This window comes from Inhella gelatinilytica, assembly GCF_016093295.1.
Taxonomy (GTDB): domain Bacteria; phylum Pseudomonadota; class Gammaproteobacteria; order Burkholderiales; family Burkholderiaceae_C; genus Inhella; species Inhella gelatinilytica.
Map to the genome: position 1 here is coordinate 224,874 of NZ_JAEDAL010000003.1, position 107,763 is coordinate 332,636.

Annotated in this window: 121 protein-coding genes, 6 tRNA genes and 1 riboswitch (2 of these 128 running past the window's edge); of the genes, 45 read left to right on the plus strand and 82 right to left on the minus strand. The window is 64.7% G+C overall.

The genetic code is table 11. The features are described 5' to 3' along the window. The 15 genes from tolR to I7X43_RS09005 all read right to left on the minus strand — a co-directional run. Nucleotides 1–148, minus strand: the 5' portion of a protein-coding gene (tolR, locus tag I7X43_RS08935) for a protein TolR (RefSeq protein WP_198100590.1). The gene continues 281 nt to the left of window position 1, outside the view; the window shows 148 of its 429 coding nt (coding positions 1–148); its start codon is at nt 146–148; its stop codon lies beyond the left edge, outside the window. Nucleotides 149–151: 3 nt separating this feature from the next. Continuing rightward, complete coding sequence (gene tolQ, locus I7X43_RS08940; protein ID WP_198100591.1) at nt 152–841, minus strand: protein TolQ; 690 nt, start codon at nt 839–841, stop codon at nt 152–154. Further along, the gene (gene ybgC, locus I7X43_RS08945; RefSeq protein ID WP_198100592.1) at nt 838–1,239 is read right to left on the minus strand and encodes a tol-pal system-associated acyl-CoA thioesterase; all 402 of its coding nucleotides are present in this window, start codon (nt 1,237–1,239) and stop codon (nt 838–840) included. Before ybgC ends, tolQ begins: the two co-directional genes overlap by 4 nt. Before the next feature lie 15 nt (nt 1,240–1,254). Continuing rightward, complete coding sequence (nusB, locus tag I7X43_RS08950) at nt 1,255–1,731, minus strand: transcription antitermination factor NusB (RefSeq protein WP_198100716.1); 477 nt, start codon at nt 1,729–1,731, stop codon at nt 1,255–1,257. Next, a complete protein-coding gene (gene ribH / locus I7X43_RS08955; RefSeq protein ID WP_198100593.1) occupies nt 1,722–2,198 on the minus strand; it encodes a 6,7-dimethyl-8-ribityllumazine synthase in 477 nt (158 codons plus the stop codon). Before ribH ends, nusB begins: the two co-directional genes overlap by 10 nt. After that, the gene (ribBA, locus tag I7X43_RS08960; protein WP_198100594.1) at nt 2,185–3,285 is read right to left on the minus strand and encodes a bifunctional 3,4-dihydroxy-2-butanone-4-phosphate synthase/GTP cyclohydrolase II; all 1,101 of its coding nucleotides are present in this window, start codon (nt 3,283–3,285) and stop codon (nt 2,185–2,187) included. The genes ribH and ribBA overlap by 14 nt, the downstream gene beginning before the upstream one ends. 50 nt (nt 3,286–3,335) lie before the next feature. After that, complete coding sequence (gene ribD, locus I7X43_RS08965) at nt 3,336–4,472, minus strand: bifunctional diaminohydroxyphosphoribosylaminopyrimidine deaminase/5-amino-6-(5-phosphoribosylamino)uracil reductase RibD (protein WP_246480286.1); 1,137 nt, start codon at nt 4,470–4,472, stop codon at nt 3,336–3,338. A 58-nt stretch (nt 4,473–4,530) separates the two neighbouring features. Beyond that, nucleotides 4,531–4,959, minus strand: coding sequence for a type IV pilus modification PilV family protein (locus tag I7X43_RS08970; protein WP_198100595.1), 429 nt, complete (start codon nt 4,957–4,959; stop codon nt 4,531–4,533). Beyond that, on the minus strand, nt 4,956–6,179 hold the full coding sequence (locus tag I7X43_RS08975) for a hypothetical protein (RefSeq protein WP_198100596.1): 1,224 nt from the start codon (nt 6,177–6,179) through the stop codon (nt 4,956–4,958). The genes I7X43_RS08970 and I7X43_RS08975 overlap by 4 nt, the downstream gene beginning before the upstream one ends. Further along, nucleotides 6,176–6,742, minus strand: a complete 567-nt coding sequence (locus I7X43_RS08980) for a hypothetical protein (protein ID WP_198100597.1) — start codon at nt 6,740–6,742, stop codon at nt 6,176–6,178. The genes I7X43_RS08975 and I7X43_RS08980 overlap by 4 nt, the downstream gene beginning before the upstream one ends. 95 nt (nt 6,743–6,837) lie before the next feature. Then, on the minus strand, nt 6,838–7,287 hold the full coding sequence (locus I7X43_RS08985) for a type IV pilin protein (RefSeq protein ID WP_198100718.1): 450 nt from the start codon (nt 7,285–7,287) through the stop codon (nt 6,838–6,840). A gap of 20 nt (nt 7,288–7,307) precedes the next feature. Continuing rightward, nucleotides 7,308–7,847 carry a GspH/FimT family pseudopilin gene (locus I7X43_RS08990; RefSeq protein WP_198100719.1) on the minus strand — a complete coding sequence of 180 codons (540 nt, stop codon included), beginning with the start codon at nt 7,845–7,847 and terminating at the stop codon, nt 7,308–7,310. Between the two features lie 127 nt (nt 7,848–7,974). Further along, nucleotides 7,975–8,418, minus strand: coding sequence for a transcriptional regulator NrdR (nrdR, locus tag I7X43_RS08995; protein WP_198100598.1), 444 nt, complete (start codon nt 8,416–8,418; stop codon nt 7,975–7,977). Nucleotides 8,419–8,433: 15 nt separating this feature from the next. Beyond that, complete coding sequence (glyA, locus tag I7X43_RS09000) at nt 8,434–9,687, minus strand: serine hydroxymethyltransferase (protein ID WP_198100599.1); 1,254 nt, start codon at nt 9,685–9,687, stop codon at nt 8,434–8,436. A gap of 48 nt (nt 9,688–9,735) precedes the next feature. Then, a riboswitch (ZMP/ZTP riboswitch) is annotated at nt 9,736–9,843 on the minus strand. 26 nt (nt 9,844–9,869) lie between these two features. Then, nucleotides 9,870–10,697 (minus strand): lytic transglycosylase domain-containing protein, encoded by an 828-nt coding sequence (locus I7X43_RS09005; protein WP_198100600.1) that lies wholly within the window; start codon nt 10,695–10,697, stop codon nt 9,870–9,872. A 130-nt stretch (nt 10,698–10,827) separates the two neighbouring features. Between I7X43_RS09005 and I7X43_RS09010 the strand changes: the two genes are divergently transcribed. From I7X43_RS09010 to I7X43_RS09040, 7 genes are all read left to right on the plus strand, one after another. Then, nucleotides 10,828–12,402, plus strand: a complete 1,575-nt coding sequence (locus tag I7X43_RS09010; protein ID WP_198100601.1) for a UbiD family decarboxylase — start codon at nt 10,828–10,830, stop codon at nt 12,400–12,402. Nucleotides 12,403–12,631: 229 nt separating this feature from the next. After that, the gene (msrA, locus tag I7X43_RS09015) at nt 12,632–13,162 is read left to right on the plus strand and encodes a peptide-methionine (S)-S-oxide reductase MsrA (protein ID WP_246480287.1); all 531 of its coding nucleotides are present in this window, start codon (nt 12,632–12,634) and stop codon (nt 13,160–13,162) included. Next, the gene (locus I7X43_RS09020) at nt 13,155–13,829 is read left to right on the plus strand and encodes an ABC transporter ATP-binding protein (RefSeq protein WP_246480315.1); all 675 of its coding nucleotides are present in this window, start codon (nt 13,155–13,157) and stop codon (nt 13,827–13,829) included. The genes msrA and I7X43_RS09020 overlap by 8 nt, the downstream gene beginning before the upstream one ends. Continuing rightward, entirely contained in the window at nt 13,826–15,052 is a 1,227-nt protein-coding gene (locus I7X43_RS09025) for an ABC transporter permease (RefSeq protein WP_198100604.1), read from the plus strand. The genes I7X43_RS09020 and I7X43_RS09025 overlap by 4 nt, the downstream gene beginning before the upstream one ends. A 20-nt stretch (nt 15,053–15,072) precedes the next feature. Then, a complete protein-coding gene (locus tag I7X43_RS09030) occupies nt 15,073–15,570 on the plus strand; it encodes a DUF3299 domain-containing protein (RefSeq protein ID WP_198100605.1) in 498 nt (165 codons plus the stop codon). Next, nucleotides 15,567–15,896: a hypothetical protein gene (locus I7X43_RS09035; protein WP_198100606.1), complete on the plus strand. Its 330-nt coding sequence runs from the start codon at nt 15,567–15,569 to the stop codon at nt 15,894–15,896. The genes I7X43_RS09030 and I7X43_RS09035 overlap by 4 nt, the downstream gene beginning before the upstream one ends. Nucleotides 15,897–16,079: 183 nt before the next feature. Further along, on the plus strand, nt 16,080–17,993 hold the full coding sequence (locus I7X43_RS09040; protein WP_198100607.1) for a TonB-dependent receptor: 1,914 nt from the start codon (nt 16,080–16,082) through the stop codon (nt 17,991–17,993). On the opposite strand, the gene pdxH is transcribed toward I7X43_RS09040, so the two are convergent. Next, entirely contained in the window at nt 17,994–18,632 is a 639-nt protein-coding gene (gene pdxH, locus I7X43_RS09045) for a pyridoxamine 5'-phosphate oxidase (RefSeq protein ID WP_198100608.1), read from the minus strand. 95 nt (nt 18,633–18,727) lie between these two features. Between pdxH and I7X43_RS09050 the strand changes: the two genes are divergently transcribed. The 4 genes from I7X43_RS09050 to I7X43_RS09065 all read left to right on the plus strand — a co-directional run bounded on the left by I7X43_RS09050 (nt 18,728) and on the right by I7X43_RS09065 (nt 23,230). Next, entirely contained in the window at nt 18,728–19,354 is a 627-nt protein-coding gene (locus I7X43_RS09050; RefSeq protein ID WP_198100609.1) for a nucleotidyltransferase family protein, read from the plus strand. 62 nt (nt 19,355–19,416) lie between these two features. Beyond that, the gene (gene edd, locus I7X43_RS09055) at nt 19,417–21,222 is read left to right on the plus strand and encodes a phosphogluconate dehydratase (protein WP_198100610.1); all 1,806 of its coding nucleotides are present in this window, start codon (nt 19,417–19,419) and stop codon (nt 21,220–21,222) included. A gap of 81 nt (nt 21,223–21,303) precedes the next feature. Next, nucleotides 21,304–21,930, plus strand: a complete 627-nt coding sequence (gene eda / locus I7X43_RS09060; RefSeq protein ID WP_198100611.1) for a bifunctional 4-hydroxy-2-oxoglutarate aldolase/2-dehydro-3-deoxy-phosphogluconate aldolase — start codon at nt 21,304–21,306, stop codon at nt 21,928–21,930. A 19-nt stretch (nt 21,931–21,949) separates the two neighbouring features. Beyond that, nucleotides 21,950–23,230 carry an NAD(P)/FAD-dependent oxidoreductase gene (locus tag I7X43_RS09065; RefSeq protein ID WP_198100612.1) on the plus strand — a complete coding sequence of 427 codons (1,281 nt, stop codon included), beginning with the start codon at nt 21,950–21,952 and terminating at the stop codon, nt 23,228–23,230. On the opposite strand, the gene I7X43_RS09070 is transcribed toward I7X43_RS09065, so the two are convergent. After that, nucleotides 23,220–23,783, minus strand: a complete 564-nt coding sequence (locus I7X43_RS09070; protein ID WP_198100613.1) for a PaaI family thioesterase — start codon at nt 23,781–23,783, stop codon at nt 23,220–23,222. The two genes, I7X43_RS09065 and I7X43_RS09070, sit on opposite strands and share 11 nt — an antisense overlap. Nucleotide 23,784: 1 nt before the next feature. Beyond that, a complete protein-coding gene (gene xth, locus I7X43_RS09075) occupies nt 23,785–24,552 on the minus strand; it encodes an exodeoxyribonuclease III (protein ID WP_198100614.1) in 768 nt (255 codons plus the stop codon). 82 nt (nt 24,553–24,634) lie between these two features. Here xth and I7X43_RS09080 point away from each other — a divergent pair, with 82 nt between their 5' ends. Next, nucleotides 24,635–25,849 carry a 6-phosphofructokinase gene (locus I7X43_RS09080; RefSeq protein ID WP_198100615.1) on the plus strand — a complete coding sequence of 405 codons (1,215 nt, stop codon included), beginning with the start codon at nt 24,635–24,637 and terminating at the stop codon, nt 25,847–25,849. Between the two features lie 13 nt (nt 25,850–25,862). On the opposite strand, the gene I7X43_RS09085 is transcribed toward I7X43_RS09080, so the two are convergent. The 14 genes from I7X43_RS09085 to mutL all read right to left on the minus strand — a co-directional run bounded on the left by I7X43_RS09085 (nt 25,863) and on the right by mutL (nt 39,020). Next, nucleotides 25,863–26,450: a DUF4337 domain-containing protein gene (locus I7X43_RS09085; RefSeq protein ID WP_198100616.1), complete on the minus strand. Its 588-nt coding sequence runs from the start codon at nt 26,448–26,450 to the stop codon at nt 25,863–25,865. Between the two features lie 107 nt (nt 26,451–26,557). Beyond that, entirely contained in the window at nt 26,558–27,118 is a 561-nt protein-coding gene (locus I7X43_RS09090) for a superoxide dismutase family protein (RefSeq protein WP_198100617.1), read from the minus strand. Nucleotides 27,119–27,200: 82 nt separating this feature from the next. Further along, nucleotides 27,201–27,692 carry a dihydrofolate reductase gene (locus I7X43_RS09095; RefSeq protein WP_198100618.1) on the minus strand — a complete coding sequence of 164 codons (492 nt, stop codon included), beginning with the start codon at nt 27,690–27,692 and terminating at the stop codon, nt 27,201–27,203. Next, nucleotides 27,689–28,495 (minus strand): thymidylate synthase, encoded by an 807-nt coding sequence (locus tag I7X43_RS09100; protein WP_310737546.1) that lies wholly within the window; start codon nt 28,493–28,495, stop codon nt 27,689–27,691. The genes I7X43_RS09095 and I7X43_RS09100 overlap by 4 nt, the downstream gene beginning before the upstream one ends. Before the next feature lie 5 nt (nt 28,496–28,500). Then, nucleotides 28,501–28,812: a CcdB family protein gene (locus tag I7X43_RS09105; RefSeq protein WP_198100619.1), complete on the minus strand. Its 312-nt coding sequence runs from the start codon at nt 28,810–28,812 to the stop codon at nt 28,501–28,503. Further along, complete coding sequence (locus I7X43_RS09110; protein WP_198100620.1) at nt 28,799–29,071, minus strand: type II toxin-antitoxin system CcdA family antitoxin; 273 nt, start codon at nt 29,069–29,071, stop codon at nt 28,799–28,801. The genes I7X43_RS09105 and I7X43_RS09110 overlap by 14 nt, the downstream gene beginning before the upstream one ends. Nucleotides 29,072–29,100: 29 nt before the next feature. Continuing rightward, nucleotides 29,101–30,891, minus strand: a complete 1,791-nt coding sequence (locus I7X43_RS09115) for an ABC transporter transmembrane domain-containing protein (protein ID WP_198100621.1) — start codon at nt 30,889–30,891, stop codon at nt 29,101–29,103. Nucleotides 30,892–30,925: 34 nt separating this feature from the next. After that, nucleotides 30,926–32,608 carry a serine hydrolase gene (locus I7X43_RS09120; protein WP_198100622.1) on the minus strand — a complete coding sequence of 561 codons (1,683 nt, stop codon included), beginning with the start codon at nt 32,606–32,608 and terminating at the stop codon, nt 30,926–30,928. Continuing rightward, nucleotides 32,605–32,811, minus strand: coding sequence for a type II toxin-antitoxin system antitoxin (locus I7X43_RS09125; RefSeq protein ID WP_198100623.1), 207 nt, complete (start codon nt 32,809–32,811; stop codon nt 32,605–32,607). Before I7X43_RS09125 ends, I7X43_RS09120 begins: the two co-directional genes overlap by 4 nt. Nucleotides 32,812–32,813: 2 nt before the next feature. After that, nucleotides 32,814–33,338, minus strand: coding sequence for a hypothetical protein (locus I7X43_RS09130; RefSeq protein ID WP_198100624.1), 525 nt, complete (start codon nt 33,336–33,338; stop codon nt 32,814–32,816). A gap of 12 nt (nt 33,339–33,350) precedes the next feature. Further along, complete coding sequence (locus I7X43_RS09135) at nt 33,351–34,220, minus strand: SPFH domain-containing protein (RefSeq protein WP_198100625.1); 870 nt, start codon at nt 34,218–34,220, stop codon at nt 33,351–33,353. Between the two features lie 82 nt (nt 34,221–34,302). After that, entirely contained in the window at nt 34,303–35,277 is a 975-nt protein-coding gene (gene miaA / locus I7X43_RS09140) for a tRNA (adenosine(37)-N6)-dimethylallyltransferase MiaA (protein WP_198100626.1), read from the minus strand. Continuing rightward, nucleotides 35,244–37,064 carry a pseudouridine synthase gene (locus I7X43_RS09145; protein WP_198100627.1) on the minus strand — a complete coding sequence of 607 codons (1,821 nt, stop codon included), beginning with the start codon at nt 37,062–37,064 and terminating at the stop codon, nt 35,244–35,246. Before I7X43_RS09145 ends, miaA begins: the two co-directional genes overlap by 34 nt. A gap of 33 nt (nt 37,065–37,097) precedes the next feature. After that, nucleotides 37,098–39,020: a DNA mismatch repair endonuclease MutL gene (gene mutL / locus I7X43_RS09150; protein WP_198100628.1), complete on the minus strand. Its 1,923-nt coding sequence runs from the start codon at nt 39,018–39,020 to the stop codon at nt 37,098–37,100. A gap of 34 nt (nt 39,021–39,054) precedes the next feature. Between mutL and I7X43_RS09155 the strand changes: the two genes are divergently transcribed. Both I7X43_RS09155 and I7X43_RS09160 read left to right on the plus strand, forming a co-directional pair. After that, nucleotides 39,055–39,705 carry a DedA family protein gene (locus I7X43_RS09155; protein WP_198100629.1) on the plus strand — a complete coding sequence of 217 codons (651 nt, stop codon included), beginning with the start codon at nt 39,055–39,057 and terminating at the stop codon, nt 39,703–39,705. A gap of 10 nt (nt 39,706–39,715) precedes the next feature. Beyond that, nucleotides 39,716–40,828, plus strand: coding sequence for a DUF3667 domain-containing protein (locus tag I7X43_RS09160; protein ID WP_198100630.1), 1,113 nt, complete (start codon nt 39,716–39,718; stop codon nt 40,826–40,828). 12 nt (nt 40,829–40,840) lie between these two features. On the opposite strand, the gene I7X43_RS09165 is transcribed toward I7X43_RS09160, so the two are convergent. Continuing rightward, entirely contained in the window at nt 40,841–42,181 is a 1,341-nt protein-coding gene (locus I7X43_RS09165) for an N-acetylmuramoyl-L-alanine amidase (protein ID WP_375140391.1), read from the minus strand. Continuing rightward, on the minus strand, nt 42,178–42,648 hold the full coding sequence (gene tsaE / locus I7X43_RS09170) for a tRNA (adenosine(37)-N6)-threonylcarbamoyltransferase complex ATPase subunit type 1 TsaE (RefSeq protein WP_198100631.1): 471 nt from the start codon (nt 42,646–42,648) through the stop codon (nt 42,178–42,180). The genes I7X43_RS09165 and tsaE overlap by 4 nt, the downstream gene beginning before the upstream one ends. Before the next feature lie 64 nt (nt 42,649–42,712). Between tsaE and queG the strand changes: the two genes are divergently transcribed. Continuing rightward, nucleotides 42,713–43,759, plus strand: a complete 1,047-nt coding sequence (queG, locus tag I7X43_RS09175) for a tRNA epoxyqueuosine(34) reductase QueG (protein ID WP_310737549.1) — start codon at nt 42,713–42,715, stop codon at nt 43,757–43,759. Next, nucleotides 43,756–44,652, plus strand: a complete 897-nt coding sequence (gene xerD, locus I7X43_RS09180; RefSeq protein ID WP_198100633.1) for a site-specific tyrosine recombinase XerD — start codon at nt 43,756–43,758, stop codon at nt 44,650–44,652. The genes queG and xerD overlap by 4 nt, the downstream gene beginning before the upstream one ends. Here the strand turns inward: xerD and I7X43_RS09185 are convergent, their stop codons facing one another. Continuing rightward, nucleotides 44,653–45,753, minus strand: coding sequence for an ABC transporter substrate-binding protein (locus I7X43_RS09185; RefSeq protein ID WP_198100634.1), 1,101 nt, complete (start codon nt 45,751–45,753; stop codon nt 44,653–44,655). Between the two features lie 131 nt (nt 45,754–45,884). On the opposite strand from I7X43_RS09185, the gene I7X43_RS09190 reads away from it, so the two are divergent. Together I7X43_RS09190 and aceA are read left to right on the plus strand one after the other, a co-directional pair. Next, complete coding sequence (locus tag I7X43_RS09190) at nt 45,885–46,487, plus strand: MarC family protein (RefSeq protein WP_198100635.1); 603 nt, start codon at nt 45,885–45,887, stop codon at nt 46,485–46,487. A 237-nt stretch (nt 46,488–46,724) separates the two neighbouring features. Further along, complete coding sequence (aceA, locus tag I7X43_RS09195) at nt 46,725–48,023, plus strand: isocitrate lyase (RefSeq protein ID WP_198100636.1); 1,299 nt, start codon at nt 46,725–46,727, stop codon at nt 48,021–48,023. A 67-nt stretch (nt 48,024–48,090) separates the two neighbouring features. On the opposite strand, the gene I7X43_RS09200 is transcribed toward aceA, so the two are convergent. Next, complete coding sequence (locus I7X43_RS09200) at nt 48,091–49,197, minus strand: C2HC5-type zinc finger protein (RefSeq protein WP_198100637.1); 1,107 nt, start codon at nt 49,195–49,197, stop codon at nt 48,091–48,093. A 125-nt stretch (nt 49,198–49,322) separates the two neighbouring features. Between I7X43_RS09200 and I7X43_RS09205 the strand changes: the two genes are divergently transcribed. The 11 genes from I7X43_RS09205 (at nt 49,323) to I7X43_RS09250 (ending at nt 57,602) form a co-directional block, all read left to right on the plus strand. Beyond that, entirely contained in the window at nt 49,323–50,186 is an 864-nt protein-coding gene (locus I7X43_RS09205; RefSeq protein ID WP_198100638.1) for a substrate-binding periplasmic protein, read from the plus strand. A gap of 72 nt (nt 50,187–50,258) precedes the next feature. Next, on the plus strand, nt 50,259–51,938 hold the full coding sequence (locus I7X43_RS09210) for an MFS transporter (RefSeq protein WP_198100639.1): 1,680 nt from the start codon (nt 50,259–50,261) through the stop codon (nt 51,936–51,938). A 45-nt stretch (nt 51,939–51,983) separates the two neighbouring features. Then, nucleotides 51,984–52,895 (plus strand): hypothetical protein, encoded by a 912-nt coding sequence (locus I7X43_RS09215; protein WP_198100640.1) that lies wholly within the window; start codon nt 51,984–51,986, stop codon nt 52,893–52,895. A 58-nt stretch (nt 52,896–52,953) separates the two neighbouring features. Further along, on the plus strand, nt 52,954–53,865 hold the full coding sequence (locus tag I7X43_RS09220; protein WP_198100722.1) for an alpha/beta hydrolase: 912 nt from the start codon (nt 52,954–52,956) through the stop codon (nt 53,863–53,865). Between the two features lie 22 nt (nt 53,866–53,887). After that, nucleotides 53,888–54,766: a YbgC/FadM family acyl-CoA thioesterase gene (locus I7X43_RS09225; RefSeq protein WP_198100641.1), complete on the plus strand. Its 879-nt coding sequence runs from the start codon at nt 53,888–53,890 to the stop codon at nt 54,764–54,766. A 165-nt stretch (nt 54,767–54,931) separates the two neighbouring features. Next, nucleotides 54,932–55,282 (plus strand): hypothetical protein, encoded by a 351-nt coding sequence (locus tag I7X43_RS16405; protein ID WP_246480290.1) that lies wholly within the window; start codon nt 54,932–54,934, stop codon nt 55,280–55,282. Continuing rightward, nucleotides 55,246–56,091: an MbnB/TglH/ChrH family RiPP precursor modification enzyme gene (locus I7X43_RS09230; protein ID WP_246480291.1), complete on the plus strand. Its 846-nt coding sequence runs from the start codon at nt 55,246–55,248 to the stop codon at nt 56,089–56,091. Before I7X43_RS16405 ends, I7X43_RS09230 begins: the two co-directional genes overlap by 37 nt. Beyond that, nucleotides 56,067–56,336, plus strand: coding sequence for an HvfC/BufC family peptide modification chaperone (locus I7X43_RS09235; protein ID WP_198100643.1), 270 nt, complete (start codon nt 56,067–56,069; stop codon nt 56,334–56,336). Before I7X43_RS09230 ends, I7X43_RS09235 begins: the two co-directional genes overlap by 25 nt. After that, entirely contained in the window at nt 56,296–56,787 is a 492-nt protein-coding gene (locus I7X43_RS09240) for a DoxX family protein (protein WP_198100644.1), read from the plus strand. The genes I7X43_RS09235 and I7X43_RS09240 overlap by 41 nt, the downstream gene beginning before the upstream one ends. 9 nt (nt 56,788–56,796) lie before the next feature. Beyond that, the gene (locus I7X43_RS09245; protein ID WP_198100645.1) at nt 56,797–57,375 is read left to right on the plus strand and encodes a sigma-70 family RNA polymerase sigma factor; all 579 of its coding nucleotides are present in this window, start codon (nt 56,797–56,799) and stop codon (nt 57,373–57,375) included. Continuing rightward, nucleotides 57,372–57,602 carry a hypothetical protein gene (locus I7X43_RS09250; protein ID WP_198100646.1) on the plus strand — a complete coding sequence of 77 codons (231 nt, stop codon included), beginning with the start codon at nt 57,372–57,374 and terminating at the stop codon, nt 57,600–57,602. Before I7X43_RS09245 ends, I7X43_RS09250 begins: the two co-directional genes overlap by 4 nt. Here the strand turns inward: I7X43_RS09250 and I7X43_RS09255 are convergent. After that, nucleotides 57,589–57,891 carry a DUF4936 family protein gene (locus tag I7X43_RS09255; protein ID WP_198100647.1) on the minus strand — a complete coding sequence of 101 codons (303 nt, stop codon included), beginning with the start codon at nt 57,889–57,891 and terminating at the stop codon, nt 57,589–57,591. The genes I7X43_RS09250 and I7X43_RS09255 overlap by 14 nt on opposite strands. Beyond that, nucleotides 57,888–58,763, minus strand: a complete 876-nt coding sequence (gene ygfZ, locus I7X43_RS09260; RefSeq protein WP_198100648.1) for a CAF17-like 4Fe-4S cluster assembly/insertion protein YgfZ — start codon at nt 58,761–58,763, stop codon at nt 57,888–57,890. Before ygfZ ends, I7X43_RS09255 begins: the two co-directional genes overlap by 4 nt. Nucleotides 58,764–58,809: 46 nt before the next feature. Here ygfZ and mltG point away from each other — a divergent pair, with 46 nt between their 5' ends. From mltG to I7X43_RS09300, 8 genes are all read left to right on the plus strand, one after another. Beyond that, a complete protein-coding gene (gene mltG, locus I7X43_RS09265) occupies nt 58,810–59,805 on the plus strand; it encodes an endolytic transglycosylase MltG (protein ID WP_198100649.1) in 996 nt (331 codons plus the stop codon). Between the two features lie 5 nt (nt 59,806–59,810). After that, complete coding sequence (gene tmk, locus I7X43_RS09270) at nt 59,811–60,425, plus strand: dTMP kinase (protein ID WP_198100650.1); 615 nt, start codon at nt 59,811–59,813, stop codon at nt 60,423–60,425. Next, nucleotides 60,425–61,426 (plus strand): DNA polymerase III subunit delta', encoded by a 1,002-nt coding sequence (holB, locus tag I7X43_RS09275; RefSeq protein WP_198100651.1) that lies wholly within the window; start codon nt 60,425–60,427, stop codon nt 61,424–61,426. Before tmk ends, holB begins: the two co-directional genes overlap by 1 nt. Before the next feature lie 35 nt (nt 61,427–61,461). After that, entirely contained in the window at nt 61,462–61,830 is a 369-nt protein-coding gene (locus I7X43_RS09280; protein WP_198100723.1) for a PilZ domain-containing protein, read from the plus strand. A gap of 25 nt (nt 61,831–61,855) precedes the next feature. Then, nucleotides 61,856–62,650 carry a TatD family hydrolase gene (locus I7X43_RS09285; protein ID WP_198100652.1) on the plus strand — a complete coding sequence of 265 codons (795 nt, stop codon included), beginning with the start codon at nt 61,856–61,858 and terminating at the stop codon, nt 62,648–62,650. Further along, nucleotides 62,644–63,312 (plus strand): ankyrin repeat domain-containing protein, encoded by a 669-nt coding sequence (locus tag I7X43_RS09290; RefSeq protein ID WP_198100653.1) that lies wholly within the window; start codon nt 62,644–62,646, stop codon nt 63,310–63,312. Before I7X43_RS09285 ends, I7X43_RS09290 begins: the two co-directional genes overlap by 7 nt. A 79-nt stretch (nt 63,313–63,391) precedes the next feature. Further along, nucleotides 63,392–63,619 carry a hypothetical protein gene (locus I7X43_RS09295; protein WP_198100654.1) on the plus strand — a complete coding sequence of 76 codons (228 nt, stop codon included), beginning with the start codon at nt 63,392–63,394 and terminating at the stop codon, nt 63,617–63,619. 137 nt (nt 63,620–63,756) lie between these two features. Beyond that, a complete protein-coding gene (locus tag I7X43_RS09300) occupies nt 63,757–64,473 on the plus strand; it encodes a 2OG-Fe(II) oxygenase (RefSeq protein ID WP_310737547.1) in 717 nt (238 codons plus the stop codon). On the opposite strand, the gene I7X43_RS09305 is transcribed toward I7X43_RS09300, so the two are convergent. From I7X43_RS09305 to I7X43_RS09315, 3 genes are all read right to left on the minus strand, one after another. Then, nucleotides 64,458–64,664 (minus strand): DUF3079 domain-containing protein, encoded by a 207-nt coding sequence (locus I7X43_RS09305; protein ID WP_198100655.1) that lies wholly within the window; start codon nt 64,662–64,664, stop codon nt 64,458–64,460. The genes I7X43_RS09300 and I7X43_RS09305 overlap by 16 nt on opposite strands. A 73-nt stretch (nt 64,665–64,737) precedes the next feature. Continuing rightward, entirely contained in the window at nt 64,738–65,349 is a 612-nt protein-coding gene (locus I7X43_RS09310) for a putative pterin-binding protein (protein WP_198100656.1), read from the minus strand. 6 nt (nt 65,350–65,355) lie between these two features. After that, nucleotides 65,356–65,781 carry a DUF1801 domain-containing protein gene (locus tag I7X43_RS09315; protein WP_198100657.1) on the minus strand — a complete coding sequence of 142 codons (426 nt, stop codon included), beginning with the start codon at nt 65,779–65,781 and terminating at the stop codon, nt 65,356–65,358. A gap of 113 nt (nt 65,782–65,894) precedes the next feature. On the opposite strand from I7X43_RS09315, the gene I7X43_RS09320 reads away from it, so the two are divergent. Further along, complete coding sequence (locus I7X43_RS09320; RefSeq protein WP_198100658.1) at nt 65,895–67,076, plus strand: lipid-transfer protein; 1,182 nt, start codon at nt 65,895–65,897, stop codon at nt 67,074–67,076. Nucleotides 67,077–67,124: 48 nt separating this feature from the next. After that, nucleotides 67,125–68,291: an acyl-CoA dehydrogenase family protein gene (locus I7X43_RS09325; RefSeq protein ID WP_246480292.1), complete on the plus strand. Its 1,167-nt coding sequence runs from the start codon at nt 67,125–67,127 to the stop codon at nt 68,289–68,291. Nucleotides 68,292–68,297: 6 nt separating this feature from the next. On the opposite strand, the gene I7X43_RS09330 is transcribed toward I7X43_RS09325, so the two are convergent. Then, nucleotides 68,298–68,561 carry a hypothetical protein gene (locus I7X43_RS09330; protein WP_198100659.1) on the minus strand — a complete coding sequence of 88 codons (264 nt, stop codon included), beginning with the start codon at nt 68,559–68,561 and terminating at the stop codon, nt 68,298–68,300. Nucleotides 68,562–68,631: 70 nt separating this feature from the next. Between I7X43_RS09330 and I7X43_RS09335 the strand changes: the two genes are divergently transcribed. From I7X43_RS09335 to I7X43_RS09350, 4 genes are read left to right on the plus strand one after another with little or no spacing between them, the layout of a single operon-like run. After that, complete coding sequence (locus tag I7X43_RS09335; protein WP_198100660.1) at nt 68,632–69,525, plus strand: DUF3034 family protein; 894 nt, start codon at nt 68,632–68,634, stop codon at nt 69,523–69,525. Between the two features lie 6 nt (nt 69,526–69,531). Next, complete coding sequence (locus tag I7X43_RS09340; protein ID WP_198100661.1) at nt 69,532–69,966, plus strand: group I truncated hemoglobin; 435 nt, start codon at nt 69,532–69,534, stop codon at nt 69,964–69,966. A 20-nt stretch (nt 69,967–69,986) separates the two neighbouring features. Then, nucleotides 69,987–70,715 (plus strand): sigma-70 family RNA polymerase sigma factor, encoded by a 729-nt coding sequence (locus I7X43_RS09345; RefSeq protein ID WP_198100662.1) that lies wholly within the window; start codon nt 69,987–69,989, stop codon nt 70,713–70,715. Further along, the gene (locus I7X43_RS09350; protein WP_198100663.1) at nt 70,712–71,557 is read left to right on the plus strand and encodes a cupin domain-containing protein; all 846 of its coding nucleotides are present in this window, start codon (nt 70,712–70,714) and stop codon (nt 71,555–71,557) included. The genes I7X43_RS09345 and I7X43_RS09350 overlap by 4 nt, the downstream gene beginning before the upstream one ends. 20 nt (nt 71,558–71,577) lie before the next feature. Here the strand turns inward: I7X43_RS09350 and I7X43_RS09355 are convergent, their stop codons facing one another. The 10 genes from I7X43_RS09355 to I7X43_RS09400 form a co-directional block, all read right to left on the minus strand. Continuing rightward, nucleotides 71,578–72,252 carry a cupredoxin domain-containing protein gene (locus I7X43_RS09355; protein ID WP_198100664.1) on the minus strand — a complete coding sequence of 225 codons (675 nt, stop codon included), beginning with the start codon at nt 72,250–72,252 and terminating at the stop codon, nt 71,578–71,580. Nucleotides 72,253–72,370: 118 nt separating this feature from the next. Beyond that, nucleotides 72,371–72,853, minus strand: coding sequence for a hypothetical protein (locus I7X43_RS09360; protein WP_198100665.1), 483 nt, complete (start codon nt 72,851–72,853; stop codon nt 72,371–72,373). Further along, nucleotides 72,850–73,353 carry a GNAT family N-acetyltransferase gene (locus I7X43_RS09365; RefSeq protein WP_198100666.1) on the minus strand — a complete coding sequence of 168 codons (504 nt, stop codon included), beginning with the start codon at nt 73,351–73,353 and terminating at the stop codon, nt 72,850–72,852. Before I7X43_RS09365 ends, I7X43_RS09360 begins: the two co-directional genes overlap by 4 nt. Nucleotides 73,354–73,400: 47 nt before the next feature. Then, on the minus strand, nt 73,401–73,754 hold the full coding sequence (locus I7X43_RS09370; RefSeq protein WP_198100667.1) for a hypothetical protein: 354 nt from the start codon (nt 73,752–73,754) through the stop codon (nt 73,401–73,403). Next, nucleotides 73,741–74,130, minus strand: coding sequence for a GFA family protein (locus tag I7X43_RS09375; RefSeq protein ID WP_198100668.1), 390 nt, complete (start codon nt 74,128–74,130; stop codon nt 73,741–73,743). Before I7X43_RS09375 ends, I7X43_RS09370 begins: the two co-directional genes overlap by 14 nt. A 40-nt stretch (nt 74,131–74,170) precedes the next feature. Continuing rightward, on the minus strand, nt 74,171–74,671 hold the full coding sequence (locus I7X43_RS09380) for a GNAT family N-acetyltransferase (RefSeq protein WP_246480293.1): 501 nt from the start codon (nt 74,669–74,671) through the stop codon (nt 74,171–74,173). Nucleotides 74,672–75,213: 542 nt separating this feature from the next. Beyond that, nucleotides 75,214–75,630 carry a DUF1801 domain-containing protein gene (locus I7X43_RS09385; protein ID WP_198100669.1) on the minus strand — a complete coding sequence of 139 codons (417 nt, stop codon included), beginning with the start codon at nt 75,628–75,630 and terminating at the stop codon, nt 75,214–75,216. A gap of 108 nt (nt 75,631–75,738) precedes the next feature. After that, a complete protein-coding gene (locus tag I7X43_RS09390; protein ID WP_198100670.1) occupies nt 75,739–76,161 on the minus strand; it encodes a hypothetical protein in 423 nt (140 codons plus the stop codon). A 109-nt stretch (nt 76,162–76,270) separates the two neighbouring features. After that, the gene (locus tag I7X43_RS09395; RefSeq protein WP_198100671.1) at nt 76,271–76,690 is read right to left on the minus strand and encodes an STY0301 family protein; all 420 of its coding nucleotides are present in this window, start codon (nt 76,688–76,690) and stop codon (nt 76,271–76,273) included. A 70-nt stretch (nt 76,691–76,760) separates the two neighbouring features. Continuing rightward, nucleotides 76,761–77,096: a hypothetical protein gene (locus I7X43_RS09400; RefSeq protein WP_198100672.1), complete on the minus strand. Its 336-nt coding sequence runs from the start codon at nt 77,094–77,096 to the stop codon at nt 76,761–76,763. Nucleotides 77,097–77,310: 214 nt separating this feature from the next. Between I7X43_RS09400 and I7X43_RS09405 the strand changes: the two genes are divergently transcribed. Beyond that, on the plus strand, nt 77,311–78,399 hold the full coding sequence (locus tag I7X43_RS09405) for an integron integrase (protein WP_198100673.1): 1,089 nt from the start codon (nt 77,311–77,313) through the stop codon (nt 78,397–78,399). Here the strand turns inward: I7X43_RS09405 and I7X43_RS09410 are convergent. The 28 genes from I7X43_RS09410 to I7X43_RS09545 all read right to left on the minus strand — a co-directional run bounded on the left by I7X43_RS09410 (nt 78,374) and on the right by I7X43_RS09545 (nt 104,978). After that, complete coding sequence (locus tag I7X43_RS09410) at nt 78,374–79,744, minus strand: tryptophanase (protein WP_198100674.1); 1,371 nt, start codon at nt 79,742–79,744, stop codon at nt 78,374–78,376. The genes I7X43_RS09405 and I7X43_RS09410 overlap by 26 nt on opposite strands. 146 nt (nt 79,745–79,890) lie before the next feature. Then, nucleotides 79,891–82,704, minus strand: a complete 2,814-nt coding sequence (locus tag I7X43_RS09415; protein ID WP_198100675.1) for an ATP-binding protein — start codon at nt 82,702–82,704, stop codon at nt 79,891–79,893. 1 nt (nt 82,705) lies between these two features. Beyond that, entirely contained in the window at nt 82,706–83,446 is a 741-nt protein-coding gene (locus I7X43_RS09420) for a hypothetical protein (protein WP_198100676.1), read from the minus strand. Beyond that, entirely contained in the window at nt 83,430–84,767 is a 1,338-nt protein-coding gene (locus tag I7X43_RS09425; RefSeq protein ID WP_198100677.1) for a hypothetical protein, read from the minus strand. Before I7X43_RS09425 ends, I7X43_RS09420 begins: the two co-directional genes overlap by 17 nt. Before the next feature lie 49 nt (nt 84,768–84,816). Next, nucleotides 84,817–84,893: transfer RNA gene (locus I7X43_RS09430), tRNA-Asp, on the minus strand. 62 nt (nt 84,894–84,955) lie between these two features. Continuing rightward, nucleotides 84,956–85,031: transfer RNA gene (locus I7X43_RS09435), tRNA-Glu, on the minus strand. A gap of 35 nt (nt 85,032–85,066) precedes the next feature. Further along, nucleotides 85,067–85,142 (minus strand) — tRNA-Ala (locus I7X43_RS09440). Between the two features lie 145 nt (nt 85,143–85,287). Further along, nucleotides 85,288–85,364, minus strand: a tRNA-Asp gene (locus I7X43_RS09445). 67 nt (nt 85,365–85,431) lie between these two features. After that, nucleotides 85,432–85,507 (minus strand) — tRNA-Glu (locus I7X43_RS09450). Nucleotides 85,508–85,538: 31 nt separating this feature from the next. Then, a tRNA-Ala gene (locus tag I7X43_RS09455) sits at nt 85,539–85,614 on the minus strand. Nucleotides 85,615–85,660: 46 nt separating this feature from the next. Beyond that, the gene (gene gltX, locus I7X43_RS09460; protein ID WP_198100678.1) at nt 85,661–87,055 is read right to left on the minus strand and encodes a glutamate--tRNA ligase; all 1,395 of its coding nucleotides are present in this window, start codon (nt 87,053–87,055) and stop codon (nt 85,661–85,663) included. A 14-nt stretch (nt 87,056–87,069) separates the two neighbouring features. Further along, nucleotides 87,070–88,290: an O-succinylhomoserine sulfhydrylase gene (locus tag I7X43_RS09465; RefSeq protein ID WP_198100679.1), complete on the minus strand. Its 1,221-nt coding sequence runs from the start codon at nt 88,288–88,290 to the stop codon at nt 87,070–87,072. Next, nucleotides 88,287–89,795: an amidophosphoribosyltransferase gene (gene purF, locus I7X43_RS09470; protein WP_198100680.1), complete on the minus strand. Its 1,509-nt coding sequence runs from the start codon at nt 89,793–89,795 to the stop codon at nt 88,287–88,289. The genes I7X43_RS09465 and purF overlap by 4 nt, the downstream gene beginning before the upstream one ends. 27 nt (nt 89,796–89,822) lie before the next feature. Continuing rightward, complete coding sequence (locus I7X43_RS09475; RefSeq protein WP_198100681.1) at nt 89,823–90,329, minus strand: CvpA family protein; 507 nt, start codon at nt 90,327–90,329, stop codon at nt 89,823–89,825. Nucleotides 90,330–90,337: 8 nt separating this feature from the next. Next, on the minus strand, nt 90,338–91,045 hold the full coding sequence (locus I7X43_RS09480; RefSeq protein ID WP_198100682.1) for an SPOR domain-containing protein: 708 nt from the start codon (nt 91,043–91,045) through the stop codon (nt 90,338–90,340). A gap of 35 nt (nt 91,046–91,080) precedes the next feature. Beyond that, nucleotides 91,081–92,355 carry a bifunctional tetrahydrofolate synthase/dihydrofolate synthase gene (gene folC, locus I7X43_RS09485; protein WP_198100683.1) on the minus strand — a complete coding sequence of 425 codons (1,275 nt, stop codon included), beginning with the start codon at nt 92,353–92,355 and terminating at the stop codon, nt 91,081–91,083. Between the two features lie 57 nt (nt 92,356–92,412). After that, the gene (accD, locus tag I7X43_RS09490) at nt 92,413–93,285 is read right to left on the minus strand and encodes an acetyl-CoA carboxylase, carboxyltransferase subunit beta (protein ID WP_198100684.1); all 873 of its coding nucleotides are present in this window, start codon (nt 93,283–93,285) and stop codon (nt 92,413–92,415) included. Then, nucleotides 93,282–94,094, minus strand: a complete 813-nt coding sequence (gene trpA / locus I7X43_RS09495) for a tryptophan synthase subunit alpha (protein WP_198100685.1) — start codon at nt 94,092–94,094, stop codon at nt 93,282–93,284. The genes accD and trpA overlap by 4 nt, the downstream gene beginning before the upstream one ends. Then, nucleotides 94,091–95,386 (minus strand): tryptophan synthase subunit beta, encoded by a 1,296-nt coding sequence (gene trpB, locus I7X43_RS09500; protein WP_198100686.1) that lies wholly within the window; start codon nt 95,384–95,386, stop codon nt 94,091–94,093. Before trpB ends, trpA begins: the two co-directional genes overlap by 4 nt. Before the next feature lie 10 nt (nt 95,387–95,396). Then, nucleotides 95,397–96,032 carry a phosphoribosylanthranilate isomerase gene (locus I7X43_RS09505; protein WP_198100687.1) on the minus strand — a complete coding sequence of 212 codons (636 nt, stop codon included), beginning with the start codon at nt 96,030–96,032 and terminating at the stop codon, nt 95,397–95,399. A 5-nt stretch (nt 96,033–96,037) separates the two neighbouring features. Beyond that, a complete protein-coding gene (gene truA, locus I7X43_RS09510) occupies nt 96,038–96,820 on the minus strand; it encodes a tRNA pseudouridine(38-40) synthase TruA (RefSeq protein WP_198100688.1) in 783 nt (260 codons plus the stop codon). Nucleotides 96,821–96,881: 61 nt separating this feature from the next. Next, the gene (locus I7X43_RS09515) at nt 96,882–99,257 is read right to left on the minus strand and encodes a FimV/HubP family polar landmark protein (protein ID WP_246480294.1); all 2,376 of its coding nucleotides are present in this window, start codon (nt 99,255–99,257) and stop codon (nt 96,882–96,884) included. A 186-nt stretch (nt 99,258–99,443) separates the two neighbouring features. Further along, complete coding sequence (gene asd, locus I7X43_RS09520) at nt 99,444–100,571, minus strand: aspartate-semialdehyde dehydrogenase (RefSeq protein WP_198100689.1); 1,128 nt, start codon at nt 100,569–100,571, stop codon at nt 99,444–99,446. Nucleotides 100,572–100,651: 80 nt separating this feature from the next. Continuing rightward, a complete protein-coding gene (gene leuB, locus I7X43_RS09525; RefSeq protein ID WP_198100690.1) occupies nt 100,652–101,752 on the minus strand; it encodes a 3-isopropylmalate dehydrogenase in 1,101 nt (366 codons plus the stop codon). Further along, entirely contained in the window at nt 101,749–102,399 is a 651-nt protein-coding gene (gene leuD / locus I7X43_RS09530; RefSeq protein ID WP_198100691.1) for a 3-isopropylmalate dehydratase small subunit, read from the minus strand. The genes leuB and leuD overlap by 4 nt, the downstream gene beginning before the upstream one ends. Nucleotides 102,400–102,430: 31 nt before the next feature. Next, nucleotides 102,431–102,556 (minus strand): entericidin A/B family lipoprotein, encoded by a 126-nt coding sequence (locus I7X43_RS09535; RefSeq protein WP_198100692.1) that lies wholly within the window; start codon nt 102,554–102,556, stop codon nt 102,431–102,433. 63 nt (nt 102,557–102,619) lie between these two features. Next, nucleotides 102,620–104,029: a 3-isopropylmalate dehydratase large subunit gene (leuC, locus tag I7X43_RS09540; protein WP_198100693.1), complete on the minus strand. Its 1,410-nt coding sequence runs from the start codon at nt 104,027–104,029 to the stop codon at nt 102,620–102,622. A gap of 10 nt (nt 104,030–104,039) precedes the next feature. After that, nucleotides 104,040–104,978: a LysR family transcriptional regulator gene (locus I7X43_RS09545; RefSeq protein WP_198100694.1), complete on the minus strand. Its 939-nt coding sequence runs from the start codon at nt 104,976–104,978 to the stop codon at nt 104,040–104,042. A gap of 173 nt (nt 104,979–105,151) precedes the next feature. Here I7X43_RS09545 and I7X43_RS09550 point away from each other — a divergent pair, with 173 nt between their 5' ends. Further along, nucleotides 105,152–105,964: a substrate-binding periplasmic protein gene (locus I7X43_RS09550; protein WP_198100695.1), complete on the plus strand. Its 813-nt coding sequence runs from the start codon at nt 105,152–105,154 to the stop codon at nt 105,962–105,964. A 28-nt stretch (nt 105,965–105,992) separates the two neighbouring features. On the opposite strand, the gene I7X43_RS09555 is transcribed toward I7X43_RS09550, so the two are convergent. Beyond that, a complete protein-coding gene (locus tag I7X43_RS09555; protein WP_198100696.1) occupies nt 105,993–106,454 on the minus strand; it encodes a VOC family protein in 462 nt (153 codons plus the stop codon). Between the two features lie 2 nt (nt 106,455–106,456). Beyond that, on the minus strand, nt 106,457–107,763 hold the 3' portion of the coding sequence (gene accC / locus I7X43_RS09560) for an acetyl-CoA carboxylase biotin carboxylase subunit (protein ID WP_198100697.1). 751 nt of this gene lie beyond the right edge of the window; the window shows 1,307 of its 2,058 coding nt (coding positions 752–2,058); the start codon falls outside the window, past its right edge — the gene reads right to left on this strand; it ends in the stop codon at nt 106,457–106,459.

Genomic DNA, 107,763 nt, shown 5'->3' on the forward strand with positions numbered 1-107,763 from the left:
TGGGCACGTCCACCAGCCCGGTCGTGATGAGCGGGGCACTGACCATGAAGATGATCAACAGGACCAACATCACGTCGATGAACGGAACCATGTTGATCTCGTTGATGGTGCGGCGGCGTCCGCCTCCCCGTTGGGCCATCGCAGGCATGGCTTACCCCTGCTGCGGCGCCGGGGCGCTGACATTGCGTTGCAGGATGTTGGAGAACTCTTCGATGAAGGTTTCCAAGGTGATGGCGCTGCGGTCAATCTGGCGCGCAAACCGGTTGTAGGCGATCACAGCCGGGATGGCCGAAAAGAGACCAATTGCGGTTGCGACCAGGGCCTCTGCAATGCCAGGGGCCACCGTGGCCAGCGTCACCTGCTGCAAATTCGACAGCCCCACGAAGGCGTGCATGATGCCCCAGACGGTGCCGAACAGGCCCACGTAGGGCGAAACCGAGCCCACCGAGGCCAGGAACGACAGGTGTGACTCCAGTGCATCCATTTCGCGCTGATAGCTGGCCCGCATGGCGCGGCGGGCGGCGTCGAGCATGGCGCCTGGGTCGGTCATGCGGCGTTCCCGCAGCTTCAGGAACTCGCGCATGCCCGAGGCAAAGATGCGTTCGAGCGGCGCACCCTGCGGCTTGTTGTGCACGGCGGTGTACAGGTCGTTGAGATTGCGCCCACTCCAAAAGTCCTGCTCGAAGGCTTCGTTGGCCCGCTTCACTTTGGCCAGGCCAAAGAGCTTGCTGAAGATGACGCTCCAGCTGGCCACCGATACCAACAACAAAGCGGCCATCACCAGTTGAACAACCAAGCTGGCCTGGGCCACCAGCGCGAAGATCGAGAGGTCTTGATTCATGGAGTCGAAGGGGCCAATAGCGTGGATATCGCGGGCGGGAGCCGCATGGGGCGCAGGGTTTGGGCATTGACACAGGCTGCGTGCACATCGGCCTGCAATAGGACCTCATCACCGCGGCGAATGTCTTGTGCGAAACACAAGCGCACGCGATCCAGCGTGGCGAGCCGAGCGGAGATGGTAATCAGGTCATCCAAGCGGGCCGGCTTGAGGTACCGCGCGTGCACTTCGGTCACCACAAATTGGCAGCCGGGGTCCTGGCGCAGGGATTCTTGGTGGACGCCCAGGCTGCGTAGCCACTCGCTCCGCGCGCGTTCCAGGAACCGCAAGTAGTTGGCGTAGTACACGACGCCGCCGGCGTCGGTGTCCTCCCAAAACACCCGTTGGGTCAGCGTGAACACGTCAGATCGGGCTTCTCAACCGCGAGGGCGAGGGGCTTGACGAGCCGCTTGCACTTCGGCCTGCCGCACCTGCGCGGCCACGCGGTCCAGCACTCCGTTGACGTACTTGTGGCCATCGGTGCCGCCAAAGCCCTTGGCCAATTCCACGGCCTCGTTGATGACGACCTTGTAGGGCACGTCCAAGCAGTGGTGCAACTCGTACGCGCCAATCATCAGCGCGGCGTGCTCGATGGGGGAGAGGTCTTTGGTCGGGCGATCCACGTGGGCCGCCAAGGCGCCATCAAGCGCTGCCGCCTCCCGAATGCAGCCGTGCAGCAGCAAGTCCAGATGAGCTTGATCGCACTTGTGATAGGCCGCTTGGTCTCGCAAATGGGCATCGATCGCGCCGGCATCGTCGCCTGTGAGCAGCCACTGATAGAGGCCTTGCAGCGCCACCTGGCGCGATTGGCGTCGGGCTTGTCGGGTCTTGGTGGGCGCAGCGGTCACAGGGATTCTCCGTTTTGATGAGGAGCCAGCCGCTCCACCAGGCGCGCCATCTCCACGGCGACTTGAGCGGCTTCACGCCCTTTTTCAACGCGAGCCCAAGCCTGCGCTTCGTTTTCGACCGTCAGGATGACATTGGCGATGGGTAGGTGATGGTCCAAGCCCACCCGCGTTACCCCAGCGCCACTTTCGTTGGCCACCAGTTCAAAGTGATAGGTTTCCCCGCGAATGACACAGCCCAACACCACCAGCGCATCCACCTGGCCTTGACGCGCCAAGGCCTGCAATGCCAAGGGCGCTTCCAATGCCCCTGGAACTTCTTCTCGGGCCACCACACGGGCCCCCAGGCGCGTCAGTTCGGTTTCGCACGCTTGTTGCAAGGCCGAGGTCAACGCGTCATTGAAGCGGCAGCGCACCAAGCCGATCCGAAGTCCATCCCCCCGGACTTCCTGAGTTCCGCGATCAGCGTGCTGCATGCGAGCCCTCTTTGGCGACGAAGCCGGTGACTTCCAACCCGAAGCCTGCCATGCTGGGCATGCGCCGCGGGCTGCCGAGCAGCCTCATGCGGTGCACCCCAAGGTGGCGCAAGATTTGGGCGCCGACACCATAAATTCGGACATCCCCCACGCTGCCAGCCGGCGCCTGTGTTGCGGCACCAAACTGGGCACTCAGGTCTCCCGAGCCCACATTGAGCAAAACGGCGACGCCGGCTGGGCTTTGGGCCAGCTCTGCCAAAGCCGCGTCCAAGGGCCACGAGTGGCGGGCGCTGTCGACTTCCAGCACGTCCAGAACCGACAGGGGCTCGTGAACACGGACCGGTACCTCCTCGGCGACCGTCCAGCTCCCTTTGTGCAAGCTCAGGTGTTCGCCGCCGCTGCGGTCGCGGTACAGCGTCGCGGTGAAGGAGCCGTGGCGGGTGGTGAGCGGGCGCTGGTGCACCACGTCAATCAAGGTCTCATGACGGCTGCGGTATTCGATCAGGCTGGCGATGGTGCCGATCTTGAGCCCATGTTCTGCGCAGAACTGCTCCAAGTCCGGTAGGCGGGCCATGGTGCCGTCGTCGTTCATGATTTCGCAGATCACCGCTGCGGGGCTCAAGCCCGCCATGCGGGCCAAATCACAACCCGCTTCGGTGTGCCCGGCGCGCATCAAAACGCCGCCGTCTTGGGCCTGCAGCGGGAAGATGTGACCGGGTTGCACCAAGTCCTGGGGCTGGGCGTCGGCAGCCACGGCGGCTTGGACCGTGCGGGCGCGATCTGCTGCGGAGATGCCCGTGGTGACGCCCGTTGCTGCTTCAATGGACACGGTGAAGGCCGTGCCGTGCTGCGTGCCGTTGCGGCGGGTCATGGGCGGCAGCTGCAGTCGCTCGCAACGCTCCTTGGTCAGCGTCAGGCAGATCAAGCCACGGCCGAACTTGGCCATGAAGTTGATGGCTTCGGGCGTGACACAGTCTGCCGCGAGAACCAAGTCACCTTCGTTTTCACGGTCTTCGTCGTCAATGAGAACGACCATACGGCCGGCGGCCAGTTCGGCGACCAGTTCGGGGATGGAGGACATGGGCATAGGGGCGCGATTCTAGTCGGGCGCCCCCGGGGAGACCCTGAGTGGCGTGCCTAGCGCCGAGGCCTCAGTCGCAGGCGCAAGTCGTCACCCACCGGATGCACGTCCATCCAGTGCCAGCGGCCGGCGTCGTCAAGGGGGCTGGGCCGAAGGGTTTCAAGGCAAGGCAGGCCGGCTCCCAGGATGCGAGGGGCTACATACAAGAGCACCTCATCGATGGCATTCGCTTCAAAAAAGCTGCCATTGAGCCGGGCACCGGCTTCAACATGGACTTCGTTCATGCCGAGCGCGCCCAGTTGCGCCAAAACTGGCATGACGGGCAAGCGGCCTTGGGCATCGAGTGCCATCGATTCAAGCTGGGCGCCGGCGTCGCGGAGCGACTGTGCGCGCTGGGCATCGGCCTCTAGGCCATGGAATACGCGCAGCGCACCGGGGGCGTGGAGCAGGTTCGCATCGGGCGACAAGTCCAAGCGAGCGTCCAACAAGACGCGCAACGGCTGCTTGGCAATGGGGAGACGGACGTTGAGCCTTGGGTTGTCTGCCCGTGCCGTGCCGATGCCCGTGAGCAAGGCACTGGCGCGGCGCCGCCAGCGCTGCGTGTCTTCGCGTGCGGCAGGCCCGGTGATCCATTGACTGTGACCATCCGGGTGGGCGGTCCGGCCATCGAGGCTGGCGGCCCACTTCAACCGCACAAAGGGACGCCCCGTTCGCATGCGGGTCAGAAAACCAATGTTGAGCTCCGCGGCTTCGGCGGCACACGGCCCGACCTCGACGTCGATTCCCGCCGCACGAAGCCGCGCGAGGCCCTGACCGGCCACCAGGGGGTTGGGATCTTCGAGTGCCACGACGACCCGCTGCAGGCCCGCTCGGACGAGTGCATCGCAGCAAGGCGGCGTTCGCCCGTGATGGGCGCAGGGCTCCAGCGTGACATAGGCGGTGGCAGCTCGTACGTCTTCCCCCCGGGCTTCGGCGTCCTGCAGCGCCATCACCTCCGCATGCGGCCCCCCTGCGGCCTGCGTGTGGCCTTGCCCCAGCAGACGGCCGGCTGAATCAACGATCACGCAGCCGACGCGGGGATTCGGATCGGAGAGACCAATGGCGTGGTGCGCCAACTGAAGCGCCGCCTGCATGGCGGCTTCCGGTTGAGCCACGGGGAAGAAACTGGCGAGGGGTGCGGTGGTCAAGCCCATTCGATCAGTCTAGGGCTACAGGGCGTGTGCGGACCGGGCTCACGCGGTTGGAGCGCCGTCAGGGCGACGCGGGAGGTGCTCCCGGGCCCGCAGGCGACAGGCGCTCGCGCGCGCTGAGTCGGGCGTCGGGAAGCGGCGCCACCTGTGCCAGGTGCAAGTGGTGGGTCACGCCCGTTGCGTCTTGCCAGAGCACCTGACCCCGCACCAAACGGCCCGCCACACCGCCCTCGTCGGTCTCCAGCGTGACCGTCAACTCGAGCCCTTGCGGCATATCGGGGGCAGGCATGTGGCTCGGGTCCAGCGCATGGGCCAAGGCCTGCTGCAAGTGGTGGGTTGCCTGCGCCACCTGCCTTGATTGGGTCGCGCCGCGTTGAACCTGGGCCTGCACCGCGGACAGCCCGAGAAGTCCGACGGAACTGATCAGGAGTGCCATCAAGGCTTCGAGCAGGGTCACCCCCCGACAGGAATGGGTGGGGCGGGGGCTCATGTTGACTCCCGTCCGCCCGGGAAGCGGACCCAACGCCCCACGTGTCGCGCGAGCGAGGTCAGATGCTGCGGTGTGGCAACGACTTGGGTGGGGCCGGCAAACACCCAGTCCCCAGCCGACAACAAGCCGCCATGAAGTTCGCCCCCGCCCACCCACTGGCCGCCCGCTGCCGCTACCAATAGCCCGTGATGGACCAGGGGCGCCCCCACGGTCACGGCGCCGGAGGCCACAACCAAGATCGGGCGATCGGGGCGCCCCAGCGTGACGGGTCGGCCGATGGTCAACGGCCCATCGACCCAGATCAAGCGTTCACCCTGGGCCACACGCTGCACCAAGGCATCGGCGCAGTCGTCCGCGCAGCGCAGCGGCTGGAGTTGCAACAGGCTCGGGAACTCAGCCGGGGACACGCCCAGCCAGGGCATGAGGAAATCCTGGGCGTCTTGCGGGGCGGTGCTGCTGTCAAGCTGTACCAAGGTGTCGGCGGGAATGCCGGGCGGCGCGATCAGGTTCTGAGCGGCAGATTCCCATGGGGCACCCACGCGAATCCAGGGGCCAATGGCGGTTGCGCTTTCGATCCGGACGCCGGCATGGGTGGAGAGTCGTCCTTGGATGGACAGGGCAACGCCCGGCGTGTTGGCCAGCGCGCTGACCCAACGCACTTGTTCGCTGATCCGGGCTGACGCCACCAGACCCACGTCCGCTGCGGGCACTGAGGCCGCGCAAACGGTGTCGACTCGCGTGCAGGCTTGGGCCCGGAGTCTCAGGCCCTGCGAACTGGGGCTCAAGCGCAACTGAACCGTCGCAGCGTGGTCCGCCCCGGGGTCGGTGGCTTCGCCTGATTCCGGTTGTCCGGGGCAGGCGCACTGCCAAGACCCCTGCGTGCCCAGGCGGCAATGCAAGGCAACCGCCTCGGCGTCTGTCAATTTGAGCGACCATGCGCCGTTGGCAGTGGGGTCCAGCCACAGTTCCCGAGCGCTCAACCCGGACGGCGAGCAGCCGGGCCATCCTGACTCGCGATTGAGGAGTTGGTGAAGGGTCCGAAGGCCGTTTTCTGCGGCCGTCTGGGCACGTACCCATTCGAGGTCGAGTTGCACCATGCGTTGGGCCAGCACTTCGTGGCGCTGGGCGTACACCGACATCAGGGCGGCGCCCAACAGCAGGGCCAGAACCGAGACGAGCGTGGCCAGGCCGCGCTGGGAACGTGCGGTCTGTGGTGTCATGGGCAAACCGGGGTCAACAGAATCGGGGGGAGGGCGAGGGCCAAGGTGCGCGACTCCATCACGTGGGGGTCGCCGCGAACGTGGGCCTCCATCTGAAGGCGAACGTGGCGTTCCACCAGTGTCGGCGTGGCTGCGCAGGCCCCTGTTTCGTGCACCGGGTGACTGGGGTGATGCTCAATTTGGAGATCGAAACGGCGCACGTGAAGCAGAGACCGATCCGTCAGCGGTTGGAACCCGCCATCGTTAACCCGCATCTCGAGCTGCCCCTCTCGCAGTCGAACGGCGCGGAGTTGAACCGTCCCTTCTGTGCTGTCCGGTAAGCGGTGGCGTAGGTTGAGGGTTGGAGGCTCGGGGGAGATATACACGGTCCCCTCCGGTCCGTAGGCTTCGGCTTCCGCCAGACCGATGCCCGCGCGTTGCACTTCGCGTTCCAGAATGCGCAGCGTCGCGCGCACCTCGTCCTGCAAGCGCAATTGCAGGTGGGTGTTCCGGTGCGTTTGGGCTTGCCCCAGGGTCAGGCTGCTGGCGCCCCCCAGGACAAAGAGCCCCACAAAAGTACCCATCAGCAGCTCCAGCACGCTGACGCCGCATTGACGGACTCGGCTCAGCCGCCCCGCGCGCATACCGTACCCTGATCGAGGGGAGTGACGAACGGCTTTCATTGGGGCCAGCACTCGCGCTGGGTGTCAAAGCCACTGGCCGCCTGCGCACCATGGACCAGGTGGCCCCGCGTGCTGACAAGATGAAACGAGGCGCAGGTCCCGTCGTGGGACTGTGGGCTGCTGCTGAGGGCTTGGATTGTCAAGCGGTAGCCCTGCGCGTCACCCGACTGAAGCCGCGCTTCGTAATGCCCCCGGGGTGACACCGCGCGGACACCGTACGGCTGCAGCAAGCCCAGGGCATCGGCATACCGACGATGCTGTAGGTAGTGCGCAGATTGCGCCGCTTCAATTTGTTGGGCCAGTTGGTGCGCGTCGGCACGCCGGCCTTTCTGGGCCGCCGCGGTCCAGGAGGGCAGGGCCATCCCGGCCACCGTTGAGCCCAAGGCCATAGCGACTGTGAGTTCAATCAGACTCACCCCCCGACCCTTGTGCGTTCTGCGTTGCATGGTTCCTCTCCTGGACTGAATCAAGCGGCACACGCTGGTGCGTTGTAGAGCGACCGGTGGGTGACGCAGGTGCGAACCCGCCCTGTCAAGGCCACCACTTGGTCCCCACGTTCGCCGTCCGGTGCAGCAATCGAAAAGGTCGCAGTGGGGGTGACCGTGGCGTAGCGGGGCTCGAAGCGAAGGGCGCTGGCGGTCGCGCTCAAGCGCAAGCGAGACGTTGCGGGCACGTCGTGGGTTTTCAGGACCTGAGCTTCATCAAGGCACTGTGCGGCCCCACCGACTTGGCAGCTGCAGGCCTGCTGGGGCCCGGCAAACAGGATGTAGCAGCTGCCGGCGGTCGAGTGGTTGACCCGCAGCTGGATGGGTTGATGGCCACTGAGCGCGAGTTGGCGCGCCCACTGCAGATCGGACTGCACGGATTCCAGGTGTACCCGGTGGCGCACCCGCAGCAACCATCGGTCCAGCGCCGGTGCGGCGATGGCCATCACGAGGCCCAGGATGGCCAAGGCCACCAGGGCTTCGACCAGGGTGAAACCTGCCTGGCGGTGTGATCGATCCATGGTGCGCTCCCCTCCTGTTGTGGAATGGGCGCACTCTAAGAATGGAAAAGGGGGACGTCAGGCCCCCCAAAACGGGGCCCCCTTTTGAGGGGGCCGTGGGATCCGCGGGGCCCGAACGGGGCGGTGCCTAGATTTCTCCAATCAATTGCCGGAACTCATCGATGTCCTCGAAGTTCCGATACACCGAGGCAAAGCGCACATAGGCCACCTTGTCGATGCGCTTGAGTTCGCGCATCACCAACTCCCCCACGCGGGTGGAGCTGATCTCGCGTTCACCCAGGGTGAGCAATTGGGTTTGAATGCGCTCGATGGCACTTTCCACTTGCTCGGAACTCACCGGCCGCTTGCGCAGCGCCAGCATCATCGAAGCCCGGAGCTTGGTCGGGTCAAAGTCGGCCCGGGTGCCATCTTTCTTGACCACCAGGGGCAGGGCAATTTCTGCCCGCTCGTAGGTGGTGAAGCGCTTGTCGCAACCGTGACAGCGCCGCCGCCGGCGCACCACATCCCCCTCGTCGGACTCGCGCGTCTCGACGACCTGGGTTTCGGTGTGGGCGCAAAACGGGCAGCGCATCAGGAGCAGCGGGACTTAGGCGTAGACCGGGAAGGACTTGGCCAGTTGAGCGACCTCGGCCTTGACCCGCTCCAGCACCGCTGCGTCTTGCGGCGCAGCCAACACGTCGGCAATCAGATTGCCCACCTGGCGCACCTGCTCTTCGCGGAAGCCCCGCGTGGTCATGGCCGGCGTGCCAAGGCGAATGCCGCTGGTGACCATGGGCTTTTGCGGATCGTTCGGAATCGCGTTCTTGTTGCAGGTCATGTGGGCCGCGCCGAGCAGGGCCTCGGCTTCCTTGCCCGTCAGGTTCATCGGGCGCAGGTCGACCAGCATGACGTGGCTTTCCGTACGGCCCGAGACGATGCGCAGGCCGCGGGCGGTCAGCGTTTCGGCCAACACCTGGGCGTTCTTCACGACTTGTTCTTGGTAGGCCTTGAAGTCCGGCGAGGCCGCCTCCTTGAAGGCCACAGCCTTGCCCGCGATCACGTGCATCAGCGGGCCGCCTTGGAGACCGGGGAAGACGGCGCTGTTGATTTTCTTGGCGATGGCCTCGTCATTCATCAAGATGACGCCCCCGCGCGGCCCGCGCAAGCTCTTGTGCGTGGTCGACGTGACCACGTCGGCATGCGGCACGGGGTTGGGGTAGACGCCTGCGGCGATCAGGCCGGCGTAGTGCGCCATGTCCACCATCAGGTAGGCGCCCACCGCCTTGGCGACCTTGGCAAAGCGTTCGAAGTCGATGCGCAGGCTGTAAGCCGAGGCGCCGGCGATGATGAGCTTGGGCTTGTGCTCGTGGGCCAGACGCTCCATGGCGTCGTAATCAATGGCCTCTTCGGCATTCAGGCCATAGCTCACGACCTTGAACCATTTGCCGCTCATGTTGAGCGACATGCCGTGCGTCAGGTGGCCGCCCTCGGCCAGGCTCATGCCCAGGATGGTGTCGCCCGGGTTCAGCAGAGCCAGAAACACCGCCTGGTTGGCCTGCGAGCCGCTGTTCGGTTGCACGTTGGCGAAATTGGCGCCATAGAGCTGCTTGAGGCGATCGATGGCCAGCTGCTCGGCCACATCGACATACTCGCAGCCGCCGTAGTAGCGTTTGCCGGGGTACCCCTCGGCGTACTTGTTGGTGAGTTGGCTGCCTTGGGCTTGCATCACCGCGCGCGAGGTGTAGTTCTCACTGGCGATGAGTTCGATGTGGTCTTCCTGGCGCTGGGTTTCGTTGGCGATGGCGGCCCAAAGTTCGGCATCCGCTTGCGGCAGGTCGAGGCGGGAGAGGGTGATGCTCATGACGGTGTCAGGTCAAGGGTGTGGGCCCGCGCACACGGGAGCCGTGTTGCGGGTGGCCCAGGCGAACGGCACGAAGCGGGCTCAGCCCGGCCGCGCTTCCCGGTGGAAACCCACCTCTGGGGCACAGCCCCTTGATCGCCAGTAACGCAGCGCGGGCAGTGTAGCGGCGCCAGGCTTCGTGCTCAGGATTGCGCGACTTGCTGCGGCGTGTGGGATGCCGGTGCCGCGGGGCGGTTGGCATTCCAGGGGCCGCTGCGGGGGCCCAACAGCGCCTTCAGTTGCTCTTGCTCGGCAAGTACCCGGGCGGCGTAGCCGTTGTCCTCGTCCGGATTGACGGCGCCAACGTAGCAGCGTAGGCCCTCGTTGACTCCACCGGCGCGCTGGATGCACTCCTTGAGCACCTGCACGCCCACCTTGAGGTTGGACACTGGATCCAGTGCGGCGCGCTGCCCACCAAACGCTTCAAATTTGTCGTCATGCACGCGGGTCATGACCTGCATCAAGCCCTGAGCCCCCACCGGGCTTTGGGCGAACGGATTGAATGAGGACTCCACCGCCATCACGGCCAGCACCAGGGTGGGGTCGATGCGGGCTCGCTCTCCCGCTTGCCAGGCTTCGAGCACCAAGCGTGCCATGGGTTCCAGCGCCACTTTGTAGCGTCGTGACAAGTGGGACGCCAGCGTCGCCTGGCTTCGATTCAATTCCGTCAGGTCGGCCGCGGTGACCCGCTGCGCTGCTTCCGGTTCGGGGACCGGAACAACCTCCGCATGCCCCTCCAGCACTCGCGCATCGTGGCGGGCGCTCAACCAAGCCAGGGCCCGCAACTCCAGCCCCGTGCGTAACTCTGGATGGGTGCCAAACAGCAGTGCAATGGAAACAGCACCCAGCCCCAGCAGCGCCAGGGTGTTGTGGCTGACCACCATCAGGCCATGGCCCACATCCTGGACAAAAAGATGCGTGCTGTGGACGAAGCGAGTCAACGCGTGGTGGAGCCAGGTGGTTCGGGTCATGCGCAGAGGAGTGGTCAATGAGACACTGGATGCCCGATGGGCAGCCTGGTCACTCCAGAGTCGAAAGACGTGCATTGTCGGGGTAGCCAAATAACTGGTCAAACATATAGACGCGGCGTTCTATTCAAAAATGAACTATTCGGATTTGCGGGGATTCCTGGAACTTCTGGAAAAACAGGGCGACTTGCGGCGAGTTGATGCGCCGGTATCCCCGGACTTGGGCATGACGGCGTTGAGCGATCGTGTGCTCCGTGCGGGGGGGCCGGCTTTGTGGTTTTCACATCCCAGTCAGGGGGATCGGCCGGTGCTGACCAATCTGTTTGGTACGGTGCGACGGGTGGCGCTCGGCATGGGAGCGGATGACCCCCGAGCCTTGCGCCAAATCGGGGAAGTGCTGGCCCGTTTGAAAGAGCCCGAACCGCCCAAGGGCTTGCGGGACGCCGGTCAACTGTGGGAGATGGCGCGCACGGTTTGGCAAATGCGACCGGCGGTGGTGAGTCGCCCCGTGTGTCAAGAGGAGGTGATCGAGGGAGCGGAGCTGGACCTGCGCAGATTGCCGATTCAGCGCTGTTGGCCTGATGACGCCGGCCCGCTCCTCACCTGGGGTTTGGTCATCACGCGAGGGCCGCAAAACGTACCGAACCCGCGCTTGCGTCAAAACCTCGGGATTTACCGCCAGCAACTGATTGGACCGCGCCAATTGATCATGCGGTGGCTGGCTCACCGGGGTGGCGCACTGGACTTCCGCGCGTTCCGGTTGGCCCATCCGGGGCAGGCGTTTCCAATCGCAGTGGCGCTGGGCGCTGACCCGGCAACCACCTTGGGCGCGGTGACGCCCGTGCCCGATTCGCTCTCCGAATACCAGTTTGCGGGCTTGCTGCGCGGGGCCCGAACCGAAGTCGCTCAGGCTCAAGTGGGCGAGGGCGGCTTGGCGCTACAAGTCCCAGCAACCGCCGAAATGGTGCTGGAGGGGCACATCCCGCCCGCGGAACGCGGGTGGCAAGGAATGAGTGAGATGGGCATTCCGTTAAAAGAAATGGATGGCTACCTGCATGCCCTGGAGGGGCCGTTTGGCGACCACACGGGGTATTACAACGAGCGGGACTGGTTCCCAGTCTTCGAGGTGCAACGCCTAACGCAGCGCCGAGGGGCTTTCTATCACTCGACGTACACGGGCAAGCCGCCTGACGAACCGGCCGTCTTGGGCATGGCTCTGAATGAGGTGTTCGTGCCCCTGCTGCAAAAGCAGTTCCCGGAAATCGTTGACTTCTATCTGCCACCGGAAGGCTGCAGCTACCGGATGGCCCTGATCTCCATCCGCAAGGCCTATGCAGGCCATGCCAAGCGCGTGATGCTGGGGTTGTGGAGCTATTTGCGCCAGTTCATGTACACAAAGTTCATTGTGGTCACGGACGACGATGTGAACATTCGCGATTGGGCGGATGTCATGTGGGCCATCACCACCCGGGTCGACCCGGTGCGTGACACCGTGCAGGTGAACCACACGCCCATCGACTACCTCGACTTTGCGTCGCCCGTCAGCGGCCTGGGCGGAAAGATGGGGCTGGATGCCACCAACAAATGGCCGGGTGAAACCGACCGCGAGTGGGGGCGCGTGATCCGCATGCCAGAGAGCGTGACGCGTGACGCTGAATTGCTGTACCTAAGCTTGTTTCAATCGCCTCGTCAAGCGGAAAAGTCCTAGGAATTCGAGCTTGAAGCGGCGGGGTGCAGCGCCTAATGTTGGACCGCCTCAGAGGAGGCATACCCCAAAGGCGCAGTCTCTGCGCGCCAGGAGCCCGGCGGTATCCCCCGTCGAGCCCCAGAGGTGGCATCTGGCCACCACCCCCCTCCCGGCCGTTCGGTCGGGAGGGGTTTCTCTTTCTGGCTATCCTGCGATCTTTGTGGGCAAAAAAGGGCGCGCAATGGCAGGCATGGACCTGATTACTTTAGGCGGGGGCTGTTTTTGGTGCCTGGACGCCTGTTTTCGTCGCTTGCGCGGGGTGACGGCGGTCGAGTCCGGTTTCAGTAACGGGCACGTGTTGTCGCCCACCTATGAGCAAGTGTGCTCGGGCTTGACGGGGCATGCCGAGGTGGTGCGGGTGCATTTCGATCCGGACATCATTTCTTTGGCTTCGTTGCTCGAAGTCTTTTTCGTGATTCATGACCCAACCCAAGTGAACGGGCAAGGTGCTGATTTGGGGCCCCAGTACCGGTCAGGGATCTATGTCCACAGCGCGGCACAAGAGGCCATCGCCCGTCAGGTTTTGAATGAGGTGCAGCAGGCCCTTGCGGGCCGGGTGGTGACGGAATTGGCCTTTGAGCAAGGCTATACCCCGGCCGAGGCGGTTCACCAGGGCTACTTTGATGCGAACTCAGAGGCTGGCTACTGCACCTTCGTGATCGAGCCCAAACTACAGAAGTTTCAAGCCCGTTTCCGCAGTCTGCTCCGTGAAGATGCCTGATTTGATGGCCTGGCAAGACCTGGTGTGGCATCGCCCCCAGGGCCCTCGCCTCGGGTTCGGTTCCGGGGCCATTGGGGCGGGCCAGCACCTCCTTATTCAAGGGGCGTCCGGCTCAGGGAAAAGCAGTTTTTTAGCCCTGCTGTCCGGTTTGCAAACCCCCACCGAAGGCCGGGTTCAATTGCGGGGTGCTGAATGGACTGCCCTGACGCCCGCCGCGCGGGATGCGTGGCGCGCCCAGCATGTCGGTTTGATGCCCCAGATGCTGCATCTGGTGGACGGGTTGACCGTTTGGGAGAACCTCGCGTTGCCCTTTTGGGTGGTCGATGCCCAGGTCGATGGCGCTTGCATCGAAGCGACGGCCCATCGATTGGGCTTGGAAGGCTTGCTGCGCCGTCGAGCGGATCAAGTCAGTGGCGGACAACGTCAGCGTGTGGCCCTGGCGCGGGCTTTGGTTCGTCGCCCGGCGGTGCTGATGCTGGACGAACCCAGCAGCAGTCTGGACGATGACGCCACCGCACGGTGGCTGGGCCTGGTGCATGAGTTGGTCCAGGAACAAGGGGTGAGTGTGGTGGTGGCCACCCACGATGCCCGCGTGGTGCAAGCGGCCAAGCACTGGCCCGGCATGAACGTCCTCAGGTTGCCCGTGGATTCGGCGGCGAACGCATGAGCCTCAAACGATGGAAATTGGCGTGGCGTCTGCTGTGGACGCGCCCGGTTATGACGGGCCTACACGTCTTGCTTTTGGCGCTGGGGTGGGCCACCGTCACGCTGGTCCTGCTGCTCGGTGAACAGGTCGAGCGTCGCTTGCAGCGGGACTTGGCGGGGGTGGACTTGGTGGTTGGCGCCAAGGGTAGCCCCCTTCAAATCGTGTTGGCGGGGCTTTTCCACATCGATGCTCCGACGGGCAATATTCCGCTGGATACGGTTCAGCGCTTGAGAAAAAACCCACTGGTACAAGACGTCTGGCCCCTTTCCATGGGCGACAGCATCCAGGGCTGGCGCATCGTGGGCGCCGAGGCGACGTATCTGAATCTCCAACAGGCGCAGCTGTCTGCAGGCCGCGTCTGGTCCGGCCCCATGGAGGCTGTGCTGGGGGCGACGGTGGCTCGTCAACTGGGGCTGGGTTTGGGGGCCGTCATCAAGGGCAGTCACGGACTTGGAGCGACTGCATCAGAGCATGCGGACGCCTATCACGTTGTGGGCGTGTTGCGGCCTTGTGGGTGCGCGATGGACCAACTGGTGCTGACGGACTTGACCTCCATTTGGCAGGTTCACGAGGAGCATCACGGCGAGTCAGCGGGCGAAATCGAACCCGAGCATCACGCCGATGACAGCGCGCGGCCTCGTGAGGTAACGGTGGCTTTGGTGCGTTATCGCAGCCCTCTGGGTGTAGCGTTGGTGCCGCGCACGGTGCAGGCTGAACCCGGTTTGCAGGCGGCTTCGCCCGCCCTTGAAAGTGCACGGTTGATGCGGGTGATGGGGGTGGGTCGGGAGGTCCTGCAAGTGGGCGGTTTCGCGCTGCTGGCCTCTGCTGTGCTGTCGGTGCTCATCGCTTTGCTCACGGTGGCCCGTGAGCGGCAAGCCGATTGGGCGTTGTTGCGCATGTTGGGGGCCACGCCGCGGTGGTTGGTTGGGGTCATGGTGGCGCAATCCCTGGGGCTTGCGGGCCTGGGCCTGGGCTTGGGGTGGGCCTTGGCGCACGGAATTCAGGGGATTCTGGCGACCGTGCTGCAGCAGCGGAACTTGGCCCTGCTGGACCCGACGTACTTCTCCGTGACGGAGCTGGGTCTGGTGCTGGCTGGGGTCGGACTGGCGCTTGTGGCGGCGGTGCTGCCCGCTTGGCGCGTATTGCGGGCCGACGTGCTGAGCTTGCTTCAGTCACGGCACTGAAGAAAGCGGACAATCTTCCCATGCGTGTTCTCTTGTTGGTCGTTTTGTTGCTTGCCGGGATGCGGGTGGCGGCCCAACCGGCCGGCGATGGAAATCCGCCCGTGGGTCAAGGGGCGGGCGTGCACGATCCTCGCAGCCCCTTCAAGCCCTTGGAGGAGCGCGCGGGTGTCCTGAGTTGGGCGCAGCTGTCGGCGGTGACCGCGAAGATTGAAAACAAAAAAGTGGTGGCCACGTTTTCTCCGGCCATCGCCGCACTGCATCAGCAAAAGGTGAAAGTGCAGGGATTCATGCTGCCGTTAGAACCCGGCGAACGGCAATCCCATTTCCTGCTATCTCGAGTGCCCACCGCCTGCAGTTTTTGTGTGCCCGCGGGGCCGGAGGGCTTGATTGAGGTGCGCACCACCGCCCCCGTGCGCTATTCCCTGGAGGCCGTTACCGTAGAGGGCATCTTGGCGGTGCTCAAAGAGGATCCCTATGGCCTCTTTTATCGCGTCGTGGAGGCGCGGCAGGTGCCATGAAATTGTGGGGCGTTTCACGCCGACCGCTGCCGGCCTGGGGTGCGTGGGCGCTGATCGTCGTTGTCTTGGCCGTGCGCCAGCTTGTGCTGGTGCATGGATTGGCGCACCCCGGGGCCCGAGTCGAGGCGGCCAGCTTCGCTGGGCACACCGTGGGCGACCTGACTTGCGAAGCCTTGGATCACCTCGGGGCCGGGGAAGGAACGCTGCCCAAGCTTCAAGCCCTGGGGCCTGACGCTCCAGCGCTCGGTGTTGGTTGGCGTCAGGCCTCCGAACCCATTCCGGCCCCAACCTGGCGCAGAAGCGCGCGGGGCCCACCGCAGGCTTGAGAAGCTGAACGAACAGCGGTCCAGTCGCCGCTGCCTTTCCCTTTCTCCTGTTTGGGGCTGTCAGTGCGCGGCCCCCGCCCTGCCATGCATTACGTTTCCAAATCCCGGGTCGCGATGGCCTGCGCTCTAGCCATCCTTCCGTCGCTCGCCCAATCCCAGACACCACCTCAATCGGAGGCCAGCTTGCAGCCGGTCATCCTGACCGGCAACCCGCTGCGGAGCGCCCAGGCCGAAGCCTGGGTGACTCGACTGAGCGCGGACGAGCTGGCGAGTCGCCGCGGCCAAACCCTCGGCCAGTTGTTGGATGGACTGCCGGGCGTCAGTTTGACGGCGTTCGGCCCCCTGGCCTCTCGTCCGGTTCTCCGCGGACTGGATGGGGACCGATTGCGCGTGCTCAGCAACGGTGGTGCCGCGATGGATCTATCCGCCTTGTCACCCGACCATGCGGTGGCGCTCGATCCTTTGGTGGTGGAGTCGATCGAAGTGGTGCGTGGCCCCGCTGCGTTGCTGTACGGCGGCAATGCCATGGGGGGCGTGGTGAACACCCTGGACCAGCGAGTGCCCAAAGGCGGTAGCCGGGGCGCCGTGGCTGAACTGCGTTCAGGCGGGGCGGGCAATGACCGCCAGGCTGCCGCCGTGCTGGATTGGGGCCCGGGGCCCGGGCGCAGCGGTTGGGCGTGGCATGCCGATGTCAGCCGCCGTTTAAGCGAGGAACAGGCTGCCGCGCGTCACGAGGTGGCCGGGGAATGGTTGGATCGGGTCCGCAACTCAGATGGTTCGCAACGGGCTGTCGCATTGGGTGGCGGTTGGGTCGGTCGTGAAGGTTTTGCGGGTTTCAGCGTGGACCGTTTTGATGCCGAGTACGGTTCGGTGGCTGAGGCGGCCGTTCGGCTCGGCATGGCCCGGCAGCGATGGGCCCATGAGGGTGAGTGGCAACTCGATTGGGCGGGCATCAAAACCTTGCGGTGGCAACTGGCTAGCACACGCTATCGCCATGCGGAACTGGAGGAGGGGGCGGTGGGGACCGAGTTCCGCCTCCGCGGCGGTGACGCTCGGGTCGAGGCGGAGTGGAAGCCCGTCGGGGCCTGGCAAACGGTCCTGGGTGCACACACTGACCAGCAGACTTTTGAAGCCCTGGGCGACGAGGCTTTTGTGCCCACGACGAAAACCCGGCAACGGGCCGTCTTCGGTCTGGCTCAATGGACTGGGGCGGCCTGGGAGTGGTCGCTGGGCGCACGTGCCGAGGGGGTTCGGATTGCCAGCGAAGGCGATACGCCGGCTACCCAGGGGCGCTTTGGGCCTCAAACCGCTCGCAAATTCCAACCCCTCAACACCGCTTTACAGGGTGTGTGGCGGGGCGGGGCCGCATGGCGTGTGCAGTGGCAGGGTACCTTGGCTCAGCGAGCCCCCAGCGCGACCGAACTGTTCGCCAATGGCCCCCATTTGGCCACGGCCGCGTGGGAGCGGGGTGATGGAGGACTGGGACTTGAGAGCGCGCGGGGGCAGGAGCTCGCCTTCATTTGGGAGCCCGGCTCGACCCGAATCCAGGTCAATGTGTTCCAGCAACGGTTCAGCGACTTCATCAGTCTGCAAACCACGGGTGTGGAACTTGAGGTGGACGAAGCGACCTTGCCGGAAATGCAGTTCCGAGCGGTGCCCGCCCGTCTGCGTGGTTTTGAGGCCCAGTTGCAACACCGGTTCAAGGCCTGGGACTGGCAGTGGAAAGTCCAGGCGGGGCTAGACCGCGTGGTGGGGCAGCAAACGGACACGGGAACCGCTTTGCCACGCCTAGCGCCCGGCCGGCTCAGCCTGAGGCTGTCGGGCCAACAGGGTCCGTGGTCCGGCCAGATCAGTTGGCGCCGCATTCAAGCCCAGAACCGTGTGGCGGTTGGGGATGAACCAACGCCGGGCTATGCCGCCGCGGACCTGGAAATGGCCTATCGCTTCACTTGGTTGGGTTCAGAGAGTCAGCTCGCAGTCAAAGTGCAAAACGTGGGCGACGCCCTGGGCTACAACGCCGTCAACGTTTTGACCATTCGCGATCGAACCCCCATCGCGGGACGCAATGTGCAACTGCGCCTGGGCATTGTTCTCTGACTAGGGCGCCAGCCGCTCGCACACCCACTGCCCGTCAGCCTCCATCCGGTAGCGCAGGCGGTCGTGTAGGCGGCTGGGTCGGCCGGCCCAGAACTCCCACCGATCAGGCTTCAAGCGGTAGCCCCCCCAATGCGGGGGACGCTTCGGGTGCAAACCCTGGGTGGCTGCGACCTTGGCCGCATTGGCGACCAGCACGCTGCGACCGCTGATGACCTGCGACTGGGGGCTGGCCCACGCCCCCAGGCGGGAGTCCAGCGGGCGGCTGGCGTAATACGCATCGCTTTCGGACTCAGAAACCTTGTCGACGACGCCCTCAATTCGAACCACACGTTCCATGGCCACCCAGTGGAACTGCAAGGCCGCCCAGGGGTGCGCCGCCAGTTCAGTGCCCTTTCGACTCCCATAGTTCGTGTACCAGACCAGCCCCCGCGCGTCGAACTCTTTGATGAGCACGATGCGCGTCGAGGGGCGTCCGTCAGGGCCCACGGTCGCCAGGGTCATGGCATTGGGCTCCTGGACTTTCGCTGCCAGGGCCTCGTCGAACCAGAGGCGGAATTGATCGAGCGGATCGGGAGCCGCATGCTCCTCATCCAGGGAGCCCCGCTCGTAGCTCAGGCGCATGTCGGACAACCAGTTCATGGGTTTGAGTATCGAGCAAACACCTAATGGAAGGCCCCATAGGGCACTTGGGCGATGCGGCGCATGCTTGACGGCACAGAAAAGTGGGGAAGGACGTGAACGCCGGATTGCCCGTGGTCATCGTGCTCGCGGCCGGCCCAGGAGCTCGTTTTTCGGGCCCAGGGCATAAGTTGGAGCAAACGATTGGGGACCGCACCGTGCTGGAGTGCACGGTGGGTGTGGCGTTGGCGTCTGGCATGCGGACGGTCGTGGTGTGCCGTGAGGGACTGGCGCCCAAGGTTCGGCGCTGGGTTGCCGCGCGTGACATGGTGGTCGTACCAGGCACTGCAGATGGCCTGGGGCAATCCATCGCTGCAGGTGTGAATGCCACAGCGACCGCGCCCGGATGGATCCTGCTGCCCGGGGACATGCCGCTGGTGCGGACCGCTACGCTGCGCGCTCTGAGTGCGCAGCTGATGCATGCGCCGGTGGTGGTCGCGCAGCACCGTGGGCGACGTGGCTATCCGGTGGGATTCGGCGCTGAACTGGTGTCCGAACTGGTGAGCCTGCACGGGAACGAGGGGCCCAAGCGGTTGATTGCCCGGTTCTCAGCGGTGCCGGTGGAGGTCAACGATCCCGGTGTCCTCTTCGATGTCGACACAGTGGAGGACCTTGAAGCCCTGCGCCAGAGGGTGTCTGAGGTCGACATCTCAGGGTTTGGGGAGCTTTCCTCGCCGCGTTAGTTCCCGCGAAGGTTCGATGCGATGTAATATTGTTACCAAATATTGGTACACGAGGTTACATCATGCCCATGCACCCCACCGTGCAGCGCGTTGTGGAGCGTATTCAGGCGCGGTCGGCCGCCAGCCGCCAGGCCTATTTGGCGGGCGTTGCTCGGTTGCGAAGTCGGACGCGGGGGACCGACCGCCTGGGCTGCGCCAATGTGGCGCATGCCGTCGCTGCGTTGCCGACGAACGACAAGCTACGCATCGTGGCCGAACGGGCGCCCCATCTGGCGGTGGTGACGGCCTACAACGACATGCTCTCGGCCCATCAGCCTTACGAGGGCTACCCCGCGCAGATCCGGGCCGCGGCCGCGCGCCTGGGGGCGACGGTGCAGGTGGCCGGGGGCGTGCCCGCGATGTGCGATGGCGTGACCCAGGGCACGCCCGGCATGGAACTCAGCCTGTTCAGCCGCGACACGATTGCCATGGGCGCTGCCGTGGGCTTGACCCATGACGTCTTCGACGGCGTCTTGATGCTGGGGGTGTGCGACAAGATCGTCCCGGGTCTGCTGATTGGCGCCCTGCATTTCGGGCACTTGCCCACGCTCTTCGTGCCTGCGGGCCCGATGGCCTCGGGCCTGTCCAATAGCGAAAAAGCCAAGGTGCGCGAGCTCTATGCGCAAGGCAAAGTCGGGCGTGCCGAATTGCTCGAAGCCGAGAACGCGGCCTATCACGGCGCCGGCACCTGCACCTTTTATGGCACCGCCAACTCCAACCAGATGCTGCTCGAGGCCATGGGCCTGCATGTGCCCGGCAGCGCCTTCGTGCACCCGCACTCCGGACTGCGCCAGGCCTTGACCGATGAGGCCGTGCGTCTTTTGCTGGCCGGCATGGACAAGCCGATTGGGGAGCTGGTGGACGAGCGCTGCATCCTCAACGCCATGGTGGCCCTGCTGGCCACCGGTGGCAGCACCAACCACCTGATCCACTGGGTGGCGGTGGCACGCGCCGCCGGCATCCTGATCGACTGGAGCGATTTCTCCGAGCTGAGCAGCGTCGTGCCCCTGCTGGCGCGCGTCTACCCGAACGGTACCGCCGATGTGAATCAGTTCCAGGCGGCCGGCGGGCCGAGCTTGGTGATTCGAGAATTGCTCGATGCCGGGCTGATGTTCGAGGTGCCGGCCATGGCGGCCGAGGGCCTGCGGGCCCACACCCGCGAGCCTGGCTTGGCAGATGGGCAACTGGTGTGGCGTGATTTGCCCGCCAAGCCGCCCGAGCCCGCCGTTGTGCGCGGGGTGGCGGAGCCCTTCAGCCCCAGCGGCGGGCTCAAGCTGTTGGAGGGCAACCTGGGTCGCTCGGTCATCAAGGTCTCGGCCGTGCCCGAGGATCGCCATGTGATCGAAGCCCCAGCGCGCATCTTCAGCAGTCAGGAAGCGATGCAGGCGGCTTTCAAGGCTGGCGAACTTGACCGGGACGTGGTGGTGGTCGTGCGTTTCCAGGGCCCCCGTGCGAATGGCATGCCCGAGTTGCACAAGCTCACGCCACCCCTGGCCGTCTTGCAAGGCAAAGGCTTCAAAGTGGCCTTGGTGACCGATGGCCGCATGAGCGGCGCCTCCGGCAAGGTGCCGGCCGCCATCCACGTCAGCCCTGAAGCCCTGGCGGGCGGGCCGCTGGCCCGACTGTGCGATGGAGACTTGGTTCGCCTGGATGCAGTGGCCGGCACGCTGCAGGCCCTGGTGCCGGAGGCCGAATGGGCCCTGCGCCCGCTGGCTACCCTGGACCCGGCGGCAGCACTGGACAACGCCCACGGACTCGGTCGTGAACTCTTTGGCGGCATGCGCCGCAACGTCACGGCGGCCGAAGAGGGCGCCATCACTTGGATCTGATCGCTCACCCCCGAAACCCCCGATGCGCCTGCGGCGCCTCCCATCGGACTGTGGCCTCCTGAAGGCCGTGAAGGATTCGCCATGGATTTGCTGAAGCTGCCCGAATACGGGCCCATCATTCCCGTCATCGTCGTCGAGCAACTCGAGCACGCGGTGCCGCTCGCCCAAGCCCTCGTGGCCGGCGGGCTGCGGGTGTTGGAAGTGACGCTCAGAAGCGCCGTGGCGCTGGAGGCCATCCGGGCCATGGCCGAGGCCGTGCCCGAGGCCATCGTGGGCGCTGGCACGCTGCGCACGGCCGCCGATGCGCGGGCCGCCAAAGCCGCAGGCGCCCAGTTTGCGGTCAGTCCGGGCTTCACCCCGGAGCTTTCTGCGGCCTGCCGCGACATCGGCTTGCCCTTGCTGCCCGGGGTCTCCACAGCCAGCGAAGTCATGCAGGCCAATGACCACGGCCATCGGTTTCTGAAGCTGTTCCCCGCCACCGCAGTGGGCGGTGTGGCCATGCTCAAAGGCCTGGCCGGGCCCTTCCCGGACGTGGTTTTCTGCCCCACGGGGGGCATCACCCCCGAAACCGCCCCGCAGTTTCTGGCGCTGTCCAACGTCAAGGTGTGCGGGGGCTCCTGGCTCTGCCCCAAAGACGCGTTGGCGCGTGGGGATTGGGCCGCCATCACCCGCTTGGCCCAGGCGGCCAGCCAGCTGCGGGCAGCCTGAGCTGCGGCATCATGTCCGGATGATTTCTGGACAAACCTGGTACGAAGAAAGCAGCCCGTCGCTGGCTTTTCCCTCTTTGGGGCCCGTCACCTGGGATTGCGACATCGCCATCGTTGGCGGCGGCTTTGCCGGACTCGCGACCGCCCGGGGCCTGCAAGAGCGGGGTTTCAAAAACGTGCTGCTGCTGGAGCAGCAGACCATCGGCCACGGGGCCTCCGGCCGCAACGGCGGCTTTGTTTTTGGAGGCTTTAGCCGGGGGCCTAGCCCCTTGCTGCGGGACCTGGGGCCAGAGCGCGCGCGGTCGCTATATGCCTTGACGCGCGACGCCGTGGGCACCATCCGCCGCCGCATCGAAACGCTGGGTATCGACTGTGAACGGGTCGAGGGCGGGGCGCTGTGGGTGGACTGGTTCAAGACCGCCAGCAGCCTGGCGGCCTTGCGCGCTGAAGCCCGCTTGCTGCGGGAGCACTTCGGGGTGCAATGGGACGAAGTCGATGCCTCCCAGGTGCGCCAGTGGTTGGACAGCGAGCGCTACGGCCCGGCCCTGCTGGAGCGTGACGCCTTTCACTTCCACCCCCTGAAGTACGCTCGTGGCCTGGCTGCGGCGGTTGTGCGCGACGGGGGGCAGGTCTTCGAGCACAGCGGGGTGCAGGCGCTGCGCCGGCTCGCGGGGGGCTGGGAGCTGCGCATCGAAGGCGGTGGCACGGTGCGGGCGCAGCAACTGGTGGTGGCGGGCGGCGGCTATCTGCGGGGCGTCGAGCCGCGCCTGACGCGCGCGCGGCTGCCCATCGCCACCTATTGCGTTTGCACCGAGCCCTTGAGCGAGACCCTGCAGCCGGTGCGCTGCAACGCCGCCATCTACGACAACCGCTTTGCCTTCGACTACTACCGCAAGCTCGACAGCGGCCGTCTGCTCTGGGGCGGGCGCATTTCCATTCGAGAGCGCGAACCCGCTCGCATTGCCGAGCTGCTGCGTCAGGACCTGCTCAAGGTCTACCCGCAGCTCGAAGGCGTGCGCATCGACCACGCCTGGGGCGGGCTGATGAGCTATGCACGCCACCAGATGCCGCAGCTCGGCGAGTTGGCGCCGGGGCTCTGGTACGCGCAGAGTTTTGGCGGCCATGGCGTCGCCCCCACCACGGCGGCCGGTGAATTGCTGGCCGAGGCCATCAGTCGTCGCCAGCCGCTGGACGCGGTCTGGCAGCGCTATGGCCTGAGCCCGGTCTATGGCCCCGCCGGGCTGTTGGCGGCCCAGGCGCAGTACAGCTGGGCCGAGTTTCGGGACTGGCTCAGGTCTTAGGAAACACCAAGCAACTCGTGCTGGCGTGGGCGTAGAGCTTGCCGTCCGGTCCCACCAAGTCCGCCTCGGCCGTGGCCATTTGGCGGCCGCGGTGTCGCACCCGGCCGATGGCTCGAACGCGGGCCGGCTCTTTGTCTTTGAGCGCGCGCACCAGGTTCAGCTTGAACTCCAGCGTCGTGTAGGTTTCTCCGGCTTTCATCGTGCTGTGCACGGCACACCCCAGGGCGGAATCCAACAGCGTGGCGAACCAACCGCCATGCACCGTGCCCAGGGGGTTGTAGTGGTGCCACAGGGGCTCGCCCTGAAAGACCGCCTGACCCTCAGCCACGTCGACGAGGATGAAGTCCAGCGTGTGCGAAATGGGTGGGGCGGGGAAGCGGCCCGCCAGCATGCCTTGCAGGATCTCGAGCCCTGTGAGCCCCCAGGCCTCTTCGGGCTTGACCAGTTCCCCAAAGGTGGGCTGAGCGTGCGCGCGCTGCCGCTGGCGCACGGCTTCTTCGGCGGTCAGCCAGGTTTCGAGGGTGGATTGGGTCGTCACAGTCACGTCGGTCATCTCAGTCTTTCAGGGTCAGCACCACCGGGGCGTGGTCGCTGGGGCGTTCGTTCTTGCGTGGGGCTTTGTCGATGGTGCAGGCCGCCACCTGGCCTTCCAGCGCCTGGGACACCAGGATGTGGTCGATGCGAAGCCCCTGGTTCTTGCGAAAGGCCAGGTTGCGGTAGTCCCACCAGCTCCAGCTCTTGGGCGGCTGCTCGAAGAGGCGGAAGGCGTCCACCAGGCCCAGGCCTTGCAGCGCCTGGAAGTGCGCCCGCTCCTCGGCGGTGCAGTGGATCTGGCCCGCCCAGGCCACCGGGTCGTAGACGTCGCGGTCTTCGGGCGCGATGTTGAAGTCACCCAGCAGCACCAGTTTGGGGTGCGCGGCCAGCTCTTGCTGCAGCCAGGCCTCCAGCGCGGCCAGCCAGGCCATCTTGTAGGCAAACTTCTCGCTGCCCGGCGCTTGACCGTTCGGAAAGTAGCCGCCCACCACGCGTACGCCGCCCACCGTGCCGGCAATGACGCGGGCTTGCTCGTCCGCAAAGCCGGGGATGTTCTTGATGACGCCCTCGTGCGCGCTGCGGGTGAGCAGGGCGACGCCGTTGTAGGTTTTTTGACCGTGAAAGCTGGCGTGATATCCGGCCGCTTCAAGCTCAGCCGCCGGGAATTTTTCGTCCGTCAGCTTGGTTTCCTGCAGCACCAGCGCGTCCACGGGGTGGGCCTGCAGCCAGTCCAGCAGTTGGGGAAGGCGCACGGCCAGCGAGTTGACGTTCCAGGTGGCGATCTGCATGGTTCGCATGGTGCTTGCAGGGGGGGCAGGGCCGCCATTCTCCCCGCTAGGATGGGTTGACTGCACCAGGAAGGGGTACACCATGTCCACCGGAAAAATCCTCGTCGCCCAAGGGGGCGGCCCCACCGCCGTCATCAACCAAAGCCTGGTGGGTGTGGTGCTGGAGGCCCGGCGCCACCACGGCATCCAGCGCGTGTACGGGGCCCGCCATGGGGTGCGGGGCATCGTGGGCGAAGACTTCGTCGATCTGACCCAGGAAACCAGCCACAACCTAGAGTTGGTGGCCAACACGCCTGCCGCCGCGCTGGGCAGCACGCGGGACAAGCCTGATCTCGCCTACTGCCAGGAGATGTTCAAGGTGCTGCGCGCCCATGGCATTGAGCACTTCTTCAACATCGGCGGCAACGACAGCTCGGACACCATCCGCATCGTGGCCGACGAGGCGCGCAAGGCGGGCTACCCGCTGCGCTGCATCCACATCCCCAAGACCATCGACAACGACCTGGTGCTCAACGACCACACGCCGGGCTTCCCGAGCGCCGCGCGCTTCGTCGCCCAAGCCTTCGCCGGCGCCAACCTGGACAATGCCGCGCTGCCCGGGGTTTACATCGGCGTGGTCATGGGCCGGCATGCGGGCTTTTTGACCGCCGCCTCGGCCCTCGGTAAGAAGTTCGACGACGACGGCCCGCACCTGATCTACCTGCCTGAGCGGGTGTTTGAGATCGACCGTTTCCTGCTCGATGTGAAGGCCACGATGGAGCGTTACGGGCGCTGCGTGGTGGCCGTCAGCGAGGGCATCCACGATGCCACCGGCACGCCCATGCTGGTCAAGCTGGCCAAGGACTTGGAGCGGGACGCGCACGGCAACGTGCAACTTAGCGGCACCGGCGCCTTGGCCGATTTGCTCTGCGAAGAAATCAAGGCCAAGCTGGGGATCAAGCGCGTGCGTGGCGACACCTTCGGCTACCTGCAGCGCAGCTTTGTCGGCTGCGTCAGCGACGTGGACCAGCGCGAGGCCCGGGAGGTGGGCGAAAAAGCCGTGCAGTACGCCCTCTGGGGCAACCGCGACGGGTCCGTCGCCATCCAGCGCAGCGGCACCTACGCCGCCGACTACGCCCTCCTGCCGCTGGAGGCCGTGGCGGGCAAGACCCGCACCATGGAAGACGCTTTCATCACAGCCAGCGGCACCGATGTCACCGACGCCTTCCGCCTCTACCTGCGCCCGCTGCTGGGCTCCGGCATGCCCGATGCCTTCCGCCTGCGACCGAACCCGGTGGAGAAGGTGCTCAATCGCTGAGCCCTGGCGCGCCTTAAACGTGCCCCCAGGCCAACCCCCCGAGCACCACGCCGACGCCGCCCAGGGCTAGGGTGCCCCATTCCAGCCACTTGCGCTCGGTCAGCAGGGCGATGGCGGCCAGTGCGATGGCGACTTGCAGCGCCGTGGTGGCCTGCGCCCAGCGGTGGTGCTGGTGCATTTGCTCGGCGCTTTGGCGGTCAAAGGCGACGGATTCCTTTTCCAGCGACTCGGCCTTGGCCTTGATGTCGTCCTTCTCGGCCTTGTAGCGCTCAATCTCCTTGCGGTAAGCATCGCGGCGCTCCCCTTCGGGCAGTAGGCTCACGCCGAGCTCGGCCAGGTTTTGTTTGCTGCTCTTGCTTTGGTAGTAGGCCCACTGGTTGGAGGCCTCGGTCTTTTTGATGGCGGCGTCGTTCTTGAAGAGCGCCGCATTGGCCTGGGTGGCACCACCCTGGTAGCTGAAGAGCGCGCCGATGGTGGCCAGCACGGCGGTGATGACGGCCAATTGCCCCTTCAGGCCGTCCGCCCCGTGGCCTTTGGCGTGGGCGGCGTGCTCCAGTTCGTGGTCGTGGGGGCCGTGGACGTGAAAACCGTGTCCGCTCATGGGGTTTGCTCCGAAATGTGCACTCAAGGGTTCCAGGAATAGCAACGGGGCACCGCAGTGCCCCGTCGCGTTCCGTCTGGCCCCGGATTGTGCCGAAGCGGCGGGTTTCAATGCCCGGCGATCACCCCGCAGGCGATACGCGGCCCCGAGTTGCCGGTGGGCTGGGTTTTGAAATCGTCGGCGTCCGCATGCACGATGAGGCCGCGGCCGATGATGCCTGCCCCACCCCGCAGGCTGAGCCCGTGCAGGTGCAGCTTTTGGTTGACCTTGCCCTGGGCATCGGCCGTGAGGTTGGGCAGGTCGCCGACGTGCCGCTCGCCCTCCTGCGGGCCATGGGGCTTGCCGGTGGGGTTGAAGTGCGGCCCGGCGCTGGTGAAGTCGGCGCTGGCGCAATTGCCCTTTTCGTGCACGTGGAAACCGTGGGTGGAGCCCGGGGCCAGGCCACTGAGCATGACGTGAGCCATCAGGTGGCCGTCATGGGCATGGAACATCACCATGCCGCTGACCCCACTGGTGGCGGTGGGCGAGAGGGTGGCCATGGCCATTTTTTGGTGGTCCATGCCGCCATGGGCCTCATGTCCGGCGTGTTTGCCTTGGGGGCCGGGGCCGGCACAGGCGCCGAGCAACAGGCTGGCGCAGGCCAGGGCGAGGGTGTGGATGCGGTTCATGGCAGCTCTCCGAAAAGGAAGGCCGTCATCCTGCTCCCGTTTCAGGCGGGGCGCCCCCGTGGTTTCGTGGGGGATCCTGCAATCAGGGGAGGGGGCGGCTGGCGGTCAGGAAGCGATAGCGAAGACCGCTCGCCGCGGTCTGCCAAGGTGCAGCAACCGTTTGCCAGTTCTCAGGCAAGGCCGGGAAGAAGCAGTCCGCCTGTGGGTAGTCCGCCGCGACCTCGGTCAACTCGATGCGCTGCGCCCGATCCAGGGCTTGGGCATAGACCTGGGCGCCGCCAATCACCCACAGCTCGGGCTCGCCGGCACAGCGCGCCAGGGCTTCGTCCAGCGTGGCCACGGTTTCCGCGCCTGCGATGGCGGTGCCCCGTGTGAGCACGAGGTTGCGGCGGCCGGGCAGGGGGCGAAACCGTGGGGGCAGGGATTCCCAGGTCTTGCGGCCCATGAGAACCGGCTTGCCCAGCGTGAGCTGCTTGAAGTGCGCCATGTCCTCGGGCAGGTGCCAAAGCAACTGGTTGTCGGCTCCGAGTTCGCGGTTGCGGCCTTGTGCCGCGATGAGCACGAGCGTGGTCATACCGCGACAGGCGCCTTGATGAGAGGGTGGTGCTGGTAGTCCACCAACTCGAAGTCGTCGAATTCGTACTCAAAAAGGCTGGCCGGCTTGCGCTGGATGCGGAGCGTGGGGAAGGGGTAGGGCGCGCGCGCGAGCTGGGTTTCAACCTGCTCGGTGTGGTTGCTGTAGAGGTGGCAATCGCCGCCGGTCCAGATGAAGTCGCCCACGTCCAGGTTGCACTGCTGGGCCACCATGTGGGTCAGCAAGGCGTAGCTGGCGATGTTGAAGGGCACGCCCAAAAAGATGTCGGCGCTGCGCTGGTAGAGCTGGCAACTGAGCTTGCCGTCCGCCACGTAGAACTGGAACAGCGCATGGCAGGGCATGAGGGCCATCTTGGGCAGGTCGGCGACGTTCCAGGCGCTCACCACTAGGCGGCGGCTGTCGGGGTTGCTTTGGATTTGGCGCAGGATGTCGCTGATTTGGTCGATGTGGCCGCCCTCGGGCGTGGGCCAGTTGCGCCACTGCACGCCGTAGACGGGGCCGAGCTCGCCGTCCTCGCGCGCCCACTCGTCCCAAATGCTGCAGCCGCGCTCCTGCAGCCACTTCACGTTGCTGTCGCCGCGCAGGAACCAGAGCAGTTCCAGAACGATGCTCTTCCAGTGCACCTTCTTGGTGGTCACTAGCGGAAAGCCCTCGCTCAAGGGGAAGCGCATTTGGTAGCCAAAGACCGAGCGGGTGCCGGTGCCCGTGCGGTCGGTCTTCAGGGCGCCCGTGGTGTGGACGTGGCGCATGAAGTCTTCGAAGGTGGAGCGGATGGGGTGCATGGCAATCAGTGCCCGGTGAGGAGGAAATCGAGCGCGTCTTCGATGACGAAACGCTGCTCGCGCAAAGTCGCCACGGGCTGGCGCAACCATTGTTTGGGGAAGGTGCCGAGGTTGGAGGTGTCCGCAAAGAGCGAAACGCCGTCCACAACCACGATGGGGTTGAGCCGCTCAAACGGCCGCACCGAACCGATCCGGCACAGTGGCACCACCACGCGGGTGGCCAATTGGCTCAGGTGATCGGCCTGAACATCCAGCCAGTAAGGCGTGTGATGCCGCTCGTCATCCAGGGGCGAGCGGTACACGTCAAACCGGGCCATTGTGGGCGTCCTGCTCGGCCAAGAAGCGCTGAATGCGCTGGCTGAAGGTGCCTTCGCGCTCAATGCGGGCGTTGTACTCCGCAATGGCTTCCTTGTTGTCCTCATTCCAGCGCTCCCAGTAGCGGCGCTGCACCTCGGCGGCCAGCAACTCGTCCACGGTGGCGGAGATGTTGAGCCCCAGCTCCTTGGCCAGATCCAGCACCTTGGCGTTCAGCGTTAGGTTGGTGGCCCGCTTGGGCCCGTCGTCAAATCTCGGCATGGTGAGCCTCCATTCGGTATGCGCATGAATTATGCGCGTCCGAACTGCAGCGCCGCCAGGCGGGCGTAAGCGCCGCCGCGCGCAATCAGGGCCTCGTGCGTGCCGACCTCAACGACCCGGCCATGCTCCAACACCACGATGCGGGTGGCGTGCTGTACGGTGGCCAAGCGGTGGGCGATGACCAGGGTCGAGCGCCCGGCCATGGCCGCATCCAGCGCCTGCTGCACCCAGCGCTCGCTTTCGGCGTCCAGGGCGCTGGTGGCCTCGTCCAGCAGCAAAAGCGGCGGGTTCTTCAAGATGGCGCGGGCAATGGCGATGCGTTGCCGCTGCCCACCTGAGAGCCGCACGCCGCGCTCCCCCAGGAAGGTGTTGTAGCCCTCGGGCAGGCGGCTCAAGAATTCGTGGGCATAGGCCGCCTTGGCGGCCTCGATCACCTCGGCTTCGCTGGCCTCGGGCCGGCCGTAGCGGATGTTCTCCAGCGCGTTGGTGCTGAAGATGGTGCTGTCTTGGGGGACGAAACCAATCCGGCCCCGCAGCTCCCCCAGGGCCAGGTCTTGGAGGGGCACGCCGTCCAATTCGATGCGTCCGCTCTCCGCTTCGTAAAAACGCTGCAAGAGCTGGAACACCGTGGTCTTGCCGGCCCCGCTGGCGCCCACCAGGGCGACGGTTTCGCCTGGCGCCAGGTCCAGGTCGAAGTCCGCCAGGGCCAAGGTGTCGGGCCGCGAGGGGTAGCGGAAGCTGAGCCCCCGCACCTGCAGCCGCGCACCGCCCGCTGCCGCTGGCAGCGGGGTGGGGCGGGCCGGTTCTTGAACGGGGGACTCGCTGTTCAGCAGCTCCACCAGGCGCTCCGTGGCACCCGCCGCGCGCATCACATCGCCCCAGACTTCGGCCAGCACAGCGACGCTGGAGAGCAGCAGCACCACGTAGACCACCGACTGCGCCAGATGCCCCGCGCTGATGCGCCCGGCAATCACCGCCTGCGTGCCCTGGTACAGGCCCCAGAGCAGGCCCGCGAAGTTGGCCACGATGACAAAGGCGATCAGCGCGGCGCGCAGCTTGGCGCGGCGGCGGGCCGTGTCAAAGGCGGCCTCGGTGGCCGCGGCAAAGCGCTGGGCCTCGCGCGGCTCTTGGCCATAGCTCTGCACCACGGGAATCGCGTTCAGCACCTCGCCCGCAATGGCGGAGGCATCGGCCATGCGGTCCTGGCTGGCGCGCGAGAGCTTGCGCACGCGCCGGCTCCACACCAGGGTGGGCAGCACCACCAGCAGCAAGAGCCCCAGCACCTGGGCCATGACTACGGGGTTGGTGACGACCAGCATCACCAGCGCCCCCAGCGCCATCAAGACATTGCGCAGCCCCATGCTGAGCGAGGAGCCGACCACGGTTTGCACCAGGGTGGTGTCCGTGGTCAGGCGCGAGAGCACCTCCCCCGTGCGCGTGGTTTCAAAGAACCCGGGGCTGTGGCCGATCACCCGGGCGTAAACCGCCGCCCGCACGTCCGCCGTGATGCGCTCGCCCAGCCAGGTCACCAGGTAGAAGCGCGAGGCCGAGAGCACGCCCAGCAGGGCGCCCACGCCGAACAGTGCCAGGAAGTGACCCTGCAGGGCCATCAGCTGCGCGCTGCGGTCTTGTGGCAGCAGGCCGGCATCGACCAGGCGGCCCAGGGCGACCGGAAAAAGCAAGGTGGTGAGGGCCGCGCCCACCAGGAGCACCGCCGCCAGCGTCAAGCGCCCGCGGTAGGGCCGCAAGAAGGGCATCAGGCCGCGCAAGGCGGCGGGGGAGTGGCCCTTGGGGCGTTCGGTCGAAGTGGCGGCAGACATGGGCGCGCATCCTGCCATGCCCCGAAAGATCCCCTTATTCGCGCAGGAAGCGCAGCTCCCGCCCGGCCTGCTGCAGGCGCAGCGCCGGCGCAAGGCCGGCTTCGCCCTCGAAGCGGATTTCCAGCGGCGTGATGCGGGCAAAGAAATGGCGCACCCCCTTGCCAAACAGCTCGAACTCAGCCTGACCGGTGGCCTGCGCAAACAGCCGCTCGCCCTCGCTGCGCACGGTCAGCTTGAATGCAGGGCTCAGCGCATAGACCCCGCTCAGTTCTGCAAGGCTGGCCGCAGGCAGCTTGAGCGGTTCGGGATGTTCATCGCCCTCGCGTTGAAAGCGCATTTCTCGCCCCCCCTGCAGCAGCAGCAGGCTGGGCGGCGCCGAGGCATCCCGCCGCGCGGGAAAGTGCACTTCCAATGCCGCCACCTTGGCATAGAACTGGTCCGGACTCTTGGCATGCAGCTCGAACTCCCCCTGCCCACTGGCCTGAGCAAACAACTGGTCGCCGCGCACACGCAGCGTGAGTTTGAACTGCGGGTTCAACGCATAAACCCCGGCGACCGAGGCCAATTGAGCGGGCGTGAGCTTGAGCACGGCGCGGCTTTGTGCGTCATTCAGTGCGCGCTGCTCGGCAGCCACGTCCCGCAGCGGGCTCTTGGGATCCATCAGGTGTCGCGCCAGATCGGCCACCACCACCTGGGCATTGGACAGAACCAGACCGGCCCGGCGCTCGGTCAAGTTCAACCACAGCGAACTTGAAAACCCCCCGGTGCCGCCGTCGTGATTGGCAAGCCGCTGGCCGTTCCGGTCTGCCAGCATCCAACCCAGGCCCATTCGCACACCGGGTGCTGGGCCCAGTTCGCTGTGAACGGTGAAGGCCAGTGCAAACGCCGCCTGCAAGGGGTGCTCCCCCTGGGCGAGTGCGGATTGGGCATAGCGGGCCAATTGCGTGGCGCTGGCGCGCAACGCGCCCGCTCCGGCCAGAGCGTCGAACTGCCAAGCCGCCACCGGTTGGCCTTGGGCATCGTGTCCCTGCAGGGCCGTGGTCGAGCGACCCAGCGGTCCCATGCCGGTGGCGCCACCAAGCCCAATCGGCGTCAGCACCCGTTGCTCCAGCAATTGCGCGTAGGGCTGGGCCGCGCGCCGTGCCAGCAGCCATCCGAGCAAGCCGTAAGCGAAATTGCTGTACTCGAAGGCTTCGTCCCGCCGGCGCGTGGGCTGCCAGGATTGCAGCGCCGCCAACAACGCCGCGCTGTCGAAATCCGCATACGGGTCGGACACCGTGCGCGGTACGAAATTCGGCGGCAAACGGGGCAGGCCGGAACGATGCGTGGCCAGGTCGACCCAGCGCAAGGGCTGGCCCGCGCTGTCGCGCAGCTTCACCCCGTTGGGCAGCTGCGTTTCGACCGCGTCCTCCAGTCGCAACTCGCCCCGCACCACGGCGTCGGCCAGCAGCAAGGCCGTAAAGGTCTTGGTAATGGATCCAATCTCGAACGCACTGCGTTCGGGGTCGGGCGTGTCGCTTGGCTTGCGGCTGGCGCTGGCCACCTTGAGATGGCCGCGCTCGTCGATTTGGGCCACGGCCAGCGCCACGCCCTCGCTTGCCAATCGGTGGTTCAGCAAAGCCGCCAGCGGTTCTGACTCCCCACGCGCGGGCCATGCGCCAGCAAGCAGCGCAGCCAAGCTGACTCTCAGGAGAGGACGGCGTTGAATCGAATTCATGGTTGGGGTTCTTCTGGGTTGGAGGGGGTGGCCCGGGCTTGCAGGGGGGCCAGCTTGATGCCGCGCCGCGCCAGCGCTTCGCGCAGCAGCACTTCGGCCTGCGCGTTGGCGCTGCGCAGCTCTTGCGCGGCCAGGCGCTCGACCTCGGCCCACAGGGCAGGGTCCACGCGCAGCGGAAAGGCTTTTTTCCCCGGGCTGGCCATGGCTATTCACCCGGGCGGCGGGGCCGTCGCGGCCCGGCCGCCGGAAGGTCGGCGTCCAGCGGCGGTTTCGGGAAGGCCCGCATCACGCGCACCATCCAGGCCGCCAACCACAGCAGCAGGGCGCCGGTCAGCGTGAAGGTCAGGAAGAGGCCGAGCTTGAGGCCCCACACCTGCTCGCCCGGGAAGTGCACCGCTGCTGACACGGCCAGCAGGAACACGGCCGTGACGCAGCCCACTTCCAGGTTGTAGGGCTCCAGGCGCTTGAGGCTCTCGGCACGGCGTTCGCCCTCGAACCAATACGCGGCATGCGGCAAGTTCACGCCGCCGCTGCCCATGCCGCGCAGCAGCCGCACCATGCCCGGGCCGACGATCCACGGCGTGGTCCACAGGGTGAAGCCCAGCAGGGCGATGTAGAACAGGCGGGGCATTTCCTTGCCCGGGTCGCCCACCTGCTCGGGCAGCCAGGGGCTGCTGCCGAAGAACAGCAGTAGGCACCCCACCCAAACGACGTTGAACACGCGCTCCATGGCGGTGCCCCTTTAGCTGTACAGCGTGCCGGCGTTGACGATGGGCTGGGTGTCCTTGTCCGAACACAGCACCACCAACAGGTTGCTCACCATGGCTGCTTTGCGCTCGTCGTCCAGGTGCACGATCTCGCGCTCCGAAAGGCCTTTGAGCGCCGCCTCGACCATGCTGACGGCGCCGTGCACGATCTTCTGGCGGGCGCTGATGATGGCTTCGGCCTGCTGGCGGCGCAGCATCACCTGCGCAATTTCCGGAGCATAGGCCAAGTGGCTGATCTTGGCGTCCAGCACCTCAACCCCGGCGTCGGCAAAGCGAGCCTGCAGTTCGGTGATCAAGGCGCGGGCCACTTCGTCTTGGCCCGAGCGCAGCGTGATCGCGTTGTGCGGCAGGTCTTCGCCGTCGTCGTAGGCGTAGCTGGTGGCCAGGTGGCGGATGGCGGCTTCCGCCTGCACGCGCACATAAGCCTCGTAATCATCGACTTGGAAGAGTGCCTGGGCGCTGTCGCGCACCTGCCAGACCACGACCGCCGAAATCTCAATCGGGTTGCCGCGGGCGTCGTTGACCTTCAGGATGGGGGCATTCAGGTTGCGGGCGCGCAGGCTGATCTTGCGCTTGAAGGCCAAGGGGTTGGCCCAGCGCAGGCCGGCCTCGCGGTCGCTGCCGTTGTAGCGGCCGAACACCGTCAGCGCCGCCGCCTGGTTAGGGGCCAGCATGTACAGGCCCGCCAGCAGGGCCACGCCCAAAAGAAAGAAAGCGCCGGCGAGCAAAGGGTTGCCGGCCCGGGTCAGAACGAAGAAGGCAAAGGCCACGAGCCCGAAGCCGGCGCCGGCCATCAGGTAGCCGTTGGTGCTGCGGGCGGGGGTTTCAACGATGGCATGGGACATGACTCAGCTCCGAAATGAAATCAAAGTGATATCACTTTAAGGCGAGGACGCCATCCCTGCAAGCTTTTTTTGACGGGGGTTCTTAAACGAGCGTCTGAATGAGGCTCAGCACCCGCTGAGGCGCGTCCGGGGCTTGGGCCTCCACCGCGGTGCGATCGGGCATGCTGCGCAACCAAGTAATTTGGCGCTTGGCCAATTGGCGCGTGGCCGCCTGGGCGCGCTCGCGCATCCGGGGCAAATCGGGCGGGTCAGCTTCGTCCAGCGCCTCCCACGCTTGGCGGTAACCCACGCAGCGCATGGCGGGCAGGTCCAGGTGCAGGTCGCCGCGGGCACGGAGCTGGCGCACCTCGCCCAAAAAACCGGCGTCCAGCATGGCGTCAAAGCGGGCATTCAACCGTGCGTGCAACCAGGCCCGGTCTTCGGTTTCGAGGCTGATGAGCGGCCAATCGACGCCTGGGCTCTTCGCGGCTTCGGCGTGCCACGCACTCAAGGGCCGTCCGCTGAGGCGGTAGACCTCCACCGCGCGCTGGATGCGCTGGCTGTCGGTGGGGTGCAGGCGCGCGGCGGTGGGTGGGTCGACCCGCTGCAACTCAGCATGCAGCGCCGGCCAGCCCAACGCGGCGGCTTCGCGGTCCACCTGCGCGCGCACCGCCGGGCTGCTGGGGGGCATGTCGGAAATGCCGTCTCGCAGCGCCTTCACGTACAGCATGGTGCCGCCGACCAGCAGCGGCAAGCGTCCGCGGGCTTGGACTTCGCTGACCAGGCGCTGGGCATCCGCCACAAACTGCGCGGCGCTGTAGCTTTGTAGCGGGTCGAGGATGTCGATCAGGTGGTGCGGCACCGCCTGTTGCTCGGCCGCCGTCGGCTTGGCGCTGCCAATGTCCAGCCCGCGGTAGATCAGTGCCGAATCGACGCTGATCACCTCCACCGGCAAGCGCTGCGCCACCGCCAAGGCCGCAGCCGTCTTGCCGCAGCCGGTGGGGCCGACCAAGAAGACGGGCTTCAAGCGAGGCCCAAGGCCACTCAAAACTTCTCCCACGGCGCCAAGTAACGCCATTGGCCCATGGGCAGCGCAGACAGGGGGATTCGCCCCATGCGGACGCGTTTCAGCGCCACCACCTTGAGGCCCACCAGCTCGCACATGCGGCGGATTTGGCGCTTGCGGCCCTCGCGCAGCACAAAGCGCAACTGGTCTTCATTGGCCCAGCTGACCTTGGCTTCGCGCAGTTGCACGCCATCCAATTCCAGCCCGTGGTTCAAGCGGGCCAACTGGGCCTCGGGGAAGGTGTGCATGGGGTGTTCACCTTCCGCCGCCCCTTCGACCGCCACGCGCACCAGGTATTCCTTCTCGACGTCGCTCTCATCGCCAATCAGGGCTTTGGCGATGCGCCCATCCTGGGTGAAGACCAGCAAGCCGGTGGAGTCGATGTCCAGCCGGCCGGCGGGCGCCAGCCCGCGCAATTGCGCCGGGTTGAAGTCCACATGGCCTTGGGTGGGGTCTTCGGCCCAGCGGCTGTCCGCGCGGATCAGGCTCACGGCAGGCTCGTAACCGTCCTCGGGCTGGCCGCTGACCACGCCGATGGGTTTGTGCAGCAGGATGGTGACCTGCTTGGCCTGCTGCTTGTGGGCGGCCGGGTCGATTTCAATCACGGCATCGGGGCCGACGCGCTGGCCCAGCACGGCCATCTTGCCGTCGACCTTGACCCAGCCGGCGGCAATCCAATCGTCGGCTTCCCGGCGAGACGACTGACCGCGCTCGGCCATCACCTTGGAGAGGCGCTCGCCGTCGGCCGAGAAGTTCTGGCGTTCGGGCGCGACGCTCGGCCCACGGGGTTCGGGGGCGATGCGCTCGTTGTCCGCCCAGCGTTCGCGCGGGGCGCGGTCTTCACGGTGGGGGCGGTCGCCCCACTGCGGACGCTCGTCCCGGCGCGGCCGGTCGTCAAAGCGCGAGCGGTCGCCGAAGTCGCGACGCTCGCCCCGGTCGGAGCGCTCCCCGCGTGGGCCGCCAAAGCCCTGACCCTCGGGGCGGCGGGGACGGTCGCCAAACGGGGCACGGTCCTCACGACGGGGGCGATCCCCAAACGGCGGGCGCTCGTCCCGGCGCGGCCGGTCGTCAAAGCGCGGGCGGTCGCCGAAGTCGCGACGCTCGCCCCGGTCGGTGCGTTCACCGCGCGGGCCGCCAAAGCCCTGACCCTCGGGGCGGCGGGGACGGTCGCCAAACGGGGCACGGTCCTCGCGACGGGGGCGATCGCCGAAGTCGCGACGCTCGCCCCGGTCGGTGCGTTCACCGCGGGGGCCACCAAAACCTTGGCCCTCGGGGCGGCGGGGGCGGTCGCCAAACGGGACACGGTCCTCGCGACGGGGGCGATCGCCGAATGGCGGGCGCTCGTCCCGGCGTGGCCGATCGTCAAAGCGCGGGCGGTCGCCGAAGTCGCGACGCTCGCCCCGGTCCCCTCGGTCGGAGCGCTCCCCGCGGGGGCCACCAAAACCTTGGCCCTCGGGGCGGCGGGGGCGGTCACCAAACGGAGCACGGTCCTCGCGACGGGGGCGATCCCCAAACGGCGCACGGTCTTCGCGGTGCGGACGGTCGCCGAAGTCGCGTCGATCCCCAAACGGCGCACGGTCTTCGCGGCGCGGGCCGCCAAAGCCGCCGCGTTCATCACGAGGGCGATCGCTGCGTTGCTGGCGGTCTTGACGGTCGCGGCGTTCGCGCTCGGCTTGGGCCTCGGCCAGCGTCGGGCGTTTCTTGGGGGTGTTGATGCCGCGCACAGGCGCGCGGTCATTGCGGGGTTTGGCCGCTATCTTGAGGGACAGCGTGGATTTCTTTTTGGTGTCGTCGGTCATGTCAAACCCCAGGGAAAAAACAGCGGTGCGGGCTCAACGGCCGCGCAGAAAGAGCGTGTCCAGATCGGCCATGCTGAGTTGACGCCAAGTGGGGCGTCCATGGTTGCATTGGTCGGCGCGTTCGGTGGCTTCCATGTCACGCAGCAGGGCATTCATTTCGGGCAGGCTCAAGGCGCGGTTGGCGCGCACGGCGGCGTGGCAGGCCATCGTGGCGAGCAAGTCATGCTGGGCTCGCTCCAGCACATTGGAGCCGCCCACTTGCGCCAAGTCGGCCAGCACCTGACGACACAACGCCACCAAATCAGCCCCCTCCAGGAGGGCCGGGCGACAGCGTAAGGCCAACTGTTGACGTCCGATGGGGCTGAGGTCCAGGCCGAGCTCAAGCAAAGCTTCGGCCTGTGATTCGGCCGTGGCCATTTCAGTTGCTGAGGCGGCGAACACCAGCGGAATCAGCAGGGGCTGGGCGTCCATGCGCCGCGCCAGAGCGGATTTCAGCCGTTCGTAGAGCACCCGCTCATGGGCCGCATGCATGTCCACCACCACCAGACCTTGGCGGTTCTCCGCCAGGATGTAGACCCCATGCACTTGGGCCACCGCGCGGCCGAGCGGCCATTCGGTCACGGGCGCGGTGTTTGGGGCAGGCGGCACGGCCGCCAGAGCGGCAGGGGCCGGGGCGGCTTCAAGCCGAGCCAACCAGGCGTCCCGCCGAGCTGGCGCTGGCTCAGGGGCTTGCCAGTTCAGGGCCGACTGCACACGCGGCATGGCAGTTGCGGCGACGGGCTCCTGCGCCGACCATGCCGGGGCGGGCGCCAGGGTGTAGCCGCTCGACCGCGTGTCAGTCGGCGCGTCTCCCCTGGCTGCTTCGGCCTGGGGCTCCAGCTCGGAGCGGGTGGCCTGCGAGGTGGCCAGGGCCTCAACGGCCAGCCGTCGCAACTGCTGGTGCAGCCCGCGGCTGTCGCGGAAGCGAACCTCAATTTTGGTGGGGTGAACGTTCACGTCGACTTGTTCGGGCTCGATGTCGATGCGAACGAAATAGGTGGGTTGGCGCTGGCCATGCAGCACATCGTCAAAAGCCGAGCGCAGGGCATGGGCCAAGGTGCGGTCGCGCACAAAACGGCCGTTCACATACAGGTATTGGTGATCGGCGCGGCTGCGTGCGGCCTCCGGAAGCCCGAGCCGGCCTTGGACGCGCAAGGAGGGCACTTCCCACGCAAAGGCCCGGCTGGTGAGCAGGAAGTCGTCGCCGAGAACGTCTTGCAGCCGCTGATCGGCCGATGCGGCCCGCCAGTGTTCGAGGCGCATGCCCTCGCTCCACAGGGAGAACGCGACGCCCGGGTGCGCCAAGGCTTGGCGGCGCAGGGTCTCCACGCAATGGGCCTGTTCCGTGGCCTCGGTTTTCAGGAACTTGCGGCGGGCCGGCGTGTTGAAGAAGAGCTCGCGCACCTCCACGGTCGTGCCCACGGTGCGGGCGGCGGGCCGCAACTCGCCCGAGCGGGCGTCCAAGCGGGTGGCGTGCGCAGCATCGGTTGTGCGGCTCGTCACACTGAAATCGGACACCGATGCAATGGCAGCCAGCGCTTCACCCCGAAACCCCAGGCTGTGCACACTCTCCAACTCGTGCAGATCGCGGATCTTGCTCGTGGCGTGGCGCTTGAGGGCCAAAGGCAATTCCGACTCGGGAATGCCGGCGCCATCGTCTTCGACGGTGATGCCGCGGATGCCGCCGCCCAGAAGCCGCACGGTGATTTGGCTCGCGCCCGCATCCAGGGCGTTGTCGACGAGCTCCCGCACGACGGACGCAGGCCGCTCCACCACCTCGCCCGCCGCGATTTGGCTGATCAATTCGTCGGGAAGTTCGGCGATTGGGCGGCGGGTGGGGGCCGCAGGGGAGGGCTCAGGGCGTGTCGAGTGGTTGTTGTCGAACGCGCTCGCCCCGGCCGTTTGGGCATCGTGCATGGGGGGATTTTAGGAAGCCCCGAGAATCCGCGCCATGGAACTCCTTGCCCTGTTGATTGATTTCGTCCTCCACGTGGACCGGCACATTGCTGCGTTTGTGGGCGCTTATGGCCCCTGGGTCTATGCCCTGTTGTTCGCCATTGTGTTTGTCGAGACCGGATTGGTGGTCATGCCCTTTCTGCCCGGCGACTCGCTGCTCTTCATCGCGGGGGCCTTGTGCGCAGCGGGGGCCATGAATTTCTCGGTCACGGTCGGCGTGCTGCTGGCAGCGGCCTGGCTGGGCAATCAGACCAATTACTGCATTGGACGGTGGGTGGGCCCCCGGGTGTTTCAGTGGGAGGACAGCCGATTGTTCAACCGCAAGGCGTTTGACTCGGCCCATGCGTTCTATGAAAAGTACGGCGGCATCACCATCATCGTGGCCCGGTTCCTGCCCTTTTTGCGCACCTTCGCGCCCTTTGTGGCGGGCGTTGCGGCCATGAGCCATCGCAAATTCACGGCCTTTGACCTGTTTGGCGGCGCATTCTGGATTTTGAGCCTCACGAGCTTGGGCTACGCCTTTGGGAATGTGCCGGTGGTGAAGGAGAACATGGAAAAGGTGATCTGGGCCATGATTCTGATTCCAGGGGTGTTGGCCTTACTCGGTGCCTGGCGCGCCAAGCGTCGCGCGGCTTTGGCAAGCTAAGGAGGCCGAGGTGAGCGTGAATCTGGAATCGGCCACCGAATCCCTGGCCCAAGCCCTGGTGGTGGATGAACTGTCTCAAGCGGCCGCCGCCAACCCCGCGGAAACGGGGGGCGCACAGCGCGCGGCCCCCGCTTGCGCCAACTGTGGCGCCGCGCTACAGGGCGCTTTTTGCCACCGTTGTGGGCAAAAGGCGCACCTGCATCACTCGTTGTGGCACATGGCCGAAGAGTTTCTGCATGGGCTGCTGCACTTTGAAACCAAGGCCTGGCGAACGCTGCCGGCGCTGCTGTTCCGCCCCGGGGTGCTCACCCGCAACTACCTGGATGGCAAGCGGACGCGCTACGTCTCGCCGTTGGCGCTGTATTTGTTCTTGGTCTTTGTGCTGTTCATGGTGATCGCTGCGACCGGGAATGGTCCCTCGATTCAAACTGGAGATCCCTCCGCCGAGTTGGCGCAGGCACGCGCCGAGTTGGCCCGGGCCGAGGCTCAAGCGGCAGCGAAGCGGCGCGACGCGGGTGCCAGCGCGCCCGATGACAGCGAGCTGCTGGGGGCCAAGATCAAGGTGCAGGCGCTGGAGGCGGCTGTCAAGCAGGCCCAGGCCGCCAGTGGGCTGGAGCCCAGTCCAAAGTCGGAGGCCACGAACCGTGACACGGGACGGGCGCTTTTTCGCGATTTGCGCGACGACATTCGGTGGCTCGACCACCCCGTGGTAGAACGCAAAATCGTTCATGCTTTTGAGAACAAAGAACTGACGCTTTACAAAATCAAGTCGTCGTTTTCCAAGTTCGCGTTCTTGCTGTTGCCGCTGGCCTTGCCCTTCTTGTGGGTGCTCTTTGCCTGGCAGCGCCGTCACACGATGTTTGATCACGCGGTGTTTGCGTTGTATTCGCTCTCGGCGATGGCGCTGCTGGGGAGCGTGCTGCTGTTGGTGGCTGCCGCGGGGGCGGGGGGGATCGCTGCCGCGGCCTTCGTGCTGTTTCCCCCGTGGCACATGCACCAGCAGCTCAAGGGGACGTATCAGCTCGGGCGCTGGGGAGCACTGTGGCGAACGGTGGCTTTACTCGTGATCGCCTTGATGTCCCTGCTCTTTTACGTGATCTTGGTGGTGTTGCTGAGCATGTAAGCCCAGGCCGGCTCAGCTGACGGAGCGTGGCGGCACGGGCCGCTTGGCCAGGTGGCGCAAGAGTCCCTTGGCAAGCGCTTGCACCAATTCGGCTTGATAGTCCGGGTCGCGGAGCTTGGCTTCTTCTTCCGGGTTGGAGATGAAGGCGGTCTCCACCAAGATGGAAGGGATGTCCGGCGCCTTCAGGACGGCAAAGCGAGCTTGCTCGACCTTGGGTTTGTGCAACCGCCCAACTTTGCCCAATTGACCGAGGACTTCGCCACCCAGGCTCAGGCTGTCCTTGATTTGTGCCGTGGTGCTCATGTCCGCCAGAACCTGCAGCACGGTCGAGTCCTTGAGGCCGACGCGATTGAAACCCCCCACGTCGTCGGCCGCATTTTCCTTGTCAGCGAGCCATCGCGCGGCGGCACTACTGGCCGCCCCGTCGGCCAGCGCAAAGACCGAGGCCCCCCTCGCCTGAGGGCGAATGAAGGCGTCGGCGTGAATGGAGACAAACAAGTCGGCCCCCACCCGTCGGGCCTTGCGCACCCGCTCCTGCAGCGGAACGAAATAGTCTGCATCCCGTGTCATCAGGACGCGGATCTGGGGCTCTTGCAACAGGCGATCCCGCAACTGCTTGGCCACAGAGAGCACCACATCCTTCTCGCGCAGCCCGGTGGGGCCGATCGCGCCGGGGTCTTCGCCGCCATGGCCCGGGTCCAGCGCCACGACGATCAGACGCTCTATCTTTTTGGGGAGGGGCCCGGCTGGGGCCTGGCGGGTCGGTTCGATCGGGGCCGTCGGCTTGGATTCTGGGGCGCTTGCTCCTTGCGGCAACTTTTGAATCCATTGGCCCAACGCGTCATTGACGCTAGAGGCCGCCTGCTCCGCGGATCGCGCATGGGCCTCTCGCTCTTGAATCAGGGCCAGCAGCGGATCCTTGTGCAGTTCCGGAACCGGGTACAGATCCAACACCAACCGGTGTTTGTAGGCCGCCACGGGGGCCAAGGTGAAGACCTGCGGTGCGACGGGCTGTTTCAGATCGAACACCAGTCGCACCACGCGCGGTCGATACTGGCCCACACGGACTGCGGCAATGTAGGGGTCGCCCGGCTGCAGTTTGGCGACCAACTCCTTCAATTCGGGGGACAGCGACAGTCCGTCGATGTCGATGATCAAGCGGTCGGGGTGTTGGGCCAGCGAATGCTTGGCCGACAAGGCCTGGTCGGACTCCAGCGTGACTCGGGTGTAGGCCTGAGCGGGCCACATCCGCACCGCCACCAACCGGGCTTCCAGAGGCGAACCCGTCGACGCCAAGGGCCACACCCAGGTGCTGGCACCGAACTGGAGCAACAAACGCCGCGCGTTGCTCACGACTGAACGGCCTCAAGCAGTTGAGCACCCCGGGGCGTTAGGGCTTCCAGGTGCACCTGGCGAACGTCTTGCCCAGCAAGGCTCAGACGCAAATCCACGACCGGGAGCAAGCCGGGTGCTTTATCAGGCCACTCCACCAACTTCAGTCCAGGCCCGTCCAGCATGTCTCGAAACCCAGCGTCTTCCCACTCACGGGGATCGTCAAAGCGATAAAAGTCGAAGTGGTGAACGGGCCCCGTCGCGGTTTCATAACTTTCCACCACCGCGTAGCTGGGGCTTTTGATCCGGCCTTGGACCCCCAGCGCGCGCAGCAGGTACCGGACGAAGGTGGTTTTGCCGGCCCCAAGCCCCCCTTCCAAGGCCACCAAGGCCGGAAACAGCGTGGAACAACGGGCCAATGCCTGGGCAGTCGCCTCGGTTTGCGCTTCGGTAGGCCAGGAGCAGGTGGTTTCTAGAATGGCGGTCATGGTCACAGATGGGCCCAAGGGCACTCCACAGGTGCGGCCGGCAGGCGCCGAACTGTTTCAACGCATTCAGGGCTGGTCTCGGGCGCTGGGATTCTCCCAAATTGGCGTGGCGCCCATTGACCTCAAGGAGGCTGAGCCTGGACTGCTGGCGTGGTTGGCCGCCGGCTTCCATGGCGACATGGACTACATGGCGGCGCATGGGCTCAAACGCGCGCGACCGGCCGAATTGGTGCCCGGCACGGTCAGCGTCTTGTCGGTGCGCATGGAGTACCTTCCGGCCGACACCCCCGATGCCTGGCAACGCATTGAATGGCATCGATTGCAGCAATCGGGAGAGGGTTACATCTCGCTCTATGCCCGGGGACGGGACTATCACAAGGTTCTTCGGACCCGTCTGCAGCACTTGGCCGATCGCATCCAGGCCGAGATTGGCCCGTTCGGCTACCGATGCTTCACAGACTCCGCACCACTGCTGGAAGTGGAACTGGCGACGCGCGCGGGTTTGGGTTGGCGCGGCAAGCACACGCTGACGCTCCAGCGGGATGGGGGGTCGATGGCCTTTTTGGGCGAAATCTTGTTGGATTTCGCGTTGCCTCCGTCGACGCCTGCTCCCAGCCACTGTGGCACCTGCCAAGCCTGCCTCGAGGTTTGCCCTACGCGTGCCATCGTGGCGCCGTACCGTGTGGATGCCCGGCGTTGCATCTCGTACTTGACGATCGAGCACGACGATGACATTCCTGAATCGCTTCGACCGTTGATGGGCAACCGCATTTATGGATGCGATGACTGCCAATTGGCTTGCCCATGGAACAAGTTTGCGCACCGCACGGAGTTGCCTGACTTTGACCCCCGTCCGCAACGTGTGGGTGTGAGCTTGTTGACCTACTGGGGCTGGGATGAGCCTCGATTTCTCAGCACCTTTGAGGGCAGCCCCATCCGTCGGATTGGTTACACGCGTTGGCGCCGCAATCTGGCGGTGGCCGCGGGCAATGCCTTGCGAGTCGCGCCCAATCCAGACTTGGTCCAGGCGCTGCTGGCGGCCCGGGACAGTGCCACGGACTTGGTGCGCCGTCATATTGATTGGGCGGTGGCCCAAGGGGACGCCCCATGACCGTCACGGTTGCGTGGTCGGGGATCGAGGCCTTCGTGCGCGCCTTGTGGTTGGAAGAGGGGCTGGCCGAAAAAACGCGCGCCGCCTATGCGAGTGATTTGGCGCATCTGGCTCGGTGGCTTCATGCGCAAGGCCGGGCCCTGGACGAGGCGCGGGAATCGGATTTGCTGGCCTACATCGTGAACCGCCACCCGATGTCCAAAGCCAGCAGCACCAACCGTCGCCTGGCGGTGTTTCGGCGGTATTTCCGCTGGGCCCTGCGCGAAGGTCGCGTGGTGAACGACCCCTGCTTGCGACTGACCCCCGCGAAGCAGGCGCCTCGGACCCCCAAGACCCTGACCGAAGCGCAAGTCGATGCCCTCTTGAACGCGCCCGGCGAGGCGGGGCCCTTGGCGCTGCGAGACCGTGCCATGCTGGAGTTGCTGTACGCCAGCGGACTGCGCGTCAGCGAGTTGGTCGAGCTCTCCAGCGTGAACTGCAACTTGCGGGACGGACTGGTGCGCGTTCGGGGGAAGGGCGACAAGGAGCGACTTGTTCCGATGGGTGAGCCCGCTCGCGCGGCGATTGCCCGGTATGTCAGCGAGGCGCGGGGCTCGCTGCTGGCAGGCCGCCGCAGCGAGGCGCTGTTTGTGACGGTGCAGGGCACCGGAATGAGTCGGCAAATGTTTTGGAAGCTCATCAAACGCTATGCCGTGCAGGCCGGCGTTGTGGCCCCCTTGTCGCCTCACACGCTGCGTCATGCGTTTGCGACCCATTTGCTCAATCACGGCGCCGACCTGCGCGCTGTGCAGTTGCTGCTGGGGCACGCGGATTTGTCAACGACCCAGATTTACACCCACGTGGCCCGTGAACGCCTCAAGGTGCTGGTGCATCAGCACCATCCCCGCGGATGATCACGCCCGCACCACCCGCACCAGGGACGAACCGCGTCGTCGGCCGGGGCGGTAGTCCACCGTAAACCCAGCCAAATCCAGCATCCCAAGACCTTCTAGGGCCTGCAGGAGGGCGCGTCGGTCTAGAGGCCGTGTCGCGCGCTTCAATGCCGTCAGCATGACTTGGGTGCTGAGAAAACCCTCGAAGCTGATGGAGTCCGCACCGCCATCGCCATGGGCTCGCAGTGCAGCCTGGTAAGCCGCCGCAACGGGCAGCCGGGCATCGTCGGGATCCGGCACCACCTGCGAGACCGACACCCCATGCATCGCGCCACCCAGTGCGTCTCGCAACGGCTCCAGTCCGACAAACGACAGGGTGTAGAACCGGCCAGCGAACCCGGCCGCCCGGGCCGCTTGGATGAAGGCGGCACAACTGCCATACGTGCTGACCATGAACAGGGCGTCCAAGGGTTCAGCCCGCACCAGCAATTCAACGGCGGCGGCAACCTCTACGGTGTTGCGCTTGACTGTGGCCAGGGCGCTCAGCCGGGGTCCGGGTTGCGCTTGCAGGGCCTCACGCATGGCTTCCAAGCCTGCCCGGCCAAACAAATCAGCTTGGTACAGCACGCCCAAGGTCTTGCAGCCATCGACACGCATGGCTTGGGCCAGCGTTTTCGCTTCGTCACGATAACTCGCTCGAACATTGAAGACCTGGGGGGTGCTGCGCTCCCACAAGGCGTCCGCGCCGGTAAACGGCCCCACAAACGCCATGCCGTGGCGCTTCACTACAGGCAGTGCCGCCATGCTGGTGGGCGTTCCGATGTAGCCAAGCAGTCCCACGACCTGCGGGTTCTGCACCAGGGCCTCGGTGTTGGCGACAGCCCGGTCGGCTTCGTAGGCGTCGTCCAGTCGCAGCAGTTGAACCGCCCGACCGTGAATGCCCCCGCTGAGATTGGCCGCCCGCAACGCGGCTTCGCTGCCCACGTGGTACCGCTGCCCAAGGAGGCGGGCCGGCCCACTCAGGGCAGCCGAAGCGCCCAAGACGATGCCAGGTTCTGCTGCCTGGGCATGCCATGCCAGGGCCGAAGCGGTCAGCAGCCAGTGACGTCGATGCAGTGCCATGCGGTCAAGTCCCAAGGTGGGCGCGTGAAGCCTGTGGGATCCTAGAGGGTCAGCCTACCCCTTTGATTGGGGATCCGGCGGTGTTTTCCCACCTGGTTTGGCCTTTTGACACGGATTGGCGTGCTTTCACCATGGACCACAATTTTTTGTCCGCTCTGATCTTGCTGCTTTTGGTGCTCGATCCTTTGGGGAGCTTGCCGATTTGCATTCCGATCATGCGCGAGGTGCCCAAGGAGCGCCGCGCGCGGGTCGCGGTGCGGGAAGTGGGTTTGGCGTTTCTCGTGCTGCTGGGCTTCATGTACACCGGTGAGGGCTTTCTCAGGGTGATGCACCTGAGTGAACGCTCGCTGGAGGTGGCCGGGGGCGTCATTCTGTTGATGGTGGCCATCCGGATGATCTTCTCGGGACATGGGGAGTCCGTTTACGGGGTGCCTGCCGGGCGGGAGCCGCTGATCTTCCCCCTCGCTGTTCCCCTGTTGGCGGGGCCCTCAGCGATGGCGACCGTGCTGTTGCTCGCCTCGCGCCAGCCGGAAAAGATGGGGCAGTGGGTGGCGGCTTTGGCCGTGGCAATGGGGTGCTGTGGCATCACCCTGATGCTGGCCGAGCGCATTCGCCAGTGGGTGGGGGATTCGGTGGTCTCCGCCCTGGAAAAACTCATGGGCCTGGTGCTCACGGCCATTGCGGTCGAGATGATTCTGGCAGGGCTCAAGCGTTACTTCGTTGGCGGTCTGTGATTTTCAAGATACGAAAAATCAATTTCACATCGTGAATTTTTAGCCGCCGACCGCTCGGTCGAATTTCTCAGGATGAAACGAATAACCTCATAATGTGAAACGTATGGTCTAACCCATTGATTAATAACGACTTTAAATCTTAGGGGGTGCTCCCCAATGTCAGCTCCAGTTGGCAATCGGTCCGTAGGCTTGAGCCTGTTCTCGCCTTTCGATTCCACCCTTTGAAAAGGAGCCACCATGAGCACCCTCACCCGTGAACAACAAGCCGCCGCCCTGGAAAAAGACTGGGCTGAAAACCCCCGCTGGGCGGGCATCCAGCGCGGCTATACCGCTGCCGACGTGGTGCGTCTGCGCGGGTCCGTGCAGGTTGAACACACGCTGGCCAAGCGCGGCGCTGAAAAGCTGTGGGGCTTGGTGAACAACGAGCCCTTCGTCAACGCCTTGGGCGCCCTGACCGGCAACCAGGCCATGCAGCAGGTCAAAGCCGGCCTCAAAGCCATCTACCTGTCGGGCTGGCAAGTTGCGGGTGACGCCAACAGCAACGGCGAGATGTACCCCGACCAGTCGCTGTACTCGGTGGACTCGGTGCCCAAGGTCGTCAAGAAGATCAACGCCACCTTCGCCCGCGCGGACCAGATCCAGTGGAGCGAAGGCAAGAACGACATCGACTTCTTCGCCCCCATCGTGGCCGACGCCGAAGCCGGCTTTGGCGGTGTGCTGAACGCCTTCGAACTGATGAAGGCCATGATCGAAGCCGGCGCCGCTGGCGTGCACTTCGAAGACCAACTGGCCAGCGCCAAGAAATGCGGCCACATGGGCGGCAAGGTGCTGGTGCCGACCCGCGAGGCCGTGGCCAAGCTGGTGGCCGCCCGCCTGGCGGCCGACGTGATGGGCGTGCCCACGCTGTTGGTGGCCCGCACCGACGCCGAAGCCGGGGACCTGGTGACCAGCGACATCGACGACAACGACAAGCCGTTTTGCACGGGCGAGCGCACCGTCGAGGGCTTCTACCGCACCAAGAACGGCCTGGACCAGGCCATCAGTCGCGGCCTGGCCTACGCGCCTTATGCCGACCTGATCTGGTGCGAGACCGGCAAGCCCGACCTGGCTTTTGCCAAGGCCTTTGCCGACGCCATCCACGCCAAGTTCCCCGGCAAGCTGCTGGCCTACAACTGCTCGCCGTCCTTCAACTGGAAGAAGAACCTGGACGACGCCACCATCGCCAAGTTCCAGCGCGAGCTGGGTGCCATGGGCTACAAGTTCCAGTTCATCACCCTGGCCGGCTTCCACAGCCTGAACTACTCGATGTTCAACCTGGCCTACGGCTACGCCCGCAACCAGATGAGCGCCTTCGTGGAGCTGCAGGAGGCCGAGTTCGCCGCCGCCGAGAAGGGCTTCACTGCGGTGAAGCACCAGCGCGAGGTGGGCACGGGCTACTTTGACGCCATCACCACCACCATCGAGGCCAACGCCTCGACGGCGGCCTTGAAGGGTTCGACCGAGGACGAACAGTTCATGGACGGCACGCACCACTGACCTCGACCGCCAGAGAAAAAACCGGCCTGCGCGCCGGTTTTTTTAGGCAAAGCGGGTGCCCAGCGGCTTACACGCCCTCGGCCCAACCCAGCAGCAGCAAACCCAGCAGGGCCAAGGCTGCAAAGCCCAGCTTCCAGATGGACCAGGGCCGGGCGCCTTCCACGCGGCCGGTCTGGCCATTGACGACCACCGGCCAACTGCGCCCGTTCCAGCGATAGCTGGCCAGCCAGGCCGGCAGCAGCACGTGGCGGTAGTGCGGCTCACGGTACTCGCAGTCCACGGCGGTGATGCGCTGTTCGTCACCACCGATGTCGCGTCGCACTTCGGCCTCCACCCGCGGAGCCCAAACCTGCTGGACCCGGGCCCAGGCGTCGGGCAGGTCGACCTGGTAGGCCTCGACGATGAAGCCGGCACTCAAGGCCTCGCTGCAAGGCTCGAGCGCGCTGAGGTTCACCCCTTGCAGCGCCCCCTCGCCGAGGGCCGGAAGGCTGTGAGAGGCGGGGATGAGCTCATCGTCCAGCCGCAATTCGAAGTGGCCACCGACGGCCCGCCAATCCATCACGTGGCCTTGTTGCACCGAATGTGCCGGGTCGCCTGCCCGCGCTTCGCGGCGGTCCCCGCGTTCGCCTTGGTAGCGCACCACCGCGCGGGCGTCAAAGGTCCAGGCCGGGAGATAAACGCCTTGCAGGGCCTCGGTGTCACGCACCAGGCGGCGCAGCGCATTCGGCGCGAACCACAAGCCCCGTAGCCAGGCGCGAAAGCGCTCGCGCGCCGCCGGGGCGTCGAGCGCAAACGGCAATTGGCCGCTGGGGCGGATGAGGCGCCGTCGCTCAGCATCGCCCAGGCGAAGGGGCGTGGCGCAAAACGGGCAGGGGGCCTGCACCTGATGGGCCGGCAACTCGGTCTGCGCGCCGCACTGGTGGCAGGACACCAGGGCGGGCGTCCAGGTCTCGCCCTCCGTGCGGGTTGCCCAATCGCCCGGAAGCGGCGCTTCCGCCGCTGCGGCAGCCCGTGCTTGCGTACTGGGCCGAGAACGCGGTTGTTCGCCGGCGCACTGGGTACAGCGCAACCGCCCGCTGCGGGGCTCAAACCTGAGGAGGCCCCCGCAGTGGGGGCAGACGGTCGTGGGACCGGAGTGGGGCGGCAGAACCGGGGGCGTTGGGTCCGTAGGCATGGGGCCAGTGTCAACCCGTTTGGGGCAGTCGTTGGCACCATCCCAGGATTTGAACCCCCGCTGGGTTGGGCGGTCGCGCGGGAAAATCGCCGTCCGCATCGCGGGGGAGGGAAGGAGTGCGGCGCATGGAATTTCAACCGAGCTGCCCAGGCCAGAGTGCCCAGCGCTCTCGAGCGCAGGGACGCCTGTGGGTCGGCGTTTTGGCAGCATGGCTGGGGACTTCTGCTGGGGTGTGGGCGGACCCTCCGGGGGCCGAAACCGCCAGTGTGGGCGTGTGCTTCGATGAGGCGGACCACACGCCCTACCTGTACCGCGACAGCGAACAGCAGTGGCGAGGGGCTGCGCTGGATCTGACCCGACTGGCGTTGGAGCGTGCCGGCTACACCGTGCGTTGGTTGCCCATGCCTTGGGTGCGGTGTGTGCGGGAGGTGGAATCCTTTGGAAGCCGGGGCCAAGCGGAAGTGCTGCTCTACGCCAGCCTCAACGCCGAACGGGAGGCGCAATTCCTGTCAACCCGGCCCTTGCATCGGGTGCAGGGCGGCCTTTGGTATTCACGTCGGTATTGGCCCCGCCCGCCGGCGCTGAGCAACATGAAGGGCTTGTTCAGCAGTCGCTTGTGCGGGATGCACGGTCACAACTACGCCTGGTTGGCGGAATTTGGAATTACGCGGGTGGACAGCGGCGCTCGCGATTTGCGAGCGGCTGTTGAAAAATTGGAGCGCGGACGCTGTGACTTCGTGCTGTCCGCGTTGGAGCCCGTGCGGGGGGCGGGCCAACTGGGATTTGTCAGTTTGCCGGACGAGTTGGCCTTTATCCCCTACCCGGGCCGTGGTCCGGTCAATCAACATGTGTTGATTACCCGCCAGTCAGGGCGGTCCGCCGAGCTCCACCAGCGACTGAACCAGGCGTTGGCGGAATTGCAGCAGAACGGCGTTGCGGAGCAGACCTACCGCGTCTACTTGCCCGACGGCACCGGCCTGAAGCCCTAAGGGCAAGCCCCGCCTTGGGGGAGCTCTGGGGCGGGCGGACAATCCCGCCCCACTTTCGTCCTTGGATCGCCTGTGCTCCCCAACCTCTTAGCCAGCCGAAATGGCCGCTTGGGCGCGTTTTTTGCGCTGTATGTCACCGAAGGGATCCCCCTCGGTTTTGCGGTCACCGCCATTGCGACCTACCTGCGTCGTTTGGGCGTGGGGCCTGCGGAGATCGGGGCGTTCGTGGGATCGTTTTACATCCCCTGGGCCTTCAAGTGGGCCTTTGGGCCGCTGGTGGACGTGTTCCGCTCCCAACGGTTCGGCCATCGGCGGGCTTGGATCTTGGGGACCCAGTTCTTGATGGCACTGACCTTGGCAAGCCTGGTGTTTCTGGATTTGCCGCAACAACTGGGCTTGTTCACCGGCATTCTTCTCGTCCACAACACGTTTTCTGCGATGCAAGACGTGGCCATCGACTCGCTGGCCTGTAACACCTTGAAGCAGGACGAACGGGGTTTGGGCAACGGTTTGATGTTCGCCGGGGCCAACATCGGGCAGGCCATTGGCGGCTCCGGTGTTCTCTTTCTCACCCCGTACACCGGCTTTCAACCCACGTTTTTCTTTGTGGCGGGGGCCATCTTGGCCGTCAGCACTTTCATTGTGCTGCCGATGAAAGAGGCGGTGGTTGTGGCCGCCGCCGATGCTGCGGGAGTCGCGGGACGGGGACTCCGACACGCGGTGGGCGAAATGAAGGCGTTCTCCGTAGAAGCGTTTAGGTCTTTCCTGGGCAGCCGTGGCGCATATGTGGGCCTGTGGTCGTCCCTGTTGCCGGCCGGGGCGATGTCTTTGGGCCTGGCCCTGCAGTCCAACCTGTCGGTGGAGTTGGGACTGAGCGACAAGCAAGTGGCCACACTGCAGTTGTGGTCCAACATCCTCGGCGCCGGTGCCATGGTGCTGGGGGGCTGGATGTCCGACCGGTATGGACGACGGCAAACACTGGCCATCTTTTTTGCACTCCAAAGTATTCCGGTGTTTTATTTGGCCCAGGCGCTGCAGGCTCACGGGTACGTGATGCCGCGCGCTGCCGACGCCAAAGGCGTGATCGAACCCGCCCTGATCGTGGCACTGTGGGTGACGACCTTGAGCTTCAGCGTATTCATGGGCCTTCAATACGGCGTGCGCACGGCCATCATGATGGACGTGACCAACCCAAAGGTGGCAGCCACCCAGTTCACGGCCTACATGGCGGTTTCCAACCTGGCCATTGCGCTGTCTGCGACGTGGCAGGGGCAAGCCATCGAAGCCTGGGGGTATCCGGTGACCTTGCTGATTGACGCCTGCGTTGGGTTGTTCGTCATCCTGACCTTGCCCATGCTGAAGCCCGCCACCCCGGACGAACCGGACCGCTCGGTGGAGCGCGCGCGTACGCTGTGCGCCATCTTGGCCGTGCTGTGTGCGTCGTGGGTGCCGTTTCAGGCCTGGGGCGAGTGGCTGGGCGGCGGTCGTGAGATTGTGGGCATCTTCTACACCCTGATCTTTGTGGGGGGGGCACTCGTTCTGTTGGCGGGCTCGGCCATCGTGCCGCGAGATGGCCTGACCCGATTCTTCCCGTGGGTGGCCCTGCTGCTGCTCGCGCTGTATGCCCGCCGCTGGGTGCCAGCCGAATGGTTGAGCCTGGCGCAGTGGGCCATGGCGGGGGTTGCGTTGGCGGGTACGTTCTGCCTGACGCTGTTGGCCCATCGCGATTGGTCCAGCCTGCGACGCGCCTGAGCAGGTCTCTGGCATCATGGGCGTCGCTTGCTGAACAGGACGCCCATGCTTCGACGGTCTCGCTTCTTGCGCCGGTGGGGTGACGCTTTCGTCGTTGCGATTGCGCTGGCGTTGAGCCTGCCCACCAGCGCCCGGGCCGAGCCGCAGATTCGGTGGGGCATCGTGGACTGGCCTCCGGGCTTCATCCTGACGGCCAACCTTCGCCCCCAGAACCTGGCGGATTTGGGGGATGGGCAGTTTGACCGCATGATTTCGGAACTGGCCGAGCGCATGCCGCAGTACACCCACCGGCTGGAGTTGATGAATTCGACCCGCCTGTGGAGCGCGATTTCGCAAGGGGAACCGGTTTGCTCGGGCCCGGTGCGCAAAACCCCTGAACGCTCGGAGCGGTCCCACCTGACGTCCGCGGTTCGGGTCGCACCGCTGAGCTTGGTTGTGCGAACCGCTGAGGCCTCGGCCTTCCTGGGGCCAGATGGACGAGCCTCCTTGGCCTGGCTGCGAAACCAGACGGGATTGCAAGGGCGTTTGGAGCGAGAGCGCAGCTATGGTGCCGCATTGGATGCGCTGGTGGGGGGTGAGCGAGCGGTGCCCCGCGAAGCCGCCGTGCGGCTGGGGCAGGCCACGGAATGGGTGGCTGCGGGGCGCTCCGACTACACCCTGGAATACGCGCACGTGGTGGAGTATTTGCGGCGCACGGGTCGCCTGCGGGGAGAGCTTTCCACGTTGCCGCTCAAGGAGGCGGGCGAATGGGAGACCGCCTATATGGTGTGTCCGCGCACACCTTGGGGCCGGGCCGCCATTGCGGCGATCGACCAAGCCATTCGCCAAGCTTCGGGAGGGCGCACGTTCCGGGAGGCTTACCTGCGCTGGATGCCGGCGTCCATTCGCCAGGCCCAACAAGGGCCGATGAACGCGTTTTACGACGAGCGCGCCAGCGGCGGGCCTCAGATCGAGTGAGCCTGCCCGCAAAATGCGGGCCTTTGCATCCTTCGGCCCCGCCATGCTCACCGCCCGCATGACCGAGCTGTTGTCGCGCATCCACCGCGCGAACCGGCCCGCCTTCCACGCCATGAGTCCGCAGCAGGCCCGCACGGCCTACTTGATGGGGGCGGAAATTCTGGACTTGCCCCGAGCGCCCTTGGCGCGGGTGGACGACTTGACGCTCCCCGGGCCGGGCGGTGTGCTTCCGGCGCGACTTTATGCCCCGAGTGACGAGCGCCTGCCCGTGTTGCTGTATTTGCACGGGGGGGGCTTCACGATTGGGGGGATCGAGACTCACGACAGCCTGTGTCGTCAGCTCGCCCTGCGCGCCGGATGTGCGGTTCTGTCGTTGGACTACCGCCTCGCCCCCGAGCACCGGTTTCCTGCCGCGGTGGAGGATACGCAGGCGGCGCTGCGCTGGCTCGCATGCCACGCGGACACGCTGGGTCTGGATGGCGAACAGCTGGCGGTGGGCGGGGACAGCGCCGGGGGAACGCTGGCGGCGGTGGCAGCGCTGACGGCGCGTGACGAGGGGTTGCCGCTCAAGCTTCAGTTGCTCATCACGCCCGGAACTTGCGCCCGGGCGGATACCGAAAGCCATGCACGCTTTGCCAAGGGCTATTTGTTGGATGCCGAGGCCATTGCTTGGTTCTTCGACCACTACATCGATGACGCGCAGAAAGACGATTGGCGCTTTGCGCCGCTCCACGCCGATGACCATGGCGGCTTGGCGCCCGCCTGCATCTTGTTGGCGGAGGCCGACCCCTTGGTCGACGAGGGCGTGGCCTACGGCGACGCCTTGCGAATGGCGGGGACACCGGTTCAATTGGAGTTGTACCGCGGTGTCACCCATGATTTCATCAAAATGGGCCGCATGATCCCTGAAGCCCTGGCGGCGCAAGCTGCGGCCGCCCATGCCCTGCGTCAAGCATTCGGGTTGGCGTGACGGGCCCTACGATAAGGCCACCATGACGAACAATCCCGTCGCTCTGCCTCCCCATCCCTGTCGTCACTGGGAAGATTGGCGTGTCCGCTGGAGCGAGGTCGATGCCCAGGGCATCGTTTTCAATGCCCATTACCTCAGCGCTCTGGACACCGCGAGTACCGGCTATTGGCGGGCTCTGGGCTTGCCTTATCCCAGCGCTTTTGAGTTGATGGGCGCTGACCTGGTGTTGCGCGCGAGCCAGCTGGACTACCTGTCGCCGGCTCGCTTCGATGACCTGCTGCGTTGCGGTGTGCGCTTTGTGTCGGCGGGGCGAACCAGCCTGAGTTTTGCCGCCGAAATTCGCAGGGCGGGGCAGACGCTGTTGAAGGCGGACTTGCGCTATGTGATGGTGGAGCGGGAGGCGCTGGTCCCCACGCCGGTTCCGGACGCGCTGCGCAAGGCCCTGGAAGCGTTTGAAGCGGGCGAATCCATGGTGGCCGTACGGGTGGGAACGTGGGAGGCGCTGGGGGCGGAAGCCCAACCGATTCGCCAAGCGGTGTTTGTGCGGGAGCAGGGCATCCCGGCGGAACTGGAATGGGATGAGGCCGATCGCCATTGCACCCACGCCGTCGCGTTCAATCGATTGGGGCAGGCCCTGGCCACGGGGCGACTGATCGAACACGTGCCGGGAACGGCAAAAATCGGTCGCATGGCCGTGCGAGCGGCGGCCCGGGGAACGGGCATTGGTGCCCAAGTTCTGGACGCCTTGATGCAGGCCGCACGTCAGCAGGGCTACCGGCAGGTGCTTTTACACGCGCAGGCCAGTGCCATCGGCTTTTACCGACGAGCAGGGTTTACCGCGCGTGGAGCACCGTTCGAAGAGGCGGGCATCGAGCACCAAGAGATGACCAAGGGCTTGTGAACCCGCTGTGTTGGGGTGCGCAACCCGTCGCCTCTGAGGCTTGATACCTGGGATTAACCCGGTATCGCCCGTGGCGGACAAAAAAACTTGTCAGGTTCGGGGCCAGACCTACGACATTGCGCTTGTGCACGCCGTGTGCATCCTCCTTTTAACCAGGATTGACCCATGAACTTGAAGACCATTGCCTCGCTGGCCGCCGGCCTGATCGCCGCCTCCGCCCATGCCGCCCCCGCCGCAGACGCCAAGTGCGGTGCCGGCACTTGCGGCAAGAAAGAAGCCGCCTCCAAGCCCGCAGGCGCCGCCTCAGACGCCAAAGCCGACAAGAAAGACGCGGCATGCGGCAAGAAAGACGGCAAGAAAGACGCCGCCTGTGGCAAGAAGGATGCGGCCTGCGGCAAAAAGGAGGGCAAGAAAGACGCCGCGTGCAGCAAGAAAGATGCCAAGGCCGACAGCAAGGACGACGCGAAAAAGGACGCGGCTTGCAGCAAGAAAGACGCCTCTTGCAGCAAAAAGTGAACCAGGCCGCACCCGCCGCGGTTCTGCGCGGCTGGGGGCTCGGTTACCGGCGAGAGATGGCGGACTGGGACGTGTCCGCCATCCCCGCCGACTTCTTTGAGGTCGCCCCCGAGAACTGGCTGCGCCGGGACCGGGAGCGGCTGCACGAGCTTCGCGCCGGGGGCCGAGCGGTCCACCTGCACGGAGTGAGTCTGAATCTGGGCGGCACCAGCCCCGTGCCGGTTGATTTCCTGCGTCAGGTGCGGCACTTGATGGCGGAGCTGGGGACGCCCCATTACTCCGATCATTTGGCCGCCAGCGGCGATGCCCACCAGCTGTACGACCTCTTTCCCATTCCGTTCACCGAAACCGAGGCCGACCGCGTGGCCGATCGAATCCGCGCAGCGCAAGATGTTTTGGGGTGCCGCATGGCGGTCGAGAACGCCACTTGGTACACGAATGTGGGGGGAATGGGCGAAGCGGAGTTCGTCGCTCGGGTGCTGGACCGTGCCGACTGCCAGATGCTGCTGGACGTGAACAACCTGGCGGTCAATCACAAAAACCACGGCGGTTTGACGGCCAGCGAATTTGTGGCCACGGTTGACCCCCGCCGGGTGAGTTATGTGCACGTTGCGGGCCATGAATTCGACGAACGTTTTGGCCTGCACATTGACACCCACAGCCAGCCGGTGGAGCCCCCAACGGCGGAGTTGGCGCGCCGACTGCGCCGCGAATGGGGCTGCCCGGTACTGCTGGAATGGGACAACGATGTGCCAGACCTCCCCACGCTCAAACGAGAACTGCAATGGCTGGCTTCTACGACTACGTGAGGGGCCGAACCGACGAACTGCCCGAGGGCTACAGCGAGCCCGGCCTTCGCGCCTACCGCCATTTGGTGCTGCTGGGGGCCACGCAAATGGTGGAGGCCCATCACCCTGAGCTCCGGGCCCAACTGGGGGAAGAAGCATGGCTGGCCTTGATGCGTGCCTTTGTGCGGGACTCGGCGTGGGACTCTCCTTTTTATGGTGACGTGTATGACGAATTTGTGGCGTTCCTGGCACGCACGAGCGCTTGAGGCGGTGGACGGCCTGGGCCTCTTGGCCTTGCGGCTGTGGCTGGCTCAGGAGTTTGTGCAAGCGGGCTGGATGAAAGTGGCAGCCGGCCCCAATGCGCCCGAGTGGTTTGCAGGGCTGAGTTTTCCGCTTCCGCTGGCCTTGCTGGGGCCCGACTGGAACTGGCGGCTGGCTGGGTGGGGAGAGCTCGTCTTGGGCGGTCTCTTGGCTGTGGGGCTGGCCACCCGTTTTTCTGCGCTTGGATTGGGCGTGGTCACGCTCGTGGCGGTGAACACGGTGCACTTTGCTTTGGGCTGGAGCGGTTGGAATCAGATTGAAACCGAGGCCGGGCAAGGCTTCAAATTGCCCTTGATGATGGGGGTGATGCTGCTGGCCTTGGCGACACAAGGCGGCGGCCGCTGGTCCTTGGATACGCTGGGGGCCCGTTACCGATCCAAGCCCTCGAGCGGTTGACGGCGTCGCATGAGCGTCCAAGCCACCTCGGTATCCGAGCATCCCGCCCTTGCGACCTGGCACGGCCCGCTGTTACGGTTCGCACGCCTGCACTTGAGCCCCCTGGAGGAGGCGGAGGATGCGGTACAGGAAACGTTTTTGGCGGCGGTCAGCGCTGAAAGCCCGGAGCATGCGGCCAACCCCCGTGCCTACCTGTTTGGCATCCTGAAGCACAAGATCACCGATCGTTTGCGGCGCCGCTACAAAGCCGGTGCGGAAGTTTTGCCCGACGACCCGGACGAGCTGGATGCGCTGCTGTTTGATGGGCGCGGGCACTGGTTGCCGGGGGTCGCGGTCAACCGCTGGGCCGATCCGGTGGCGAGCTTAGAAAGCGACCAGTTTTTTCAAGTGGTGGACGCCTGCGTCAGCCGCCTGCCGCTCAAAGTGGCCCGGGTGTTCAGCATGAAAGAGTTGTTGGAGTGCGACGCCTCAGAGGTCTGCAGCACCTTGGGAATGACCCAGGCCGATTACTGGCAGTGCATGAGCCGCGCACGCAAGCAACTGCAGTTGTGCCTCAGTCAGCGTTGGTTTGACGGGAGATCGTCATGATGCCCTGCCGAGAGTTTGTTGAAACCATCACCACGGAGCCGGTGGGAGCGCTGAGTTGGAGCCGCCGCTTGGCGCTGGGTTCGCACCGTCTGATTTGCCACCGCTGCCGGGCGTTCGAGGCCAACAACCGGGCTCTAGACAACCTGCTACAGGTTCATCGACAGCGGCTGGAAGAGCCGGCGCCACCGGCTGACGAGCCGCTGAAGACGCGCGTTAACCGGCCTTAAACGTTTCAACAAACACCTCGCGGTGACGCTCTGCGTTCAAGGCCTGTAGGGCGCGGGCCATGTGGGCCTCGCCCGCGGCCATGACGGCGGGGCTGGCGCCGCGATAGCTTTCCATCCAGGTCATCTCCTCTTCCGGACGCTCACTGAGCACGATTTGCAGCCCCGGCACTGACTCCGCCGTTTGCTTGGCGGCTTGACGCCAGCGCTCACGCCACGACTCGGCATCCGTCAGTGGCAACTTGAAGTAGACGAACAGCCGTACCGGGCTCGGGGCGGTGTTGTTGGTCATTCCGGAGCCTTGATCAGGTAGGGCAGGGCGGCGCGGGTGAGGGCACGGCCGTCTGCAAGGTGCAGAGGTTGCTCAGACTCCCACGCCGAGAGTTGGACCTCAGCCAGAACCGCCGATTGGCCGTCCCATTGGGCACCGGCCACCACCTCGCCCACGGCTTGCTCGCGGTCTTCGCCGGCAAAAATTTCCGTCGCAGGCGCCGCCTGGGCGCCCGTGAGCAGCTGAGTGCGCCGTTTCACCGTGCCCCGGTACTGGCTGCGCGCCACCACCTCTTGGCCCGGGTAACAGCCCTTCTTGAAATTGACGCCGTCCAGCAGTTCCCAATTGATCATTTGGGGCACAAAGTGCTCGGCAGTGGCCTGGCGCACCCAGGGCAGACCGGCGTGCACCTCGGCCCATTCCCACGCGCCGTGGGGCAGGGCGGGCAGCGCTTCGGGCGGCGATCCGAAAACCCAGGCGCGACGTTGGCCCAGGCTGTCGGGCAGCCGCAAAAGCCCGGCCTGGAGGGACCAGACGGGCTGCTCGGCGGGCACGGCATTACCAAGCAGTCCGTATAGGGCGGTTTCCGCACTGGCATCCCGCAGCTTGGCCTTGGCGCGAAGCACGAACATCGTGAGGCGCTTGGCCAAGCCGGTCGCCAATTCGCGAGGCAGGATGAGCGCAAAGTGGTCAGGGCTCTCGCGCAACAGCACCGGATTGGCCATCAAACGGCCTTTGGCCGAGCAGTAACCGGCCAACCGGGCTTGCTGCTCCGGCAGATCGGTCACGGACTGAGTCAATTGGCCATGCAAAAAGGCGGCTGCGTCGGCGCCTTCGGCGCGGACGAGTCCCCATTCGGGGAGCGGCGTGATGCCGTGGGGGAGGGTGCTCATGCCGGCATTATCCGAACGCCGGAAAATCCCCGATGATGCGCGCCCCATGCTGAAACGTTTTGTGCTCTTCCTGCTAGTTCTGGCCCTGCTGGCGGGGGGATTGGCTGCGGGCGCTTGGCAGTGGTGGCGCAGCCCTTTGCCACTGGCACAGGCAGAAATTGAACTCACCATTGAACCCGGGCGGAGCGTTCGGGGGGTGGCCGACGATTGGGTGGCTGCGGGCGTGCAGGTGTCTGCTGATTGGCTGGTGTGGGCTTGGCGCGTGAGCGGCCAGGCCCCGCGCATTCGAGCCGGGAGCTATCTGCTCGTGCAAGGGGACAGCCCGGAGCGACTGCTGCAAAAGATGGTGCGCGGTGAAGAAACGCTGGAATCGCTGCGGCTGATCGAAGGGTGGACGTTTGCCCAAGCGCGTGCGGCGCTCGCCCAGGCACCGGGGCTCAAGCAAACGCTGGCCGGTGTGCCCGACGCAGAGCTGATGGCTCGGCTCGGTTTGCCGGGCCGGGCGCCCGAGGGGCAGTTTTTCCCCGATACCTATCGCTACGGTCGGGGCGTTAGCGATCTCTTTGTCCTCAAGCAGGCCCACAGGGCCTTGCAGCGGGAACTGGAACGCGCTTGGGCGGAGCGAGCCGCCGATTCCGTGTTGAAAGCGCCCTATGACGCCCTGATCCTGGCGTCCATTGTCGAAAAGGAAACCGGGCGGGCCAGTGATCGCCCCAGCATCTCGGCCGTGTTCCACAACCGGTTGCGTATCGGCATGCCGCTCCAGACCGATCCCACGGTCATTTATGGCTTGGGGGCGCAATTCGATGGCAATTTGCGCAAGCGCGATTTGTTGGCGGATACCCCATTCAACACCTACACGCGCCGCGGCCTGCCGCCCACGCCGATTGCCCTGGTGGGCAAGGAATCGCTCCGGGCTGCGGTACGGCCGGCCGCCAGTTCCGCGCTGTACTTCGTTGCGCGTGGTGACGGCAGTTCAGAATTCAGCGCCACGCTCGAAGCCCACAACCGGGCGGTGCAGCGCTTTCAGTTGAAGAAGTGACCCCCGTGAACCGACCGCAGTTCATCAGTTTTGAAGGCATCGATGGGGCTGGCAAGTCCACCCATCTAGCCGCCACCGAGGCCCGCTTGCGGGCCACGGGCGCCACAGTCGTCCGCACCCGGGAACCGGGGGGGACGGTGTTGGCCGAAACCCTGAGAGAGTTGGTGCTACACCAGCGCATGGACGCCCTGAGCGAGGCGCTGTTGGTGTTCGCGGCCCGCCGCGAGCACTGGCTCGACGTGGTGCAACCTGCACTGCAGCGCTCAGAGGTGGTGTTGTGTGACCGCTTTGCGGACGCCAGCTTTGCCTACCAGGGCGGGGGGCGGGGCGTGGCGTGGGAGCAGTTGCAGGTGCTTGAACGTTGGACGGTGGGCGGCCGAACCCCCGACCTGACGCTGTGGTTCACGCTGGACCCCGCGGAGGCCGCGCGTCGCCGCGCCGCCGCCCGCGAAGCGGATCGGTTTGAAGCCCAGGAATTGGACTTTTTTCACCGCGTTCACGCCGCCTACGAGCGCCGCCGGCAGGAATCGCCCGATCGATTTGAGTGCATCGACGCGGCCCCCTCCGTTCAGGCCGTGGGCGAGCAGTTGGCGGCCGCGTTGCAGCGCCGAGGCTGGTGATGCTGCCCAGTTTTTTGCAGCCTGCACTGCGGCAAGCCCTCAGCCTGGACAAAGCCCATGCCGTGTTGCTCAGTGGGCCGCCGGGGCTCGGCCAATGGGAACTCGCCCAGGCTTTGGCGCAAGCGTGGCTCTGTGAAAACAACCAAGCCGGTGAACCCGCGTGCGGGCAGTGTGCGGCCTGCCATTTGGTGGACCAGCGCAGCCACCCGGACCAGCGCTGGTGTGTGCCGGCGGCCCTGCGGGTGGCCTGGGGCTGGGAGGAGGGACCGAGCGAAGGCAAGGCCAAGCCCAGCCAGGAAATTCGTATCGACGAAATCCGCGCGCTGGCCAGCTTCACTCAGTCCACCACCGCGCGGGGGCAGGGCAAGGTGCTGGGGCTGCATCCGGCGGAAGCCATGAACACGGTCGCGGCCAACGCCCTGCTGAAGACCCTGGAAGAGCCCGGTGGACGGTTGCGCTTCGTGCTCAGTTGCAGCGCGCCCCATGAGTTGCTGCCGACCATCCGATCGCGCTGTCAGTCGGTTGAGCTCACGCCCCCCAGTGAGTCCGACGCCTTGCTCTGGCTCACTCAGAGCGGTGTGGCGGTGGATGAAGCCCCGGTGCTGTTGAGGCTCGCGGGCGGTCTTCCCGGGCTGGCTTTGCGGTGGCATGGGGCAGGCATGCGACGGGCCTTGGTCGAGGCATTACCCGGTGGCCTGCAAAAAGGCGAGTTGGGCCCCGCTGAAGCGTGGGGCCTGTCGACAGTCATCGACGTGCTCGGGCGTTTGGCTCACGATCAATTGCGAAGGACGCATGGCGCTTTGCCGCGGTATTTCCCCTTGGACTGTCTGCCCGTGCCCAGTGCGCCGGCTCGCTTGCAACGCTGGGCCGCCGAATTGCGCGCCGCGCGTGCCAAAGGTGACCACCCCCTGACTCCGGGGCTCTGGATGGAAACCCTTGCCGCTCAAGCCCAACGGGGCTTGCATGTCCCTGCGGCTCGGGCACTACACTCGCGACCGTGAGTGAACCTTCCTCCAAGTCTTTTGCCGCCAGCACCCTGGCTCCCCCTGGCTCATCGCCGGGTGGGGGACGTGCGGGCGTGGTCCAACTGAACTTCAAAGAAAAGGGCGCGCTGTATGCGGCCTACATCTCCGTCTTTGCGGATGGAGGTTTGTTCATGCCGACGTCGCGGGATTACAAACTCGGCGATGACGTTTTCCTCTTGGTTCAGCTGCCCGATGACCAGTCTCGGTATCCCGTGGCGGGCAAAGTGGCTTGGATCACGCCCCCCAATGCGGCGGGTGGCCGCACCCAGGGTGTGGGTGTGAAGTTCCCCAGCGACGAAAAAACGCGCCAAATCAAACACAAGATTGAAGAGATTCTGGGCACCAGCATCTCCTCTTCCAAGCCGACCCAAACCCTTTGATCGGGTGGGGCGGCCGCCAGACCGCATGTTCATTGATTCCCACTGCCATTTGAGCTTTCCTGAGCTCTCGGAACGCTTGCCGGACGTGTTGGCTGCCATGCGAGCAGCCCAGGTGGACCAGGCCTTGTGCATCTGCACCACGCTGGAAGAGTCCTCGCAAGTCCTCCTCTTGGCCCACCGTCATGAACCGCTGTGGGCGAGCGTGGGCGTGCACCCAGACAACGAAGGCGTCCAAGAGCCGTCAGTCGAGGATTTGTTGCGCCTTGCCGAGCAGCCCAAGGTGGTCGCCATCGGTGAAACGGGTTTGGATTACTACCGCCTCAATGGTCGAAGCGTCGCCGATATGGCCTGGCAGCGGGATCGCTTTCGGGTGCACATTCAGGCGGCCAAAACCTGCAACAAGCCTCTGGTGATTCACACCCGCTCCTCGGCTGACGACACGCTGGGCATCCTCAGAGAAGAGGGGGCCGAGGCCGCTGGGGGCGTGTTTCACTGCTTCACCGAAGAACTTTCCGTTGCCCGGGCCGCCGTTGACATGGGGTTTTACATCTCCTTCAGCGGCATCCTGACCTTCCGCAACGCCGTGGACCTCTGTGAAGTGGCGCGCCGTCTGCCGCGCGATCGGGTTTTGATTGAGACGGACAGCCCCTATCTCGCTCCGGTTCCGTACCGCGGCAAAGTGAACCAACCCGGCTACGTGCCGCATGTGGCGTCCAAGTTGGCCGACCTTTGGGGGATTTCGCTCGAAAAGGTGGCCGAGATCACGACGGCCAACACCCGTCGACTGTTTCGGCTGCCCACGCCCGTCACGCCATGCTGATCCGCCGCGTTTTTTTGAGCAGCCTTGTTGCCTTGCCGATGGGCGGCCGCGCCGCCCCGTCGTCCTTGGAGCAGCAACTGTTCAAGACCATTGAATTGGATCAGGGCCACTTTGTCCTGAAGCTCCTTTTGGATGGCGTGGATCCCAATGCCGTGGGGCCGCAGGGGCAACGTCCACTGCATTGGGCTTTGATGCACGAGGCCGGAAAGGCTGTCGATGCCTTGTTGGCCGACCCGCGCACCCAGGTTGAGAGCGAAAACGACGCCGGGGAGCGTCCGATGATGCTCGCTGCGTTGCGCGGGCGGATGGAATGGGTCAAAGCGCTACATCGGCGGGGGGCGCACGTTGAACCCAAGCGCGGCCAAAAGGCGTGGGGAGCGCTGCATTACGCCTGTAGCGGTCCCGATGAAGGGGTCAGCGCGTGGCTGTTGGCCCAGGGCGCAGACCCCAATGCGCGCAGCGAGAACGGCACCACGCCGTTGATGATGGCCTTGGGCTACGGTCGGATCGACTCGGCCGCTGTGCTTCTTAAACACGGGGCGGACGGCCAGGCGGTGAATGACCTCGGGCTCGGGGCCTGGGAGTTTGCCAAGCGCGCCGGACGGCCCGAGGCCGCGGAAAAACTGGGGCTGAAACCGACGACGGTGTCAGACAAAACCTGACAGACCTTCGCGGCGGGAGTCCACTGGAACCCCCTCAAGTGAGTGCCTAGAGTGGAACCCATCCGATCAGGAGGTTCCCATGCAAGTCAATCCCGCCGCGATCCATGCGTTCAGTCTGTTGGTTGAGCCGGACCGGGTGTGCCAAGCCGTGGCGCGCTCCGAGCGTTTGGCCCGTTTGCGCAGTCGGGTCTTTCGACCGCTGGACCGTCCGCTGATCCCGACCCGCGTCGCGGCCATTTCTGACTGGGACGAGGTGGATATCGACCTTGACGATTTGGAGTCTGAATTCGAGCCCGATCCGACGTGAGTGGATGCCGGACAGCCTCCGGCCCCCACTCATTGAGATGTTGACAATGTGCGTTATGTAAACCAATCGGTGCGTGCACTCGACATCCACCGCGGCTGTGAATGGGATACTGCATCCCTCTTTGTGAGGATGCCGCTGTGACCCCCATTCGCCCGCTGCCGGATTTCATCGAGGTTTACGAAAACGCACTGTCGCCCGTTTTCTGTCAACAGCTGATCCAGCAGTTTGATCAAAGCCCCCACCGCGTTCAGGGTCGCACGGGCGGCGGGGTGGATGTTGAGAAAAAGCTCAGCTCTGACCTTTACCTCAAGGATCACCCCGAGTGGCGGCCTGCGTTGGCCGAGATTCAGAAGGTCACCACGTACATCGCGGCGGAATACTTCCGCAAGTACCACTTTGCACTCATCGCACCGTTCGGTCTGACCGTCGGCCATCCGGAAACGGGCGAGCCGGTTGCCGTCACGCACGACAACTTTGCCCAAATCGGCGATCCGCAGGCCCTGGATCTGATGCGAACGCTCTACCGCTTGGGGCCAGTGCAAATGCAGAAGTACGACCGCGGCCAGGGCAATTACAACTACTGGCACTGTGAAACGTATCCCGGCCAGCCCGATTGCGAAACGCTTCACCGGGCGCTGCTCTTCATGTTCTATTTGAACGATGTGGAAGACGGCGGTGAAACCGAGTTCTATTACCAGGCCCGCTCCCTCAAACCCCGGGCCGGCACCATGGTCATCGCGCCAGCCGGTTTTACCCACACCCATCGGGGATGCACGCCCCGATCGGGTGACAAGTACATCCTCACGAGTTGGATCTTGTTCCAGCGCGCGGAAAAGCTTTACGGCTCCGCTTGAGATTGCGACGGGGGCTGAGAACTGCCCTCAGCCACACCCCACTGTTCCCAACCGGGGCCGAAGGTCTCCACGGGATGCTGCGTCCGATCGCTGCCGTTGCCGCAACGCAGGTCGTGGGCGGCGCAATATTGATCGCAGCCCCAGCAGGTTCGCTCGGGGTGCGCTGGGTTGATGGGAAAGCGTTTGGCCACGGGCGTTAGCCTGCCAATGACCGCGACTTCGGGCCTTGAACTGGCGCAAGCGACGCCGCTTTTGCCCTTTCCCTCAGGCCCCCGTCTTCACTTCAATCGAATAGGTGGCCCATGGGCAGAGCGCAAAGCGCTCATTCAGGGGTTTGCTGGCCAGGTCTGGAAATCGGTCGGCATCAAACACCGCCCAGACGGGCCCCAGTCCTCCGAGTGGCATGGGGCTCCCGTCCAGCCGCAGCGCCAGGATGAAGCGTCGCTCCTGAAGTTGAGCCAAGGACAATTGCACGGCGTAACCATCAATGGCTCGGATCAGCACCGAAGTGGATGGGGTCAAGCGAGCGCCCGCGACGTTCAGCACGTCGATCAGCAAGGGGCCAGTCAGCTCATGGACCTTCTGGTCGTATTCCAGCGTCGGCTTGATCGTGACTGCTGGCAGGGTTTGCAGGGCGGCATAGTCGAACGTGTGGGCGCGGCTAAAACTCAACTTTTGCTTGACCATCAACTGATCCAGCGCGGTGTCCAGCGGACCGCGGTTGCCCGTGCCGATCGCGCCGCTGACGGTGAGCACGGCTGGCCCACGGCTCATGCCACCCTTGGCGCGCGATGGCGTTCCCCTCTCGGCGTTCGCCGGCTGGGCGGGAAGCCAGGCAGCCGTGGCCGCCCCCATCAATAGGTCTCGCTTGTTCATGATGTTTCAGTCGGGGTCCGGGTACCGGCGCGACAACTCGTTCAGCGCGCCCTTCACTAGCAATTCGAGCACGCCCAAGTCAATATCGGACAGGCGTTTGAAGTACAGGCAGGATTTGCTCATTTTGTGTCGTCCCAAACGCGAAAGCAGCTCACCCTGCGCGGGGCCTTCCGCCAGCAGATACACCACCAAATCTTTGCCTCGCACCGCAAATCCTGAGCGGCACCACTCGCCTGCATGCCCACTGGCATACCGATAGCGGTAGCGGCCATAGCCCACGATGCTGGGACCCCACATTTTCGGTGGCGCACCGGTCAGGCGCTGCAACAAGGCCATCAAAACCTCGCAATCGGCGTGCTGCTCGGGGCTGGCCCGAGCGGCCAAGTAGTCCGCCACACTGGCCTCATTGGGCTGGGTTTTCAAGGTCGCCATGTCGGGTTCTCCTGATTCAGAACCGGGAGCAACCTCCATCCAAAGTCAGGTCTCTCACCGTTGATAGGCCTAGCATCCCCCAGTCCCTTTGAGCCTCACAGAGGATCAACACCATGAGCGAGCAGGTTTTTGTCACCGGGGTCGGCATGATCCCCTTCACCAAGCCCGGTGCCAGCGAGCCCTACCCCCAGATGGCCGCGCGGGCGGTTCAGGCGGCGCTGCAAGACGCGGGGCTGGACTACAGCCAAGTGCAGCAGGCCTATGTCGGCTATGTGTACGGCGACTCCTGCGCCGGCCAGCGGGCGCTTTATGAGGTGGGGCTGAGCGGCATCCCCATCCTCAACGTCAACAACAACTGCTCCACGGGGTCCACCGCCCTGTTTCTAGCCCGCCAGGCCGTTCAAAGTGGCGCCGCCGACTGCGTCCTGGCCCTGGGCTTTGAACAAATGGCCCCTGGCGCACTGGGCAGTGTGTTCACCGACCGCCCCACCGCCTTTGACCGCTTTGACACGCTGACGAACGAACTGGTGGACGTCGAGCTGCCCTTGGCGCTGCGCTACTTTGGTGGGGCGGGCTTGGCCCACATGCAGCAGTACGGCACGGAGTTGCGCACTTTTGCTCAGATCCGCGCCAAAGCCAGCCGCCACGCGGCCCACAACCCGCTCGCCCTGTTTCGCACCGTGGTCACCGAGGACGAGGTGCTGGCCGCCCCCACGATCTGGCCCGGCGTCATGACCCGGCTGATGGCCTGCCCGCCCACCTGCGGGGCCGCCGCCGCCCTGCTCTGCTCGGAATCCTTCGCGAAACGGCACGGTCTGAGCACCGCGGTCCGCATCAAGGCCCAAGCCATGACAACGGACCGCCCCGCCACCTTTGAAGCCCGCGACATGCGCGAGCTCGTGGGCTTCAGCATGGCGCGCAGCGCCGCCCTGCAGGTGTACGAGCAGGCCGGGGTGTCGCCGCAGGAAGTGCAGGTGGTCGAACTGCACGACTGCTTTGCCCAGAATGAGTTGCTCAGCTATGAGGCCCTGGGGCTGTGCCCAGTCGGCGGCGCCGAGGCCTTTGTGCGCGCCGGTGACAACACCTACGGCGGCCGCGTGGTGACCAACCCCTCGGGCGGCCTCCTGTCCAAGGGCCACCCGCTGGGCGCCACGGGTCTCGCCCAGTGCACAGAGCTGGTTCAACAGCTGCGGGGCCAGGCCGAGCGCCGCCAAGTCGAAGGCGCCCGCTTGGCGTTGCAGCACAACCTGGGCCTGGGTGGGGCTTGTGTTGTCACCCTCTACGAGCGCACCTGAACCTCCCTCCCTGCCCTCCTGCCCTCCTGCCCTTCAAAAGAGCCACCCATGAACGACCTCGGCCTGCCCCCGCCCCGCTGGATGAACCCCGATTTGGCGCTGTACCGTGACATGGTGCGGCGCTTCGTTCAAACCGAAGTGGAGCCCCATGAGGAACGGTGGGCCCAGCAGCAGCATGTGGACCGCGAGACCTGGCAAAAGGCTGGCGCCCTGGGCCTGCTGCTGGCCGATGTGCCCGAAGCCTTCGGCGGCGCCGGGGGCGACTTCAGCCACATGGCCGTCCTGTTCGAAGAACTGGCCCTGGCCGGCGACCGCGCCTTCGGGGTGCACGTGCACGCCATTGCCGCGCATTACCTGCTGAACCAGGGCACGCCGGAGCAAAAGGCGCGCTACCTGCCCCAACTGGCCAGCGGCGAGATGATTGGCGCCATCGCCATGAGCGAGCCTGCAGCGGGCTCCGACCTGCAGGGCATTCGCACCCGCGCGCTGCTGGAAGACGACGGACAGCATTACCGCATCACCGGCTCCAAGATCTTCATCTCCAACGGCTACCTGGCGGACCTGATCGTCGTCGTGGCCCGCACCGACCCGCGTCCCGAAGCCGGCTCGCGGGGCCTCTCCCTCTTCTTGGTGGAGACCCGGCAGGTTCAGGGGTTTCGGGTGGGCCGCATCCTGGACAAGCTGGGGCAAAAGGGCCAAGACACCTGCGAGCTTTACTTTGACGACGTGCGCGTTCCCGCCAACGGCCTGCTGGGCGGTGTCGAGGGACGGGGCATGGCCCACCTGATGAGCGAGCTGCCGTACGAGCGCACCATGCTCGCCGTCAGCGCGCAGGCCAGCATCGAGCGAGCGCTACGCCTCACGGTGGAGCACGTCAAACAGCGCAAAGCCTTTGGAAAGGCTTTGATCGAACTGCAGAACACCCGCTTCAAGCTGGCCGAGGTCAAAACCCAGGCCGTTGTGGGGCGCGCCCTGGTGGACGACTGCATCTGCCGCCTCGTGGCCGGCACCATGGACACCACGACCGCTTCCATTGCCAAGCTTTGGCTCTCTGAAGCCGAGGGGCGCGTCATCGACGAATGCCTGCAGCTCTTTGGCGGCTACGGCTACATGACCGAATACCCCATCGCCCGCATGTACGCCGACGCCCGGGTTCAGCGCATCTACGGCGGCACCAGCGAAATCATGAAAGAAATCATCGCCCGCTCGCTCTGAGCCGCCTCACCGCCACCAGCCGAAGCCAGGCCAGGCCTTGCGCACCTCGCGCAGGCACTGCTGAACCCAATCCTGTTGGGGGGCGGTTAGGGGGCGGCAGTCCCGGCGCACCGCCAGCACGACCTGCCCCAACTCACCCAAGAGCTCGGTCGACGTGGTCCAGACGCCGTCCAGCACCGCCTCCAAGCGCGCGCCATGCGCCGGGAAGCCACTCGCGCGCAAGGACGCGGCAAGCATCCGAAAAGGCTGAGAGCTGATGGGCTCGGACATGGCCGCTCCTGATTTGCATCCAAACGGTGGCGCACAGCGTATGGCTAGAAGTGTCACCCCTTCAATCGCCATGAAACCCACGATCCTGAGCCTTCTAACCCTGACCCTGCTCAGCGCTGCCGCCCACGCGGCCGACGGCAAGCTGCTGCTGACGGGCGGTGTTTCCACCATCGACGGGGCCGCAGGCGGCGGCCTCAGCCCCTGGGCCCTGACCGGCACCTACGCCAGTGAAGGCCAATGGGGCGCCAGCGCCTTTGTCACCCACCTTCGCGCCCCCGACTACCGCTTGACCGTCGCCGGCGCGGCCCTGGCCTGGGACGAGCGCCTGGAGCTGTCCCTCGCCCGCCAACGCTTGGACACCCGGCAGAACTTGGCTCCGCTCGGCCTGGGAGGCTTGCAGCTGCGCCAGGACATCGTGGGCGTCAAATGGCGCTTTGCCGGCGAAGCCATCTTGGACGCCGACCGCTGGATGCCCCAGCTCGCCCTGGGCGCCCTGCACAAGCGGGCCCACGCGGGGGCCTTCGCCCCCACGCTCTTTGGGCCCTTGGGTGCGCGCCGCTCGGACACCGAGCTGTACCTGGCGGCCACCAAGCTGTGGCTGGCCCAAAGCCTGCTCACCAATGTGACCCTGCGCGCCAGCCGGGCGAATCAAAACGGTTTGCTGGGCTTTGGTGGTGCGCAGGACCGCCGCTGGGAGGTCCGCCCCGAGGTTTCAGCGGCCCTGCTGCTTGCCCCGGAATGGGCGCTCGGCTTCGAAGCCCGTGCCAAGCCCAACAAGCTGGAGCGCAGTGTCCTGGGGGACGGCGCGCTGCGCGAACGCGACTGGTTCGACGTCTTCGTCGCCTACGCGCCCAACAAGCGGGCCTCTCTCACCGCCGCCTGGGTCGATGTGGGCGCGATTGCTCCGGCCCTCAATCCCAAGCGCCAACGCGGCGCCTACCTCTCCCTGCAACTCAGCCACTGATCTCCCATGCAACGCCTCACGCTCCCCTTCGCGCTGGCCCTCGCGCTGATGCTCCTTGCCCTCCCCGTCCACCCCGCCCGTGCGGACGACAGCCTCTACCGCGCCTGGGGCGGGAAAGCGGGCATCCGGGCCGTCATGGACGACTTTGTGGCTCGCCTCCCGGCCCACCCACGGATCGGCCGCCGATTTCAAGGCGTGGATGCCCAGCACCTCAGCAGCCAGCTGACCGACCAACTCTGCGAACTGGCTGGGGGCCCCTGCCAGTACAACGGCCCGGATATGGCGGCCGCTCACGAGGGCATGGGTTTGAAAAAGCCCGAGTTCACCGCCCTGGTGGAGGTGCTTCAAGAGGCCATGGCCGCCCGCGGCATCGCTTTCTCCGACCAAAACCGCATGCTCGCGCGGCTGGCCCCCATGCACCGAGACCTGCTGGAGAAGTGAACCACAATGGCGGCTTCGCCATGACCGCCCTGATGGCTTGTGAGGGGCTGCGGCCTCAGCCGCGCCCGCTGTGCCGGGGGCCTCTTTTGATGGACGATCCCGCTGGCCTGTCCGCCTCCGGGCTTGCGGCTGAGCCCCAAGCGGCCTCGGCCCAAGCCAGGCTGCGGCCGGCCGACTCCGCCCAGCTCCAGGCCTGGTTGATAGCCGTGGCCGAGCAGGACGCCGCGGCTGAAGCCGCCTTCGCCCAGCTCTATCGCTGCTTGGCCCCGCGCGTGCATGCGCTAACGCTGCGCATCCTGCGGGATGCTGCGGCCGCAGAGGAAGCGGTGGAAGACTGCTTTTGGCAAATCTGGCGCCAGGCCGCCCGCTTTGACCCCGCCCGAGGTCCAGCCGAGGCGTGGGTGCTGACCCTCGCGCGCAGCCGTGCACTCGACGCCTACCGCGCGAACCAGCGTGCCCGTGCGGATGTGCTCTCCCTCGAAGCCCTGCAGGACTGCGGGCAGGCCCCGCCAGACGAGGTGGAGCGGGACACCGCCACCTTGCTTGATGCGGCTCGCCATCACGCGGCCCTGCATCAGGCCCTGCTCCAGCTGGCGGCGCTGCCCCGTCAGTTGCTGGCCTTGGCCTTCTTCCGCGGGCTCACGCACGACGAAATCGCGCTTCAAACCGGCTTGCCCCTGGGCACCGTCAAATCGCACATCAAGCGAGCGCTGACCGCCCTCAAGCCTCACCTCAGGGGCCCCGAATGAACACCGCACCCCTTCCCACCGACGCGCTGAGCGAAGCCCCGCCGCACGCCCATGCCCGCGCTCCGGAGCCCGGTCCTGCGGCCGAGCTGCTGCTGGCCCTGGCGAGCGAGGGCTTACCGCCGCCGCTGGGCCTGAGCGAGCGCCTGAGCGCTCGCATCGCTGCGCAGCGCGCTGCCAACGCGCCACTGGTGACGCTGCACCAGCCCCTGCAGCGCCGGTCGCTCCAGCCCTGGGGGCCCGGGGTGAGGGCCTGCGCGCTGCACGGCAACAGCTGGTTGGTGGAGGCCGAGGCCGGCAGCGCCTTGCCGGCCCCGACGGCGCCGCTGGAACTGCTCGTTCTGGCCGGCTCAGTGGCCGTGGCGGGCCAGCCCTTGAGCTTAAGCACCGCCGGGTACGCCCTGCTGCCGGCTGGGCAGGCCCTCACCGCCCTCGGCGCGGTGCGCCTCTATTGGCGGGAGCACCGCGCGGGCCCCTTCAGCGCCCCGGACCAAGCCTTGCTGCGCACGCCGCAGGACTGGCAGCCCCTGCGCGACGGCGTGTCCATCTGCCCGCTTCACGGCGAGGGGGCGGCGGTTTCGCTGCTGGCGCGCCTGCAACCGGGTGCGCGCGTGCCGGCACACCCGCACGGCATCGACGAGGAATGCCTGATGGTCGAGGGCGATCTCTTCCTCGGCGATGTGCTGCTGCGCGAGGGGGAATACCAATTCGCCCCCGCCGGCTCCCAGCATGGCGACTTGTTCGCCGATGCGCCCTGCCTGCTCTTCTTTCATGGCGCCATTGAGGCGGCCGCCATCGACAACCCGCATCGTGTCAGCCTGGGCTGGCCCCCCTTGGGGGGCTGAGCCCCGAGCTGGGCCGAGGCTTAGTAGATGTCTTGCGGCTGCTGAAACGCCGCCTTGGCGCGGCGCGGCAGCACCTGGGTCGAAACCCGCACCGGCGCCATGCCCTCCGCCACCACCACCGTCTGCACCGGCGTTTCAACCAGCTCATCGCCGTGCCAAACACGCAGCCGCGCCGAGCCCGGCGGCACCTGCGACAGTTTGGCATTCCCGTCCGCCGCCGAGACCGCCGCCCACGGCGAATCCGTCACATACAAATGCCCCCGCATGGAACCATGCAGGTGGCACCCCAGCAAGTGCGGCCCGGTTTCCGTGAACACGCGCTGCTGGCTGGAGGGTTCGGCCCCCGCCTTGCGCCCTGAGAGCCGGAAGGCATAGCCCTGGTTCGGGTCCAAATACTGCCCGCCCGGCGCCGACAGCCCGCCTCGCACATGGTGGTCCCAGCGGTCCAGGTTGGTGAACTTCACCTTGGTGCTGGTGTGCACCAAGCTGACCGTGGGGACGAACTTCATCTTTTCCTGCGCGATCGTGACCTCGGCTTTGGGCACCGGCCGCGGGCCCGGAACCGTGGTCTCCAGCACCACCACGGCATCGGCCAAAGGCTTGCCTTCGCGGTCGAGCACCAAGACCTCCAAATCGGCTGTCCATCCTGCCATGGAGAACGCAGCCAAACACAGACCCAGACCCACTGCTTTCATGCAACCTCCGATGCGGTGAAGCGGCCCATGATGCCAGAGGACATCTGTTTTCCCCATGGCGAAAAGCCCACCCTCCCCCTGCGGCCCACCGCGGGCAATCGCCCCCTGAAACACCCGTTCAGGGCAGCCGACTGAAGTAGTTCTTTCGCACCACCGGTCGGCCATCTGCTGTGAAGTGCGCCACCGTTTCCACCATGGTTTGGCCCCCAGGCTCCACGGTGTAGATCCGCGTGGAGGCGGGAGCGCCATTCTTTGCCAACTGCATGATCAAAACCTCGGGTCGAGGCATGGTGGTGGCCGACATGTCCGCTTCAAAGTTCGCCTTTACTGCCGTTGGCGTTCCGTCCAGTGGCGTGACGCCTTCGGCCTCCAGACGTGCCCCGGCCGGGTCCACCACCTCCACCCGCAAACGCAATTGCTGGGCGTCGGCTTGGGCAAAGGTCAGCGTCACGCTCCGCGGGCGCGCCGCCGGCGGCATGGGTAAACGCGAGGTATCAACAGCCCATGCCCCCATAAGGGTCTCGCTGGGTGCGGATTCGGCACGGACTGCACCCAAAACCACCCCCAACCCAATCAGCCAACAAATCACCGAACGCCTCATGCAGTGGTCCTCCAAACGTCTCTGTGGGATCGGATCAGGGGGGGCAATCGCTTGCCCAGACAAACCGCCTCGGGTCGACCCACGTACCGCCCGAAGTTGGGGATGACACGGTAACCATGCCGCTCATAGAAGGCAATCGCCCGGGTGTTCACCCGGCGAGTCTCCAGCCAGATCTGCTCGTAGCCCCACGCCGTGGCTTTGCGCTCCAAAAACGCCAGCAAGGCTGCCCCTGCCCCTTTTGTCCCAGGCGCTGCGAACATGCGCTTCAACTCGGCCACGCCGGGCTCCAGCGGGCGCAAGGCGCCGCAAGCCACGGCCACGCCATTGCCCGCACGCCCCAAGGCGAACCCCGCCCTGGCGACTCGAACGTCTTCGGCATCGAACGAAGCCGCGCCGCTGCTGCCCGTGATGGTGGCCAACGTGGCACCCAACTGAGCCAAGAGGGCTTGCGCCTCCGCCCCGTCGGGATCCGTGAGTTCAATGTGAAGTTCGATCGACATGGGGATGACCACTCAAGGCCAAAGATCCAATCCAAAGGTCCAGGGTTTCAAGGCGCATTCGCCCGCATGGTCGCCAGTGCCTTGAGGCACTGAGCGCGGTTCGCATAAATCAAATATTCGCTGCTGGGCGATGCCCGGCACTGGTGGTAGGCCCCCTGCAAGCCAAAGGCGGCGCCGCTTGCATGAAATTCACACCTCTGAAACCCATCGAGATCCCTCAGCCGAATCACGCGGCACTGGGCCTCCTCAGGCTTCAGCCAGTCGAATCCCACACCGCCGACCACCTTGAACTCACCGGCGTTGGCCGCGCCGACCGCCAGCCCGGTCAGCCACGCCAACGCCAGCCGGCGCCAGGCTGCAGAGGGCGGAGCAAAGCCTGGCACGGCGTTAAAACCAAACATCCTTGATGCACTTGCCGTCCGAAGGCAAGTCTTCCCACCGGTCCAGGCCATCGAAGTGGTCAATGCGCACCTGCGCAATCGGCCCGGGCTCCGTCATCCGCAGGTTCACGGCCATCCGCCGTCCACCCTGGGCATCCGGCTGCAACGACCGCCAGTGCGTGACGCCGCCACACCTTGGGCAAAAGTTGAAACTGAGTGCAGCGCCCCGAACGTAGGGCGTGGTCTCGCCCTCGACCCGGATGTTCTCCCCTTCATAACCGTAGGCCCACAACACCCCGTATCGGCGGCAGGCCGTGCAGTTGCAGGCGGTCGCGGACTCTGGCACCTCATCAAGCTGCCAACGAGCCGATCCGCAGTGACAAGTTCCTTCCAGCATCGGTTGCTCCTTTTCTTTCTCGGTAACAAAGCCAACCGCTTCAGCTACGCCTCGCCACAAAGCCGGTCTTGCCCTCACGACTGAAGCCCGCACCCTCATAAAAGCGCAGCGTCGCGGCGTCCTTTCGGCCCGTGAGCAACATCACCTTGTAGCAGTTGTTCGCCCAGGCAAAACCAAGGGCTTCTTGCAACAACCTCGTTCCCCAGCCCTTGCCACGCGAGGAGGCTCGGGTCACCACATTCTCAATAAGGGCGTAGGGGCGGCACCCACGCGTGAGGTTGGGCACCAGCACGATCGTGCAACTGGACACGAGCAGATCCCCCTCGTAGCCGCCGAAGTACCGGATTCGAGGGTTCTGGAGCGCCTCGCGCCATACCGCCTCGGCGTTCGCCCGATCAGGCGGCGGGTCGTTCTCGTGCAGGTGGGCATACAGCCCAAGCAGGGCCTCAAGATCCGACTCGTGAAGCTCACGAACCCCCAAGGCAGCAGCAACCGTTTCAGCTGAACGGCCAGTGGGGCTCGGACTCACTTTGATGCCCAACGTTGGACTTCAGCCGACCGGACGGCGCAGCCGGCCAGGGTCGGCTGCAATGACGGGTTGGGCCTCATTGCTGCTGTCTCGGTAAATAAACGAACCACTCTCCGACTCTTTCGGACTTTATATATTGCAATGGGGCAAAGGCCGGTCGATGACGATGAAAGAACGCCTCTGAGGTTTCTGGCGCGGAACTTGTTGATTGGCCCGCATGCGGAGTGAACTCAATTCGCCTCTCGATGACGCGCCATGTTCCAGTGAAGGCCTCCGAATCTGAGCCAAGGTGTCCGTCCACTGTCCTTAGGTAAGTTCCATCGGCACCAAGCACAAGCGTCTCGGTAAATCCGTGATGCCCGAAGTCATAAGCCCCAACTAGCTCCGCCGCGGTTGGCGGTCGATCCGGACCGTGAATAAATGATGCACATGCCGTCAGGAGCACCACGGCAGCAGCAAATAGTAGGCATCGAACGGCGTTCATGAGGCCCAACGTTCGAGCTGAGCGGCCTGCCGTGGACAGTCCGCTCTCGAGCGAGGGGTTAGGCGTCGCTTCAGCCATACCTGGCTTTGAGCTGCGCCAGTGAGCCAACAACCAACTGCTCCAGGACCTTCATGTCGATGTCTGCGAGTCGCTTGATGTACAGGCACGACTTACCCATCTTGTGCTTGCCCAGCTGCTCAAGCAGTTCCTCTTGTCCCCCGCCTTCACCAACCAGATAAACGACAAGTTCCTTGCCCCGGATTGCAAACCCGGTTCGGCACATCTCACCCGTTCTGCCGCTCTCATAGGTGTACCGGTAGAGACCGTACCCAACGATGCTGGGCCCCCACATCTGCGGCTTCTCTTTCGTGATTCGCTTCAGCAGGGCCATCAGGCTCTTGCAGTCGGCCTTCTGCTCTTCATTGGCCCGTGACGCGATGTATTCATCGACGCTCGCATCGGTAGCCTTGGTCTTCAGTTCAGCCATTGCGATGACCTCCAATGGTGGGTCCCCAGCGACGCCTAACGATTGAGCTCAGGCCGCGGCCCGTCAAGGCCGTCGCGCCTGCAGCCAATGGTTATGCCGCACCACTGGTTACTCCGAGTCTTCGCCGTCATCAGTTGGGTAGACAGATAGCTCAAGCGAGACTCCGACCAAACCGATAGCAGCGGCGAGTGCGGCCGGAAAACAGAAACAAGACCACCCAGGTGGACGTATTTCAGCGCCGAAGTCTGCCACAGCCCATTCGACTCCAGGGTGACTGACAATTCGCTCGATTCTCTCTCGATGCTCTTGAAAGAACTTCAAAGCGTCATCCATCTGCGCCGAGATATCTGACATATCAGATTCGCTTACTAAAATCCGTAGACCGCTCGAGTCATTTACCTTGGTATTCGAATCACTGCTTGGAAAGCGTCTCTCGCCCTTCTTCCAGAAAGAATCAACTTCAAGCTCAGTTGAATCCATGAGCGTATCAATATCAAGGTTGTGACCACCAACCCTCAGAATGCATGTCATGTGTATGGATATCCCTTTTGAACGCTGCACGATGACTGCTGTGCGGCATAACGTTGGAGCTCAGCCGACCAAGCCCGCGCAGCGGGCTCGGTTCGGCTGCAGTGAGAAGTTATGGCTTGAACAGCTCGCACTGCAGAAGGCCACCAGGCTTCGAAGTGCACTTCTTGACGTTCGCCGGAAGTGCCCGAACGAATTGAATTCGAGTTTCATGGTAGTGACATGCCATGTAAATCAGGGGTGTCCCAGGCGGAGCCTTCACGAAGCTCCAGCTTGGATTTCGTGCCATCTCGCTGTCAGGCTTCAGTTCGGCAATTTCCTCTGGATCACCATAGTAGATGGATATGCCAGATGCATAGGAGTAGGTATCTACACTCCCTTTTCCATTCGGTCTAACAAATTCTTTCCACCCTGCTGCTTGGCCGTCGAGCTTCTGCGTGGTCAATATCTTCTCAGGGCAAACGATATCGAGTGCGTGGCTTGTTGAAGCAGCCAACTGAAGCGCACCAAGAGTCACAGCAATACGAAGCATCTTTGAGCCATAACGTGTGAATTAAGGGGCGCGCTTTGCGCGTCCCCTTGAATGATAGGTTAGGCAATATTTACTTTTCATCATATGTGAATGGAGTGAAGTTAATGTCATAACCATATGGTTTTTCACCTGGAGGATCTTCAGGTTCTGTTTCCCAAACTTGAGTATTACCAGTAACAGTAAAACCTATACGGCCTCCAATTACTCTGAGCATATCAATTGATTGGTCAGATGATAAAGCCCAAGCTTTCATGCCCATAAAAGCAGGCCCTTGTGGGCATGAAAATTCGGGTGCAAGAACACCCACTATACCTTCACCAATTAGAGTGTAGTGTTGAAATGGCGTAGTGAGCTTTCCATAGCGGAGTTTTAGTTTCCAATCTTTTTTATTTTCTGTTTCCGACATTTTGATTGCCTAACGTGTTGTAGGGCTCATCAGCCTGCCGCTTATCACGGCGCCTGTGCCCCGAATCGGGTGCGGCACCCAGCAGGCAAGTGCTTGTCGCATTGTGCTTATCTCCCTCATTGACTGTTTTTTCATACAGTACTAAATTTCCTGACAAAAGCGGCGCCAGTTACAAAGTCCTCGAACACGGGGCGCGGGCTGCCAGGGAGCTGTCATGTTGCCACACCCACCAAGGGCCCAGCCGAGTTTGGTTCGCCCGCGCCCAGCCCCGGCTTCGGTGGCGGAGTTGCCGCCGCTCAAGGCGCTGCGTTTGTTGGATCGCGTGCGGGAGCGCATTCGCACCCTGCACTACAGCCTGCGCACCGAGGAGGCCTATGTGTATTGGTGCCGGGCTTTCATTCGCTTTCACCGGCTGCGGCACCCAGCTGAGATGGGCGGGGCGGAGGTTGAGGCGTTCTTGACACATCTGGCCGCTGACCGGGGCGTGGCGCCCTCAACGCACCGGCAGGCGCTGTCGGCCTTGCTGTCTTTGTACGGCAAGGTGCTCGGCCACCAACTGCCGTGGATGGAGGAGATTGGGCGCCCCGTGCCCAAACGGCGCTTGCCCGTGGTGCTGAGCCGCGACGAAGTGCTCGCGGTGCTGGCCCGGTTGGAGGGTGTGCATGCGCTTTTAGCACGCTTGCTGTACGGCACGGGGTTGCGCATCACCGAGGCGCTGCAACTGCGCGTGAAGGACTTGGACTTCGCCCAACACGCGGTTTATGTGCGCGCCGGCAAGGGCGGTAAAGACCGGGTGGTGATGTTGCCCGCCACGCTGCTGGGCGAGCTGCGGCAGCAACTGGGCGCGGCGCGCTCACTGTGGGCGCGGGATGTGCAGGAGCAGCGCAGCGGGGTGGAGTTGCCGCATGCGCTGGAGCGCAAATACCCGCGCGCGGGGCACACCTGGGCCTGGTTTTGGCTGTTCCCCCAGGCGCAACACGCCACGGACCCGCGCAGCGGGGAGGTGCGCCGCCACCATCTGTATGACCAGACTTTTCAGCGGGCCTTCAAACGGGCTGTGCAGGCTGCTGGTATCGCCAAGCCGGCCACACCGCACACGCTGCGCCACTCATCTGCCACGCATTTGCTGCAAGCGGGGTCGGACATCCGCACGGTGCAAGAGCTGCTGGGGCACTCGGATGTTTCCACCACGATGATCTACACCCACGTGCTCAAACTCGGGGGCCTGGGCGTGCGCAGCCCGCTGGCTGCCCTTCCCCTAGCCCTGTCCACCCCCCTCACACCCACTCAAAGCTGGCCGTGAAGTGCCTCAGGAACGGTGGTTGCTGGACGATGCGCACGCCGCGAATGCTGCGGGCGGCTTGTTTGCATTCGGCGATGGCTTCGGCCGCGTAGTCGAAGTGGGACTGGGTGTACATGCGGCGCGGGAAGGCCAGGCGCACCAGTTCCATGGTGTGAAAGGTCTCTTGCCCGTCCGGCAGCCGTTTGCCGAACATGACGGAGCCAATTTCGCAGGCGCGGATGCCGCCTTCCAGGTAGAGCGCGTTGCTGAGTGCCCAGCCGGGGTAGTGCGCCACCGGCATGTCGGGCAGCACGCTGCGGGCGTCGATGTAGACGGCGTGGCCACCCGTGGGCCGCACAAAAGCAATGCCGGCTTCAGCCAGGCGCTCGCCCAGGTATTCGGCGGTGCGCAGGCGGTAGCGCAGGTAGTCTTCATCCAGGCCTTCTTCGATGCCTACGGCCAGGGCTTCCAGGTCCCGCCCGGCCAGGCCGCCGTAGGTCGGAAACCCTTCGCTCAGGATCAGGCCATTGCGCACGCCGTCCAGCCATTCGCTGCTGCGCAGCAGGATGAAGCCGCCCATGTTGACCATGCCGTCCTTCTTGGCGCTCATGGTGCAGGCGTCGGCCAGGTCGAACATTTCGCGCACGATGGTCTTGATGGGCGTGTGCTCGTAGCCGGCCTCGCGCATCTTGATGAACATGGCGTTCTCGGCAAAGCGGCACACGTCCATGACCAGGGGTTTGCCAAAGCGCTTCAGCAGCGCTTTGTAGGCGCGCAGGTTTTCCAGCGAGACGGGCTGGCCACCGCCGGTGTTGTTGGTGAGGGTGATCATCCCAAAGGGCACGCGTGCGCCTTCGGTCTGCAGCAGGTGTTCCACCCGCGCGAGGTCGATGTTGCCTTTGAAGGGGTGCGGCAGCATGGGCTGCAGGCCTTCGGGGATGACGAGATCCCGCGCCTCCACGCCCAGCACTTCCAGGTTGGCGCGGGTGGTGTCGAAGTGGCAGTTGTTGGGCACCAGTTGTCCGGCTTGGCACACGGCCCCAAACAGCACTTTCTCGGCAGCGCGGCCTTGGTGGGTGGGGATCAGGTGGGGCAAGCCAGTGATGTTCTGCAGCACCTTTTCCAAGCGATAAAAGCTGCGAGCGCCGGCGTAGCTTTCATCGCCCTCCATGATGGCGCCCCACTGGCGGCTGGACATGGCGCCCGTGCCGGAGTCGGTGAGCCAGTCGATCAGCACGTCGTCCGCACGCAGTTTGAAGGGGTTGAGGGTGGCGGCTTCCAGCAAGGCCACGCGCTCGGCGCGGGTGGTCATGCGGATGGGCTCAACGGATTTGATGCGGAAGGGTTCGATCAGGGTCTTGGGCATGGCGGCGTCCGGGTGGGAACAGGGAACGGCCGCGAGCGTAGAAATGCCACCGGGGGCGTGGTGTCGGTTTTTTCAGACGACCCACGGAAAAAGGGGCACCACGGTGGGTGCCCCTGACGCAGATCAAAGTGGGTGGGGCCGACGGGTCAGCCGTAGATCTCGTTCTCGCGCCGGCGTTGGATCACCCCAATGGGCGGGGCCCAGCGCTCGCCGCGGGTCTTTTTGCTGGTGACCAAGGTGATGTCCGAGGGTTCGAACACCTCCACGTTGTGGGTAATGGGGGTGGTCAGCAGGTACTGGGCGCGGGTGCTCTTGAGGAAGTGGCCAACGAGCTGGATGTTGCGCACATCCAGGTGGGCAAAGGGTTCGTCGATGAAGACAAAGCCGCCTGGGGCGTCGTCGTCCTTCATCAGACCCACGAGCAGGATCAAGCTCTTGAGCACTTGCTGGCCGCCACTGGCCTCGCCGTCGTTCAAACCGACCTCGCCCTTGCCGTCGAAGCTGAAGCGCACGTGAAGGCCGGCTTGGGCCAGCACGGTGTCGTCGTTGTCCAGGTGCGGCAGGTCAGCCAGGGCCACCACGCCCGCGAGCTCGCCCAGCTCTTGCACGTTTTTGCGGTAGCGCCGAAGCGTGGCGCGCAGCACCTCGATGTAACGCTCGCGGGCGTTGCGGCTGGCGATGCGGGCGGCCTCGTTGCTGGCGCGGCGGTCATCCAGCATGCGCTGCTGCTCCCGCACCTGCAGGTCCATGCGGACGTGGCGGTCGATGACCTGGTGGTCGGTTTCCCAAGTGCCGCTCTCGAGTTCGCGCTCGACATGGTGCAGGGCCAGTTTGGCCTGCTGAATGGAACCGAATTCCTCCCGCAGGGCGGCGATACGCGGGGGCGTCACCCAGCCGGCCGGGAAAGCGGCACGGGCCTCGCGCGAGGCGCGGCTGGCCGCGCGCAGCTGCCCGCGGCGCTCTTCAAAGCCCTGCCGCAGCGCCTGCATGTGGTCGAGTGAGGCCTTGAGCCGCTGCTGCAGCGCCTGGTAGTCACGTTCGGCACGGTCGGCGTCTTTCACGGCTTGCGCGTGGGCCTGGTCCAGTTGGGTCCAGCGGCTGCTGGCCTCCACCCGCGCGGCGCGCAGCTGGGGCAGGCGCTCGCGGGCCTCGCTGAACTCGGCAGCTTTCTCGCCCAGCTCTTGGGCGGCCTTGTGGCCCGCGGCGGCCTTTTGGGCATCCTTGAGCTGGCGGTCCACCTCGGCCTGTTCCCGCGCGATGCGGGCCAACTCAGCGTCCGCCCGTCCCCACTCCCCTTCCAGGGCTTTGCGGCGCGCATCCGTAGCTGCCGTACCGAACTGGTGTTCGGCGGGGGGCACAAAGAGGCTGCGGCCCCCGCGGGGGTCGCGGTAATACGCATCAGGGGTGATCCAGTCCACCCCGCTGCCGTCCGCCGTGCTGGCGACACAGCGGATGCTGGCCAGCGCCCGCAAGAGCCAGGTGGGCAAGGGCTGGCTGACGCGCAGCGCCGCGAGCAGGCTGCCTTTGGGCCCCTGGGCAGGGGCCGCTTCACTGTCGGCCACCACGTAGTGGCGGAAGCGCTCCTTGGCGGCCAGGGCATAGGCTTCGCGCTCCTGGCTGGGGTTTTGCAGCACCACGACCCAGCGGGAGCCTCGCAGGTAACCCTCGGCTGCCGCACGCCAGGCTTCGTCGGCGATGTCGATGGCATCCGCCACCAAGTGGTGGGCAATGCCGGCTTCTTGCAAGACACGGCGGAAGCGACTGACCTCGGGCGGCGGCGGCGGCACAGGTTGGCCCTTGAGTGCCGCGAGCTGGGCTTGCGCCTTGCTGCTGGCGTCGTGGGCCCGGGTGTACTCGGCCCGCAGCTGCCGCTGGCGGTCGGCCAGTGTGGTGAGCAGCGCTTGCAGGTCGGCGGTGTCACCCTCCACGGCCGCTAGGGCCTGGAGGGCTTCGGCGTGCTTGACCACATCTTCCAGCGGGCGCTCAGCGTCGCGGGTTTCGTCGAAAGCCTTGCGGGCAGCGGTGCGTTGTTCGGCCAAGCTGCCCAGCTCGCGCCGCGCCGCCTCGGCCGCCTCAAAGGTGTCGTGCAAGGCCTTGCGGGCGTCGGCTTGCAGGTGCTCTTCGCCCGCCAACTGGAGGCGCTGGCGGTGCAGTTCGCGGGCCTCGCGCGCGGTGGCGGCACGGGCATCGGCCCACTGCAGCACGGGCAGGACTTCGGTGGAAAAGCGCTCACGCTCGGAAACGCGCATCTGCCAGCTCTTGTACAGGTTGACGCGTTGCGAGAGCTCCGCCAACTGAGCCTGGGCGTGGGCCAGCTCCTGTTGGCCTTGAACGACTTCCTTCTCCAGCTGCTGTTGGTGGCTCTTGGCCAGGTCGTAGCGGTCCAGCACTTCTTGGTCGCCAAAGACCTCGAACACCAATCGCAACAGCTCGCGCGGGCTGAGCTCACACAGGCGGTCGGTCTGCCCTTGTTCCAGCGCCAAGACGCGGCCAATGGCGCGGGTCAGGCCGGCAGCTTCGAGCCGGCGCTTCCAGCCTTCGATGCCCATGGCGTCTTTGTCCGGCCGCTCGGCCAGTTGCTCGATGGTCTGAACGCCATCGACCAAGAGGTAGCGCCGCTGCCAATCCCCGCCGTGGCGCTCAATGCGGCAGGCAATGGTGACGTGGTCGTCATAGAGGAGCGAGCTGGCGAAGGGCCGGCTGCTGTTCTGGCGGTGGCGCGGTCGGTTGTCCACGGTGGCGCGCAGCCAGGCGGTTTCGGCGTTGGCGTGCCGCGCGTAGGTTTTGTAGGTGCGCCCACCCGAGCATTCCAGGCCTAACAGGGTGCGCAAGGCATCCAGCAAGGTGGTCTTGCCCGAGCCATTGGGGCCCGCGATGGTGATGATGGCCGCATCCAGCGGCATGCTGACGCGCTGGCAGTAATCCCAGTGCAGCAGTTCCAGATCTTGCAGGTGGAACATCTCAGCGGCCCTCCTCGTCGTGCTCGGTAGCGGCCTGTTCCTCCGCCTCGTCTCGGGCACGGCGGGCATCCTGCATGACCTTGAAGGCGGGGCCGGCCTCGGGGTCGCTGCTGCGCCCCATGACCTCGGCCAGTGCGCCTTCCAGCACGCGGGGGGCCAGCACGTCGTAATCCAGCAGCAAGTCCAGCAAGGGGCCCTCGGCAATGTCTTCGCCTTTGCGGGTGATGAAACCCTGGCGCTCCAGCAGCTTGAGGTGGGTGTTGATGCGCAAGGTCCCGCCCAATTGCTTGCCAAAGTCCGCCATCAGGCTCTTGTAGGAGAGCAGCGGTGCGGATTTGTCAGCGCTGGGCAGGGGTTTGTCGCCCACGAACATCTCGGACTGACCGGCTTCATGGGCCTCTGCCCGAGCCAGTTGGCGTTGGCGTTTGGGCAAGACGATCAAGGCCCAGACGACCACCAGCAGCGCCACGCCGTCCCGCGGGAGATCGAAGTTGTTGTTGGCGCCCAGCGCGGTTTCAGCGAACACGGCGTTCTCGGCCGGTCGCAAAAGGGCCAAGGTGATGTGGTCGGCGTGCACGTTGTCTACGACGCGCAGGCCGACGCCGGCGGCGCGTTCTTCCAGGCGGCGCCAGACCTCGGTATCAATCAAGGCTTTGCGCACCAGCGGGTGGGTGCGCGGCAACCAGCGACGGGCCAGCAGGTGCGCCATCAGCTGGGCGGATTCGTCAAACAGCGGGTTCATCGGATGGCGGCGTGGCAGGTTGGAGGGAAGCGTCCAGACGGATGAAGCGACCGTCGCTCATCCACCGCACGTGCGGGTCATCAACAGGGCCTTGGCCGACCGCAAAGCGCGCCCGCCACGGTTGGCGTGCGAGTTCTCCAGTGGCGCCCGCGAGGTCGGCCGATTGGGGGTCGCCCATCAGCGGCAGCAGCTGGGCGCGGTAGGCCGCCTTGGCATAACCGCCCCCAAGCACCGCCGGCGCCAGAGGACGCTCGGGCTGCGGGTCGTCGCGCCAGCGCTCCAACAGGGCGCGCAACACGCCCAGCTCCGGCGGGAAGTCCTCGACCTCCAGCCGGCCAGGGGGCGCAGGGCGCGCGCCGGGCAGGGCTTCGCCGCTGCGGCTGGGCGGCTTGAGGCGCTCGAACTCGCCTTCGGTGCTGTCCAACAATTCGTGTTGGGCCACAAAAACGGGGCTGACTGGCGTGGAAAACGCCCCGTCTAGCAGGCGCTCCAAGGCGCCCTGCCCTTGCAGCCAGCGGCGGACATCCGTGGTGGTGATGCCCGTGGAGCCCAGACTGATGCGCTGTCGGTCGGCCTGCTGCAAGGCCCGGTTGAATTGGCTGGCCATGGCCAGCAGGCGCGCCTGGGCCAGCCCCAGGTCGCGGGCCAAACGCTCCAGACGCGCGTCGTTGCGGTTTTCGGCACCGCGAATGATGGCCGTCAGGGCATCGGAAGCCTTGTCGACCAGGCCCAGGGCACGCTCAAACCGGCCGCGCGCTTTGCGCAGTCGGAACTCCGAGCCGCTGGCAATGGCGTCCGCAAACTCGTCGTTGAGCCGGGTGAGTTGGGCCTGAAGGCTTTGCAGCTGCCCGGCCTGCAGGGTACCCAGTTGCTGAGCGCCGGCAACGCCGGCCAGCAGGGTGGCCAGTTCATCATCTGGCGCGGGCGCGGCGGTCAGCGGGGCGAGCAGGCCCAGCAGTTGTTGGGCCAGGGGCGTGGCGCTGTAGTGCTGGTCGCCCGCGTCCCAAACCAGAAGATCCACCTCGCGCAGGCGCCGCAGTGCCAGTTCGAGCGCGTCGTCATGCAGGACGTGGAAGTGGCGGTTGAGTTGGTCGCGGCTCCAGCGCCCCTCGGGCAAAGCCATGAGTGTCAAAAACACCCACAGACGCAGGCGTACGGCGCTGGCAGGGCCTTGATGTATGGCGCGCAAGGCTTCCAGCAAGGGCGCTTGCGCGTCCAAATGCCACCACAAGCCGCCTTCCGCTGGCGGTTCGCCATCACGGAAATACTCGCCGAACTGCGGCGTTTCCGATTCAATCTGATATTCGAATCGCTCTGCCATGGCCCAAACAAAACAAAAGGGGCCTGCTCGCGCAGGCCCCTCGAATTATTGGCGGAGTGGACGGGACTCGAACCCGCGACCCCCGGCGTGACAGGCCGGTATTCTAACCGACTGAACTACCACTCCGCGTCGGTAACGATATTCTGGATTAACTCCAAGGCTGTCGTCAAGCCATTTTTCTAATTTTTTGGCGTCCCCTAGGGGATTCGAACCCCTGTTACAACCGTGAAAGGGTCGTGTCCTAGGCCTCTAGACGAAGGGGACTTAACTTTTCACTGACCTAAACCGCGCACTTAACTTGGTGGAGGTAAGCGGGATCGAACCGCTGACCTCTTGCATGCCATGCAAGCGCTCTCCCAGCTGAGCTATACCCCCGAAAGTGGAAGCACGCTGCTTAAGCCATGTTGAAACTATATCGCAATTTTCTAATTTACCAACTATTGCCAGTAACTTCAAAAATCACAGTCTCACACTTATAAAAGAAAAATGGCCTGCTATTTAGCAGGCCATTTAAAAGTTTTGGCGGAGTGGACGGGACTCGAACCCGCGACCCCCGGCGTGACAGGCCGGTATTCTAACCGACTGAACTACCACTCCGCGTCGGTGATAAGTTTATCAAAAACTTTTTACAGTTATTGAATGGTTTATCAAACCGTTCTAATTGTGGCGTCCCCTAGGGGATTCGAACCCCTGTTACAACCGTGAAAGGGTCGTGTCCTAGGCCTCTAGACGAAGGGGACTAAACCTTCGGGCTTGATCGACGCACTTGCTTGGTGGAGGTAAGCGGGATCGAACCGCTGACCTCTTGCATGCCATGCAAGCGCTCTCCCAGCTGAGCTATACCCCCGAAGAAAGTACGCCGTTCAAGCGAGACCGAGAGTATAGAACGGTTTTTATAGCCCTTGCAAGCGGTCAAGCAGAATTTTTCGGTCAAACAGCGCCAGCACTTGATCGATGGCCGGCGTCTGCGGGCGCCCGCAGGCTTGGACCCGGAGCGGGATCGCCAGCTGCGGCATCTTCAAACCGGTTGCGGCCAACGTGGTCTTCATGGCCGCGCCAATCGCGGGCGCTGTCCATTCGGGCAGCGCCACCAGCGCCTCGCGCAATTGCGCCAAGGCGGCCTTGGCCCCTTCGGTCAGATGCTGGGCCACGTCCGCTTCGGCCGGCTGAACCGGGCCGAAGAACATCGCCAACCAGTCCGCCAGGGCTTCCAGCGTGGTGCACCGATCCTTGAAAAGGGCGCACATGCCGGGCAAGGGAGCGTCAGGTGCCACCGTCAAGCCGCGTCGCAGCAGGCGCGGCCGCACCAGCTCGGCCAAGCGCGCATCGTCGGCGGCCTTGATGTACTGGGCATTGACCCACTCCAGCTTGGCCGGGTCCCACTGCGATGGACTCTTCGACAGGTGCTCCCCGTCGAACCAACTCACCATTTGGTCGCGGCTGAAGATCTCATCGTCGCCGTGGCTCCAGCCCAGGCGCGCCAGGTAGTTCAGCATCGCCTCGGGCAAATAGCCGGCCTCCTCGTATGCCGTCACTGACACCGCACCGCGACGCTTGGAGAGCTTCAGGCCATCGTCACCCAAGATGATGGGCAGGTGGCCGAACTGCGGCAGCGGGGCGCCCAGCGCCTCAAACAGATTGATCTGCCAGGGTGTGTTGTTGATGTGCTCATCGCCGCGAAAGACGTGGGTGATGGCCATGTCCCAATCGTCGACCACCACCGCGAAGTTGTAGGTGGGCACCCCATCCGGGCGCACCAGGATCAGATCGTCGAACTCCTTGTTGCCAATGCGGATGGGACCCTTGCAGAGGTCGTTCCAGACCACCTCGCCGTCCTGCGGGTTGGCGAAACGAATCACCGGCTTCACCCCCTCGGGAATGGCAGGCAGGGTCTTTCCCGGCGCGGGGCGCCACCGGCCGTCGTAGCCGGTCTTTTCACCGCGCGCCTTCTGACTTTCTCGCATCGCGTCCAACTCTTCTGGCGTGCAGTAACAGAGGTACGCCTTGCCCTCGGCGATCAGTTGCTGCGCCACAGCCTGATAGCGCTCCAGGCGCTGCATTTGGTAGATCGGGCCCTCGTCGTACGCCAGTCCCAGCCAGTGCATCGAGGCCAGGATCTGCTCCACCGAATCTTGGGTGGAGCGAGCCACGTCGGTGTCCTCGATCCGCAGCACGAATTGGCCACCATGATGGCGGGCATAGGCCCAGGAGAACAGCGCGGTGCGGGCGGTACCCAGGTGCAGGAAGCCGGTGGGCGACGGGGCAATACGGGTGCGGACTTGGCTCATGGTTTTCTTGTTCGTCAAACGGCGGCCAACATGGCCTTCAGGTCGTTCTGCAGATCGCGCCCATCTTCCAGGCCGACGGCGATGCGGATCAGGCCTTGGCTGATGCCAGCAGCTTGGCGCTGCTCTTCGGTCAGGCGGCCGTGCGAGGTGCTAGCCGGGTGGGTAATCGTGGTCTTGGTGTCGCCCAGGTTGGCGGTGATGGACATGAGGCGCGTGGCATCGATGCAGGCAAAGGCAGCACGGCGCTGCGCTTCAGCGCCCTGCCCTGCGGCCAGTTCAAAAGCGATCACCGCGCCACCCTGCCCGCCCATTTGGCGCAGCGCCAATTCATGTTGTGGATGGCTGGGCAGACCGGGGTAGTGCACGCGCGACACCTGGGGCTGAGCCTCCAGCCAGCGCGCGAGCTCCAGTGCCCGGGCGCACTGGGCTTGCATGCGGATCGTCAGCGTCTCCAGACCTTTCAGCACTACCCAGGCGTTGAAGGGCGAGAGTGACATGCCGGCGCTGCGCAGCACGGGAGTTAGTACCTTGTCGATCAGGGCCTTGGAGCCGCAAAGGGCCCCCGCCAGTACGCGGCCCTGCCCGTCCAGGTACTTGGTGCCGGAGTGGATGATCAGGTCGGCCCCAAACTCTGCGGGGCGTTGGAGCGCCGGCGTGGCAAAGCAGTTGTCCACAGCCAGCAGCGCGCCATGGCCATGGGCCAATTCGGCCAGCGCGGCGATGTCACAGACCTCGGTCAAGGGATTGGTGGGCGATTCAGCCAGGAGCAGCTTGGTTTCTGGCCGCAGGGCCGCACGCCATTCTTGAAGGTCAGTCTGCGAGACAAAGCTGGACGTGACGCCGAACTTGCCGAACTCGGCCTGCAGCAGCTTGATGGTGGAGCCGAACACCGAGCGCGAGCAGACCACATGGTCGCCGCTCTTGAGCAGGCCCATGAGCAAGAGCAGGATGGCCGCCATGCCCGAGCTGGTGGCGATGCAGGCCTCCGTCCCCTCCAGCGCCGCCAAGCGCCGCTCCATCATCGTGACGGTGGGGTTAGAAAAGCGGCTGTAAACAAAGCCATCTTCTTCGCCCGAAAACCGGGCAGCCGCCGTGGCGGCATTCGGATGGCAAAAGCTGCTGGTCAGAAACAGGGCTTCGCTGTTTTCACCCCAGGGCGTTGCTGGGAGTCCCTCCCGAACCGCCAGGGTGTCACGGTGCAGCCCTTCGGGCAGACCCGATTTTGGAGGGTTCATTCGCCTCGCTCCTGAAGCGCCAAACGCCCGGTGGCAGCGCCCTCTTCGTCTTCAGCTCCTTTAGGACGGAGGGCTTGCATGGCGGCAATCTGCTCCGCGCCGATGTCGCCTGTGATGTAGTGGCCGTCGAAGCAACTCGCTTCAAACCCATCCAAACCCGGACGCAGCGCGGCGACGACGCGTTTCATGGCATCGACGTCCTGATAAATCAGCGCGTCAGCGCCAATGTAGGCCCGAATCTCTTCCATGGTGCGTCCATGGGCGATCAGCTCCTTGCTGGTCGGCATGTCGATGCCATAGACGTTCGGGAACTTCACCGGTGGCGCGGCCGAGGCCATGTAGACCTTGGTAGCGCCGGCGTCACGCGCCATCTGCACAATTTCTTTCGAGGTGGTGCCGCGCACGATGGAGTCGTCCACCAGCAACACGCGGCGACCCTTGAACTCCTGGCTGATCGCGTTGAGCTTTTGGCGCACCGATTTCTTGCGCACGCCCTGCCCCGGCATGATGAAGGTGCGCCCCACGTAGCGATTCTTAACAAAGCCTTCCCGGTACGGACGCCCAATGCGATGCGCCAACTGCATAGCCGACGGTCGGCTCGACTCGGGAATGGGGATGACCACGTCGATTTCGTTGGGCGGGATGGTGGAAATCACCCGTTGGGCCAAGGTCTCCCCCATGTTCAGTCGAGCTTGGTAGACGGAGATGCCGTCCATGACGGAGTCCGGACGAGCCAGGTAGACAAACTCGAACATGCAGGGGTTGAGCGTGGGGTTGGCGGCGCACTGCTGGGTATGCAGCTGGCCCTGTGCATCGACAAAGAGCGCTTCGCCCGGTTGAATGTCACGCTCGAGCTTGAAGCCCGTACCTTCCAGCACGACCGACTCGCTCGCAACCATCCACTCGCCGTCGGCCCCTCGGCCAAAGCACAGCGGGCGAATACCGTAAGGGTCGCGAAACGCCACCAACCCATGGCCCGCAATCAAGGCAATCACGCCATAGCTGCCGCGCAGCCGGGCATGGACTGCCGAGATGGCTTTGAACACCGCCTCAGGATTCAGCGGAAGATCGCGGGCCGCCCGCTCCAACTCATGCGCCACCACGTTAATCAGCACCTCGGTATCGCTCTCGGTGTTGATGTGACGGCGGTCCAAGTCAAACAACTCTTTGCGCAAGGCAGCGGCGTTGGTTAGGTTCCCGTTGTGCACCAGGACCAGGCCGAATGGCGCATTGACATAAAAGGGCTGGGCCTCTTCTTCACTGTGAGCGTTGCCCGCAGTCGGGTATCGCACTTGACCCAGACCAATTCGACCGGGAAGGGCACGCATGTTGCGGGTGCGAAAGACATCTCGAACCATGCCTTTGGCCTTGTGCATGAAGCACTTGGTGCCCTCCATGGTGACGATCCCGGCAGCATCTTGGCCCCGGTGTTGAAGGAGCAACAGCGAGTCGTACAGCAACTGATTCACGGGTTGCTGAGAAATGGCGCCAACGATGCCGCACATGGAAAGAGTCCTTGAATAAATAACAGGTTACTGAGGGTTGAGCAGGGCCTTGAATCCCTCGGGCAGCATGGGCGCTGCCCAGTCCAGGAGGGTGTGCAGAACCGGGCGGCTCACCGAATTGGTCCAAATCGCGTGCTGCCGCAAGGGCGTAAAGCCAATGATGACGGCCAACAGGAGCAGCAGCAAGACGCCCCGCAAAACACCAAAAAGCCCACCCAATGCGCGGTCAATCCAAATCAACGGGGTCAGGTGAATCAGCAGGCGAATCAAACGGGCGACCAAGGCCCAGAGCACCAAAATGATCACGAACGCCAACACCACGGCGGCCATGCCTTTCCACTCGGCCTGTGGCATGCGAATCCACGGCAGCAGGGCCGGAGCGAGCCAGGGGGCGCCGAAGTAGGCGATCACCCACCCCGCGAGTGACATCAACTCCAGCACCAAGCCCCGCCACAACCCCACTCCGATAGATACCACGACCACCCCCAGGGCGGCCCAATCCATCGCAGTCAGGGATATCGAGGCTTCAGACATCGCCTCGGTCAAAGGGTGAGGACGGAGGCGCCCAGACCCAAGCCTTTGGCTTTAGTCGCGGTCTTCTCAGCCTCAGCCTTGTCGGCAAAAGGGCCCAGACGCACGCGAACACGCTCGCCTTCCGGTGTTTTCACCACTTGGGCATAAGTTTTCAACCCCTTGGCCTCAAGCTTGCGTCGGACCTCTTGGGCCGCATTCTTGTCGGCGTAGGCACCGACTTGCACGATGTAGCGCGCCGTCGAGGAAGCCGCGGGGTTCGGAGGCAGCGCTTTGGCCGGAACACTGGCGGGCGCGGCGTCGGGAACGGGAGCCAAAACCGAACTGGCGCCCCCTTTGGGCACTGGTGCCGAAGCGGGCGTGGTGGCCAGAGGATCCTGAGGCGTTGGGGTGTCGTCGGGCTCCGTGGCCGCCACACGAACCGCCGCTTCGGGCAAATTGGCCGACGCCACCGGCGAGGGCACGACCAAAGCCGGTGCCGTGTCTTTGCTGGGAATCACGATGGGCAAATCCATCGGCACCGGGCGCGGCTGAGTCTCGAACACGAGCGGAAACGCGATCAGGCCCAACCCGACCAAGACCGCGGCTCCGATCAAGCGATGCCGAGCGCGCTGCCGCAGCTGCTGCAACTGCTGATCATGCGCCGCGGCCCGGGCTCGTTTGCCCCTTCCCGAGGGCTCGGGAGTTGAACGACGGCGGAAGAGGGACAACCAATCCATGCAAGGGGCCCGTGGCAGGGTACAGAGTGTGGGGATCAGGCCCGACCGAGGGAGGCCAGCACCGGCCCCACGGTGTAGAAGGATCCGAAGACCAGAATTCTATCGGCGGGGTCACTCAAGGACCGGACATGGGCCACCGCGTCGACTGGATGGCTGTGTTGACTCACGCTCACCTCGCCCGGTGTCTTGAGGCTGGGCGCCAGCGCTTTCCAACGGGCTGCCAAATCGGAGGCCGTGGCGGCGCGAGGAGAGTCCAAGTTGCAGAATGCCCAATGGTCGATCCACGGCGAAATGATAGCCAGCACTTCGTCCAGAGCCTTGTCGGCCATTGCTCCAAAAACGGCTCGGGTTCGGGGCGCGAAACCCATCTGATCGAGGTTTTGCGCCAGGGCCGCGACCGCATGGGGGTTGTGGGCGACGTCTAACACCAGAGTCGGTTGGCCAGGCAGCACCTGGAAGCGACCAGCCAGTTCGACCAGGCTCAACCCCATTCGCACCGCTTGCGCGTTGATGGGCAGGGTTTCGTGCAGGGCTTCAAAAGCGGCCAGCACACCCGCAGCGTTGAGCAATTGATTGACCCCTCTCAGTGCGGGATAGGCCAACCCGGCAAACCGGCGCGAGCGACCCTCCCAGCGCCACTGCTGCCTGTCGCCGTCAAAGCGAAAGTCCCGTCCGGAAAGACGCAGATCCACACCCAGCCGGCCCGCCTCCTGGGCAATGCTGGCGGGGGGCATCGGATCGGAACATACGGCCTTGCGCCCGGGCCGAAGGACTCCAGCCTTTTCTCGCCCGATGGTGTCGCGATCGGGACCCAAATACTCCATGTGATCCAGGTCAATGCTGGTGATCACGGCGAGGTCGGCATCAATGGCATTTACCGCGTCGAGTCGTCCCCCCATTCCGACTTCCAGAATCACGAGGTCCAAGGGCTCGGCGGCCAGACGGCTCATGATGGCCAGGGTGGTGAATTCGAAATAGGTCAGGGTGAGATCGCCTCGCGCGGCCTCAACGGCAGCGAAGTGAGCCTCCAGCGAGTCGGAGCTGACCATCTCACCTTGGATGCGGCAACGCTCTTCAAAGTGAACCAAGTGCGGCTTGCTGTACAGCCCGACCCGGTAACCCGCGGCTCGGGCAATGGCGTCCAGCATGGCGCAGGTTGACCCCTTGCCATTGGTCCCTGCGACGCTGATCACCGGCGCTGTAAAGCGCAAGCCCATGCGGTCACGGACCGCCTTCACGCGATCCAAAGTCATGTCGATGGCGGTGGGGTGGAGACGCTCGCAGTGAGCAAGCCAGTCGTTCAAGTGCATGGCAGAGACAAAAAAAGGCCAGGCAAAGCCTGGCCGTTTGCGATTGGCCGCGATCGCTTACGCGACTGCATCAGCCGACTGGCGCTGCAGCATGGCCAGCGTATTGGCGACCGTAGTCCGCAAATCCCGGCGATCAACAATCAAATCAACCGCGCCCTTCTCCATCAGAAACTCGGCGCGTTGGAATCCAGGCGGCAGTTTCTCCCGCACGGTGTTTTCAATCACACGCGGGCCGGCAAAGCCAATCAGGGCTTTGGGCTCGGCAATGACGATGTCTCCGACAAACGCGAAGCTCGCCGAAACCCCGCCCATCGTCGGATCCGTCAGCACACTGATGTAGGGCAGTCGGGCGCGAGCCAACCGGGTGAGCGCCGCATTGCACTTGGCCATCTGCATCAATGACAACAGGCCTTCCTGCATGCGTGCGCCGCCGGTCGCGGTGAAGCACACGAAGGGCACCTTTTGCTCCACAGCCGCCTCAACGCCGCGCGCAAACCGTTCGCCGACCACCGACCCCATGGAGCCGCCCATGAACTCAAACTCGAAACAGGCGGCCACCAGCGGCACGCTCATCACGGCGCCACCCATGACGACCAAGGCATCCGTTTCGCCCGTGTTTTCCAGGGCCTCTTTCAGGCGCTCGGGGTATTTCTTCGAGTCCTTGAACTTCAAGGCATCAACCGGCAACACCTCTTGGCCAATTTCGTAGCGCCCTTCATTGTCCAGAAAGGCGTTCAAACGTGCGCGGGCGCCGATGCGATGGTGGTGGCTGCACTTGGGGCAGACCATTTGGTTCTGCTCCAGGTCGGCTTTGTACAAGACGGTTTCGCAGCTCGGACACTTGGTCCACAGCCCTTCCGGCACCTGGCGGCGCTCGGCCGGGTCGCTGTGCTGCATTTTGGGGGGCAGCAGTTTGTCCAACCAACTCATGACGCGACTTCCTTTAGATCGAGGGCGATGCGAATTTCCTGTAGAAATTGCTGCAACGCAAGCGGTGCATTATCGGCGCCTTCGCGCTCGATCAATTGAACCAAGGCCGAGCCGATGACCACAGCGTCCGCGACCGCTCCCACGGCCCGGGCGGAAGTGGCATCGCGTATGCCGAAACCCACGCCGATTGGAAGCCGAAGCTGCGCCCGCAGTCGGGGGAAATCCCGTGCGACGGCGTCTGCGTCCAAGTGCCCCGCCCCGGTCACGCCACGTAGCGAAACGTAATAAACATAGCCACTGGCCAACTCCGCAACTCGCGCAATACGCTCGTCGGTCGATGTGGGCGCCAACAGGAAGATAGGGTCCAGGTTCACGGCCCGCAAGCACTGCGCAAATCCCCCCGCCTCTTCGGGTGGATAGTCCACCACCAAGACCCCATCCACACCCGAATCGGCGGCGCTGGCTGCAAAGCGCTGCCAGCCCATGCGTTCAATCGGATTGGCATAGCCCATAAGAACGACAGGCGTCGTGGTGTTTTCTTGCCGAAACGTGCGAACCAAGGCCAAGACGTCTGTCAGTTTGACACCCTGCGCAACCGCCCGTTCGGCCGCGCGCTGGATCACGGGACCATCCGCCATGGGGTCGCTGAAGGGCACGCCGAGTTCAATGACATCGGCACCCCCAGCGACCAGTGCACGCATCAACGCCAAGCCCGATGCCAAACTGGGATCACCTGCCGTGATGTAGGGGATCAGCGCCTTTCGGCCCACCGAGTGGAGTTGCTCAAAACACGCCTTCAGCCTGCTCATTGCCCGCTCCCCTGGCGAATAAACGCCACGCCTTTGGCTTCTTCTCCCCGACAGGACGGGCGGCAGTAGAAAGTTGAACCCGACAGATCTGCCACCGTGCCAATGTCCTTGTCCCCACGCCCGCTGAGGTTCACCAGCAAGATCTGGCTCGCCGGCAACTGCGGCGCCAATTTGATCGCGTGGGCGAGGGCATGGCTGGACTCCAGCGCAGGGATGATCCCTTCGGTTCGGCACAAGCGGTGAAAGGCGGCCAGCGCTTCTTCATCCGTGATCCCGACGTATTCGGCCCGCCCAACATCTTTCAGATAGGCGTGCTCTGGCCCCACTCCTGGGTAGTCCAGTCCGGCGGAGATGGAATGGGTTTCAATGATTTGACCGGCCTCGTCTTGCAGCAAGTAGGTCCGGTTGCCATGTAAAACCCCTGGGGTTCCTGCACTCAAGGTCGCGGCGTGTTGGCCTGTACCCAGGCCCCTCCCCGCGGCTTCAACCCCGATCAGCCGGACGCCCTCAAAGGGGATGTAGGGGTAAAAGATTCCCATGGCGTTGGAACCTCCACCGACGGCGGCGATCACCGCATCGGGCTGACGCCCCATCATCTCGGGCATCTGTGCGATGCATTCGTCCCCAATGACGCGCTGGAAATCTCGCACCAGCATCGGATAGGGGTGCGGGCCGGCCACAGTCCCAATGATGTAAAAGGTTGAGTCAACGTGGGTGACCCAATCACGCATCGCTTCGTTCAGCGCGTCCTTCAGCGTACGGCTGCCCGATTCAACCGGCACGACTTTGGCACCGAGCAATTCCATCCGGTACACGTTCGGCGATTGACGTTTGACGTCTTCCGCCCCCATGTAAACGACACACTCGAGCCCATATCGGGCGCAAACGGTTGCTGTCGCCACCCCGTGCTGCCCCGCTCCGGTCTCCGCAATGATGCGCCGCTTGCCCATGCGGCGCGCGAGCAGCACCTGACCGATGGTGTTGTTGACCTTGTGCGCACCCGTGTGGTTCAAATCTTCCCGTTTGAGCAAGATCTGCGCACCCCCCAATTCGCTGGACAGTCGCTGTGCGTGGTAAATCGGGCTCGGGCGCCCCACAAAGTGGGCGAGTTCTTTGCGGAATTCGGACTGAAATTCAGGATCTTGGCTGTACCGGGCATAGGCCAATTCCAATTCGGCCAGGGCGTGCATCAGGGTCTCCGCTACGAATCGGCCACCGTAATAGTTCGCGCCTTCGGCCCCTGCAACCGGACCGAAATGCCCGCGCGCATCGGGCTGTTGGTAATGAATCATGGTTGAACGCTCAGCAAGTCAGGGCAGCGTCCGCCGCCCGCACCGCCGCACAAAAGCGGCGGATCTTGTCTGGGCACTTGACGCCCCGCGTTATTTCAACGCCCGAGGAAACGTCAACCGCCCAGGGTCGCACCTGGCGAATGCCATCGGCGACGTTGTCCGCATTCAACCCACCAGACAAAACGACCGGATAGGGAACGCTTGCTTCGAGCAGTGACCAATCAAACACCTTTCCGCCGCCTCCATAGCCCGACACCGGGGCATCCACCAGCAGTGCTTGGGCACCGGGGAAGCGCTGCGCGGAGTCTACCAAGCGGATGCCCGGGTGCATGGCGATCGCCCTCAAGTACGGACGCCCCCAGCGTTCACAATCGTCCGCGGACTCGTCCCCGTGAAACTGGAGCAACAAGTTGGGTATCGCCCTCAACGCCGCCTCAATTTCTTCAGGCTGAGCATTCACGAAGAGACCCACCGGAGTAACAAAAGGGGGTAGCCCCTGGACCAACGCCGTCGCCTGCTGCAAGGAAACCGCTCGCGGGCTGGGGGGGTAAAACACAAACCCCAAGGCGTCTGCGCCCGCGTGGACCGCCGCCTGGACATGCTGCGCCTCGCGCAAACCGCAGATTTTGATTCGGGTGCGTTGCATTCGACTCAGGGTAACCAATCCATCGCGGGTGTGTGTTCGGGAATCTGCAAGGAAGCGTCATACCGAGGACCCAAGAAATAGAGGCCGTCCGGTGAAAAGGTCGGGGCGCTTTGGCTGCGATCTCGGCTCGCCAACACGTCTCGGACCCAGTCGGCGGGTCGAGTCCCCGCCCCCACCGCAATCAAAGCGCCCATGAGGTTGCGCACCATGTGATGCAGAAACGCACTGGCTTCAAACTCAAAGCGCCAATACGCGCCGCGGCGGGCGATCTCGATGCGTCGCAATTGTTTTACTGGGCTAGCCGCCTGACATTCCGCCGCGCGAAAGGCGCTGAAATCATGCTCACCCACCAGATGCACGGCCGCCGCCTGCATTTCAGCCTGATTCAAAGGCCGAAACACCCAACCGACGCCCCCGGCTTCCATGGCCGGTCGAACAGCGGACTCCAGGAGTAGGTAGGCATATCGACGGGCACGTGCGTGATTGCGTGCATGGAAATCCTCCGGGGGGAAAACGCTCCATTGCACCGCCATGTCGGGCGGGAGGTATCGATTGACCCCTCGAACCCATGAAAACAGCTCGCGGTCTCGTGTGGTGTCGAAATGAACGACCTGGTTCAGCCCATGTACACCGGTATCCGTGCGTCCTGCGCAAATTGTGCGAATGGGTTCGTCCGCAAACTGAGCCAGGGCCTTTTCGAGGTGATCTTGCACCGTTTTCCCGTTGGGTTGGCTTTGCCACCCCAGGTAGTTCTGCCCCCGGTAAGAAACGCCCAAGGCAACTCTCATGACAGGCTCCAAGCGAAAACGGCGCCTCGCAAGGCGCCGTTTTCAGGTCTTTCAGTGGGGTTTAGCGCAGTGAATCCAGCAAAGCTTTGGCTTTTTCGTAGAGGGGCCCGCTGCCGACCTGGCGGATCAGCTCCTGCAACACATCGCGTGCCCCTTCGGTGTCGCCAATTTGCCGGAACTCCTCGGCCAATTCAAACTGCCGTTGCAGCGGGTCCCCGTCGTCGTCCGCCAAGTCTTGCATGGCATCGATGAGTGAATCCCCCCCCACACGGGAAGCCGTGCCGTCGTCGTGCGGACTCACCGTATCAGGTTCAGCGGGGCTCGCAGAACCCAAATCCAAGTTCCCCAAGTCAAAGGACAGTCCACCGTCTGAGGCCGTCGGCGCGGGGGCCGGCGGGGCCGCAGGACCGCCAATGTCCAGGTCCAGATCCATCCCCAGCTCCGGCAGTGCGGCCGGCTGAGCGGGGTTGCCCTGAGTCTTGTCCAAACCTGAATCGGCCGCGGATGCTGGGCCATCCAAATCCAGATCCAAGTCCATCAAACTAACCGGGCCTGCATCGGTCTCCACCACGCGATCGGCCACAGGCTCCGGCTGCGGGGTCGGGCCCAACGGCACCGTGTCGGGCGTCGCAGAGGGCCCCGTCGAGCCTTCATCCTCGAACAACTTCCGGGGGCTCCCCCCTTGCTGGTACAGCGGATTCGTGGGATCGATCGACAGGCCCATCTCCCGAGCCTTGTCCCAGTCTTCGCCTTTGCCACCGGTGGCCGCATGGAACTCCGTGGCGAGCTTTTCAAAACCCCTCACATCGCGACGCTTGGCGTAAACCTCGAGCAGCTTCAAACGAACCGCCAACCGATCGGGCTGGGCCCGGAGTGCTTCTTTCAGAATTTCTTCGGCCTGCAGATCGCGCCCATAGGCCAAGTACACATCCGCTTCGGCCACAGGGTCCACATCGCCATGGGCATCCAATTGGCTCAGTGAATACGACATGGACGAAACGGAGTTGCCACCGTCCCGCGTGTCCACTTTCTGCCCGCCGGTCACACCAAAGAAGGAATCCGGCTGCAAACGGCTTTCACCGAACAGTGTTTCGCGTGGTTCAAAGCCCTTGTTCTTGCGCGTCAAACGGTATGCGCCAAAACCGAGCAAGCCCAAAACGCCCAGCGCTCCAGCGGCGCCCAAAGGCGTGAAGAGCAGGTCCCAGAAGCTGGACGGCTTTTCATCCTGCACGGGCGGGGGGGCCATTGGTTTGGACGCCGGGGCCGATGCCACGGGCACCGCAGGCGCAGCACTCGCCGGCACCGAGGCCGGTGCTGCTGCAACCGGGGCGGAGGCGGGAGCTGAAGCTTGGGCTTTGGCCTCCTCCGCGACCTTCTTCAGGTCTTCAACATTGCGCGTCAGGGCCGCAGCCTGGGAAGCGGGCGTCGGCTCCGGGGTGGCCGTCTTGGGTGCGGCTGGTTGGGGAGCAACGACCGGCTTGCTCAGAGTCAATCGATCCCCGCTGGGGGTCGCTTTGGGCTCGGTCACGACCGCCTCCACCCCACCCTTCGCAGCTCGCTCGGGCGCCTTCGGCAACTTGGGCGCCGCGGATGCAAGGCCTTGGCGCGCCGCCTCAAAATTGGAGGAGTGCGCCTGGATCAGCTTGCGGGCCTCAGCCTTGTCAACCGCCAACGCTGCCTCGCGTGACGGCAGTTTGAGCTTGGCACCCGCGCGCAACAGATTCATGTTGTCGCCCATGAAGGCGTCAGGGTTCTGACGGTAGAGCGCCACCAACATCTGGTCCAGCGAAACCCCCGGCATGCCATGACGCCCCGCCATGCGCGACAGCGAGTCCCCCGCTCGAACCGTCGTCAGGCCCCCTTCCGTCGTGGGTGCCAAAGCCACGGGCACCGATGCATTGGGCTTGTCGCCGCGACTGGATTTGGGCTCGCGACTCTCAGTCACCGGCTTCGGAGGCACCACAGGCGCCGGGGCGGAAACAACCGGCGGGGTTTGCGGTTCGGCGGGCTTGGCGTGACTGGGTGGGTCCAACAGCAGCGTAAATTCACGTGTCAATCGACCTGACGACCACCGAACGTCGAGCACCACGTCCAAAAAGGGCTCTTGCACAGCACGGTCGCTGGTGATGCGCAACACAGGGCGCCCATCCGCACGGCGACTCAGTTGCACTTGGGCCCCAGTCAACACCGAGTTGTATTCCAGACCGCTGCTACGGTAGACGTCCGGAGGCGCCACTTTGACTTGCAGACTGGAGGCCTCTTCCGCGCTCAGCGACGTGAGTTCAATCTCCGCCTTGAGCGTTTCGCCCAGCGCGGACTGCACGCTCAAGCGGCCCATGCCCAAGGCGTAGGCACTGGTGCTGAGGGCGCACATCGCAGCCAAAGCCACGTGGCGGAGATCAAAGCGCGAACGCGCAGAAGAATTGAGCGGATTCAAGGCAACTCCCACCGCCTTGGGCGTTTCCACCCAAGCACGAGAACATTCAAGTGCGGCAAGCATATCCGCAGCACAGCGAAGAACGAACTTTCAAAGCGCCAGAACCACCCCGTAGATCCCCGGGGGACTTGGCGGCGTGTCGTGAGAGGACAACGCACACCAACACTCCGATACGCTTTGTCGAACTCAGTGTTCGATCAAGATACGCAACATGCGGCGCAGGGGCTCCGCAGCGCCCCAGAGCAATTGATCGCCAATGGTGAACGCGCCGAGATATTCCGGCCCCATCGCCAATTTGCGCAGACGACCAACCGGAATGGTCAGCGTACCAGTAACAGCCACGGGGGTCAGTTCTCGAATACTGGCATCGCGGGTATTCGGAATCACTTTCACCCAAGCGTTATCGGCGGCAATCATGCCCTCGATCTCATCCAGCGGAACGTCTTTCTTCAGTTTGAAGGTGAGTGCTTGAGAATGGCAACGCATGGCCCCGATGCGCACGCAAAAGCCGTCCACCGGGATGGCTTGGGTCGACCCCAGGATTTTGTTGGTTTCGGCCATGCCCTTCCACTCTTCCTTGGACATGCCGTTGCCCAGATCCTTGTCGATCCAAGGAATGAGCGAGCCCCCCAAGGGCACACCGAAGTGCTGGGTCTCGATCGCACTGAGGCTGCGCTGCTTTTCCACGATCTTGCGATCGATCTCCAGGATGGCGCTCTTGGGGTCATCCAGCAGCGCTCGGACCTCGGCATTCAGCGTGCCGTACTGGGTCAGCAGTTCGCGCATGTGCTGGGCACCGCCACCGCTGGCGGCCTGATAAGTCTGGGTGCTCATCCATTCCACCAGGCCGGCCTTGTAGAGCGCGCCGACACCCATCAGCATGCAGCTCACCGTGCAGTTGCCGCCAATCCAATTGCGCCCCCCCTGGCTCAGGGCCTGATCGATGACGGGGCGATTCACCGGGTCCAGGATGATGACGGCGTCATCGGCCATGCGCAGCGTGGATGCGGCGTCAATCCAGTGGCCCTGCCAACCCGCGGCACGCAGCTTGGGGTAGACGTCGCTGGTGTAGTCCCCCCCTTGGCAACTGATCACCACCTCGCAGCGCTTCAGCTGCTCGATGTCGTGGGCGTCGGCCAAACGCGTTTCGTTCTTGGCTTGGCGGGGCGCCGCGCCTCCCGCGTTGCTGGTGCTGAAGAAGAACGGTTCGATGAACTCGAAATCGCCCTCCGCCTGCATCCGCTCCATCAGCACCGAGCCGACCATGCCCCGCCAGCCAACCAGGCCGACCAGGGGGTTCTTGGAAACTGCCATTGTGTTCACCTTGCCACAGGACCCTGGGTTTCCCGGCTCGCTCGCCGGGTCCCTGGGGTGGCGCAGCGAACCGAGAGCCTTCAGCTCTTGGTAATCGGGGTGGTTTTAATCGCGGCCACAACCGCATCACCCATCTCACGGGTGCCGACGCGCGCTGTGCCCTCGCTCCAGATGTCTCCCGTCCGCAAACCCTGGGCCAGCACCGATTGGACCGCCGCTTCAATGCGGTCGGCCTGCTGGGGCTGGTTGAGGGTGTAGCGGAGCATCATGGCAGCGCTCAAGATGGTAGCAAGCGGATTGGCCACCCCCTTGCCCGCGATGTCCGGCGCACTGCCGTGGCTGGGCTCATAGAGCCCCTTGCCGTGCCGGTCGAGCGAGGCGGAGGGCAGCATGCCGATCGAGCCCGTCAGCATGGCGGCCTCGTCGCTGAGGATGTCGCCAAACAAATTGCCCGTGACGATGACGTCAAAGGCTTTGGGCGCCTTGACCAACTGCATCGCCGCGTTGTCCACGTACATGTGGTCGAGCTGCACATCAGCGTACTGCTGGTGCACCTCGGTGACCACGTCCTTCCACAGTTGCGAGGTTTCCAGCACGTTGGCTTTGTCGACGCTGGTGACCTTGCCGCGCCGCTTGCGGGCGGCCTGGAAGGCCAGGTGGGCGATGCGCTCAATCTCCGGGCGTGAGTAGCGCATGGTGTCAAAGGCTTCCTCCGCACCGGGAAAGTGGCCATCCACCGCGGTACGTCGCCCTCTTGGGGTACCAAAGTAAATGTCACCCGTCAGCTCGCGCAGGATGAGGATGTCCAGCCCCGAAACCAGTTCCGGCTTCAGGCTACTGGCATGCGTCAGCTGCTCGTAGCACAGGGCCGGTCGAAAGTTCGCAAAGAGCCCCAGGTTCTTGCGCAGTCCAAGAATCGCTTGTTCGGGGCGCAGAGCGCGTTCCAGCTTGTCGTACTTCCAATCGCCCACTGCCCCAAAGAGCACGGCATCCGCTTTCTTCGCAAGATTCAGGGTCAACTCCGGCAGCGGATGCCCATGCGCTTCATAAGCGGCACCGCCAACGGGCGCATGCTCCAGGTGAAGGTCCAGATCCAGCGCACGCAAGACTTTGACCGCTTCGGCCATGATCTCCGGGCCAATACCATCCCCCGGAAGCACGGCAATTAACCGCGAATTCATTGCGTCAATTCCTTTTTCAGCCACGGTTTCTCTGAGTGCCGTCGGGTTTGAAACGCTTCAATTTCGGCCGCATGTTCAAGGGTCAGGCCGATCTCGTCCAAACCATGGAGCAAACAGTGTTTGCGAAAAGGCTCCACGTCAAAAGCGTGTTGGTTGCCATCGGGCGTCGCGACCAGTTGACGCTCGAGGTCCACGGTCAATTCGTAACCTGGCGTTGAAAGCACCGCCGCAAACAGCCCATCGATCACGGGGCTGGGGAGCACCACGGGCAACAAGCCATTCTTGAAGCAATTGTTGAAGAAGATGTCGGCAAAGCTGGGGGCAATAACGGCACGAATCCCAAACTGCTGAATGGCCCAGGGCGCGTGTTCTCGGCTCGAACCACAACCGAAATTCGCGCGAGCCAGCAAGATGGAGGCACCGGCGTAGCGGCGTTGATTCAGGACGAAGTCCGGATTGAGTCGGCGCGAAGCGGGGTCTTGCCCCGGCTCCCCTCGGTCCAAGTAACGCCATTCATCGAACAGATTCGGGCCAAACCCCGTGCGCAGAATCGATTTCAGAAACTGCTTGGGGATGATGGCGTCGGTATCGACGTTCGCTCGGTCCAGCGGAACCACCAACCCCTGGTGCTGGGTAAATGCTTGCATGCATGCTCCATGCCCAGGGGATCCCCGGGGCTTACTTCTTCTTCGCCGCGTCTTCGATCTTTTCACCCGCCTTTTGCATGTCCTGCCCGAAACCCCTGACGGTGTTACAGGCACTCAGAACAAAACAAGCGGCGACCAAAACAACCAAACGCTTCATGACACACCTCGGCAAAGCAACGGGAGCTCGAATCATGCCGCAACCCCCGTGATTGCCCCCGCCTCAAACCAATTGCCGGACGTCGACGAATCGGCCTTTCATGGCCGCCGCAGCCGCCATGGCCGGGCTGACCAAATGGGTCCGCCCGCCAGCGCCTTGCCGACCTTCGAAATTTCGATTGCTGGTGGAGGCACACCGTTCACCCGGCTCCAATCGATCGGCATTCATGGCCAAACACATGGAGCACCCCGGTTCGCGCCACTCAAACCCCGCCGTTTTGAACACTTGATCCAGGCCTTCGGCCTCTGCTTGGGCCTTGACCAGTCCGGATCCAGGGACCACCAAGGCCAACTTGATGCCCTGGGCCACCCGCCCCCCCGTCCGCCTCACCACGTTGGCGGCTTCACGCAGATCTTCAATGCGACTGTTGGTACAGGAGCCAATAAAAACCTTGTCAACGGCGATCGAATCCAAGCGCTGATGGGGTTGGAGCCCCATGTACTGCAAAGCCCGCGCTTGCGCTTCGCGCGCAACCGCATCGCTCGCCCGTGCGGGCTCAGGGGTCGACGCGTCAATCGGCAGCACCATTTCGGGTGATGTGCCCCAACTCACCTGCGGCGCAATCTGTGCGCCCTCCAACTCCACCACCACATCAAAGTGCGCACCCGGGTCACTCCGCAACGTACGCCAATACGACACCGCGGCGTCCCAGTCAGCGCCCTCAGGGCTCAATGGCCGTCCCTGGAGATAGTGAAGGGTCGTGTCATCCACGGCCACCAAGCCGGCGCGCGCACCGGCTTCGATGGCCATGTTGCATACCGTCATCCGGCCTTCCATCGACAACGCCTCAATGGCCTCGCCGGCGAACTCAATCGTGAAGCCGGTGCCGCCCGCCGTTCCGATGCGGCCGATGATCGCGAGCACCAAGTCTTTTGCGCTCACCCCCGCTTGAAGCCGCCCGTTCACGCGAACCAGCATGTTCTTGGCCTTTTTGGCCACCAGCGTTTGCGTGGCCAGCACATGCTCGACCTCGCTGGTGCCAATCCCATGGGCCAAGGCCGCGAACGCGCCGTGCGTCGACGTATGGCTGTCGCCGCAAACGACCGTCATCCCTGGCAATGTGGCCCCTTGCTCTGGGCCGATGACATGCACGATGCCTTGCCGGCGATCGTTCATCTTGAATTGACGGATGCCGTATCGATCGCAGTTGGCGTCCAAGGTTTCGACCTGCAACCGGCTGATGGGGTCCGCAATGCCGGCCGAGCGATCCGTCGTCGGGACGTTGTGATCACTAACGGCCAAGTTGGCCGCCAGGCGAAAGACCTTGCGGCCGGCCAAGCTCAGGCCTTCAAACGCCTGCGGGCTGGTGACCTCATGAACGAGGTGGCGGTCAATGTAGAGAAGTGCGGTGCCGTCAGGCTCGGTACGCACCACATGTTCGGCCCACAGCTTGTCGTAAAGGGTTTGAGGCATGGTTAGTCAATCAAGAGAATTCAGCGCGTGCGGCCGCCAGGGCCGCCTCCGCCGCCGACGCCGCCTGCGGGGGGCACAGGGCCTCTACAAAGCGTTGCACCACGGCGGGGAGGGTGTCCTGCTTCGGTGTGGCGACCCGATACTCCCGGACCGCCCAGGGTTCGGCCAGCTTCAGGCACTCCACCTCGAAGAGCTGCGCAAAGCGTTCTGCCGGGCCTTTCGGGAGCACGGCCACCCCAAGTCCCGCTTCCACCAACTGGGCGATGGCGTCAAAACCCCGCACCTGCAATCGTGCGCGCAAGGTCTTGCCGCGTGAGGCGGCCTGTTCACGCATCAAGTCCTGTGCGGCAGCGCCGGCGTGCAGGCCGATGAGATCGTGATCCAGCAAGTCATCAAATTTCACCGCTTTCAAACTGGCCAGTGCGTGGCCCTTGGGTACCAACACCGCCAATCGCGACAGGCGATAGATCTGATGCTGAACGCGGTTATCCAAGACCGGCGGCGTAAAGATGCCGACGTCCGCCCGCCCCTCGGCAACGGCGGCTTGCACTTCCGAACTGGTCAAATCCTCCAAGCTGATGCGGATTTGCGGGTGCCGGTTGGAAAAATTCGCCAAATCGGCTGGCAGGCATTCGGCGATGGCCCCGCCATTGGCCACGATGCGCAGATGGCCTTTGATGCCGCGGGCGAACTCCACCACTTCGGACTCCATCGCGTGCAGGCTGGCCTGCAGCGTCCGAATGTGGCGAACCAGGGCACGGCCGGCTTCCGTGGGCTCTACGCCACGGGCGCGACGCTCAAACAGCTTGACTCCCAGCCGCGTCTCCAAGTCAGCCAGGCGTTTACTGGCTGCGGCCAGCGCAAGATGCTCAGCTTTGGCGCCCGCGGTGATCGAGCGCGTGCGCTCAATGGCCAACACGAGATGGAGGGTGGTGAGATCGAGGCGCATGGTTTGACTCTAGCTTTCGTGAAGTGATGAAGCTTTGGCAAAAAGCCAGCCTTAAATATCCCACAGACGAAGGCTTAAGCCAAGCCAAACGCGTTTGCACCGCGGGCAAGCCAGCCCCTCATCGGGGATTGCTCCCGGAGCCGGTCGCGAATCCACCCTGTACCCTGTCACCAATGCGGTTTTTCGAACGCCAACACCGACAAATCCTTGGGGGCGCTCTGGCTTTGCTGGGGTTGGGGAGCGCGTGGGCGGCTGAACCCCTGACGCTCAAGACCCTGCAGGTGTGCGACGACGCGGCCGAGTGGCCGCCGTTTACCTATTTCGCTCGCGACGCCAGTGGCAAGCCGCGGCCGGAAGTGATGGGCTATTCCGTCGACGTGCTGCGCGCGATCCTGCAAACCGCGGGCATTCAGTTGCAAGTTCAGTTGCTACCGTGGGTGCGCTGCCTGCGGGAGGTGGAAAGCGGCGGCCAATTCCTGTTGGCGGTGAACGCCAGTGCCAGCCCCGAGCGGCAGCAGCGGTTTTGGATGACGCAGCCCTATTACGACATCACCCCCACTTATTTTTTCTCCCGCAAAACGTTCCCCAACGGGGTCAGCATTCGCTCCGCGGCCGACTTGCGCCGGTATCACGTATGCGGCGTGCATGGTTACAACTACAGCTTCTATGGCCTGACCGACGCGGAAGTGGACCGCGGAGCGCTGGATTTCCGGCGCGTCATTGCCAAGCTGCATGCTCGCCGCTGCGAGATTGGGCTGCAGGAACTGGAGGCCGTGGCGGGCCTGAAAAAGATCGGCCCAGACGTGCTGGCAGACCCCGACTTGGGTTGGGCCGAAGTGCCCGGCCTGCCCAAGGGGGAATTTCACATGCTGGTGACGCGCCAGCACCCGCAGGGTGAGGCCCTGTACCAGTTTCTGAACCAGGGCATCAAGACGCTGCGCGACAGCGGCAAACTGCAGGAACTTCGGCGCCGTTACTTGCCCTGATGGGGTCGGGCGCCAGGGCTTTCGGCCTTCACGCGTTCAGTGCGGCGATCACTTCCGGGGGCGCCTGCACCAACTCAATGAGCACCCCTTCTCCGCTCACGGGAAATTGCTCGTTGCCCTTGGGATGAACAAAACAAATGTCATGGCCCGCCGCCCCTTTGCGGATGCCGCCAGGCGCAAACCGCAACCCTTGCGCTTCGAGCCACTGCACGGCCGCAGGCAGGTCATCGACCCACAAGCCAACGTGGTTCAGCGGCGTGGCATGGACCGCGGGCTTTTTCTCCGGGTCTAGCGGTTGCATGAGGTCGATCTCGACGGCGAGAGCGCCCTGCCCCAGGCTCAAAATGTCTTCATCGACGTTCTCGCGCTCGCTCTGGAACGTCCCGGTGACGGGCACCCCAAGCAGGTCCACCCAGAGATGCTTGAGCTTGGCTTTGTCCAGGCCGCCGATGGCAATCTGCTGCAGACCGAGAATTTTGAAAGGTCGCATGCTCAGGCCTTCTTTTCAAAGCGAAGAATGGGTTGGTCCACGCTCAGGCTCTCACCCGGCTTGGCCAGCACTTCGGCAATGGCGACGTCCTGGGCGGCAAAGAGGATGTTCTCCATCTTCATGGCCTCGATCACAGCCAGGCGTTCGCCAGCCTGCACCTTCTGCCCCACCCCGGCTGCCAGTTGCACCAGGAGACCCGGCATGGGTGAGAGCAGGAAGGCGGAGGTGTCGGGCGGCGCCTTGTAGGGCATCAGCGCCTGCAATTCGGCGTGACGCTCGCGCAGCACGGTGATCTCGACTTGGCGGCCGTTGTGTTGCAGGCGGTAGGCCAAGGGGTTCTTGGCGGTGCCGCGCTCCACCTGAGCGGTGAAGGGCAAGCCGTTGACGGTGCCTTCCAGGCGCACATCAATCAAGCGCGAATGGCATTCGATGTCGTAGACCTTGCCTTCCACCTCGCAGCGGGCACAGCCTGCTCGCCCAGCGACTTCGGTGACCCGAACTTTTTGACGCAGCTGATTGCCTTCGCCCAAGTGAGTCACGGCAATGACCTTGTTGTCGAGCCCCACCTCATGCCCCGGCAGCTGCCCGCTGATCCCGACCGCGCGTTCGCGGGTCTTGCGCCGCACAAAGGCAGCCAGGGCGACCAGGAAATCGGCATCGTCGTGCGCAACGGACTCTGCGGTAAACCCATTTGGCCAGTTGCGGGCGATGAAGCCGGTGTCAAAAGCACCGCTCCGGAAATCCGGATGCGCCAGCAGCGCGGCCTGGAAGGGGATGTTGCTGGCGATGCCCCGGATCACAAACCCGTTCAGCGCTTCGCGCATGCGCTCGATGGCATCGGCCCGGTCGCGCCCGTGCACGATGAGCTTGGCGATCATCGAGTCGTAGTGCATGGGAATCTCGCCCCCCTCGAACACGCCCGTGTCCACCCGCACGCCCAGACCCAGGCTGGGTTCGCCTTGCGTCAGGTCTGTGGCAGGCGGCTGGTAGCGCACCAGGCGGCCAGTGGAGGGCAAGAAGTTGCGGAAGGGGTCTTCCGCATTGATGCGGCACTCCATCGCCCACCCCTCGCGCTTGAGCTCGTGCTGCTGCATCGTCAAGCGCTCGCCCGCAGCAATACGCAGCATCCACTCCACCAGGTCCAGACCGGTGATGCATTCGGTCACCGGGTGCTCGACCTGCAACCGGGTGTTCATCTCCAGAAAGTAAAAGCCTTGGTCCTTGCCGACCACGAACTCCACCGTGCCGGCGCTCTGGTAGCCCACCGCCTTGGCCAGGGCCACGGCCTGCTCGCCCATGGCCTTGCGCG

What these genes read in the sequence shown, in the direction of transcription:
- truA (WP_198100688.1), bottom strand. Translation starts at nt 96,820, where the DNA reads ATGAGAGTTGCCTTGGGCGTTTCTTACCGGGGGCAGAACTACCTGGGG.
- I7X43_RS09135 (WP_198100625.1), bottom strand. Translation starts at nt 34,220, where the DNA reads ATGTCCCATGCCATCGTTGAAACCCCCGCCCGCAGCACCAACGGCTAC.
- I7X43_RS09350 (WP_198100663.1), top strand. Translation starts at nt 70,712, where the DNA reads ATGAACACCGCACCCCTTCCCACCGACGCGCTGAGCGAAGCCCCGCCG.
- I7X43_RS09095 (WP_198100618.1), bottom strand. Translation starts at nt 27,692, where the DNA reads ATGACCACGCTCGTGCTCATCGCGGCACAAGGCCGCAACCGCGAACTC.
- I7X43_RS09290 (WP_198100653.1), top strand. Translation starts at nt 62,644, where the DNA reads ATGCTGATCCGCCGCGTTTTTTTGAGCAGCCTTGTTGCCTTGCCGATG.
- msrA (WP_246480287.1), top strand. Translation starts at nt 12,632, where the DNA reads ATGGACCTGATTACTTTAGGCGGGGGCTGTTTTTGGTGCCTGGACGCC.
- edd (WP_198100610.1), top strand. Translation starts at nt 19,417, where the DNA reads ATGCCCATGCACCCCACCGTGCAGCGCGTTGTGGAGCGTATTCAGGCG.
- I7X43_RS09005 (WP_198100600.1), bottom strand. Translation starts at nt 10,697, where the DNA reads ATGACCCGAACCACCTGGCTCCACCACGCGTTGACTCGCTTCGTCCAC.
- I7X43_RS08975 (WP_198100596.1), bottom strand. Translation starts at nt 6,179, where the DNA reads ATGACACCACAGACCGCACGTTCCCAGCGCGGCCTGGCCACGCTCGTC.
- gltX (WP_198100678.1), bottom strand. Translation starts at nt 87,055, where the DNA reads ATGAGCCAAGTCCGCACCCGTATTGCCCCGTCGCCCACCGGCTTCCTG.
- I7X43_RS09130 (WP_198100624.1), bottom strand. Translation starts at nt 33,338, where the DNA reads ATGGAGCGCGTGTTCAACGTCGTTTGGGTGGGGTGCCTACTGCTGTTC.
- I7X43_RS09345 (WP_198100662.1), top strand. Translation starts at nt 69,987, where the DNA reads ATGACCGCCCTGATGGCTTGTGAGGGGCTGCGGCCTCAGCCGCGCCCG.
- I7X43_RS09390 (WP_198100670.1), bottom strand. Translation starts at nt 76,161, where the DNA reads ATGACATGCATTCTGAGGGTTGGTGGTCACAACCTTGATATTGATACG.
- I7X43_RS09310 (WP_198100656.1), bottom strand. Translation starts at nt 65,349, where the DNA reads ATGAACAAGCGAGACCTATTGATGGGGGCGGCCACGGCTGCCTGGCTT.
- I7X43_RS09330 (WP_198100659.1), bottom strand. Translation starts at nt 68,561, where the DNA reads ATGTCCGAGCCCATCAGCTCTCAGCCTTTTCGGATGCTTGCCGCGTCC.
- I7X43_RS09255 (WP_198100647.1), bottom strand. Translation starts at nt 57,891, where the DNA reads ATGACCAACAACACCGCCCCGAGCCCGGTACGGCTGTTCGTCTACTTC.
- I7X43_RS09100 (WP_310737546.1), bottom strand. Translation starts at nt 28,495, where the DNA reads ATGCACCCCATCCGCTCCACCTTCGAAGACTTCATGCGCCACGTCCAC.
- I7X43_RS09225 (WP_198100641.1), top strand. Translation starts at nt 53,888, where the DNA reads ATGACGAACAATCCCGTCGCTCTGCCTCCCCATCCCTGTCGTCACTGG.
- I7X43_RS09185 (WP_198100634.1), bottom strand. Translation starts at nt 45,753, where the DNA reads ATGGCACTGCATCGACGTCACTGGCTGCTGACCGCTTCGGCCCTGGCA.
- I7X43_RS09285 (WP_198100652.1), top strand. Translation starts at nt 61,856, where the DNA reads ATGTTCATTGATTCCCACTGCCATTTGAGCTTTCCTGAGCTCTCGGAA.
- I7X43_RS09220 (WP_198100722.1), top strand. Translation starts at nt 52,954, where the DNA reads ATGACCGAGCTGTTGTCGCGCATCCACCGCGCGAACCGGCCCGCCTTC.
- I7X43_RS09405 (WP_198100673.1), top strand. Translation starts at nt 77,311, where the DNA reads ATGTTGCCACACCCACCAAGGGCCCAGCCGAGTTTGGTTCGCCCGCGC.
- I7X43_RS09545 (WP_198100694.1), bottom strand. Translation starts at nt 104,978, where the DNA reads ATGCGCCTCGATCTCACCACCCTCCATCTCGTGTTGGCCATTGAGCGC.
- I7X43_RS09410 (WP_198100674.1), bottom strand. Translation starts at nt 79,744, where the DNA reads ATGCCCAAGACCCTGATCGAACCCTTCCGCATCAAATCCGTTGAGCCC.
- I7X43_RS09215 (WP_198100640.1), top strand. Translation starts at nt 51,984, where the DNA reads ATGCTTCGACGGTCTCGCTTCTTGCGCCGGTGGGGTGACGCTTTCGTC.
- purF (WP_198100680.1), bottom strand. Translation starts at nt 89,795, where the DNA reads ATGTGCGGCATCGTTGGCGCCATTTCTCAGCAACCCGTGAATCAGTTG.
- mutL (WP_198100628.1), bottom strand. Translation starts at nt 39,020, where the DNA reads ATGCACGATGCCCAAACGGCCGGGGCGAGCGCGTTCGACAACAACCAC.
- asd (WP_198100689.1), bottom strand. Translation starts at nt 100,571, where the DNA reads ATGGCAGTTTCCAAGAACCCCCTGGTCGGCCTGGTTGGCTGGCGGGGC.
- I7X43_RS09555 (WP_198100696.1), bottom strand. Translation starts at nt 106,454, where the DNA reads ATGCGACCTTTCAAAATTCTCGGTCTGCAGCAGATTGCCATCGGCGGC.
- I7X43_RS09360 (WP_198100665.1), bottom strand. Translation starts at nt 72,853, where the DNA reads ATGAGGCGTTCGGTGATTTGTTGGCTGATTGGGTTGGGGGTGGTTTTG.
- I7X43_RS09030 (WP_198100605.1), top strand. Translation starts at nt 15,073, where the DNA reads ATGCGTGTTCTCTTGTTGGTCGTTTTGTTGCTTGCCGGGATGCGGGTG.
- xerD (WP_198100633.1), top strand. Translation starts at nt 43,756, where the DNA reads ATGACCGTCACGGTTGCGTGGTCGGGGATCGAGGCCTTCGTGCGCGCC.
- I7X43_RS09245 (WP_198100645.1), top strand. Translation starts at nt 56,797, where the DNA reads ATGAGCGTCCAAGCCACCTCGGTATCCGAGCATCCCGCCCTTGCGACC.
- I7X43_RS08970 (WP_198100595.1), bottom strand. Translation starts at nt 4,959, where the DNA reads ATGAGCCCCCGCCCCACCCATTCCTGTCGGGGGGTGACCCTGCTCGAA.
- leuC (WP_198100693.1), bottom strand. Translation starts at nt 104,029, where the DNA reads ATGCCTCAAACCCTTTACGACAAGCTGTGGGCCGAACATGTGGTGCGT.
- I7X43_RS09535 (WP_198100692.1), bottom strand. Translation starts at nt 102,556, where the DNA reads ATGAAGCGTTTGGTTGTTTTGGTCGCCGCTTGTTTTGTTCTGAGTGCC.
- I7X43_RS09340 (WP_198100661.1), top strand. Translation starts at nt 69,532, where the DNA reads ATGCAACGCCTCACGCTCCCCTTCGCGCTGGCCCTCGCGCTGATGCTC.
- eda (WP_198100611.1), top strand. Translation starts at nt 21,304, where the DNA reads ATGGATTTGCTGAAGCTGCCCGAATACGGGCCCATCATTCCCGTCATC.
- I7X43_RS09105 (WP_198100619.1), bottom strand. Translation starts at nt 28,812, where the DNA reads ATGGCCCGGTTTGACGTGTACCGCTCGCCCCTGGATGACGAGCGGCAT.
- accD (WP_198100684.1), bottom strand. Translation starts at nt 93,285, where the DNA reads ATGAGTTGGTTGGACAAACTGCTGCCCCCCAAAATGCAGCACAGCGAC.
- I7X43_RS09425 (WP_198100677.1), bottom strand. Translation starts at nt 84,767, where the DNA reads ATGGCAGAGCGATTCGAATATCAGATTGAATCGGAAACGCCGCAGTTC.
- leuB (WP_198100690.1), bottom strand. Translation starts at nt 101,752, where the DNA reads ATGAATTCGCGGTTAATTGCCGTGCTTCCGGGGGATGGTATTGGCCCG.
- xth (WP_198100614.1), bottom strand. Translation starts at nt 24,552, where the DNA reads ATGCAGATCGCCACCTGGAACGTCAACTCGCTGGCCGTGCGCCTTCCC.
- I7X43_RS09365 (WP_198100666.1), bottom strand. Translation starts at nt 73,353, where the DNA reads ATGTCGATCGAACTTCACATTGAACTCACGGATCCCGACGGGGCGGAG.
- miaA (WP_198100626.1), bottom strand. Translation starts at nt 35,277, where the DNA reads ATGGCGTTACTTGGCGCCGTGGGAGAAGTTTTGAGTGGCCTTGGGCCT.
- I7X43_RS09505 (WP_198100687.1), bottom strand. Translation starts at nt 96,032, where the DNA reads ATGCAACGCACCCGAATCAAAATCTGCGGTTTGCGCGAGGCGCAGCAT.
- I7X43_RS09200 (WP_198100637.1), bottom strand. Translation starts at nt 49,197, where the DNA reads ATGCCTACGGACCCAACGCCCCCGGTTCTGCCGCCCCACTCCGGTCCC.
- I7X43_RS09385 (WP_198100669.1), bottom strand. Translation starts at nt 75,630, where the DNA reads ATGGCTGAACTGAAGACCAAGGCTACCGATGCGAGCGTCGATGAATAC.
- I7X43_RS09370 (WP_198100667.1), bottom strand. Translation starts at nt 73,754, where the DNA reads ATGTTTGGTTTTAACGCCGTGCCAGGCTTTGCTCCGCCCTCTGCAGCC.
- pdxH (WP_198100608.1), bottom strand. Translation starts at nt 18,632, where the DNA reads ATGAACTGGTTGTCCGACATGCGCCTGAGCTACGAGCGGGGCTCCCTG.
- glyA (WP_198100599.1), bottom strand. Translation starts at nt 9,687, where the DNA reads ATGAGCATCACCCTCTCCCGCCTCGACCTGCCGCAAGCGGATGCCGAA.
- I7X43_RS09320 (WP_198100658.1), top strand. Translation starts at nt 65,895, where the DNA reads ATGAGCGAGCAGGTTTTTGTCACCGGGGTCGGCATGATCCCCTTCACC.
- I7X43_RS09480 (WP_198100682.1), bottom strand. Translation starts at nt 91,045, where the DNA reads ATGGATTGGTTGTCCCTCTTCCGCCGTCGTTCAACTCCCGAGCCCTCG.
- I7X43_RS09145 (WP_198100627.1), bottom strand. Translation starts at nt 37,064, where the DNA reads ATGACCGACGACACCAAAAAGAAATCCACGCTGTCCCTCAAGATAGCG.
- I7X43_RS09120 (WP_198100622.1), bottom strand. Translation starts at nt 32,608, where the DNA reads ATGAATTCGATTCAACGCCGTCCTCTCCTGAGAGTCAGCTTGGCTGCG.
- I7X43_RS09190 (WP_198100635.1), top strand. Translation starts at nt 45,885, where the DNA reads ATGGACCACAATTTTTTGTCCGCTCTGATCTTGCTGCTTTTGGTGCTC.
- I7X43_RS09115 (WP_198100621.1), bottom strand. Translation starts at nt 30,891, where the DNA reads ATGTCTGCCGCCACTTCGACCGAACGCCCCAAGGGCCACTCCCCCGCC.
- I7X43_RS09250 (WP_198100646.1), top strand. Translation starts at nt 57,372, where the DNA reads ATGATGCCCTGCCGAGAGTTTGTTGAAACCATCACCACGGAGCCGGTG.
- I7X43_RS08980 (WP_198100597.1), bottom strand. Translation starts at nt 6,742, where the DNA reads ATGGGTACTTTTGTGGGGCTCTTTGTCCTGGGGGGCGCCAGCAGCCTG.
- I7X43_RS09205 (WP_198100638.1), top strand. Translation starts at nt 49,323, where the DNA reads ATGGAATTTCAACCGAGCTGCCCAGGCCAGAGTGCCCAGCGCTCTCGA.
- I7X43_RS09085 (WP_198100616.1), bottom strand. Translation starts at nt 26,450, where the DNA reads ATGAGCGGACACGGTTTTCACGTCCACGGCCCCCACGACCACGAACTG.
- I7X43_RS09240 (WP_198100644.1), top strand. Translation starts at nt 56,296, where the DNA reads ATGACGAATTTGTGGCGTTCCTGGCACGCACGAGCGCTTGAGGCGGTG.
- ribBA (WP_198100594.1), bottom strand. Translation starts at nt 3,285, where the DNA reads ATGCCCATGTCCTCCATCCCCGAACTGGTCGCCGAACTGGCCGCCGGC.
- I7X43_RS09315 (WP_198100657.1), bottom strand. Translation starts at nt 65,781, where the DNA reads ATGGCGACCTTGAAAACCCAGCCCAATGAGGCCAGTGTGGCGGACTAC.
- I7X43_RS09235 (WP_198100643.1), top strand. Translation starts at nt 56,067, where the DNA reads ATGGCTGGCTTCTACGACTACGTGAGGGGCCGAACCGACGAACTGCCC.
- I7X43_RS09550 (WP_198100695.1), top strand. Translation starts at nt 105,152, where the DNA reads ATGCGGTTTTTCGAACGCCAACACCGACAAATCCTTGGGGGCGCTCTG.
- I7X43_RS08990 (WP_198100719.1), bottom strand. Translation starts at nt 7,847, where the DNA reads ATGGATCGATCACACCGCCAGGCAGGTTTCACCCTGGTCGAAGCCCTG.
- ribD (WP_246480286.1), bottom strand. Translation starts at nt 4,472, where the DNA reads ATGGGCTTGACCACCGCACCCCTCGCCAGTTTCTTCCCCGTGGCTCAA.
- I7X43_RS09415 (WP_198100675.1), bottom strand. Translation starts at nt 82,704, where the DNA reads ATGTTCCACCTGCAAGATCTGGAACTGCTGCACTGGGATTACTGCCAG.
- I7X43_RS09020 (WP_246480315.1), top strand. Translation starts at nt 13,155, where the DNA reads ATGCCTGATTTGATGGCCTGGCAAGACCTGGTGTGGCATCGCCCCCAG.
- I7X43_RS09110 (WP_198100620.1), bottom strand. Translation starts at nt 29,071, where the DNA reads ATGCCGAGATTTGACGACGGGCCCAAGCGGGCCACCAACCTAACGCTG.
- I7X43_RS09010 (WP_198100601.1), top strand. Translation starts at nt 10,828, where the DNA reads ATGAACTATTCGGATTTGCGGGGATTCCTGGAACTTCTGGAAAAACAG.
- holB (WP_198100651.1), top strand. Translation starts at nt 60,425, where the DNA reads ATGCTGCCCAGTTTTTTGCAGCCTGCACTGCGGCAAGCCCTCAGCCTG.
- I7X43_RS09070 (WP_198100613.1), bottom strand. Translation starts at nt 23,783, where the DNA reads ATGACCGACGTGACTGTGACGACCCAATCCACCCTCGAAACCTGGCTG.
- I7X43_RS09025 (WP_198100604.1), top strand. Translation starts at nt 13,826, where the DNA reads ATGAGCCTCAAACGATGGAAATTGGCGTGGCGTCTGCTGTGGACGCGC.
- I7X43_RS09065 (WP_198100612.1), top strand. Translation starts at nt 21,950, where the DNA reads ATGATTTCTGGACAAACCTGGTACGAAGAAAGCAGCCCGTCGCTGGCT.
- I7X43_RS09080 (WP_198100615.1), top strand. Translation starts at nt 24,635, where the DNA reads ATGTCCACCGGAAAAATCCTCGTCGCCCAAGGGGGCGGCCCCACCGCC.
- aceA (WP_198100636.1), top strand. Translation starts at nt 46,725, where the DNA reads ATGAGCACCCTCACCCGTGAACAACAAGCCGCCGCCCTGGAAAAAGAC.
- ribH (WP_198100593.1), bottom strand. Translation starts at nt 2,198, where the DNA reads ATGCAGCACGCTGATCGCGGAACTCAGGAAGTCCGGGGGGATGGACTT.
- I7X43_RS09375 (WP_198100668.1), bottom strand. Translation starts at nt 74,130, where the DNA reads ATGCTGGAAGGAACTTGTCACTGCGGATCGGCTCGTTGGCAGCTTGAT.
- I7X43_RS08985 (WP_198100718.1), bottom strand. Translation starts at nt 7,287, where the DNA reads ATGCAACGCAGAACGCACAAGGGTCGGGGGGTGAGTCTGATTGAACTC.
- I7X43_RS09400 (WP_198100672.1), bottom strand. Translation starts at nt 77,096, where the DNA reads ATGTCGGAAACAGAAAATAAAAAAGATTGGAAACTAAAACTCCGCTAT.
- I7X43_RS09155 (WP_198100629.1), top strand. Translation starts at nt 39,055, where the DNA reads ATGGAACTCCTTGCCCTGTTGATTGATTTCGTCCTCCACGTGGACCGG.
- leuD (WP_198100691.1), bottom strand. Translation starts at nt 102,399, where the DNA reads ATGCAAGCATTTACCCAGCACCAGGGGTTGGTGGTTCCGCTGGACCGA.
- I7X43_RS09475 (WP_198100681.1), bottom strand. Translation starts at nt 90,329, where the DNA reads ATGTCTGAAGCCTCGATATCCCTGACTGCGATGGATTGGGCCGCCCTG.
- I7X43_RS09035 (WP_198100606.1), top strand. Translation starts at nt 15,567, where the DNA reads ATGAAATTGTGGGGCGTTTCACGCCGACCGCTGCCGGCCTGGGGTGCG.
- I7X43_RS09295 (WP_198100654.1), top strand. Translation starts at nt 63,392, where the DNA reads ATGCAAGTCAATCCCGCCGCGATCCATGCGTTCAGTCTGTTGGTTGAG.
- I7X43_RS09125 (WP_198100623.1), bottom strand. Translation starts at nt 32,811, where the DNA reads ATGGCCAGCCCGGGGAAAAAAGCCTTTCCGCTGCGCGTGGACCCTGCC.
- I7X43_RS09355 (WP_198100664.1), bottom strand. Translation starts at nt 72,252, where the DNA reads ATGAAAGCAGTGGGTCTGGGTCTGTGTTTGGCTGCGTTCTCCATGGCA.
- tolQ (WP_198100591.1), bottom strand. Translation starts at nt 841, where the DNA reads ATGAATCAAGACCTCTCGATCTTCGCGCTGGTGGCCCAGGCCAGCTTG.
- I7X43_RS16405 (WP_246480290.1), top strand. Translation starts at nt 54,932, where the DNA reads ATGAACTTGAAGACCATTGCCTCGCTGGCCGCCGGCCTGATCGCCGCC.
- mltG (WP_198100649.1), top strand. Translation starts at nt 58,810, where the DNA reads ATGCTGAAACGTTTTGTGCTCTTCCTGCTAGTTCTGGCCCTGCTGGCG.
- nrdR (WP_198100598.1), bottom strand. Translation starts at nt 8,418, where the DNA reads ATGCGCTGCCCGTTTTGCGCCCACACCGAAACCCAGGTCGTCGAGACG.
- I7X43_RS09465 (WP_198100679.1), bottom strand. Translation starts at nt 88,290, where the DNA reads ATGAACCCTCCAAAATCGGGTCTGCCCGAAGGGCTGCACCGTGACACC.
- I7X43_RS09395 (WP_198100671.1), bottom strand. Translation starts at nt 76,690, where the DNA reads ATGCTTCGTATTGCTGTGACTCTTGGTGCGCTTCAGTTGGCTGCTTCA.
- folC (WP_198100683.1), bottom strand. Translation starts at nt 92,355, where the DNA reads ATGCACTTGAACGACTGGCTTGCTCACTGCGAGCGTCTCCACCCCACC.
- ygfZ (WP_198100648.1), bottom strand. Translation starts at nt 58,763, where the DNA reads ATGAGCACCCTCCCCCACGGCATCACGCCGCTCCCCGAATGGGGACTC.
- tsaE (WP_198100631.1), bottom strand. Translation starts at nt 42,648, where the DNA reads ATGACCGCCATTCTAGAAACCACCTGCTCCTGGCCTACCGAAGCGCAA.
- I7X43_RS09090 (WP_198100617.1), bottom strand. Translation starts at nt 27,118, where the DNA reads ATGAACCGCATCCACACCCTCGCCCTGGCCTGCGCCAGCCTGTTGCTC.
- trpA (WP_198100685.1), bottom strand. Translation starts at nt 94,094, where the DNA reads ATGAGCAGGCTGAAGGCGTGTTTTGAGCAACTCCACTCGGTGGGCCGA.
- I7X43_RS09325 (WP_246480292.1), top strand. Translation starts at nt 67,125, where the DNA reads ATGAACGACCTCGGCCTGCCCCCGCCCCGCTGGATGAACCCCGATTTG.
- trpB (WP_198100686.1), bottom strand. Translation starts at nt 95,386, where the DNA reads ATGATTCATTACCAACAGCCCGATGCGCGCGGGCATTTCGGTCCGGTT.
- I7X43_RS09335 (WP_198100660.1), top strand. Translation starts at nt 68,632, where the DNA reads ATGAAACCCACGATCCTGAGCCTTCTAACCCTGACCCTGCTCAGCGCT.
- I7X43_RS09420 (WP_198100676.1), bottom strand. Translation starts at nt 83,446, where the DNA reads ATGAACCCGCTGTTTGACGAATCCGCCCAGCTGATGGCGCACCTGCTG.